This is a genomic window from Neobacillus niacini (assembly GCF_019749295.1).
Taxonomy (GTDB): Bacteria; Bacillota; Bacilli; order Bacillales; family Cytobacillaceae; genus Neobacillus; species Neobacillus niacini_D.
Genome location: NZ_JACWFG010000011.1, coordinates 173,015 through 288,357, shown reverse-complemented (window position 1 = coordinate 288,357; position 115,343 = coordinate 173,015). Strand labels below are relative to the sequence as shown.

The window sequence follows — 115,343 nt, the reverse complement described above, 5'->3', positions numbered from 1 at the left end:
CCTTCGCCAGCATAAGTGGTGCATCAAAATCGAATCGCGTAATATTTTGTTTGCTAGCCGCAAAATGAGCTGCAGCCGTTATTCCTAATCGTGTTTCTATCATGCTCCCAACCATGCACTCTACTCCACACGTTTCAGCGAGCTGATTGATAATCTGTGCTTGGTAGATTCCGCCCGCTTTCATCAGCTTAATATTAATTAAATCAGCGCTTCTGGTCTTTAAAACTTGGAATGCCTGGTTAGGTGTAAAAACACTTTCATCTGCCATAATCAGCGTTTCAACAGAATCGGTAACCTGTTTAAGCCCCACTAAATCATCTGCTTTCACTGGCTGTTCTACTAATTCGATTCGTAAATCACTATCTTCCATTTTGCGAATCGTAGTAATCGCTTCTTTTGCACTCCAGCCTTGATTGGCATCCAACCGTATTTTTATTGTATTGCCGACTCTTTTTCTAATCTCTTTAATTCTCTCTAAATCCTTGGAGATATCATCTTTTCCTACCTTAACCTTTAAGACGTTAAAGCCTTTTTGAATATATGATACAGCGTCATCACCCATTTCTTCAGGACTATTCACACTGACGGTAAAATCAGTTTCCAGTTCTTTTTTATGCCCGCCAAGGAACTGGTAAAGCGGGAGTCCGCAAAATTGGGATAAACAATCATACAAGGCCATATCGATGGCTGCCTTCGCGCTTGTATTTGCGATCAATGCCGTTTTTAGCCCTTGAAAAATTAATTCATAGTTTAGAAGACTTTTATTGATTAAAAATGGTTTAATTACCTGATGAATGGCTGATTCAATACTTAACAGACTATCACCGGTAATGACCACAGTTGGAGGTGCTTCTCCCCAGCCTGTAATTCCATTATCACACGTTATTTTTACAAAAATCGCTTCTGCAGTTGTTACCGTCCTTAATGCTGTTTTGAACGGTTTGATGAGAGGAACGGCTGCACGGAACGTTTCAATTTCGGTAATAATCAAGACTTGTTTCCCCCTTTACGCGATACCACTTTCAACAATTAGACTTTTATCATACGTATTTAAGACAGCCTGCACTCCCAAAGGGATGGAAATATGCGGGTTACAATGACCCATCATGAATCCTTTTAAGGACGGTTTATTGGCCGCCAGAACATAATCCTTAATCACTTCTTCAAGAGTTAACGTAAGTTCCCTTTGTGGTGTACAATCACAAAAATCTCCAATAACGATGCCATTTACATCATTTAGCTTCCCCGCCATTTTAAGTTGGTTCAGCATCCGATCGACTGATCTTGGTTCTTCATTTATATCTTCAATAAATAGAATTTTTCCGTTTGTATCAATTTCAAAGGGAGTGCCTAGGGTGCTGACAATCAGGGATAAATTTCCGCCAACCAGTTCTCCTCTAGCAACACCCTCAACCAATGTTTCCAAAGGAGAAAAACGCTCTGTATAACTCAATTCCGTTGGCTCAAATAATTGCTGAAAACCTTGTTTTGAAAATGTATGAGTGTCCTCCTTACCAATATCTGAACCCAGCATGGGTCCATGAAAGGTAATTAAGCTTGTTTCTTGCCTAATTGAAGTATGTAAAAAAGTAATATCACTATAACCCCAGAAAATTTTCGGGTTTGATTTTATTATTCCGTAATCGATATTTGCTGCCACTCTCGCCGTTCCATAGCCTCCACATGCACAAAAAATAGCCTTTACTTCAGTGTCGAGAAACATAGCATGTAAATCCTCTAACCTTTCTACATCGGTTCCAGCCAGGTAGCCATAGATTTTTTCAACACTCTTGCCAACCTTAACCCGCAATCCCAATCCCTTCAAAAACTCTATTCCTTTTCTGAGAATTTTTTGATTTGGCGGGCTAGCAGGAGCTATTACAGCTACTGTATCCCCTATGTGCAAACGGTTTGGTTTTAGTAAACTCATTCAAACACCCTTTCCGACATTCTGTCAGTCTAGTATTTTAGGACAAAAGGGATGTTCAGCGAACATCCCTTTTCTTGATTTACTTTTTATCAGCGGACTTTAATTCTAAATATCCAACTGGATGACGGACAATACCTGTTACACTTTCATTCTGTAAATATACTTGGTTATAGAAGTGAATTGGAATAATCGGTGCTTCTTCAAAAAGAATCTTTTCAGCTTTGTACATTAAGTCAAATCGCTTCTTTTCATCTGATTCATTTTTGGCATCCTTCACCAATTGGTCAAATTCCGCATTGCTCCAGCCTGTACGGTTCATGGAATGTCCAGTTTGGAAGTTTTCCACAAAGTTGATTGGATCCGCATAGTCTGCAAGGAATGAACTGCGTGACAACTGGAATTTTAATGCTTTTTGGTCTGTTGCAAATACATTCGATTCCATATTGGCAAGTTTTACATCAACACCTAAATTTTCTTTAAACATTTGCTGAAGAGCTTCAGCAATTTTCTTGTGTGAATCCAGAGTGTTATACGTTAATGTTACTTCAGGAAGCGTTGTATATCCTTCCTCTTCCATTCCCTTTTTCAACAGCTCTTTCGCTTCTTCTACATTCGTTTTAAGTAGGTCACCATTTGTTTCACGGAAGTCTTTGCCCGCGGCATCCTTAAAGCCGTAGGAAACAAAACCATAAGCTGGCTTTTCTTTGTTTTTGGTCACTAATTCTACAATTTGCTTTTGGTCAACGGCCATCGCAAATGCTTTACGGATATTAACATTCTGGAAAGGCTCCATATTTACATTAAAACGATAGAAATACTCACCTGCTTGATCCTCTACTTTCACATCGCCTTCTTTAAACAATGATTCAGCTAAATCTGAAGGAACGTCAGAGGTATCAAGCTCCCCTGTTTTGAACATTTGATATTCCGTATTGGTATCATCAACCATCGCCCAATGAATTTTATCCAATTTTACACTTTTGGCATCCCAGTATTTGTCGTTCTTTACCATGGTGAAATCACTGTCATGGTTCCATTCTGATAATGCAAATGGCCCGTTACCAACGAAAGATTCTGCCTCAGAAAACCATTCTGGATTTTCAGTTGCTACTTTTTCATTGATAGGGAAAAATGCTGGATTTGCAATAACACTTAAGAAATAAGCCTGCGGACTTGTCAGTGTGACTTCAAACGTTTTCGGATCTACTGCTCTAACTTTAACATCGTCTGCTGTTCCTTGTTCTGTATTAAAGGCTTCTCCACCTTCAATAAAATAGCCTAAAAACGCTGCTCCAGAGCCTGTCTTTGGATCTAATAACCGTTTCCAGGCAAATACAAAATCATTCGCCGTTAAATCATCACCATTTGACCATTTTGCATCTTCACGGATATGGAAGGTATAGGTTTTTCCATCTTCTGATACATCCCATTTTTCTGCAGACGCTGCTTTTGGCTGGTGACCTTCGTCTAAACGGGTTAATCCTTCCATGATATTGTTTAAAGCATTCCATGAAACAGCATCAAAACCGATTGGCGGATCAAAGGAGGTAGGTTCTTGTCCGTTATTAAGATAGAGGACTTTTTCAGTTTTTTCCTTAGAATCACCATTTCCATCATCCTTTGGCTCGCTGCCAGCGTCACTATTTGCTGTACATGCCGCTAAAGCAAATAACAACATAAAAGAGACCAGCATTGTAATAAATTTTTTCATTTTCTTCCCCCTAAATGATAGTTTTATATTTATACTAACGTTGAAACCAATTTTTTGGCCCGTTCGTCCTGCAGCCAGCAATCAACATGATGATAATTGCTAAGTGAGGATTGAACGGGGTAGACTCGTTCACACACATCCATTAAATACTTACAGCGTGCAGCAAACGCACAACCTGCAGGTGGTGAAAATAAGTCAGGCGGTGTTCCCGGGATAGGGACCAGCTCAGCCTTTTCAATATCTAAGCGAGGTACAGATTGAAGCAGCCCAATCGTGTAAGGATGCTGCGGGCGATAAAAGATTTCCCTCCTGCTTCCAATTTCCACAATCTTACCGGCATACATAACGGCCACTCGATCGGCTACTTGGGCAACTACCCCTAAGTCATGAGTGATTAAAATAATCGAGACACCTGTTTTTTTCTGTATATCACGGAATAACTCCAAAATTTGTGCTTGTATGGTTACATCCAAAGCAGTAGTCGGTTCATCTGCAATTAACACATCAGGACTGCACACGAGCGCCATCGCAATTACAATCCGCTGGCGCATCCCGCCGCTAAACTGATGAGGATACTGTTTTAACCGTGCTTCAGGGCTCGGAATTCCAACAAGCTGGAGCATTTCAACCGCGGCTTTTTTGGCCTCTGCCCTTGATATCTTTTCATGCTCCATGATTCCTTCCATGATTTGCTCACCAATGGTAAGTGTTGGATTTAAAGCAGTCATTGGATCTTGAAAAATCATGGATATATTAGCACCTCGAATTTTCCGCAGTTCAGGTTCTTTTAACTTGATTAAATCTATATTATTAAAAAGAATTTCTCCACCTGTGATTCTCCCTGGAGGTTCAGGAATCAATCTCATGATGCTTTGGGAGGTTACACTTTTCCCACAGCCAGATTCACCGACAATCGCTAGCGTTTCCCCTTTATGTAAATCAAAACTGACCCCGCGAACTGCCTGGACCTCACCGCCGTACGTGGAAAAGGACACTCGAAGGTCTTTAACCTGAAGAATTTTTTCCATGATGCTACCTCCTTAGTTTTGGATCAAGAGCATCCTGGAGCCCATCACCCAAAACATTAAATGCAAACATAGTTAATGAGATAAAAAGGGTTGGAAAGAACAACCGCCACCAGTAACCTGATAGAATCGTAGACAATCCATCATTGGCCATGACTCCCCAGCTTGCATGCGGCGCTTGGATTCCAAGACCGATAAAGCTTAAAAAAGCTTCTGCGAAAATGGCTGATGGAATTGTAAGGGTCATTTGGACAATGATTGGTCCCATGGTATTTGGCAAAAGATTTTTGCGAATAATCCTCCCTGTTTTCGTTCCAAACGTTTTGGACGCCAATACAAATTCATAGTTTTTTATTTGCAAGACTTGTCCTCGGACAATTCTCGCCATACCAACCCATCCGGTTATCGACAGCGCTAGGATGATCGTTGTTAACCCTGGTCCAATCACTACCATGACTAAAATAACAACAAGTAAATATGGAAGACCATACAATATCTCCACAAACCTCATCATCAGATTATCAGTCTTTCCGCCTTTGTAACCAGCGATCCCTCCATAAACAACTCCAATAATAAAGTCAATAAGTGCGGCAACTAAACCAACAAATAGAGAAATACGGGCACCGTAAGCTGTTCGTGTAAATACATCTCTTCCTAAATCATCTGTCCCAAACCAATATTCACTTGATGGCGGCAGATTTTGAGAGGTTAACTTTTGTGTTTCAACCGAGTGTGGTGAAATAATGGGACCAAAAATGGCGAATATCGCCAGCAATATCAAGAAAGCCATCCCAGCCATTGCCAGTTTATTTTTTAAAAGCCGGTACCACGAATCTTTCCAATACGACAAGCTAGGTCTTACAACAGCTTCTGCTTCTGATTGATTTTGTACCTTAGGGACAAACCATTCATCAGGAATATCAGGCGAAATATTCCGTTCTTCCTGTTTACGCAGTTCCAATTACTTCGCCTCCTTTTTGTGGAGCTTAATTCTAGGGTCTAATACTCCGTATGCGAGATCGACTAAAAAAAGCATGAGAATTAAAATCGCACTATAAAAAATGGTGGTCCCCATTATGACGGGAAAATCACGGTTATTGATACTATCAACAAAATATTTTCCCATTCCCGGAATCGCAAAGATTTTCTCAATGACAAACGTCCCAGTTAAAATACTTGCTGCTAATGAACCTAGGACAGTTACAACTGGAAGAAGAGCATTTCTTAACGCATGTTTAAAAACAATTTTAACCGGTGATAATCCTTTGGCTTTCGCAGTCCTTATATAATCCTGTGTTAGAACCTCTAGCATACTTGAACGGGTTAACCTCGCTATAATCGCCATTGGGCCAGTTGCCAAAGCTAGAATTGGCAGAACCATATGTTTCGGGCTTGACCAGGTGGCTACAGGAAAAATCGGAAAATTAACCGCCAATTGTTCGATTAAAAATGTTGCCATTACAAAGTTTGGTATTGATATCCCTAGGACAGCAATACTCATCGAAAGATAATCGACCACTCCATTATGACGCAGTGCGGCAATAATCCCGAGTGTCATTCCAGAAAGAACCGCAAGGATAAGAGTATAAAATCCAAGTTCAAAACTAACCGGAAATCCTCTTCCCAGCATTTCATTGACAGTCTGTGATGATTTTTTGATCGATGGGCCAAGGTCTAGGTGAAGTAGAGCAGATAAGTAGTTTCCATATTGGACTATGAGAGGTTCGTCTAGATGATAATAAGCTTCGAGGTTTTTTTGAATGGCTTCATTGGTTGTTCTTTCTTCATTAAAAGGTGAGCCAGGAACTGAATGCATTAAGAAGAATGTACCGGTTATGATGAGCCAAAGAGTTATAATCATGGCTATAAATCGTTTGATAAAATATGTATTCATGCTTTGTCCTTTCTTAACAGAATGTAGTTCTCATCGCTAATTCAGTCATGACAAGCATTGCTTGATACGCTTCCAAAATATTTTTGGCCTTAAAACGAACAATAGTTGTTCCAGGTACGATTTCTGTGCCTGGCATTAAGTTGGCCCACTCTGCTTGTCCATAGTTAGCAAATTCGATTCCAAGCATTGGTGAGTCAGGAGGCGTAAGCGGCTTTACAGTATCTTTATTTCTTAATGCGTAAGCTGTCTTTTCGCGGAGAAGTTGTCCTGCCTTTACAGGTGTTAAGGACTTTGCAGCAGAGCGAGAAATCGACTCTTTTACGATAGCGGTTGTAACATTGGGAATAAGCTTTTCGGCCTCCATTGCTGCACCATCATCACCAGCTACCATTAACACCGGTACATCAAAATATCCAGCAACATAGGCATTAAACCCTAATTCTCCAACGGCGACATCATTAATGTACATATTCCGGACTCCAAAAATCATTGAATGAGACATTACTCCTTTTAAAGAGGCACGGGCATGATAGCCAACAAAGATGGCTCCATCAAAAGAGTCATCCAAGCCTTGAACCATTGAAAAAGGCTTCACGTCACCGGTAATAAGTTGTGTTTCAGGATGCAGTCTTTCGATTAACAGGTTATTCATTTTTGAATGGCTGTCGTTTACAATTACCTTCTGCCATTTTTGCTCAAAAGCAGTCGTTACAACATGGTTCGCCTCATCTGTCATAATGATTCGGCTTCGTTCATAATTATGCTTGTTGGAATCGACATGGGTATGGTCAACAAGACCTGTTATTCCTTCCATATCTACAGATACATATAACTTCATTTTAAGCCTCCTAATCTTAAATACATAATTTTCTTAAAATTATAAATTATTATTCTATTTTTTACAAACTATTTTTAAAATATTATTTCAAAATGGTTCTTTCACAAGAAAACTATCATAATCTAGGTGCACATTGCAGGGCTTGAAATAAAATAGGAATCAAATATGATTAATTTGAAACTTTATCATCACTTACCTCGTAGTGTTATAGTAAGTGAAAGAATTGAAAGTTAGTTCCTTTTTCTACATAATTAGATTTATAAATGAATATAGGAATACTAAACATGATAAGGAGTTGAACGAATTGGGAGTTACACTTAGTAAAGGTCAAAAGGTTGATTTAACAAAATCACATCCTGGTTTAAAGAATGTTGTCGTTGGTTTAGGATGGGATATTAGTCATAATGGTTCTAACTTTGATTTAGATGCCTCCACATTTTTATTAGGGCAATCTGGTAAGGTTCAAAGTGATCAGGATTTTATTTTTTATAATAATCCCACTGGCGGAAATGGCTCGATTAATTACAGTGGTGATAACAGAAACGGTGCAGGAGAACGGGATGATGAACAAATCCGAATTGATTTACAAAGAGTTCCTAGCCATATTCATCGAATTGCTTTCACCATTACGATTCATGACGCTCAAGTAAAGCAGCAAAATTTTGGACAAATCTCTAATTCATACGTGCGAATCTTTAATGAACAAACAAATGAGGAACTTCTTCGTTTTAACCTTGGAAGAGATTTTACTGTTGAAACTGCCATTGTTGCGGCTGAACTGTACCGTCATAATGGAGAATGGAAGTTTAATGCAATAGCAAGCGGTTTTCAAGGGGGACTTGCTGCTTTATGCCGCAATTTTGGTGTATCAGTAGATGACGCACCTGCACCTGCACAGGTACCGCCTGTTCAACAAAATCTTTTTAATAACAACAGCCAAAACCAATCTAATAACAATCAAAATCAGTTCAACAACCAGAATAGTTATACCAATCAAAATTCATTCAATCCAAATCAGAACACTGCCAATCCATATCAGCAAAACCAAAATCAACAACCACGGATTCATTTACAGCCGGAATCATCTTATTCACAGCCTGCTTTTGGGTATCCAACACAAACATCACCTACCCATGCAAATCATACATACGGAGATGATATCCATTGTCCGCGCTGTAACTCATCAAATGTCCGAACAGGGCAAAAGGGATTTGGTTTGGGGAAAGCAGCGATTGGCGGGTTGATTCTTGGTCCAGTAGGATTGCTTGGCGGATTTATTGGGAAAAATCAATTGAAATTCACTTGTAACAGCTGTGGAAACAATTGGTCCCCAAATCAAACGGATATTACGGAGTGGGCAAATCAGTCAAAAAGAAAAGCTCAGGAATTATTTAACCGATATAAGAGTCAGGAAGTTTTAGAAGCAGTCGTTGCTGCCTGTGCATTGGTTTCAATGGCAGATGGATATTTAGATGCTTCGGAAAGACAAAAAATGATTGAATTTGTTAATTCCAGCGAGGAGCTACGCGTCTTTGACAGTAACAAAGTAATTCAGAGATTTAATTACTTTGTTTCCCGTATTGAAGCTGATCGGATGATTGGACGGGCTGAGGCTTTCCGTGCACTTGGAAAAATCAGATCTAAACCTGAAATCGCCAGATTAGTTGCTCGTTACTGTATAGCGATAGGATATGCAGATGGAAACTTTGACCATAATGAAATGCAAATGGTCAGTGATATTTGCCGCGAGCTCGGTCTAAATCCTGGAGAGTTCCTTTCATAATAAGAAAACCTCAATCCGTTATGTTGGATTGAGGTTTTTATTTGATTTATTTTTGCCAGACTCGTTTATTTTCAACTCTTTTTGTTAGACCCTTTGAATCTAATCTTTCTAAAAATGGAATCATATATTTCCGTGAAAGATCTAAAATTTCTTTCGCAGCACCCACTTCGAATTCTGTTTGTGTACCGTTTCTTAATTTTTCAACTGCTTCATTAAAGACTTCTCCATGATAAGCAAACTGCTCATCCAAATGGACAACTAAGGATTGGTCCTCCAGATAACGTCGTAAATCTGCTTCTAGAGATTCAGGAATGCCTGAATCTGCAAAGTAATCTTTATAATAACGAACTTTTAGTCGGTCCTTCTTTAATTCATTTAGCATGTTTTCTGCTCGCTTTTGCCAGCTTTTTGGTACATGCGGGACAAAGATGGACAATGAAACAAACTGCTCTTTTCGTTTAAATACGCCATTAGAAATTCCATTCTCAACCACAAAATAAAGCAGCTGCTTTGGGTACCTTTTTAACATCGATTGCAGCAGTTCTGCCTTATTAAGACCAGGTTTCATTGAATGTGTTTGATGAAACTCCTGCAAGCGGTCATAGATGTCTTCTTCAATGGAGTTGATTACCATTTTGAGTGTATACTCTTTACTATTGTATAGTACAAAATCATCATCTTTTAATAACTCATTTAAGGTTTCCTCATCAAAACCCGTACGTTTAATCAGCTCACCTAGTGTTAAGCTTTTTGCTTCAAAAACAGCGGCAGTAATCCGTTCCTTAGGAGTACCCACTTTTTTCTTTTCTAGTTCTTCAATTGTTTGATTTCCAAACCGATACTTATTCCCTCGCGGATCAATAACCCAGCCGCCGCCAATCGTTTCTTGCGGGCTTGGACGACGTAAAATAAACCGATCCCCTCGTTTAGTAAGGATTTCTTCCTCTAATCGAAGCTGACATAATATTTCACCGTTCTCCTCTTTAATCTCATTCCGGTCAAAAAAGACAATCCGCCCCATTACTTCTGTAGTTCCAATATGGAGCTTAATCGGCATCCTTTGTTTCACCATATGCTCGAGATCTTCTACCACCCTTATCGCTACATCCACAGTTTTCGTTACAATAAAATGCTCTGAGGATACTAAAACATCTCCACGTTCTAAATCTTCTTTTGAGACACCTGAAAGGTTAATCGCCGTACGCTGTCCGGCATAAGCTTTTTGTGCCTGCTTGTGATGAACCTGAATCTGCCTTGCTTTTACCTCAAGTCCCTGAGGCATAAGCTTGAGAGTTTGTCCTTCTTCCACCGTACCCTCATAAACCGTACCGCGAACTACTGTGCCCTGACCTTTTACTGTAAATACCTGGTCAATGGGCAGACGGAAAGCACCCTTTGCATCTCTCATTTCTTGCTCTTTAAGTGTTCTGATGATTACATTCTTTAATTCCTCTATCCCCTTTTTTGAAAGAGAGTCTACTAAAACAAAGGGGGCATCCCCAAAAACACTTCCTGTTAGTTCTTCTAAAATATCATCTTTTACGAGCTCAATAAATTCTTCTTCGACCCGGTCAATTTTCGTAATCGCAACCAGTCCGTTTTTCACTCCTAAAAATTTTAGAATATCCAGGTGTTCTCTCGTTTGCGGCATGACTCCTTCGTCTGCTGCAACCACTAGAACAACAAGGTCTATTCCAGCTACTCCAGCAATCATTTGCCGAATAAAGCGCTCATGTCCTGGAACATCAATAACTGAAATTTGTATTTCTGAATCCTCATATAATGGAGCAAATCCAAGTTCAATCGAGATCTGCCGTTCTTTTTCTTCTTTTAATCGGTCCGTATCGACATTCGTCAATGCTTTCGTTAATGATGTTTTACCATGATCTATATGTCCGGCCATGCCAATTGTAAAATATCGTTTTTCCAAAGTTGCCACCTGCTTCTTTCGGTCTTCTCTATTACTTTATCCTTAAAAAACATAATGTTCAAGGGAACATTTTTAGACCGATAAATAGGCTCCAATCGCACCGCAATATTCTCCCTTTTCTAAAAAAACGGTCCTTAACCCTAACATATTTAAGTAGGTTTCTATACCATGTTTTAATGATGGATTCCCAATAATGGCCGTTCCGATGATAACCACACTTTTTACTTGATGTATGGCTGCGGCCTGTGAGGTTAACAACACAATAGTTTCAGCAATCATATTAGAAAGTGAAGCTAGTCTATCTGCTTCCTTATGGGTATGTCTTTTACCCTTTGCAAAGTTTGCAGCTGTTAAATCCCCTTGGATGGGGCTGTCTGCTGTTTCGTAAATATCGCTAACCAGCATATCCACGTTTCCCTTATTTCCTTCTTCAGCGAGAACGGTAAGCAGTTGATAATCCTTTACTTTTGTCAATAACGATCCCAGACCCGTGAAGGTACCCCCGCCCATTCCGCTGCCAAGAATTCTATCTGCTTGATTACCATTCACCAAATGCCAGGATGTTCCCGTGCCAATATTAACGACCAAGTAGGATTCTTCAATAGTCTTATTTTCTTTAGCCAGCAAGAACCGCGCTCCATCACATGTAGCTTGAAACTCTGGAATGACGGTACTGTCTGGATAATAATTATTTTGTATTGCATGTGCTTTACCGCCTGTAATGGAAACTTTTAAAGTGGGAGCTACCATTTTCAGCCATGATATGGCGGAATCCAGCTTGTTTATAGAAAATTTCTTAAAATGCATTCTCCCATTTTCCTGATAAACGATTTTAATTAATGAACCACCAGCATCGATTCCTGCTGTAATCTGCTGCATTGCTCCCACTCCTTCAAAAGAACTGATTTTATTACTTATTTGACAATTATCCCTATTTATCCTGCTTTTTCATTTCACGAATCCTCCACAATCAACCCGTTCAAGGCTGCTATTTATGTGCTATGGTGTAGACAAGAATCCAATTATAAAAAGGAAGATTTCAAATGAAAAGAATTGCTTTGCCAATGGTTTTAGGCCTGACCCTATTGGTCGGATGTCAAAACAGTGATCCTAAAGAGGAAACTAAGCCTTCATCAGAACAGAAGCAGCAGAAGAGTGTAATAAAAACGGAACCAAATGCAACTTTCCCCTACCCTAATCTATTATCAGAAAACGAACAATCCTATTCCCTATTAGTCGTTGGGGATAATGATAATCCGATTGAAAAAAATAAAAAGATTATTGGAAAAGTGAATGATATATTGAGTCTGCCTGAACTAAAAATGGCTCAGACTGCATATCCTGAACTTAACATTAAGACGGAACCAGCTTATATTCTCTTTGACCATGCCGGGATAATCCATCAATCAAAGGATCTAAAAGAATTGACAACTTACCTAGAACAAAAATAAAAACCAGAATTTTTGAAGAGACCCAAATAAGTGAGACAAGGAAAAAACACCCCCTGAGTCGTATTATTACAATATGATTCTTAGGAGGGTGTTTTTGTATGGGAACAAAAAGTTATTATCCAGAAGAAGTAAAATGGAAAGTAATTGAGATGAAGAAAGAAGGTATAAGCAATGACGAAATTATGAAGCAGCTAGGCATAAAAAATAGAACTCAAATAAAGACATGGATGAATTGGTACAGAACTGGTCAAACCTACCGGTTTTCTCAACAAGTGGGGAAGCAATATTCCTACAGTAAGGGGACGGGAGATTTAAGTGAAGTAGAGCAGTTGAAACTAAAGAATAAGCATTTAGAAACTCAATTAGAAATATTAAAAAAGTACCAGGAAATCGAAAGGAGTTGGAGCCGAAAGTCGTTGTAGAAGTAGTAGAAAGCTTATCATCCAAATATACAGTAACTGATATCTTAAGTGTATTAGGGGTCCCTAAAGCAACCTATTATCGGTGGAAAAAGAAATATAAAGTTATTGAGTTAACACCTTTAGAGGAGCTTGTAATAAAGATTTGTGAGGAAAACTTTTATCATTATGGCCACCGAAAGGTAAAAAGCATATTAAAAAGAAAGCATGGAATAAATGTTAACCGCAAAACAGTTCAAAAAATAATGCAGAAATTCCAGATCCAGTGTCAAGTTAAAATGAAAAGGCAGAAGTACATTAATGGTGAAAGTAATATTGTTGTACCTAATATTCTTAATCGTAACTTTAAGGCAAGTCATCCAAATGAGAAATGGGTAACAGATATTACATACCTACCTTATGGATCGACTATGTTGTATTTATCGACGATTATAGACTTATATAACAACGAAATAGTGGCTTATAATATTGGAACGAGTCAAGATATAAAACTAGTATTAGATACATTAAGGGCAGCAGTAGAATTACGTAAGCCAGAAGGGTTGCTTTTACATAGTGACCAGGGATCTGTCTATACGTCATATGCATATCAGAATATGGCCAAAGAAAAAGGCATTACCACAAGCATGTCCCGAAAAGGAAACTGTCATGATAATGCCGTCATAGAATCCTTTCACTCCTCGCTAAAGTCGGAAGGATTCAACGCTCAACGCAGAGCATCTATGTCCAATTCTAAAGTAGTACAAATTGTAAATCAATACATGTATCGATATAATCATATACGAATTCAGGCAAAACTAAACTACCTGTCCCCACTAGATTATCGGGGACAAGCAGCATAGGTGTTTTATCTAAGTCTCATTTTAACGGGTCAGTTCATTTTATCTGGTTTTTTTTAACGCTTTAATTCGACTATACGGTAATATAAAACTAGTAAGGTTTGACTGATAAGATAAAAACTTGGAGAATAAACGATTTGATAGCCATTTTTATAATGAAAAATCCCCAGCTTATGATTGATCCATTCAAAGCAAAAGGATGTTATTGACGTTATAGTGATAAAAAGTACAATGTGTTTATCATCTATACAAAACTTATTATAAAAATAAAGAAAAAAATAGCCATATGGCGGGTAAAGGAGATAAACAACAAGGTCCATTCCTGTATATTTAGGACCATCCATAATATCATAAAAATTAAATGGATTTACCCCGATAGAATTATCCATAATACTTGGAATGGTTAGACAATAAATAAAGATAAGAACGGTAAATTGTTTAGAGAATATTTTTGGAAGGCGAAAAAAAACACACCATGTGATGATTATCAGACCTAGAAGCCAATAATCATTAGTACCAAAACCTGACTCAGTCCACGACATTGTTTTCACCCCCTGAACTTGAATCAAGTCCTCTAAACCATTTCAATGTAACTAATAGTCCGCACAAAAGGAATGAAAGGTATAGAAAGGTATAGAAATGATTCCATTGCTTAAAGGAGTATAATCCTTGGAATACGTTAATAAAATCAACTGAAAGAATTATCAAGCTGAAAAAGATAAAATAAAGTATTTTTTTATTCCAAGGGTTTCGTTTAATCAGAAAGGTAAAGCAGGTCAGCAATAATGGAACAAATACATTTTTATAAATAAGTACTCCGATAAATAACTCAGTATCCGTCGTAGTTTTCATCCACTTAAATGTATCAAACAATCCTACATAGGTATGAGTATTAATAAGACAGCTTAGTAAAATAAGAAGAGTGACCTCATTTAAAGAGGCATGCTGGTGAATTTTATTAAATATAAATAGCCCGATGAGCAACCAGCTTATGAAAATATAAAAGGTTACAATCATGAATATTTCTCTCCTACTTTACAGCAGCCCTTTATGACTGTGAAAAATTTACAATATGTTGACGACTACTATTATTTACAGTTATCATAAATACTATTAAATTTAGGAGGCTTTATCATGTCTGCATTCGTTTTTATGGCTCTGTATCGTCCAAAGCCTGGATTAGAGAATAAATTAAGAGAAATTCTTAAATTACATATACCCGTCCTTCGAGAAGAAGGTTTGCTAACAGATCGAGAATTATTAACACTTCAAGCCGAGGATGGGACAATCATTGAAATAGCAGAATGGAAGTCTAGCGAGGCAATTGATAAGGCTCATCAATCTGAAAAAGTAATGGCAGTTTGGGACCAAATTGCTGCTGCTGCTGAACTAACAAATCTGTCATCTCTTGCAGAAGCTCAATATCCTTTCCCCAATTTCAAGGCTATTTAGATCGAAACACAAAATAAGTGCCTATCTCTTTTTTTCCTAGAGATAGGCACTCTGTATATAAGCTACTTAATAACAAACTCAGTTCGGCTGTAGCCTTCCTTTGTCTTTTTCACTTCTAAGATGGCAGGAATGGCATTTTTCAATTCTTGGACGTGCGAGATGACACCAATCATCCGGCCGGATTCTTGCAGGTCAATTAAGGTGTCGATTGCTTTATTCAATGATTCTTCATCTAAAGAACCAAATCCTTCATCGATAAACATAGTGTCAATAGAAACTCCACCCTGGAAGCTCTGAATGACATCAGCCATTCCAAGTGCGAGGCACAATGAAGCATTGAACTTTTCACCACCTGACAAGGTCTTTACATCACGTGTTTGACCTGTGTACGCATCAAAAACATCCAGCCCAAGACCGCTTTGTCTGCCGCGCGCTTCTTGACGTTCACTTCGTTCTAAAATAAATTGGCCGTTTGACAATCGTTTTAATCGCTCGTTTGCAGCAATAATAATTTCCTCTAAATATTCAATCTGCAAGTAACGTTCAAATGATATTTTACTGCCATTTTGACCTCTAACCACATCATATAAATCAGTGATCATATTCATTTTCTCTTCCAAAATGGCTGTCGTCTCAACGGCATTTATGATTTTTTTTCTTAAGTCTAATGCCTTCAATTGGTTTCCTTCAGAATCACTTAATGCTTTTAGAGCAAAATCACGTTCATTCTTCTTATTCGTTAATTCAGTCGTCATCCCATCTAAATCTGCCTTTGTTTTGTCTTTTAATTCCTCTTTAAGTTCGATAATTTGCAGTTTAAGTGTTTCTATACTTTTGTTAAATTCATCGATTGATTCTTTTAATAGCTTTCGAGCTGAATCCGTCATTTTGGCCCTTAAATAGTCTTCTTCTGAGACAAATTGGGCATTTTGACATTCAGTCCTGAATTGGGTTTCTGAGCGTTCCTTTTTCCCCGTACTTTCTTGCAGCTGCGAATGGGCACTAGAATAATAAGTAGAAGCTTTTGTCTCTGCTTCCTTCGTATTCTGCAGCTGTTTTTGGGCAGTATCCCAATCTCGCTCAAGCTTTTCTTTTCGATTTTGTGCTTCCGTAATTTTCCCTTTTAAGGCAGCTAAATTCCGGATTTCCTCTGGGATACGACCAACCTTTTCGTGATATATGGCTTTTTCCCTAACAAATACATTTACCTGTTCCTGATGAACAGAAGAGAGTTGTTCTCTTTTTGTCTCTATTTGCTTTAGCTCATTTTCCGTTGTCTCAAGTGACGTCTTTAAAGAAGTTAGCTTTTCCTTTTCGGCAGCTAAACCTTCCACTTCTTTCCTAAGTTCCTGTCCTTCTATTACGATTCGATCATAAATAGATTGCGCATCCTCGACCTTATATCCTTTGGCAGTTACTTCTTTGGCTTTTGCTTCAAGATGTTCTTTATTCGTTTTTAATCTTGCAGCAGCATCGCGATACAAATTGTTAGAATGGTCATATTCCTTTTTTAAGGCTTCAAGCGCTTCCTTAGTAGGAACAGTGTCTTGTCCATCCGCTTTATGAGGATGCTCAGGGCTGCCACAGACCGGGCATGGTTTTCCATCATGCAAATGCATAGCAAGAATGCTCGCTTGCCCGCTAATCCATGATTCTTCTAGCCTTTCGTATCGTACTTTCATTGATAGGTAATCCTTGTGGGTTACACTGTAGTCCTGTTGAAGTTTCATTTGACTTTGATAGTATTTAAGATATTCTTTGATGACACCTGCCTGTTCTCTCAGTTCAAGTAAAGCTTCCTGTTTCGCCGGTAATTCATCAATTATCTTCTCTATATGTTTGATATCGGTAGATAGCCTTTCTTTTTCACTGTTTTTGGAAGTTATCATAAGGCTATAAGCCTCAAGGTCCTTAGCCAGCTTTTGTACACCTTGATCTATTTTTAAAAGCTCTGACTTTCTGCTATCAATCTCTTGTACAGTTGGTAGGTATTCATTTAAGCGGTCAACGGTGCGAACACTTTCCTCCCGCTCCCCTTTACGCTGCTCTTCTATAACGTAATTGTTTTGTGCCTTCTCACGTTGTACCATAGCTCTTTCTAAAGCTGATTTTGCCTCATCCAGTGCTTGTTTTTTTGCCTTTTCATCCGTACGCCATTCATTAACCTGATTTTCGTAGGCTATAATTTTACTAGCTCTTTCTGCCTTTTCAAATTGAACTTCTTTTTCCTTAAAACTTGGAACAAGGTATGAGGCGTTTTGAAGCTTTGCTTCTTTTTCTTCAAGTTCGAAGAACCGTTCATTTAACGTTTTTGACTGATGATATTCTTCGAGTTTTTGATTATATAGTGTTTCTGCTTCCTCTGCCACTTTCTTATTTCCCATCATTTCCGCTAGGTAGAACTCTGTTTCCTCGTCTAAGCCTTCGATAATTTGATTGGTATTATAGTGGTTTTGTGAAAGCACCTCAGATAGCTTTGACTCCTCCCGAATGGGGAGTGTGGCTTGGATATCTTTTATATAGCGCTCAATCATGGAAGCTTCTCTTTTATACTCTTCATCGGCCGCTTTTTTTCGGTCTCGGAGACGTTCGCTAATCCATTTGTAAGGCTCTGTTTTAAAAATTTTACGCAGAATTTCTTCTTTATTTTCCGTTTGCGAAGTCAATAGCTTTCGAAACTCCCCTTGTGGAAGCATCACAATTTGGCTAAATTGATCCTGTGTCAAACCAACAATCTCTTCTACTTTTTTATTAATCTCTGAAACGATTTGTCGGTCCACACATGGAATTTCACCATCCTTGGTCTTTTTATAAAACTCATACTGCTCTCCTGTAGCCCCTTTATTGCCCTTTTTCACATGCGGCAGTTGTCTTCGGATCCGATACTGCTTATCGTGAAGTTCAAACTCCAACTCGACGGATGTATGAACTTCGTCCGAGGCAAAATCACTGCGCATCATCTTCGAATCACTGCGGTCCTCCCCGCTTGCAGAGCCGTAGAGAGCAAAACAAATCGCATCAAAAATAGTCGTCTTACCGGCACCTGTATTACCTGAAACTACAAATAATCTATTATCTTTAAGCTCAGTAAAATCAATTACTTCGCAATCTCTGTATGGTCCAAAAGCCGTTATCGTTATTTTTAAAGGTCTCAAGATATACTCTCCCTACTCATTTTGTTTTGTTGTGATTGTAACCATTTCCTTTGGAAGATTAGCAGGCTGTTCACTGTCCTTCTGTAGAAGCTCTTGAAGGACTTCCAAAAATATTGCTTCTCTTTCCTCTGTAAGAGCGTTGCCTTTTACTTCCTGGTAAAAGGCTTTAAATAGGGATAAATCGTCCATTTTCGTTCTAGCCACTTTTTCTGTCGCTGCACCATCAGTAACAATTGGGGTTTGGATGACACGCTCGACATGCATAGCATTGGGATAAACGGAACGAACCTTCTCCATTGGCATAAGAATTGGCGTTTCATCCAGTAACCGCACAAATACGTAATCTTCATTTTTTGAATGCTTTAAAAGCTCGTCCATTTTTGCTTCAATGGTTCTCATATCACGAGGAGCCTTCAACAACCTTTTTTCTAACTTAACCTGACCAGTACCATCCATTTCCACAACAAAGAACCCTTTCTTGTGTTTTTCCTCAGATATGGAATACTTAAGTGGCGATCCAGAATAATTAATAGCCTCATTCAGTACAAAATGGGCTTGATGCAAATGCCCTAGTGCTGTGTAGTGGAACTTGTCAAAGTGGACAGCACTAACATGCTCCGCTCCGCCAATCGAAAGGGGTCGTTCTGAGTCGCTTGTATTGTCCTCTTTTTCTCCCGTTGGCGTTACAAACGCATGCCCAACAAAAACATGGCGGGCATTTCCATCCATTTTCGCAGTGATTTCTTGGGTGACTTTTCTCATTGCATCATTATGTGTCTTGACTTGCTCATCTTGAAACACATAGCGAATAACACTTGGATCTGCATAAGGAATCAAATGAAAATGCACCTCACCATATTCATCCCGAAGCACAACCGGTTCTAGTTCCCTTAAAACCTGACCCACCATATGATACCCATTAGACTTCATCATCTTGCTGCCAAAGTGAAGACGGCTTGGACTATCATGGTTGCCCGCAATCGCTAATACAGGCGTATTTAATTTCAAAACAATGGTTTCCAGCACTTCGTCTAATAAATTCACAGCCTCTGTTGGGGGAACTCCGCGATCGTACAGATCCCCAGCAATGATAACAGCATCTGGCTTTTCTTCTTCAATGGCTTTGACAAACTCATTAAGAACATGTCGTTGATCTTCCGTCATATACACATTTTGAACCAACTTTCCTAAATGCCAGTCCGCCGTATGGAAAAACTTCATTGAACTTGTCCCCTTTATAGTAAAAGTTTTATAAACTCATATTTTTCATTACTACTATTATAGCAAAATACCAACTTAAATGAGGCTGGTAAACAAAGCAATTACAGGTAATACTGGATAAAGCTTTTTATAGTAATATACAAAAAACAGCCCGACACATTGGCCGGGCTGTTAAATAATTGATTTTAGAATTTACTTTTTAGTAACGTTTGCAGCTTGTGGTCCACGAGCACCTTCAACAACTTCGAAAGATACTTCTTGACCTTCTTCTAAAGTTTTGAAACCTTCAGTTTGGATAGCGGAATAGTGAACAAATACGTCGTTTCCGTCTTCAGCTTCGATAAATCCGAAACCTTTTTCAGAGTTAAACCATTTTACTTTACCGTTTTTCATGTAAAAAAATCCTCCTATTGGCTAGACAAGCCATGTGTAAATTTAACCAAATTACAACGTGATAGCTTTACTTTCACTTTCTTATCCAAACTTCAGTTAAAACTTGAACAAGCTTTGTAACATAAATCTAATCTCGTGCAACGGCTGTCTAAAATTTAACATTTTTTAGCTGTACTGTCAATAAAGTACCTATAGACAAAAGCCTACAAAATTCGAGATTAATAGGGCATTTTACTGCTTATTTTTGGGTTTGATGACGGCTCATCTCCGTTACCATTTCCTGATTGCGGTCTATTTTACCCAGCTTACATTTGATATCTTTTATGACATCTTTAATTAGTAATTCGAGGCCGATATAGGTAAGAGAAGGGATATTCGCAAATAGCTTTTTGACTTCCCATTTTAGTTCATTTTCACCGCAAATACTATGTCGATTAACCTGCTCTACTTCCTTTTTTATAATGGCTAGCTCTTTTTGTTTCTCATCAGCGCTCAGGAGCTCTAGAGCATCTAGTCTGCTTAAAAACTCTACTGACTTCTCAATTTTAAACCTAACTTCATCATAAACATCTTTGGCGATAATATGATTCCTGTATTTAAATTCATTTAACTTTAATGCAGAGTCATACGTAGCTTTAACAATCTCCTCTCTTGTCATGCTATTGGTTTCATAACTCAGCATGTTTTTCCAAGATGGCTGTTTCATCGCTTCACGGAAGTCCTCGAGTTTATTGCAGAATTTCTTATATCCATATTTCTCTGGATTTTCAAACGCTGGACTGCCGGGATCAAGGAATGGCGAAAGCGGTGCAACAAAGTACGAAATATTCGAAGCCTCACCGCATTCCTTGTGAATGTTTTCACAAAAATCAACATTCCTCATCGCACTTTCATACGTTTGATTAGGTATACCCGTCATAAAAAACAAATCAATTTTCGTACACCCGTGCATCAATGCAAATTGGAGCATTTCAATTACCTTCGCATTGGTACATGGAAGCTTCCCGTTATATTTGCGTATATCTTCATCCGCTGATTCGAGGGTCAGCTCGATACTGTATTTTGGAATTGCTTTATTCAATCTTTCAAAAAAATTTTTATCAGCATAATTAAACAATTCAAAGACAAGCTCATTCTTTAGCTTCATCTTTGACAAGCCATCTAGGAATTCATCCACATATTCCTTACCGCCCTGTCTAATATCGTTCAATAGAAAAATAGGTGCTCTTGTAAAACGTTGTATTAAAGCAATATCCTCTAACATTTTCTTCGGAGACCGCATAACAAGCTTCTTCCTATTACAGTTTAGCTCGTACGCATCTCTAGAACCACCGCAGATTAAACAATTATAATTACACCCTTTTGATGTTAATATTGCTGTGTTTGGATAGCGCAGCCAGCCCTTATAGGGCAGCGGATCTAATAGATTAAAATATTTAAAGACCGAACCAATGATGTACCGATATCCTGGTAAATTAAACTCATCGAGGCTGTCTGGTACATAGGTAATTTCGTTATAAAAATACTGATTATTACGCTTCCAGGTCAGATTAGGAATATCTGCAAAGCCGGATGCATCTCTTTTCTCTAACTTATTCAGCAGCATGAGAATCAATTTCTCCGTCGTATCACCGCGAACAACAAAGTCTATACAAGGATACTCGATTAATTCTTTGTGAAAATAAGTGCTCGATAATCCGCCAAACATGACTGGAGTATCCGGGTGATATTTCTTAACTATTTTAGCTAACTCCACACTTCCATGTGCATGCGGGAGCCAATGAAGGTCAATTCCAAATGCCTTTGCTTTGATATTCTTGATTTTTTTCTCAACATCAAAATTTGGATTTAAAAGCATTCGATTCGCAATATTAATAATCTTCACTTTTAACCCAAATCTTTCAAGATAATCCCCGATACTAGTCAATCCTACTGGGTACATTTCAAAAACTGGAGATGATGGAACCACATCACTGATTGGACCGGTAAATAGCATTTCTTTTCTGAAATCATAGACTGTTGGCGGATGCAGCAGTACCAAGTCGTAAATCATTTGATCACTTCCCAAATTTCAAGTATTTGTTTACACCTCTATAGTAATATAGAAATCAAGGAAAAAGATGGTACAAATATTACAATTAATTGATTTTTATAAAAACAATATCTCCCCTAGGTTAAACATAAAAATAGCCGAAGAAAATTATTTCTTCGGCATGGTTACGACTTCTTCATCTTCGTCTCTAAACTTATCTAATATCGTAATCGTATCTACAAGATGATTATTAAAGATCTGACGAGCTACAGCTAAAAGTTCAACAATCATTGGATCTTTTAGAGTATAAATAACTTTATTCCCTTCTTTGGTACCAGAGACAATATTCTTCGCTCTTAATACCGTTAACTGCTGTGAAACAGCTGATCCTTCACTGCCAACTAGGGTTTGAATTTCATTTACATTCTTATCCCCTTCTGCTAGCAGCTCCAAAATGCGGATTCTCAAAGGGTGCGCAAGTGCTTTGAAAAATTCCGCTTTAAATTGCTGCATTTCAAGATTCAATTCTTTCACGTCCTTAATCAATCTAGTAAGTAGCCGAGAGCTTCTGGTTGCTGCTTTCCTTTACTTCTGAAGCTGAAGTCGAAAGCTTCTTACACTCCTTAAATGCGAAGTGTTTACAGCCAAAACATTTATTGCGATCTAGTTCAGATAAAGCAAACTGAATAGCTTCACCAGTGTGTTCAAAGAAATGCTCTTGACCAATCACATCATATAAACCCGTACTGATCAAAACATTTTTTGGCTGTTCGTTAATTCCCGATATAATTACTATACCATTTTTTGAAAAATGCGACACAATACTAGCTAAGTTTGCCTCACCAGTGGTATCCATAAATGGTACCCTGCTCATCCGCAATAAGAGAATCTTAGGACGATAGTTAATCGTATTCATAATCGATGTTTCAAAAGTTTGAGCTGCTCCAAAGAATAATGGACCATCCACATTATAAATGCTGACTTGAGGACAATCATGTGAATCAGATACGATTTGAGTCTCGACTTTTGCATGTTTATGCTCTAGGTTTGGCAATGCCTTTCTTGTGCTCATCAAATTACTCATTCTCATTGTAAATAGAACCGCAGCCATCACTAAACCGACTTCAACTGCTGTTGTCAAATTGACAAAAACCGTTAATAAAAAGGTCACGACTAGAACCAGCGAATCAGTAGATTTTGTTTTTAATATATGGGCAAATACCTTCCGTTCACTCATATTCCAAGCTACCACCATTAAAATTGGTGCCATACTTGCCAGTGGAATATAAGAGGCAAAGGGAGCGAAAAACATTAAAACGAGCAAGACTACAATCCCATGAATAATCCCAGATAATGGTGATACAGCACCATTTTTTATATTCGTGGCTGTTCTGGCAATGGCCCCTGTTGCAGGAATACCTCCAAATAGAGGTGTTACCATATTAGCAATCCCTTGACCAATCAATTCTCTATTGCTTTTATGTTTACTATTCGTCATTCCATCAGCCACGACCGCTGAAAGCAGAGATTCAATCCCGCCAAGCATTGCAATGATAAACGCTGGTTTTAATAGAGTAATAATCATCTCCAAACTCATATCAGGGATCTTAAGCTGTGGCAATGAACTTGGAATTTGGCCGTAAGCACTGCCAATGGTTGCTACTTGCCCTGGATACAGCATGGTAGCAATCATCGTAGATACCACTAATCCAATTAGCGGACCTGGAACCTTTGGTGCAATCTTTGGGGTCAGAATAATGGTTGCTAAACAGATGACCGCGGTTAAGATGCTTAGAAGATTAATCGTTTCAATACGAATAAAAAGTTCATTTAAATTGTTAATGAATTCTTCGTGTTTCTTAATTCCGGTCAAACCTAGGAAACTAGCAATTTGTCCGGTGAAAATGGTTATCGCAATTCCTGTGGTAAATCCAATCGTTACGGGTCTTGGGATAAATTTTATTAATGATCCCATTTTAAATATCCCCATTAAAAGCAGCATTATTCCAGCTAAAAAGCCTGCAATCAACAGATTTTCATACCCATACGTCATAACGATTCCAAATAAAATTGGAATAAACGCTCCAGTTGGACCGCCAATTTGGTACTTTGAGCCGCCAAACAAGGAGATGAGGATTCCGGCAACAATTGTGGTATAGATTCCATATTCCGGCTTCACTCCTGAAGCAATCGCGAAGGCCATCCCAAGTGGTATGGCAATTACACCGACAATGAGCCCTGATAGGACATCTTTTGGTACATTACTTAAGGAATATTGATGGAATCTTTTGTCACTAAACATATGAACCCTTCTTATCATTTTATTTTGTATATCTGATTATTTGAATATAGAGGAATAATGATTAATAATCAAGACTTTTGTTTTAAATATTTTTCCAGTTGTATTGTTACATAACTATGTGTTATATTAATTAAGCGATGAGCTGAGTTGTGTAAGTCGAGAAACATTCCTTACGGAGCGCACTATGTGGAGTGTGGTTTTTCGCCTCAATACGCAAGACGCCTGCTATATGCAGGCGTCTTTTTTATGTTTTTATATCTATTGCAACGTATTCACCCCAAGATAATCTGATAGGGCAACCTGTAAGGTTCCTTTTAATTCTGCCACATGCTCAAAAGAGATCCCTGAATTAATAACGAGCTTCACAATTTCTGGCCGGAGTCCAGTAATGACAGTCTTACAGCCCATCATCGAGATTCCATTAATAACTCGAATGAGATGTTGAATGACTTCAATCTCCATAACTGCTGCTCCTGAAAGATCCAATATTAACGTTTGAATATGGGAATTACCTATTTCCGTGATGATTTTATCTTCAATTGTATTTGCTCTAAAGCTATCAATTGCACCAATTAACGGTATAATACTGATATCTTTTGAGATTGGGATAATGGGAACAGATAGGTTCTCTAAAAGTTTTCTCTGAGACTCTAACAATTCATCTTTATACTTTGTATATTGAATAAAGAATGAAGTTAAGAAATGATCAAATTGACGATTGATGTTTTTTTCCAAAATAAAATAAAATTCAGATGAATGATCATTATTTTTATTTAAATCAAAATTATAGAGGAAATCCCAAACTGTCCTTCTTATTGCTTGAATCCATTCCAATTTAAAAGCAATCGTAATTGAATATTTAGCCCAAGCAATTCCTTCTTGTTTTGCAAAGGATATTAATTCATGTTCACGTTCCTCTACAATCAGTAAAACGAGTTTATGTGCATTACTTAATAGATTGATATTGCCAATCCTATGTATCTCATCAATTTTATCTTTTACATTAATGGCTTCTTCTAATAATCTCTTCTCAAATATATCTTTATTGGCGTGAAAAAAATCTCTTATTGGTATTGTTTCTTCATAGGTTAAGTCCAACTTTTTTACACCTCTGCTTTTGGGGTCATTTTCAATCGGAATTCTTAAGGTGAATTTTGTTCCTTTATTTTCTTCACTTTCGACATTGATTCTTCCACCATGCTGGTAAACTACCGAAAACACTTGGGTTAACCCCATCCCTGTTCCGAGCTCCTTGGTTGAAAAAAACGGCGTTCCCAATAAGGATAATTTTTCTTTAGGGATCCCAATCCCTGTATCTTCTATACAAACCACTATTTCATTTCCTTCAAGAAAATGCCTGATAGACAATTCCCCTGTTTCATTCATTGATTCCAGAGCATTTTTAATTAGATTAAAGAATGCCTTTTTAAACTGATTCTTTTTACCATATATAGCAGTTGTAGTATCGTAGTAACTTGTATTTACTTGAATATCATATATTTTATCCTGAAATAAGTTCAAGATGGATTCCAGTTCGACTGCTATTAGAAACTTTTGAGGTTCCTCATTTTCTTGATCTGGTTTAGAAACCTGAAGAAGATCATTCAGTGTCGTTAAGGCATTTTCTAATTCTAATTGTGCAATGTTAATATACTCAGGATTACGATCATGTTCTAGTAATTGCAAAAAACCTTTAACAGCCGTCAATGGATTGCGAACTTCATGAGCAATCCCTGCAGCAATTTGACCTACAGAAGCCAATTGAGTTAAATGATTTTCGCTCTGACATGGTACTGGATTTAAAACTTTCAAGGTAACATATCCTTTCTAGTTATTTGATTTCTAGCAGTTTACTAGTTATATCCTAGTATTTCGTCTTACTAAACACAAATATTACCAAAATATTCGAAAAATAAACAGGTAAAAACCTCCCAGGAATTTCCCACATAAAGGAAAATATCTTTTAAATATCCTGTCAAAAAGTACTATTTTACAAAAAACTTTACAAGTCTTAAAAGTACAGCCATCCGGGCTGTACTTTTTTAGCTTACTCCTTGCTCTTTATTCCATGAACCCTGCATTTTACGTATCGTCACAATTTGACCAATATGGTAGGCATTATGAAGAGTAATACTCGACAATGACTCAGACCATGTTTCTCTCGATTCCTCACTAATAGGTTTATCAAGCTTTTCATCATCACTATTCTTTATGGTCTCATACCAGTCTGTCATTACCGTATTAAATCGTTCTATAGCTTGTTCCCACTCTAACCTATCTAAATAGGTAAAGGTAGAATCATTACCTCCATCCAACTTTCGAACCTCAGCATTCTTAAACCGGTTCAAAAAGCGTTCATTCCAAAAAACTAAATGGCTGATGATTTCCCAAATAGAATTCTCAGAATCTGATTTTTTCCATAGGGCTTGTTCCGGGGTTAATCCATCAATTGCTTTTTCAAAAGAGACAAACCAATGGCTCTTTTTTTGACAACAAAGAAATTGTTCGAGTAATACATCCTTCCGATTCATTATGCACTTCTCCTTAAAAATAATCTTTCCCTTTATTTTCGACAAAATCACTTGAAAACCTTTATTCTAGATGGAGTTTTCTTAATGCCTTATTCGCTTGGGTCCTTTTTAAGTTATAGGATTGCCATGAGACATTACTTTGATTTGCTTCGCTTTTTCTCTCGAGTAAGATATTTTTCAGTCCTGGAAGCTGAGGATTTTCTTCATATAAATCAATTAACCCTATAATACCTGTGTGGGATAAGCTATTTAAATAATACAAATCTATTTTCCCGCTTTGTTCATAACGTTCAATGTTCTTTGAAACGATAATCTGCTCGACATTGACCACATTCATCACTGAGTAATAGAGTAAAGAGCTAATGAAATAAAAATGAAATAATGAAAGGTTTTCAATCCAAATTTTCACGAATGTATACATGAAAATGACAACAAGAAAGATCATAAACGAGTGCGCCATTACCCTGATAAAAGTATAGCCATAGGCATCCTCGTACATGCTTAATCGCATGAAAGCGGAACTTAATAACACACCACTTGAAATGACTAGCATCGTTAGCAGAAATTGTGTGAATTTTTTAATCAAGCAGCTTGCCCTATCCACAAAGGTTAATACAAATATGGTAATCGTGAGATTGATAAGTGTAACAAATAATAATTCAAAAAAACCCTTCCTTGCATATTCAGCATAGGTGAAATCTCCTTGTAAGGTCCCGCTGAAGAAGTATTTAAATTGGACAATTGTAAAGAGCACATATACAGCATTTATTAACACGAGGACAGTAATGGTAATGATACTATCCATTTTAAATGGCTGCATTCCACTGTCTTGAATGTTAACACTTATTTGTTTTCTCATTAGTACCTGCATGAAACTGAAGAAGGAAAAGGTGAAGAACAGAACAATGATAATTCGAATCACAACTTCGGCATCAATTAACTGAAACCACTGTGGAATTCCGCCCATAATTTTTTCAAACTGAGTATCTGCAGACATAAGTAACCCTAAGACAACAAACAAAACAGGAACGGAAATGAGTATACCAATCATTACTTTTCTCCACACTTGAAACTTATTCTCGTCCATGCCCTGCTTAAAAAACTTCCCCATGAAAGACGCAAAGATGAAATTATACTTTATTGCTCCCCCCAGCTTCGATATTGCATAGGTTATAAAAGCTGGTTTATTCCATCGGATATTTTTTTGACTTGTTACCAATACAAGATGAAAGAACACAAGCGCTGGAATCACCAGGATATTCAAAGCATAAAAGAACATATTATCATTGATTAAATAGCCTGCAGCTAACAACCAGATACAGATAAGTACAAGATAGCCAAATCGCTGATGAGAGAATGAAAAGCCGCGATAGCGATAAAAAAACAAACCATAAAATGCAATTAGAAATACTAAGTAAGAGATCCCTATTTCAGCCCGAAAAAAAGACTCCTCTGCTACAATACCTAACACCACACACAACAATAGAAATATCCAATCACTTTTACCAATTTTTAATTCCATAACTATCCCTCTCTCATATAGAATTTCTATATACATAGTTTTTCTATGTACATAGATAAAAAAAAGCTGCTTATACCGAAGCTTTCCTCCCCCACCGATATCCAAGCCAGCTGATGGGATATAAAAGGATGGTGAGAATGATACAAGCAATAATAAACGTTTTCGTTAATAATGGCTCAAACCACGAGTGAGGTATAATTTCAAACACAGTCAAGACCATTAATACTACATTGGGAATAAGTGAAAGTAAAAATGTCTTTTTTAAAAGGTTCCTTCCTCCATGTCCAAACCCTTTACCAATTTCATAGCCGAGCAATGCCCAAAAAAACATATAAATAAAGGCAATTAAGGTTGGAATTGCTGTCAGATGACTCCAAATCACCGAAAGCCATTTCCATTCAAATACATTATGGAAAAAGGTTAATAAACTTCCTCCTCCAAAAAAGAAAATATTCATCAGAATAAAGAGCCATTTCATATTACTCGGAGTTACCGAGAGTTCCTCTTTCCACATGCCTGCTATTTCCTCAGGACACCCCAATCTGGAAACAATCGTTTCAAACATCTCTTGCTCATCCTTGCAATCATATGCTTCAAGAAGAATTTCATCGATATGTGCCTCATATTCTAATAAGATACTTTCCTTGTCTAGATAGTCTACAAGTCCTTGTTCCAACTCCTCTAAAAACCTATTCTTCGGTCGTTCCATGCTTCGGTCTCCCTATTACCTTGTTCATCACCTTCACAAAATCCTGCCATTCACGCGTTTTTTCATTTAGAACTTCTACTCCAGCTTTAGTAATACGGTAATATTTACGTGCTGGGCCTTTCTCCTGCTCCTGCCAATAACATTCAATATACTCCTGCTTTTCAAGCTTGTGCAGAGCAGGATACAATGTCCCCTCTTTGACACTTAGTCCATTATCGCTTCGCCGCTCTAATTCTTTTACCAATTCATAGCCATACATATCTTTCTCATTTAATAATTGAAGCAAGATTAGTGATGTACTTCCTTTTACTAATTCACGATTAAACATTTTTTCACCTACCTAGAATTATTAGGTACATAGAAATTCTACACTATAAAAAATTATTTGTAAAATAAAAAAGTGACGATTTATCTTATCGCCACAATCCAGACTACTTCTTTATCTTTTTTTGGTGTTGGATAAATTCGTCACGTTCACCGCCATCCGATAACTCCTCTGAAAATTCATGATCAACCTTCTGATCACGGTGCTCAAAGGGTCTAACAATTCTTGGCGGAATATTGTTATTAGGTGCTGCTTGTTCATTCCAGTCACTCAAAAGTATCACCTCTTACACTTAGTTTGGAAAACGTCATAAAAATCATACAAAATAATTATTTGCATAAATATTCCATTTTTTCATCATAATAAGGAAAAACGGTGAGGTGAACATCATGGGATTAATTAACTCCTTTAATCAATGGAGAGAAACCAGATATCAAAATCACGTATCATATATGAAGAATCAAGAAAAATGTCCCGATTGCTATGGCAGAGGCTTTACGGTATACCCCTATAATGAATTTGCCTATTATAACTCAGTGGAATGTCCTGGTTGTCAAGGAAGCGGATCTTACTCTGATTGGGAGCAACTGAGGTAAATTAGACACATCCCTGCACCAATAAGCGGTGCAGGGATTTTTTTTTGCTAAACAGTGGAAAGGTAATCGTAATTTTGCTATAATTTCAGAATATTCTTTTGAAATGCGTTTGATTGCATAATTAAACATAGTTCTATCATGAAGTAATCTACAGGAGGTTTTTCGAATTTATGGCAAAATCACTATCTACACAGAATGTTTACACTTCAAAATTAGCTCTTTTACAAACAGAAGTTGCAATAAAAAAAACCAAGGATTATTTTGAAAGTTCCTTAGCTGAAGCATTAAATTTAACACGTGTATCTGCACCAATACTTTTAAAGTCTGGAAAAGGTTTAAATGATGACTTAAATGGCGTAGAGAGAATGGTTTCCTTTGAGGCGTTAGATATTAAGAATGCAAATATTGAAATCGTTCAATCGTTAGCAAAATGGAAGCGGATGGCTTTGGCAAGGTATGGATTTGACCTTGAAGCAGGACTTTACACAGATATGAATGCCATTAGGAGAGACGAAGTTTTAGACCACTTGCATTCTATTTATGTAGATCAGTGGGATTGGGAAAAAATTATTACAAAAGAGCAGCGCAACTTACAGACATTGAAAAATGAAGTTCAAAAAATATATCAGGTTTTTAAAAACACAGAGAACTATCTCTATGAGCTTTACCCTGTATTGGAGCCGGTTCTGCCTGAAAAAATTCATTTTATTACTACGCAGGAACTCGAGACAAAATATCCAAATCTTTCACCAAAAGACAGAGAAGACAGCATTGCAAAAGAATTTGGTGCCGTGTTCATTATGCAAATCGGCGGGGAGTTACACTCAGGGGAAAAGCATGATGGACGCTCACCTGATTACGATGATTGGACATTAAATGGTGACATTATTTTCTGGTATCCTCTTTTAGAACAATCAATTGAAGTATCATCTATGGGTATACGAGTAGATGAAGAAGCACTTAAAAAGCAGCTGAAGATTTCAAATACGGAGGATAGAATGTCCCTAGAGTATCATCAAGCCATTCTTAATCGTGAACTCCCTTATACCATTGGCGGGGGGATTGGGCAATCTAGGATTTGTATGTTCTTTCTAAAAAAGGTACACATAGGCGAAGTTCAGGTTTCCGTCTGGAATGTTGAGATCATTGAAAACTGTAGAAAAGAAAACATTATTCTGCTGTAACTTCTTTACAAGGAATAATTAACACCCTTTCTGGAGATTTATAAAGATAGTATGCTTGTAATATTTCTTGAGGGGGTGCTATTAATGTCAGTTTTTGTTCATCAGACGTTTGTCATTAAGCAGGATAAATTTAAAGAAGCGATAGAAAATTTACGAGAGATTAAAAAATTTAGAAATGATAATTATAATCACCATGTGGAAATCCTAACACCTATTTCTGGTGAAGATCATACCTATGCCCTGCTCACTACATATGATGGATTAGGTGAAATGGAATTAGAAAATAAGCGGCTGTTTGACGATGAGGAATATTTAGAGCTAATCGGTCCTTTTTTCCTAGAGAACATCACAGAAGGAAGTATGTATACCCAAATCTACCGAGCTTTAAGTGATAAAAAAACGGACCAAAAGAATGATAAGAAAAGTGAAAAATAAACCAAAAAAACCGCAATAGTGGAAATCACTTTGCGGTTCTTTGTTGTAATTTGGCACCAGCTATTATTATATTTTTGTTAAGATATCGTGACAACTGCCTACTATTTTACATATGATAACATTAAAGCAGAAATATGTTCCTCTTATATACTTCCTCTATAACTCTCATTTGTAACCACAACCAATAATAATCCTGCACTTTGAATTCTGCTCCCTATTCTTTATAAAATAAGGGGGAATTTCAATGATTGGTTATTTAATGATTCTTACCGCCCTTTTACTTTCTTTATTTCTTGTATTGGGTGTTGTTTCACACATCCAGAAAACAGGCAGGAAGTGGATTTACTTTACACTTGCTGCTTTAAGTTTATTTTCCTTAGTTTTAATGTTGTTTTTCTTTAATTGGGACCTATCAAAACCAGGGAATCACAATCCTGAACCACCAAAAACTGAAAACCCTGCTAAAGGTAACGAGGACCCAGGTAAAGAAAATCCTTCCGATGGAAATCCTCCATCTGAAATACCAACGGAACCAGAACCAAGTGAAGAACCAGCCGGCGAGGATCCAAAAGGTGAAGATCCAAAGGTTGAAGAGCCAAATGAAGAGCAGCCTGCAAAAATTGTTGTCCCTGAAAATGGAACTGTTGATTACAAAGTTGAAGTTGGTGATACGCTATGGTCGATTGCAGAACGGGCTGATCTGACAGTTGCTAAGATAAAGCAATGGAATAATCTTACCTCAGACACTATTTATGTGGGCCAAATATTGAAGTTGTATGGTAAAAATGTTGAACCCCCTCCTCCAGCAGAGCCGCCGAAGGAAGAGACACCACCAGCAACGGCTTCATCAAAAATAATTACAAATGGCAGTGTTCAGAATAAGGAAATTGCTTTGACCTTTGATGCAGGCAGTGATGCAATTGGAATTGGAATATTGGATGTCTTGAAAAAGCATAACGTAAAAGCCACCTTTTTTCTGACGGGAGGCTGGGCAGATAAGTTTCCTAGCTATGCGAAAAGAATTGCAGTAGAAGGTCACGATATTGGAAATCACACATATTCACACCCAGATGCAGTTAAAACGAATTCTAATATCCTCTCACAGGATATAATCAAAGCCGAAGATGCAATAAAAAGAGCAACAGGAATCACGCCCCGTCCTTTTTTCCGCTTTCCATTTGGGTCCTATAATGCAGATGTACTAAAAACGGTTGGCGGAGCAGGCTACCCATACAGTATCCAGTGGACGATAGATACCATTGATTGGCAGCAGCCATCTGCTGAGGTGATTGTTTCGCGAATTCAATCAGGAGCAAGTAATGGAGACATTATCCTTATGCATATTGGCGGAATTAATACTCCAGCAGCAGTCGATAAGGTTATCCCGATTTTGAAGGAAATGGGATATAACTTGGTAACTCTGACAGAATTACTCGATTTATAGGCTTAAAAAGGGTGCTCTTTCAACGAGCACCCCTTTTTGCTATCGACATTAATCTCGATCTAACAGTTCTTCCCCTGCTATACCAGGCTCGGTCATTTCATAAACATTTAAAATAATATCTAATTCCTCTTCTGTTAAAACATCATATTTTAAACATAGTTCACGGACAGATTTACCAGTTACGGTTGCTTCCCTGGCGATTCGTGCTGCCACTTCGTATCCTAGATGCGGGTTTACAGCTGTAATAATCCCCACACTCTTGTCCACATATTCCTTTAGGCGCTCTTCATTCGCTTCAATTCCTGATAGGCAATGGTCCGTAAACGCACGGAAACCATTGTTCATAATACTAATAGACTGAAGAAGGTTAAAGACTAACACTGGCTCCATTACATTAAGCTCTAATTGACCAGCTTCAGACGCAAGACAAATCGTATGGTCATTTCCAATTACCTGGAAGGCAATTTGATTGATGAGTTCAGGCATAACAGGATTTACCTTACCTGGCATGATCGATGAGCCTGGCTGACGGGCAGGCAGTCGAATCTCTCCTAACCCTGCACGAGGACCCGAGGCCATTAAGCGCAGGTCATTTGCTATTTTTGACATATTCATCATGCAGACTTTTAAAGCTGCCGAAACCTCTGTATAGGCATCTGTATTTTGGGTGGCATCGACTAAGTGTTCCGCATTTACTAGTGGAAAACCACTTATTTCAGCAAGCTGTTTTACCACATCTTTTATATATTTGGGATCAGCGTTTAGACCTGTTCCTACTGCCGTTGCTCCCATATTCACTTCAAGTAAATGCCCGCGCGTATGTTTAATACGATTAATATCACGGCTAAGAACTCTAGAATATGCTTCAAATTCTTGGCCGAGACGAATCGGAACGGCATCCTGCAGATGCGTACGCCCCATCTTAATGACCTTTTCAAATTGGACGGCCTTCTGCTTGAAAACCTTCTGCATATCTTCCATCGTAACCAGTAAATTTTCTAAAAGAGTTAAGGTAGAAATGTGTATTGCTGTTGGAAATACATCATTTGTAGATTGTGACATATTTACATGCGTGTTAGGACTCAAATGAAAATAATCACCTTTTGAGCGGCCTAATAATTCAAGTCCGCGGTTGGCAATAACTTCATTTACATTCATGTTCATGGATGTCCCCGCACCACCTTGAATGGGGTCCACGATGAATTGATCGTCCCATTTGCCATCAATAATCTCATCTGCTGCTTGAATGATAACATTTGCCAGATCTTTATACAGACGAGTTGTATTCATATTAGCAATGGCTGCTGCTTTTTTAACCATTGCAAGCGCTTTAATTAAAGACTCATGAATGCGGTATCCTGTTATCGGAAAGTTCTCTACTGCTCTAATTGTTTGAATCCCATAGTACGCATCAAATGGTATCTCTTTTTCACCTAGGAAATCCTTCTCAATTCTTTTCTTGTCTGTTGGCATATTGGTTTCATCCTTTTCTAGTAAACTATCTACATATTAAATGTAACATAAAAAGTGTAGTAAGAGGAAAATAAAAAATCTTGGGAATTTGCCCCAAGATTCATTGTGTAAGTAAAATTAATGGATATCCCTCTTCTTAAAGCGCCCGCCACGAACTTCGGATATGTCTGCTATTGCAAGGAAGGCATTTGGATCGATTTCCTCAACGATCGTTGTCAGTTTTGATTCCTCAAGGCGAGTGATAACACTAAAAATAACCTTCTTATCGTCACCGGTATAGGCTCCCTCACCCTTAAGGTACGTTACACCACGACCTAAGCGTGCATTTACAGCATTTCCGATTTCTTCTGCAACATCACTAATGATCCAGACAGATTTGGATTCCTCGAAACCATCCACTACCGTATCAATGGCTTTTGCCGCAATTACGTATGCCAGCAGGGAATACATCGCACGGTCCCAGCTGAACACAAAACCTGCTGCCCCTAAAATAAAGAGGTTGATAAACATAATAATTTGACCAACAGAGAACGGCACTTTCTTGGTTATGACCAGCGATAGTATTTCTGTACCATCTAATGCACCGCCAAACCGAATAACAATTCCAATTCCAATCCCTAATATCATACCGCCAAATATGGTCGCAAGAAGAATATCGTCGGTAAAGGCTGGTATTGGGTGAAACAATGTTGTAAAAACAGATAAAACAAGAATTCCATAAACAGTCGATATAGCAAAGGTTTTCCCCATCTGCTTATATCCTAAATAAACAAAAGGCAGGTTTAACAGGAATAGAAAGATACCTAATTCAATTCCTGTTACATGAGATATCATAATCGAAATACCTGTTACCCCGCCATCAATGACTTTGTTAGGAACTAAAAAGATCTCTAGACCGGTAGCCATTAAGATTGCTCCGAGAGAAATGGCTATCGCTCGAAAGATTTTTTTACTTAGAGGGAGTTTTCGATGTTGTACTTGTCCGTTTACCAATTCTGCCACAAAATCACACCTTAATAAGAAATTATTAATAAAACCAAACTGGAGCGTAGTTCCACAGCTACTTCTCTGATTAGGTTATTATTACCAAGATAAATAACATTCATGAATGATAATTACTATTATTATACCATAAATTCTATTAAAATGAACTCAAGTTCATATTCAACGGTATATTACGACCTAGACAACCAGTTTAAATATTGGACTTTTTTCCTGCTATTGATCAATAGATTTTGAGCAGAATTTAGTGAAATCTCCTCAAATCTTATCTTTGTTCCCGGCAAGGCTTGTGCAAGAAGTGGAAGATCTGTAGAAATAACACTCCCTATTCTAGAATAACCACCTATTGTTTGGTGCTCAGCCATAAGAATAATAGGCTGACCGCTTGCTGGAACTTGAATACCACCAAATGGAATAGCGTCAGAGATAATATCTGCACCCCCGCTATGTTCTATCTTTGGACCATTTAATTGAAACGCCATTCTGTTAGATTGGGGTGAAAGGATATACTCTTCATTCAGAAAGGTATTAATTCCTAATGGGGTAAATTTTTCTTTATGGGGGCCGAGAATTACCCTAACACTAAGTGGATTCTTATATTCTGGAATAAGTTTTGCATCCAGTAATCTATTTCTTCTAATAAATGGATTACCATAAAGAATATCACCCTCTTCAAGTGCCCTGCCATCAAAGCCGCCAAATTTTCCTGTTAAAAAGGTTGATTTACTATTCATGACGCGTGGAATTTGAATACCTCCAGCGACACTAATATAGGTTCTTGCTCCCTTTTTTACCCTGCCAAATGATAGTGTTTCCCCTTCCTTTATAACCATGCTTTTCCAAAGCGCAACCTCTAGATTATTAATTTTCGGTGTAAAATCACCACCGCATATGGCAATTGAAACATCGTGTAAAGCCAACAGAACGGGTCCAATAAGCGGGGCTTCAAGCGCTGCCTCTCCTATTTCATTCCCAACTAATATATTTCCCATCTGCAAAGAATAAGCGTCCATAGCCCCGGATGGACTTACACCATATTCTCGGAATCCAAATCTTCCAAGGTCTTGTACAGTTGTTTGCAATCCAGGTTTTACTACCTTAAAGATTGGAGTCTTCATTACTCTGACCAGCACTTTCTTATTAGAATTTCTTCTTTCGTAAATGCATCCTTTAACGCTAAAATTAAATCTAATGCAGCAGGCTCATCACCATGGACACATATAGTATCTGCTTTGATTTTTATGTCAGTACCATCGGCTGCTGTCACTTTTCCTTCTTTAACCATACGAATCATTCTATTTACAGCAAACTTCCTATCATGAATCATACTGTTCTGCTCGCTTCTTGAAGTCAATGTCCCATTGGGCTGATAGGTTCTATCAACAAAAACTTCATCTGCTGTCACTAACCCCTTTGCTTTCCCCGCTTGGATCAGTTCACTGCCTGATAAACCAAAAAGAATTAATCTAGAATCAAAGTCCGTTACCGCCTGCGCAATAGCTTCAGCAATCGACCGGCTGGCAGACGCCATATTATAGAGAGCGCCATGTGGTTTCACATGCACTAATTTAACACCTTGAACCTGAGTAATAGCAGCCAATGCTCCGATTTGATAGAGTACTAGATTATAGATTTCTTTAGGAGATAGATTCATTTCTCTCCGGCCGAACCCAGGTATATCAGGAAAGCCAGGATGTGCACCAATTTTCACATTATGCTTTTTTGCAAGATAAACTGTTTCCATCATTACATTATGGTCACCAGCGTGATATCCGCAGGCAATATTGGCAGATGAAATATGTTTCAAGACTTCTTTATCATTCCCAATTTTATATGACCCATAACTTTCACCAAGGTCACAATTAAGGTCAATAAAATGCATGCTTCTATCTCTCCCTTTTATAGGTCTTTATATCATACTTTTTGTCAGCTGCCAGTGCTTTGATGGTAAGAAACTCATCGTATTCTATAGGTTGGAAGGAAACATAGTTCCCTGCACATAATAGCGATGGATTTTCTTTCTCAAGATCAAATAATGATATTGGTGTGATGCCAATAATCCTCCAGCCCGAAGGAACTTCAGCTGGATAAATTCCCGTTTGGCTCCCTCCAATCCCGACAGATCCGGCTGCTATTTTGGGTCTTGGTTTTTTAAGACGCGGGGTAACGAGTTTTTTTGAAAGTCCACCGAGATAAGGGAAGCCTGGGACAAATCCTATCATATGTATCAAATATTCTTTATTTGCGTGCAGGTTAATAACTTCCTGTTCATTGATGTTATTGTAGTCCGCAACAAATCCTAGATCGGGCCCAGTCTCACTGCCATAATATACGGGTATCCTGAACACAATTGATTGGATTTGAGCAGTATTAAGGGCTGAATGATAGCTTGAATATACCTCTTTCACCAATTGACTATACGGTATGATCACGGGGTCATAAAAAATAGCCACAGAACGATAGGATGGGGCATACTCTAACACTCCCTTAACCCTTCTAAGATTAAAAATATGTAGAAATTGTTGTATTTGTAGATGTATACTCTCATCAATTTTATTACCAAAGGTAATAGAGATTGCACAATCACCTAATGGAACGATTTCTATACTCACATATCTCACCATCTTATCAGCCATTTTTGTTATATTACTAATTACTTTAGATAATACATCCTTTTTATGCAAAAAAAACGCTCTGATCATCCTAGATCAGAACGTAATTCTTCAGAAGCAGTATTTTCTTTAACACGTTTTATTGTAAGCTTTGGGAATCCAGTTAAGATGGCTAACACTCCACATATCCCTATTAATATTGGATAAAATGAATATGCTAAAATACTGACTGGTGATATACTGGCAATTCCTGCGGCAACCAGCATTTGGGCTCCATATGGAATTAAACCTTGAATACTACATGAGAATACATCAAGCAAGCTTGCTGACCGACGTGGATCTATTTCATATTTATCCGCTATATTTTTCGCTAGAGGTCCTGCAATTATGATCGAGATTGTATTATTAGCTGTGGAAAGATCCGTTAAACAAACGAGACCCGCAATTCCAAATTCTGCACCTTTTTTCGACTTAATATTCCTTGTGACTAGGTGAAGGATATATTCAATTCCGCCATTGTGCTTAATTACGGCAACCATTCCAGCGATCATAATAGCTAGGAAAGATATTTCATACATACCAGCCATACCTTCGTTGATTTTTTGAAAAAGCTCCATAAGGACATAACTGCCATCCATTAATCCAATGACACCCGCAAAAGTGATCCCGAATGAAAGTACTAAAAATACATTGACCCCGGCCAATGCAGTAATTAGCACGCCTAAATAAGGTAATATTTTAATCCATTCATACGATTGCTGGGTGATATTTGCTTGCTCACTCATTGTTAGGATAGCAAGAATTGAACACGTAATGATCGCTGCTGGCAGTACAATCAAGAAATTCATCTTAAACTTATCTTTCATCTTTGTTCCTTGAGTCCTAACAGCTGCAATCGTAGTGTCCGAAATAAATGATAAATTGTCTCCGAACATGGCACCGCCTATTACTACCGCCATGGAAAGGGCTAGTGAAATATCACTTTGCTCACTAATACCCACTCCTATTGGTGCCAGCGCTACAATCGTGCCCATACTTGTCCCCATGGACAAAGATATAAAACATGCGATAATGAAAATTCCGACCATCAAAAGATTTTGCGGGATAAATGATAAGGCAAGGTTAACGGTTGAATCCACTGCACCCATTCCTTTTGCTGTTGCAGAAAAGGCACCAGCTAACAGAAAAATCATGACCATAAGCATAATATTTGAGTCACCGGCACCTTTTGTGAAAATTTCCACCTTATTATTAAAGGTTTCTTTCCTATTCATTAATAAGGCTGCTGCTGCTGCGATTACTATGGCAACTATAACCGGAAATTTATAAAAATCGCCCGTAACAATACCTGAGCCGATAAATAATACTAAAAATACAGCAAAAGGTATCAGTGCCCATGGGTTCCCTTTTTTGCTTGTACTCATTGTGTACACCTCTTTTTTTTTAACATAAAAAAACCTCTTCTTTCAAGAAAAGAAGAAGAGGTATTAATGTCTATTTAACAAACAAATACTAGATTACTATAATTTTTTTCATCACGCAAGCTATTTATAAAATTGTCACTAATTTACTTGTTTCCTTCTTTTTTGCTTTTTCTTTAGACGAAATATCACTACAAATCCGACAAGGATGATCGCTATACCCAAGAGAATGTTTTGCTCCGTATTTCCTTCCATTAAACCTGCTGGAATGAGGGATAACACAAAGAAGAAGATGAGGTTTCCAAACATAGTACCAATAATAAAATGTTTAAAGGTAATGGAACTTAATCCACTGAGGATATTGATTAAGCTAGTTGGGACAAAGGGGATAATTCTTGCTTGGAACACAAATAGTAAACCATTTTTCTCCATTTTTGCTAATATCTCTGGGTTTGTTTTTTTCTGTACCCAATCATTAAAAAAATATCGGCTTCCGAAAAACCAAATTCCTGCCGCAATAATACTCGTTAGCCAGCTCCATATAAGTCCATTTAAAAAACCGAACAATGCATAATTAATGGTGATGATAATAATGAGGGGAATTACAGTAAATGAATTTTGGATAACCATGATAATAAAGGTAAAGAAGAATTTTGAAAATGTGGTATTTCTTAATGACAATATAATTGTATCCAAGTCCCCGTTTCTAAGTAATCGAAACGTTTCGGTATTATGAATAATTAAAAATACGGTAATAATGATGGCAAAAAGAGATAATATTTTTTTCCAGATTGTAATCACCTGTTTCATCTTTAAGGTAATTTCATTAGAGTAAATATATTCCTATCCCCATCATACCATGCAAAAATAAAAAAAAGATGTCACAAAAATTAAATTATGTGACATCGCTTTTACCATTATAATTTTGAAAACTCTTCAATCAATTCTCCAAACTTTTTCATTGCATTTTCGATTGGTTCTGGTCTGGTTAAATCCACTCCAGTCTTCTTTAACAACTCAAGCGGATAATCACTGCTTCCACTCTTTAAAAAGGTTAGATACGTGTGCAGCGTTTCTTTATCCCCTTCGAGTATTTTTGTTGCAAGGTGAATTGCTGAAGCAAAGCCAGTGGCATACTTATAGACGTAAAAAGGACGATAGAAGTGAGGGATCCTAGACCAGCCAAATTTCACTTCCTCATCAAATACCACCGTATCCCCATTGTATTCTCTAAACAATGCTTCATAGGTTTGATTAAATACTTCCACATTTAAGGGAATGCCTTTCTCTGTAAGCTCATGCGTGATTTTCTCAAATTCAGCAAACATGACCTGAGTAAAAAATGTACCCTTAAACTGATCAATGAAATGATTCAATAAATGTTTCCGCAGCTCTAGATCCTTTTCATTATCCAACAAATAATTAATTAATAATATTTCATTAACAGTAGAGGCTACTTCCGCTACAAAAATACTATACCGAGCCGTAATTTGCGGTTGATGCTGCGAGCTCAATTTACTATGGACTCCATGACCACATTCATGAGCGAGGGTAAATAAGCTGTCTAAATCATCTTGATGATTTAATAAGATAAATGGGTGAACTCCGTATATCCCCAGATTATAGGCACCAGAGCGCTTTCCAGGAGTCTCACGAACATCAATATACCTGGCATTCTTGAATTCCATTAAGATGGTGATATATTCTTCACCAAGCGGTGCCATAGCTTTTATCATGGTTTCATAGGCTTCCTCATAAGGTATTACCTGTTTTACGCCTTTTACTAAAGGAACAGACATATCATATTGCCGAATTTCATCCAGCTGAAGTTTCTCTTTACGGATTTCAGAGTACCTATGGAGGTGAGCAATATTTTCTTTTGTTGAAATAATGAGGTTTTCATATACTTCTTTAGGCACCATGTCACCAAATAGTGCCTTTTCTAACGCAGATGGATATTTCCTAATTTTTGCCATCGTAACGTTATTTTTAATTGCTGCAGAAAGTGTACTTGCGATGGAATTTTTCAATTCTTTATATGGCTGATAATATGCTTTATAAGCTTCCCTTCGCTTATCCCGGTCTTCATCCTCGATTAGTTTTGAATACATCCCTCTTGTCAGCTGAACCTTTTCTCCAGCATCATTGGTTACATCACCAAACTTAATATCCGCATTATTAATCATTCCAAAGGTTGTACTTGGAGCGGATAAAGCTTCACCTAATTGTGATAATACTTCTTCCTGGTCCTTACTGAGGACATGGGGCTTGTATCGAAAGGATTCATATAAATCCTCTTCAAAATATTTAAGACCCTCTTCTTCAGCAATATAGCTGGATAACGTTTCTTTATCTAAACCTAATAAGTACGGCATAAAAAAGGAAGTAGACGCACTCACCTTAACACTTAGACCTTTGGCACGGTCCAGCAGTGATTGTGAACTTGCCTCTCGAGTATCTTCATCTACCCTCAGCATGCTGTAGGCGTAAACATGATTGAAGGTATAGGATAATTCCTCTCTCTGTTTCAAATATTGATAAAGGCTTTTACCATCCTGTATCGCTCCATCAAATTGCTTTAGCTTTTCCGCCATTTTTTCAACGAGCTGCAGGTCATTCTCCCATTTTGTTATATCAGAATAAATGTCTTCAAGATTCCATTTTTCATTATCTGGTACATCATTTCTTGTAGTATATGTCGTCATATGCGCCCTCCTTATTAGAGTCACCCAATATTAGTAAATATTCGGTTGATTTATTTTCTAGACCATCTTTGCCAATTATACTGCAATACGTATAAATAGAAAAAGCACCAGCGTAGGTGCTAACAGATTATTTTATAGATTCTTCTTAATTTTGCAGGGAAAAATAACTGTTAAATCGGTTATTGGATTGACAATGTGGACACCTAACCATAATTTCAACATCTATTATTTGGAAAATCCCATGATTGACCTTACTCTTTTTTAGTACGACCACTTGATGTGTTACTACTTTACCTTTATAGATTGATGACAAATTCTCTACATTCATTTCTCCACTAACAATTGCAGCATATTCAAAGTCCTTACTACATAAAATGCACGACTTTTCACCTGTAACAACATGATTTGAAGCAGTCATTTGTAATTTCATTTGTCTCATCTCCCATCTGTCCTAAATTCTTTCGACATTCCTAGGAGAGTTTCCTTCTCAATTTCTATGTAATCGAAAAATTCATATTTTGGACAATTTATATAGAAAATATAAAGAAAGGATGTTTAGGAAAATCCTAAACATCCTTGTATAACTTATTCTTCATCATCTTTAGATGAATTGTAATTATATTGTGTTCGATCAATTGGAGTAAAGTTATCAGGAGTGTAGAATCGTAATAAATCTCCGTTTACCACGTTATCTGATAGCCCTAATTTATTTTCTACTATTTCCTGTAGTTCCTTTGCCTCTTCCAGCCTATTTTCATCTATTTCCAGTCCTGTAGCAGAGTCGTAAAATTTACCGTCTACCAATGAAATAGTTGGACTCATAAAGCTGCCATCTCGGAATGGAACTACTTCATCATGGTTTTCAGATAAAAGATCTGTACCAAACTGAACATAATCTTTTGTATCAATTCCTAACAAGTGAAAAAGCGTAGGAAGAATATCAATTTGTCCGCCATATTCATGGTTGATTCCACCTTCCATTCCTGGAACTCGAATAAAGAATGGTACGCGCTGTAAACCTGCACTATCAAAATTTGTAATTTCTTTTCCTAACACTTTTTCCATTGCTTTATTATGGTTTTCTGAAATTCCATAATGGTCACCATACATAACAATAATAGAGTTATCGTATAGACCTGATTCCTTTAGGTAATCAAAAAATTGCTTCAAAGCCTCATCAGCATAACGAGCTGTCTGGAAGTACGTATCAACAGATTTATCACCAGTTGTATGAGGTGCAATTGTTGCATCTTCTTCCGCAAGCGGATAAGGATAATGATTTGAAACTGTAATAAACTTTGTATAGAAAGGCTGAGGTAATGTTTCCAGCAATGGAATGGATTCCTCAAAGAACGGCTTATCCATTAGACCATACTCTGCCAAGTCTTCAGGGTTCATACTATAGTAATTTTCATCGAAAAAGTGATTATAACCAAATGATTTATAGATTTCATCTCGGTTCCAGAAGCTTCCTGAGTTCCCGTGGAACACTGCAGACGTATATCCTTTTTGGCCAAGAATCGCTGGGGCCGCTTGATACGTATTTAATCCTTTTGTCGTAAAAGCAGATCCCTGTGGTAACCCATATAATGAGTTTTCAAGGATAAATTCAGCATCAGCTGTTTTACCCTGCGCTGTTTGGTGGAAGAAATTATCAAAATAAAGTGTATTTTGATCCTGCGTTAAAGAATTTAAGAATGGTGTTACTTCTTCCCCATTCAACTTGTAATTAATTAAAAAGTTTTGCATGGATTCAAGATGTAAATAAATCACATTCATGCCTTTTGCAGCTCCAAAGTAAGCTGGATTTGGCTCAGCATAATTCGCTTTCGTGTAATTGATTACTTCGGTCATATCATCGCTATCCGCCATTACTCTTTGCGCGGATGCTTTTGTACTCTTAACTGCATCATAAATAGTGTAATTGTACATACCCAAATATTTAACAATATAATTACGGTCAAATCCTCTTGTTAATAATTGTGGACGATCACTTTCAGCTAGTCCTAAGTTTCCACATGAAATGGCTAGTGATAATGAAAATAAGGCTGCTACTTTTCTTCTATTCATATCTTTAAACTCTACTTTCACAAAACGGAAAGCAAGTAAAGCAATTAAAACCATGATATCAATAAAGAATAAGAAATCATATGGCTTCAAAAGTGATACTACACTGCCGCTTACATCCCCAAAGTTTTGGGTTTGAGTTAATGTTGGTAAAGTTATGAAGTCATTAAAGAACCTGTAGTAAACAACATTCGCAAATAGAAGGAATGATAAAAAGAAATCAATCACGAGAAGCGCAATGTATTTCTTTCTTCCTTTAAATAAAAATGCCAGTCCTAAAAATAATAGTGACGATCCTAATGGATTAATAAATAAAAGGAATTTTTGTAATGTATTTTCAATACCTAAGTCAAATTGAGTTAACTGAGCGATAAATGTTTTCATCCAAAGAAAGAATACAGCCAAAAAGAAAAAGCCAATATATTTATTAAAAATACCCTGACTCTTATGTGTTAAGTTATTCATTTTATTGCACCTGCCTTTTTAAAAATAAACGTTTTTTAAAATTGAATTATTTTATATGAATTAAGTAAACAATTAATCATTCATTTATGATAACAATTAAATATTAACAAACTATGAACACGAAAGAAAAAATAATGGAACACAAATGAGTATTATACGGATTATTAGCAAAAAGTCAAGTTAGTATATTAACTAACAAATTCACGGCTGTGTTAAACTGGGTGTTGATTTGTGCTCCACTAAGGAATGCTTCTTGGAATAATCATCGCAGGGACAGGCGGTCTCTGCCTGTCACGAGGCGCTTCGCTTTCCGCAGGCGGTTCGGGAAGCCTCCTCGGCGCTAAAGCGCCTGCGGGGTCTCCCCTGTCCCGTCCTCCTGCAGGAGTCTCGCGCCTTCCGCACAAATCAACAAGTTCAAAATAAATATTTACCTTTAACACAGCAAAAAAAGAAGTACAACCAAAGTTTGATTAATACTTCTTTTTTTCTATTAATTTTTAATTTAACCAAAAAGTGCATCAATTCCTTGGTATCCAAAGTAAAGTCCAAATAGCACGAGTGAGGCACCTGAAAATATTGAGATGCCTATTAAACTTTTGACTGTCAGTAGTTTTCTGAATCCAGTTGTGAGTGCTGCAACAAATACATCCCATATTGTTAGGCCAAGGAAAATCATGCAGCTATAAATCAACAGAGATTCTGTACCATTTGTTTGGGCTGTTTTCGCTAAAACAGAGCCATATATTCCTAACCAAAATAAAACAGATAATGGACTGGTAATTGACATAATAAAGCCAGTAAAGAAACACTTCGTTAATGACTCTTTGTCTCTCCCATAAGTAAGAGTGATGGTATTTGCATTTTTGATACTTTCAACACCTGAATAAATAAGGATAAAGCCCCCGAATAACCACAGGAATATTTGGATAATAGGAATCCCCAAAAATTGGACCATCCCTAAATAAACGAGCAGCATAAAAAATCCATCTGCCACCATAGAGCCTGCACCTACGACCCATGCATGCCAAAATCCATTCTTAATCCCCTTATCTAATCGTGCAGAATTTACTGGCCCAATCGGAGCTGCCAATGTAAATCCCAATATGATGTAACTTACTAAAATGCTGATACTCAATAAAACCACTCCACTTCACCTTTGTCTAACTTGTACATTTTATGTAAATTATCACGACACATGTCCAAAAAAACGTAAATGTTTGAGGAATATTTGATTTATAGTAGGCTTTTGCTGATGGCAAACTGGGGCATTCATCATAATGTAAAAATAGTTCAATACGTAACATAGAGAAATTGACTGATTCTAAACAATCTGGAGGTTTTTAATATATGGGTAAATCACTTTTTATCCCTAAGGTATACCAATCAATTCTAGATATTATACAGACCGAAAAAGCGATAAAACAGATAAAAGATCATTTTGAAAGTGAACTATCAGATGCTTTAAACTTAACTCGAATATCTGCTCCACTTCTATTAAGAGCCGGTCAAGGAATTAATGATGATCTTAATGGGGTAGAAAGGATGGTTTCATTTGACGCATTAGATGTCAGTAACACTCCCATTGAGATTGTTCAATCTTTAGCAAAATGGAAGAGAGGCGCTTTATCGAGATATGGATTCATAGAAGGTGAAGGAATTTATACAGATATGAATGCTATTCGAAGAGATGAAGAGTTGGATAACTTGCATTCCATGTACGTGGACCAGTGGGACTGGGAGAAAGTGATTAACTATAAACAACGCAATATAAGAACACTAAAAAATGAAGTAAGAAAGATTTATGGTGCATTAAAATCCACTGAAAAATATTTAAATAAGCAATATCCATCACTTGAGCCTATTTTACCTGAGGATATTTATTTTATAACTTCTCAAGAGCTGGAAGACAAGTATCCAGATTTAACACCAAAGCAGCGAGAAGACAAGATTACTAAAGAGTTTAGAGCTGTTTTTGTAATACAAATTGGCGGATTATTAAAGTCCGGGGAAAAACACGATGGACGCTCGCCTGATTACGATGATTGGACTCTAAATGGAGATATTCTATTATGGTATCCTATCCTAGAGAGAGCCGTAGAGATTTCTTCGATGGGAATAAGAGTAGATGAAAGAGCGCTTCTAAAACAATTAAAACAAGCAAAAGCCAATCATCGTGCAGTGTTAGATTTTCATCAATCTATTCTAAAGAGGGAACTTCCTTACACCATAGGCGGTGGAATTGGCCAGTCCCGTTTATGTATGTTCTTCCTAAAGAAAGCACATATTGGCGAAGTACAGGTTTCTGTATGGAATGACCATATCATTGATGAATGTAAAAAAGGAAATATACCCCTTTTGTAAGATTTTTTTACGAAGAATAGCCGAATCTCTTAACAGCCGGCTATTCTTCTAAAGAATCACTATTCTAAAATCCCCTTTAAACTAGCAGTATTTCCCTTTTTCTGTTTTGACTTTTTCCAAACCCTATTCATAATCAACGTGACGATACCAATTATAGCTGCAAGTAATATACTTATAAAAAATCCAAATCGGATACTCTTTTCAAAGATGGTGCCTGTGACAGCCGATAATAATAGAAGTAAGCCAATGGTTGACAATACTTTATCACCCATTTTTATTTCAAGTATTTTTAACGCTGAAATAATAATAAATGCCCAATTATACATTTGTAATATTCCAGCTGCCGTCGTAATGTATCCATAAATTTTTCCTGGAAGGAGCAACGCCGTAATGATAGAACCCAATAAACCTAATGTTGCCAATCCTAAAGATGGCAATGGGAGATTCTTAAGTTTTTTTATTTCTTTTCCAAAAAGCTTTGGAGCATCTCCATCCTTGGCCAATGTGACTAGTAAATTGGTTACAGCAAATAATGAAGCAGTCATTGTTGAAAATCCGGCAATAATGATTGCTCCATTAAATACATGTGGAAAAAAGGCCAGATTATACGCAGACATTGCTGTAACAAATGGACTTTCCTTTTGGTTTATGGCTTGATAGGACACCATGCTAATTGCCAAAATAATTGAAATAACATAAATGATTGTGAGAACGATTAACATTACCTTTCCTGATTTGGGTGCATCTTCTTTGTTCTTAAGCTGCATGGATAGAAGCCCTATTGTCTCAATTCCACCGTACGCATAAAAAGCGTATATGAGGGAAGACCAAAATGCTGTGTATCCTTCAGGAAAAATTGAATGAATTGTCTTGGGAATACCCGGTTGATTGTTTGGACTGCCATGAATCCACCCAATCAATGCAGCACAGGCTAGTATAATAAACATTAAAATAGCTGCAGTCTTTGCAATCGCAAGGATATTCTCAACTTTATTAAATCCTTTACTTCCTAATAGAACTACACAAATAGCTAAAATCGCATAGCCAGCAGCAAACATCCATAGAGGGATCTTTGGAAACCAAAATCGGGACAGAATGGATAGCGCAGTTAATTGACTTCCCATAATCAATATCTTGGAACTCCAATAATTCCAGCCGCAGCTAAATCCAGCCCAGCGTCCAAATGCTTTTCCTGCATAATAACAAAATGATCCTTCCTGAGGATCTTCTGACGTCATTTTCGCGAGAAAGTGAAAGACAATATAAGTTCCTATTGCCGCAAGTATAAATGAAAAGACCATTGACGGCCCTGTAATCTTAATCCCAATACCAGAACCAAGGAAATAACCTGTCCCAATCGTACAGCCAATTCCAATTAAAGATAATTGCCACCATTTTAACTGACCTTTATTCTCCCCTTTTGATTTTCCGCCCACTCCTGATGTACAAGTAAAATAATCCATGTTCACCCTCCTACTATGTTAGTATCCTTGAAATGCGCGTTAATCATGTAAGATTAAAATAACCAAAAAACAACAAACATGAGTATGAAACATGGAGAGATGTAAAAAATTAATGAGAGGGTTTGAAATGGGTAACCCTAAAGATGTGCTCAAAGAAAGGCGGCACTGATAATGAAGAAATTTTCATACACGCTAAGGAGGGCAACGATGGGAATATTAAGTGGCAACCCTAAAGAAGAGCCTTTACATTACGGTGAAGTATTTGATTTATGGTCATCATTACTAGCAGGAAATGGCATGATTGCGGGATATAAAACCATGCTGAATCATGCAGGTGATGAAGACTTGAGAAAGCTGTTAGTGGAAGCAGTGGAGATTTGCCAACAGGAAAAGAGGCAATTAGAAGAATTATTAAAAGAAAATGGCATTGGCTTGCCACCGGCTCAGCCAGAGCCTCCTGAGGCATGTCTAGAGGATATACCTGTAGGAGCTAGAATCCCTGACCAGGCAATTGCAGCGGGACTTTCTGCAGATATTGCTGCCGGGCTCGTCTTATGCAGTCAAATTATCGGTAAATCAATTAGGGAAGATGTAGCTATGATGTATGGACAGGTCCATACACAAAAAGCAGCACTAGGTGCAAAAGTTCTTCGTTTAAATAAGGAAAAAGGCTGGCTGATACCTCCTCCATTACATCTAAATAAACATGGAGATTGTTAGTTAATTAAAAAAGTGACAAAAAAGGATGAACACACTATGTGCTTCATCCTTTTTTACATTATCGATTTAAATCACTGATACCAGGGCTATGTTCATTTGGCATTTCAGGCATGACTGGAACTGGATAACCTTGTGGCGGTGGTACTACCTGCAAGGTACCAGAGTCTCTGCTCGGTGATTCACCTTGGAATATCGTACCAATAAGCGTTTCATCTAATCGGAAATTAAATTGAGCATTATGGAAGCCCATTTCTACATATTTACGGCACTCAGGATACTTATTTATGTCATAGTTTGGAACTGGGAAGATTTTTCCCCAATCCACACCTAACGTTTCCAGTGCTTTAGCAAATGCATTTTGGTGTGCATTATCGCGGACAATTAGGAAAGCTAACGTTTCTCTAAAGGTTTTATTTGAGCTCATTTCATAAATCCGAGTTTTTTGCAGGACACCTGTTGATTCTAATACGACATTATCCAATAAATCACTAATTAGGTTTCCATGGCTGTATACATAGTTTCCATTCCAAGGGTTTCCTGCAGCATCTACTGGAAGTGAACTTTGAGCACCCATTATGTAGTGATGCGGGTTTGCATATTCTTTTACTGCTTCTTCTAGAGGAGCGCCCATTGTTCCCCCTGCCCCAACTGCCTCTTCTCCCGACCCATTCAGGAGTTGATTGATGGTAGTTTGAACGAGTTCCACATGGCTGATTTCCTCAAGGAAAATCCCTCTGATTAAATCACGGTATTGCTTTTGATTACCTCTGAAGTTTGAGCTTTGAAAGAAGAATTGCATCATCGTACGCATTTCACCAAATCTGCCGCCCAATGTTTCCTGAAGGACTTTTGCTGCGGCTGGATCCGGTTTATCTGGAACAATCAAATTAATTAAATCTTCTCTATAGAAATACAATCTATTACCTCCTAAATATTGAACTATTACTCAGTTAGTTTCCCCCCGCTATCCCCGCTTATTCGAAAAAACTTGTCCTTCAATTTGGTGCAGGAACATATACTGTTGAAATAATAGTAAAATTCTAGGAGGAGACCATGTTTAATCTTATTGAAAAAGCAGTATTAGGAATGGCATCATTAAGGATTTTATCTGGATGTATCGAAATATTTGCAGCTTATTTGATGATACGTTTTAACACCATCGAAAAAGCACTCATGGTGAACAGCTCACTTGCCATCGTTGGACCTGTTATCTTAATTTTAACCACTACAATTGGCCTCTTTGGGATCATAGGGGATATTTCTTTTGTTAAAATAGTATGGATATTCATAGGTGTATGTTTTATTTTTATTGGTGTAAAGTCTTAAATCTTTACCTACATATTTCTAATCAAAAAAATGGCTGAAAGTTTTCAGCCATTTTTTACTCTTCCTCTTGATTGTGTTCATTTTCTTTTGTGTCCTCTTGGTAATGTTCATTCAAATAAGGATTCTCAGTCGTAGCAAAATGAACCGAGAGCAAACTCATTTCCGGATCAAGTCCATAAAATCCTTTTTCGGCCTTCTTAACATTCTGCCCACTTTGAAATTGAGGTTCTTTTTCATTACCTTCCATCACCATCACATCTCCTATTCCTCTAATGCCTGCTTCAAATCATCAATTAATGCATTTGCATTTTCAAGGCCAACTGCCAGTCGAATAGTACCTGGACTAATGTGTTCCTTTACAAGTTTATCCTCGTTAGATAGGTGTTGCCCATGTGTTATCTATAACAGTTCGGATTCCCAGTGTTTTCGCTAATTTCGCTAACTCATCAAGATTAACAACTCGGAAAGTTAAATCTGTAGGGCTTTCTAGGTAAATCAATTTGGTATTAGGTTGTATCGCTTCTTTAATCTCTTCTATCTTGGTGGAATAAATAACAGAATGACTGATATTGAACTTTCCTAAGTACTTTAAAAGCTCAATTGTAGAGTAATATAAATTACTAACACATAGGACATGCTCTCCACTTTTTACGCTATTAATAATTGAAGCACTTACTGCAGCCATACCGGATGAAAAGCATTTACAGGCTTCACCACGTTCAAGTGCGGCTATCTTCTTCTCGACAATTTCAACTGTTGGATTTGTCCCTCTTCCGTAAACATAAAAGGAGTGTTCACTTTGAAGGGCATCCGCTAAAATATCAAATGTTGGATAGGTAAATAAGGTATTATGAAAGATTGGAGGTACTACGGCACCTTCAAATCTTTCCCTGTCATCCTCAAAATGCATACATATTTTTTTGTCACTTTCGAAAGATTCATACTGTTCCACAGGCAAGTACTCCTAGTAATTTTATTATTAATAGTAATCCGAAAAGTAAGGGGTTTGCCTTTCAATGATATTCTCTAAAATTTCGAAATCCTGAGCATTCCCCTTTAATCGGGAAATGGCGGCCAAGTAAGATGGTCTCTTATAGCTTAGTAACATCGTTGTCAGTGTCTGTATGTCGAGAGAAATTGTTGGTACATCATTACTACGAACTAATTCCCCTTGACCATCACCGTTTACATATAATGTGAATGTTCCTTGATTCCACTCGAGCATTGGATCTTCTAGTATAAATGTTAACTGTATATCTGAACCTATTGCTCTAAAAGGATATTGTTCAATAAACTGTTTAACACAAACAATACGAGCCATAAAATAGGGAGAGATTGTTTCTTTAATATCTCCATCCTCCAGCCAAAAGGCTAATGGTTCATTCATGAAAATGTTACCTACAACCTTTGATACCATTGAAAAGTGGGCACCAATAAAATTCCATAGTCCAATCCTGGCTTCTTGATTCATATAAATCATCTCTTTTATATGAAGAACGTCCTCATATATCCAGTACAATAGATACCCTTGAGGCTTGTGTGAACTGTCATAATAAACCGCTGCTGTTAATTCATCTACATCCCATCTCCAATACTCATCCCACGCTAAGTCATTTCGAAGCATTGCAGCATGCATTTCACTAGAAAAGAGCTTGTATACTTGTCTTATGTCAGGATGTTCAATATTTAATCTTTCCACATAGCCAGGAACTTTCTTGATCTTTGGTAATTGAACATCTTTTACTTCAAAAGTCATCTTATCCGAAATAATCTCCCATCCTCTGCGTCGATAATATGGAATGGAATAGGGAAATAAATATGATATAGATTGTTTTCGCTGCTGCATTTCTGCTAACGCCTGCCTCATCAACTTATACATAAGACCCATATTTGCATATTCTGGATAGGTGCCTACGCCTGTCAGCCCTCCCATTTCGAATGATTTCCCAAATATATTTACTTGAAAAGGATAAACGGCGAGTTGCGATACAAGTTTTTCACCATCAAACCAGCCTAAAACATCCGCCTGGTCCAAAACCGGCTTTTTAGCTAGTGCTATTTCACGTTCTTCCCACCCAACCATTTGTAAATCCTTCTTGGTTACTTGAAAAACATATCGTAATAACTCATTAAACTGTTGAAAATGTTTAGTTTCCACTTTCCCCATTTTGAGCCTGTCTAGTCGACTCATACCCTTACCTCCAAAAATTAACTTCATTCATATAAATTCTAGTGTTTGCTTATCTGTGGATTAGAATTCCCCAAAAAAAGAAGCTGCTCATCTTTATGAGCAGCTGGTCAACTTAAGTCATTAATTTTATTAACCCAATGTATGGATTCTATTTCGCTATGAGGATGTTGATCCCCAATAAATTTCATAAATTCATTTTCTAGATCTGTTAGAGATAGTTCAAATAGATGTTGTTCCTCTTTTTTATACACACCAAAAGCAATGAGTTTGTTAATCAATTCCAAACGTCTACTTTCCACTGCTTTTCGAAGAATTTTTCCCATTTTCAACTCTCCTTTATGATTTGCTTAAAAAAGGAATAAAAAAAGCTCCTCTATTTTGCACATTAGCAAAATTTAGAGGAGCCATTGGTTGACCAATAGGCTTACTATTCAAATATTCCTTTTCTTACATTACCCACTTGTTTACTTGGTATTAAACTATAGTCTAAAATATACTTTGTAACATAGCCATTGTCAACGATTTTTTTAAATTTTTTGACTTTATTATAAAACCAACTTGACACATCGGAATTATAGGTATATCTTAAAGATACTAAATAGTAATACGCCGATTTGACAGCATAAGGCACCTCTCTATTATCAGGAGGTGTTTTTTTAATACTTACTTCTATTAAAGACAAAGGAGGGAGTTTTACAAATGATTGAACAATACCCTGTTTTACCTGGAGCTGAATCTTTTTTCTTTAAAGGAAATGAAATTGGAATATTAATTTCGCATGGTTTCGTGGGAACACCTCAGAGTGTCAGTTATTTAGGTGAATATCTTGCATCTGAAGGTTTCACAGTCTATGGAGTGAGATTAAGTGGTCATGGTACACATTATGAGGATATGGAAAGGTGCAGTTATCAGGATTGGATTAAAAGTATCGAGGACGGTTTCAATTTTTTACAACAATATTGTCGAGATATCTTTGTAATCGGACAGTCGATGGGAGGTACTTTAACACTTAATCTATCTCAAAAGTACAAAGATATTAAAGGAATCATGTTAATAAATGCGGCAATTAACTCCATTCCTCCGATGGAAAGGTATAAGAACAAACACATCCCCCGATTTGTTCAAGAAGGGGAACCAGATATAAAAGCCAAAAATGTTCATGAAATTGCCTATTTAAAAGCACCAGTACGATCCATTCATCAGTTATTTGCTCTGATGTCAGAAACCAAGGATAAGCTTCTCGAAGTTGCTTGCCCGGTTCTGGCATTCCGTTCAGAAGAGGACCACGTCGTTCCGCCTGAAAACACCAATTATATTTTGTCATCTATCCAATCAGAAATAAAAGAAGTGGTTCCGTTATATAATTCTTATCATGTTGCTAGCATGGATAACGATAAAGAGTTAATCGCTGAACAATGCAGCTTATTTATTAATAAACTTTTAAAGAATGTTTATAAAACCACAAGAATAAAACAACCTCGCCAGTAATACTTGGCGAGGTTAACTTTCTTATTTTTTTATTAAGTTTGGAGGTATTTCCCCCTGTAATCCAGTCACTAAATTAGTTGCCGCTGTCATGGCCATTTTAAATCGGGTTTCATAGGTGGCCGAGCCAATATGGGGCAGCGTAACAACATTATTCATGGAAAGAAGCGGGTTATCCTTTTTCACTGGCTCCTGAATAAAAACATCTAGTCCTGCACCATATATTTGGCCTTTTTGAAGCGCTTGAATCAAAGCATCTTCATCTACAGTTTTTCCTCTTGAAGCATTAATAAAAATCGCTGACTCTTTCATAAATTCGAATTCTCTTTTCCCCATCAAATTTACAGTATCTGGGGTTAAAGGTGTCATTAAGCAGACAAAATCAGACTTCTTTAATAATTCCTCCATTGAACAGTATGTAGCCCCATATTTTTCTTCCGCATCTTTGTTCCGGGTACGATTATGATATAAAATCTCCATATCAAATCCAAAATGTGCTCTTTTAGCCACAGAGGATCCAATGCCACCCATACCAATAATCCCTAACACTTTATGATGGACATCGACCCCAAACCACTTTTCTTCAAGACCTGATTCCCACTGACCGGTTTTAACCCATTGATTTAACTCTGGTATTCTTCTAGCAGTAGAAAGTATCAATCCCATAATGGTATCCGCTACTGTGTCATTCAGAACATCTGGAGTATTAGTCCCCATAATTCCCCTCTCTGTTAAAGCGATCAAATCAAGATTGTCGTATCCGACAGCTATATTGCAGACGATTTTCAAATGTGGTGCTTGATCCAGTAACTCTTTATCTACTTTTAATCCCGATCCTAATAGACCCTGTGCCTCCTGCAGTTCTTCAAGAAATACGGGATAGGTTTCTGAATCAATGTTCTCAAAATAAACAACCTCACAGGTGTCTGCAATAAAATCCAATACTTTCCTATCCACTTTTTTATAAACTATTATTTTTGGCTTCATTGGTAAACCCCCCCTAATCGTTAAACTATCAATACTTCATTATATAGTAATAAAACCTTTGGATAAACAAATACTGAAATAAGTTCACCATTATCACACTGATTTAAAACCCATAATTGTATAGTTATGCAGAAAATTTGAATGTTACATAATACCATGATATAATAATATTATGTAACATGAATTAAGGAGAGTTTTTATGGAGTATGTTGAAGCTCTAAGGGACATCAAGCAGATTAATTTAATTAAAAAGTATTTAAAAAAGCATTCCGAGCGTGATTATCTTCTTTTTGTTTTTGGAATTAACACGGGATTGAAAATCACCGAAATGCTGGATATCAAGGTTGGCGACGTATTAGAAAAAGAAGGCAGTATAAAGAATTTTTATTCCTATCCACATCATGAAACGATGAAGGAAATTTATCTAAATTCTAAAGTTAAGCAAGCTATTCTCCACTATGTTCAAAATGAACAATTAATTATTGAAAATTATTTGTTCAAATCAACCAAAACCGACAAACCGATTACTCGCCAGCAAGCCTATCGAATTATACATCAGGCTGCAGAGGCCATAGGAATCGAAGGTAAAATTGGAACGAATTCCCTTCGTAAGACCTTTGGTTTTCATGCCTATAAACGTGGAATTGCTATTTCCATTCTGCAAAAGCATTTCAACCATTCAACCCCTTCAGAAACACTAAAATACCTTGGAATTTCCAAAGATGACAAAATCAGAACTGAAATCGATGTCAACTTATAGGCAGATACACCCTTATCCATGTACAAATTAATTGAGGAGGAATATAAAATGAATATTCGCGAAATCGAGCTCCCAGGTATTGGGAAGAAATTTGAGGCCATCACAAATAATAAGGATAAGTTAGTTGTTATCATTCACGATGATGGAAGAAGAGACATTTATCATTTTGATCAGGAGGATTACGAGGAAGCAATCGCTAGTACTACCTTCAATGATCAGGAAGCAAGGCAGATTGCAGCAATTATCGGCGGGATGACTTATGCTCCCAAGGCATTAGAAACCATTGAAATGGCATTTGATGATCTAGTCATTGAATGGTTTAATGTAGAGCCTAATGCCCATGCAGTTAATCAAACCATAGGTGATCTAAATATTAGACAATCCTATGAAGTTAATATTATTGCGATTATTAAACGACAGAACCATAAGAAGATTCATACTCCTGGTCCTGAAACGCTCCTTGAAGAAGGAGATACAGTTATCGTATCTGGACAGCGCAATCAAGTTAAAAAGATTGTAAAAGAAGTTCTTTCACGAAGGGATGGGTGATACTAGTGACAAATCATTTAGTTTTCGAAGTCGGTACAGCGTTGGTTTTAGTCGCCATTACAGCATTAATAGCAGGAAAATTAAAGTTTTCCATCATCCCCTTTCTTATCCTCTTAGGGATGGCCGTTGGTCCACATGCCCCACAAATCGGGATCATCGATCTAACCTTTATCGAAAGCTCAGAAATTATTGAGTTTTTTGGCCGCATAGGTGTGCTGTTTCTACTATTCTATTTAGGTCTTGAATTCTCAGTGGGTAAATTAATTCGCTCGGGACGTTCTATTGTAATTGGCGGTTCGATTTATGTAGCATTAAATTTCAGCTTAGGTATTATATATGGGATTATTACAGGTTTCCCAATAATGGAAACATTAATTATCGCTGGTCTTCTAAGCGTATCCTCCAGCGCGATTGTCGCAAAAGTCCTCGTCGATTTAAAAAGAACTGCCAATTCAGAAACAGAGCTAATTCTAGGAATTATTTTATTCGATGACATATTCCTAGCACTATTTCTCTCCGTTATGTCAGGACTTTTATTAGGTGGATCCACCACTGTTTTAGGTACTATTATTTCCGTTCTAATCTCACTAGGATATATGCTTCTATTTTTTATTATTGCCCGCAAAGGGGCACCTATTCTCAATAAACTATTAAACATTAAATCTAATGAAATATTTATTCTCGTCATCTTCGCATCTTTATTTTTTGTAGCAGGATTTTCTGAGAAACTCCACGTTGCTGAAGCCATCGGTGCTTTACTTTTAGGTTTAGTATTTTCTGAAACGGAACATCGTGAGCGCATTGAACATTTGGTTATTCCTTTTAGGGATTTCTTTGGAGCTTTATTTTTCTTTAGTTTTGGATTAAGTATTGATCCTTTCAGCTTAGGTGGAGCCGTTTGGCTTGCTGTTGGTGCGGTTATCCTCACAATATTTAGTAACTTTGTAGCTGGAATGATTTCCGGGAGAAAAGCTGGTTTGTCGTATAAAGCTTCCTCAAATATCGGATTAACAATCGTTTCTAGAGGTGAATTTTCAATCATTGTTGCTAATCTAGGACTAATGGGCGGCTTAATGCCCATCCTAAAACCATTTACTGCTGTTTACGTTTTAATATTGGCTATAATTGGTCCACTTTTAACAAAAGAGTCAAAGAATATATATACATTCTTAAACCGTATTTTCAAATGGGAAAAAGGGAAGTTACAAAAAAAGAGAATCTCTATTCCTAAGCCTGAAAATGAAAATAATAATAGCCCTGGTCTTTAAGAAAAAAGGTTAAGGGAGGTTTAATTGTGGGAATCGGGTTAGCGGTCATCTCGTTAACATATATTTTATTATTGGTCATGTCCTATCAGTTTTTTATATTCATAAATGAAAAGGATGACAAGCGCAGTTGTATCATTATTACCAAATCATATCAAAACGCCTATTCCATCCTGCTTTTTGGGATACTTGTCATTTATGCACTAGTAGTACTTCCCCATATTCATTTAGATTCACAAACCATTAGCTATCTTGTTCTGGCTAGTAAGTTTATGTCAATGGTTACTCTTGCTGGGAGCATTTATCTTCTAAGTAAAAAATTCAAATAAAATGTTATATTATTTAGACCAATAGAAAAGAATCCACCATTCAAATAATGAAATGGTGGATTCTTTTTCTACAACTTCGTTCTTAAGCTCCACAGCTCAGGAAAGAAGTGCTGGTCTAGAACTCGTTTCAAATAGGTTACTCCAGATGAACCTCCTGTCCCCTTCTTATGTCCTATGATTCTTTCTACTGTACTCATATGATTGAACCGCCATAATTGCTGTTGATTTCCAATATCGACTAGTTTCTCAGCCAGCTCATATAAATCCCAATATTGGTCGACATTACGGTAAACTGTCAGCCAGGCCCCTTCAACACTTTCGTTAGGTTCATAGTTTTTAGACAAATCGCGATGTAAAACATCATCATCAACAGGAATTCCACGTGCAACAAGTGCTTGGATGGCTGCATCATAAATGCTGGGTTTATGCAGAGCTTCAACCATTTTTTCATATAATTCTTTTTGATGTTTATACACTGCCAGGGTATGAGCATTTTTGTTTCCTAGAGCAAATTCAATCAGACGATTCTGGTATGATTGGAACCCTGATGATTGACCGAGTTTATCCCTAAACTCCAGGTACTCCGATGGTGTCAAGGTAGAAAGAACACTCCATGATTGTATCAATTGCTGCTGTATTCTCGAAACACGTGAAAGTATTTTAAAAGAAGGCTCGAGATCGTTCTGGAGAATATATTGAATAGCCTTTGTTAACTCATGAATAATTAATTTCATCCATAATTCACTTGTTTGATGGATGATAATGAATAACATTTCATCGTGGTGGCCAGAAAGCCGTTGTTGACTAGAAAGTATTTTATCAAGATGAAGATAATCGCCATAAGACATGGCTTTTTGAAAGTCTGTTTGAATATTTTTTTCTAATTTGTTATTTTCTTCTGAAGAATTCATCTTTTACTCCCCCCCCTTCTTTAACTCCTTATGCTACAACTTCTCTTTCATTCTTAAAATTTTTATATTGCTTTTCTATCATAATTGTCTTTAGTACTTGAACCGCTTCCCACACCTCACTATAAGAGGTGTAAAGCGCAACAGGAGCAAGACGAATAATATTAGGTGCTCGGAAATCAGGGATAATACCATTCTCTTTTAATGCCTTGCAGATTCGTGCTGCTTCTTTATGCTCTAGGCTAACATGACCCCCTCGGCGCACATCCTCTTCGGGATTCCCTATGCAAAAGCCCAAATGTGGTAACTCTTGCTCTATCAAGTCCATTAAAAATCGATTAATCTTTAATGACTTTACGCGTATATTTTCAATACCCGCTTGAGTAAAAATCTCTAACGCACCAATGAGAGGAGCAAGACTTAAAACATGAGGTGTACCAATTTGATAGGCTCCTGCTGATTCTGCCGGTGTTAAACTATGTTCCATATCAAACTGTTTCTCTTTCTTGGAACCAAACCAGCCGGCGAGTCCTGGACCCATTCCAAAGTGTTTCTTATTTACATACAAACCACCAACACTTCCTGGACCGCCATTCAAATGTTTATAATTACACCAATATGCAAAATCAACACCCCATTCACTAAAGGAATGTGGTATGGCACCGATGGAATGGCACCCATCAAAACCGATGATGATTCCTCTTTTATTCGCCTCAGCTGTTAGACGCTTTATGTCTAAGATTTGACCACTTCGATAAAGAACCGTCGGTAATATGATCAGCGCAATGTCTTCGGTCATTGCTTGGATAATATCCTCTTCTTCCAGGAAACGGCCGTTCCGACTTTTTACCTTAATTAGGTGTGTATCCGGATTAAATCCATGAATGCGAAGCTGGCTTTGAAGAGCATAAATATCAGATGGGAAGGTTAATTCATCAGCTAGAATTTTCGTTTTCTTTCCTTCTGGCTTATAAAAGGTAGCGACAAGTTGATGCAAATTTACTGTGGTTGAACCCGTCACAATCACTTCATTAGCAGAGGCTCCAACTAATGGTGCCATCATTTCTCCTAATTTTTCTGATAAGAAAAACCATGGGTGTTTCCCTTTTGTCCAGCCATCAATTCCATGTTCTTTCCAATCATTTAATGATTCTAATAGAGTTCGTTCTGCTCTTTTTGAAAGGAGTCCTAATGAATTTCCATCTAAATAAATGGTGTTTGGCTTTATGTAAAATTCCTCACGAAATTTATATAGGAGATCTTCTTTGTCCATTTTTTTTGCATCATTTACTGTTAAAGTCATACTATCCCTCTCCCCCATTTCTTCTATAATTCTATTTTACTCGGAAGTGAATTAAAAAATAGCCGCTATTAGAACTAAAAGCGGCTTTTTGTCTGGTAGAAATTATTTATTTATTCAAGAACAAGAAAATATTGAAGATGATTTGGTGAAAGAGCTGTAATAGCTTGAATACGATACCCGATACTTAGCAATTGTGATAATGTCTCAGCACAATTATCGCGAGGAGGCTCTATTGGTGCGTGGTAGCTTTTATATAAATGCAGCAGTTGATTATCACTCGTACAATGCAATAAAATCACATGTCTGCCAGTCCATGCCTGCCCTATCATTGGTGCTGTTTGTCTTATTCTTCTCACATGGTTACACCCTCAGTTGTTGATACAATAGTTTATGTAAGAAGTCTAGTCCATTGTTCTTACTGCAGTTTACTACCCTCGAAAAAAACCACCAATTCAGTTGCATTGGCGGTTTAGTCATACAAATAGATTCTCAAACTATTCCTGCCATTACCTTTTGCGGGGGCAACAATTCCATGAACCGTTCAAACGGCATTTCACAAGCTTGATATTTTTCGAGCAAATCAAGCATTGTAACTTGTTTTCTGACGATTTGTTCCTCATATACTCCATTCTGCAATAAGTATTCTAATTCCCGCTTATGAGGAGGACAATCTGTATATTCTGCGAGTTCTTTAATTTGTTCACGAGTTGCACTATGATGCAAATCAACATAATCCATGAGTAGTTCAGATAGAATTAGAGTTTGATTTAAAGGCAGATATGAAAAGGTTTCATTGTTTGTTGTAAGAATTACCTGATCATTACCGTTTAACCTATAGCGATATAAGACTCGATTGACAGTTTCCATGCTATTACTTGGGAAAATTCCTTGAGACTCATTATTAATATACTGAATACTAAGTGTATTTTGGTTAACTTCAAATTGAGTTAAGCCAAAGAATTCCATGGCATGTGACCACATCGTTTGTTTCCATACTTGAAGCTGCTCCTCTATATCACCACTCACATCTGCCTCGCCGCGTGGTGAGAATCTGCTGGCTCCTTTTTGAACAAGCTGTTCGTCGATGAACCTCGACACTTCTTGGTACGTATTTGCCCAGTTTGTATCCCCACAGCCAAATACAGCATATTGAACTCCATTCAATTCTCCTTGTTCTAATGTTTCTAGCCATTGAACAAACTTTCGTGCATTTTTTGGCGGTTTCCCATTATAGGAAGACGTAATGATTAACACTGCCCCTTCAGTTGGCAGCTTGTTAACGGCATCATCAAGTGCTGACAATTCACTTCTGATTCCATAACTGCTGGCCATTTCGGAAATTTCATAGGCGATTGCCTTTGCTGTTCCCATATTGGATCCGTAGAGGACTAGTAATGGTTGATTATTAATACCAATAATCGAAGAATTTGGGCTATTGTATATCTTTTTTATATGTGATGAATGGTTTTTATTAACAGCAACATCGTTATCTCTTTTATCTCTTAGTTTCACTTGCATGGTGAACTGATCTGGTTTAAGAGTCATCGTTTGTTTTATTTTCAAATGATAATTACTATGGTCAACTAAATTAAATTTTTGAAGAATCATCCCCAATAACAATGCAGCTTCATGCAGGGCGAACTGCATGCCAATACATGCCCGTTGTCCATTACCGAAGGGTTTAAAAGCATCGTGAGGTATTTTACTAGGATCCTTAAAGCGTTCTGGACGAAATTCCTCTACATCCTCTCCCCATGCCGTTTTATCACGGTGTAACTGTGGAAGGAGAATCGCTACATTTTGCTTCTTATTTATTTGATATTTTCCACCGATGACCATATCTTCTTTTGCATACAAAGTAAATTGCGGAGCAGTAGGATAAAGCCTTAGTGATTCATTTAAAATCATCCGAATATATTTTAATCGTGTAACTTGTTTGTACGTAGGAACTGTATCAGTAAAAATTTGGTCTACCTCTTCATATGCCTTTTTTAGTACCTCAGGGTTTTTCAGAAGTAAGTAAAGTGCAAATGACAATAAACCGCTGGTCGTTTCATGTCCGGCTATTAAGAAGGTAATGATTTGAAAACGAATATTTTCGTCGTCCAGCTTTTCCCCTGTATGAGGATCCTTCGCACTCAGCATCCTGGCGAGCATGTCAGTTTCACCTTGGTCACCTTGTTCTTTACGCTCGGCAATCAATTGATCTACTAAAGAAAACATGGATTGAATATCCTTCTCGAACTGTTTCTTCCTTTTATACAAGAGTTTATTTTGTACTGGCAGGCGTGTACTCTGGTGCATCGCTTCATCAAGGGAATTAACCATACTGATGATAAAAGGGTTATGGTTTTCTCTATAGAAGCTGTTAAATCTATATCCAAAACCGCATAAACCAATAGTGTCCAGTGTCAGTCTAGTCATGTCATCTGGTACATCGATACTCTCATTGTGATTCAAACGTTCCCATTTTTGAACAAGCTGCTGTGCAATGTCCACCATCATCGAGTGATAGCCTTTCATGGCTTGTTGACTAAATGATGGTACAAGAATGTTGTGCGCTTTTTGCCAGTTAGGCTCACTTGTTTTGCTGGTAAACAGCCCATCCCCTGAAAAGGCACGCACCTTACTTAAACCGCCTAAAAGGCTCTTGTCAAATTTCGAATCATTACAAACCTCGGCGACCAGTTCATGCCCGGAAAGGAAGATGGTTGAGAATCCACCATGGAATTCCATGCGAAAAATCGGGCCGTATTCCTCTGCAAGCTTACAAAGTGATAGTGTTGGTGATTCCTTATCTATTAACGGCAGGTTGCCAAGCGGACCAAACGTTTTAGGTTGTGGGATTGGCGTATAAATCTCCATAATACATCTCCTTTTTTTAATATTCTTTAGTGGTATGTAAACTACATCGTGTTATATATTATATGCCGAATGAACGCTCATTCATTTTTTATTCAGTATAATATCTTTTTTGATACATAGTCAACCAAATTATTAAAATATTTTAATTATTGGCTCTGTTATAACTGAAAGTTTATTTTACTGTGTTTGGAAAATAAGCGGATAATTTCCTTTTAAATTGGGAAATATCATTATTTCCTTAAAAATAGGCGGAGTTTTTCCGCTTATTGTATCCAATTCTTTGTAATTTGTCTTATTTAAAGCAGTTAAGCGGAATATCTCCGTTTATAGCTGTTTCTTAAGGTTCTCTATAAACAATAGCCGGAAATTCTCCGCCTATGAATTCTCAACCCTGCACGAAAATCAACAATTAATAATAACAGACCCTATTAATAAAAAACAAAGCGTGATTCCTAAGTGGATTCACGCCTGAACTTTTATCTTTTTTGCACTAGACCAAATTAATACTGGTATCAGAAAAAGTGAAAGGACCCCTCCTGCGATTGAAAGTACTGCGTAACTTGAATTCGCTACAACTACTCCAGAAAGTACACCTCCCGTAGCCCCAGACAAAGCAACCAATACATCTATTGTTCCTTGCATCTTGGCACGATTGGTACTATTCGTTGAATCTACTAGAATAGCCGTTCCGCTAATTAATCCGAAATTCCAGCCTAATCCAAGCAAGATGAGAGCCAAGGTAAGTAAAGGCATTGATTCACCTGGCGCCATGGCAGCTAGTACACCCGCTGCAAGTAAGGTAACGCCTGCTGCGATGGCCATGTATAGACGTCCAATCCTATCCACGAGGACACCTGTTAGAAGTGAGGGCAGATACATAGCACCGACATGGAATCCAATGATTATACCCACTTCACTTAAACCATGTCCGTGATTACCCATATGTACCGGTGTCATCGTCATGATGGCAACCATCACCAATTGCGTTAACACCATTAATGTTGCTGCGGTAAAAATTCCTTTTTTGTTCATCGTAAGTGTATTTATACTAACATCTGAAAAAACTTTGTTTTTTCTCTGTTCAACCGCAACTGCTTGTGCAACCACGAGCGGGTCTGGACGGAGAAGCACTAGAAGGATCATCCCTGCAAGAATATAGGCTGCTGCAGCTAAAATGAATGGTCCTGACAATGCGGGGACTCCAATTTTCATGGCAAAGCTGCCCATTACATCCACCAAATTAGGACCAGCAACTGCACCAAATGTGGTTGAAACCATAGCTATACTGATGGCTGTTGCTCTCTGTTTGGAATTTGCCAAGTCTGTTCCAGCATAGCGGGCTTGTAAGTTTGTGGCACCGCCAGATCCATAGATTAGCAGTGAGATAAAGAGCAGGAATATATTATTTGTTATCGCTGCGATGACTACGCCAATTGCTCCAATTCCCCCAGCAAGAAAACCCGCAGCCAGCCCCGACCGGCGCCCAAAACGCTGAGATAACCTTCCTACAAGAAGTGCTGACCCAGCAGATCCAAGGGTGAATAACGCTGTTGGAACTCCTGTGAAATTATCTGTCCCCAACATATCTTGAGCTAGAAGTGCACCCACCGTAATGCCCGCTGCAAGTCCGGCACCACCGAAAATTTGTGATAAAACGACGATAATCAATGTCCGTCGATATAATGCTTGCCGTTTTTCAGGTGAGTCAATGTAAGCCTGATACATATTAATAGCTTCTGAAACATTCCGTTTACCTGACATAACTACACCTCTCCATATTGCAACGTGATAGATACTGATTACTAAATCATACCATTTAAGGTTTTTACCGAAAACATTTTTATTTTCAATTATTTGACTCATGCAAAAAAAGCCGGTTCTCTAATCACGAACCGACTTTTTCGAATGGTTTTATTGTTGCTGTAATACCGTAATAGATTGTGGACTTGTCGTAACTTTAAAGCCTTGTTTGTTTTCCACTTCCGCTGATACGGTATACGTACCGTTAGGAAGATCTGCCTCCGGGTTCCACTCTAGGTGAATTTCATGCTCGTTTTCCACCACAATCGATTCAACAACCTTGCCACTTTCATCTTTAATACTTATATTCCAGTTTACTCGATTATTGGCGAACGCATTAATTCCCGCAGGAGTACTAGCATTTACATTTTTATATGGATAGACACTGAAATAGCTTACTAGCATATCTTCATTAATATATGAAGGATCTCCCCAAACGGTATAGCCATGGTTAAAGGCAACATCTGCACCTAATACGACAACACTCTTTGGTTCTTCTTTTACAAGTACGGATGTTTGTCCCTGCTCTAGCGCCATATACTTACCGTTATACCATATGATTGCACCATAAAAACCACTGCCATTGTCGTTATCCACCGCTTTGAAGGATATTTCAAATTCACCTTCTTTTGGCTGTACTTGAATATCAGATACTACCGGAGCAACAGAATCTACTTTAACTGGAAGCTTAATTTCTTGCGGTTTTGCATTCTTGTAATCTAGTGTTGTTTTTATAACATAGTGATAGCTGCCATCTTTGACTACTTGTCCATTTTTGTCCTTAACATCCCATAAGTAACCACCATTCATATAGTCCCCATATGACATAATATTCTTTCTGAACTTCCATGGCTTCCCAGTGTATTCACTAAAGTCACCTAAATATTGAACGAGTTGTCCATTTTGATCTTCCACGTACATTTCTGTTTTCTCTAAATTACGGAGTGTGGTGAATGTCGGGAATACTCCTGGAAAAATCGTGTTTGGAGAGATCACGATTCTGTCCGTATCGAATGTGCCTTTTCTAGGATCATAACCTAATGGGAATGTGCCTTCTGAGAATGGCTCATCATTCCAAAGCACCGTATATCCTAAGAAAGCATCTTTATCCCATGCAGCTGGATCTAAGTTCTGAGCTTGATCCCATTTACCATAGAAGCCCATATAAGGTACGGTTATTGGAACTGCCGAATCAATGTTTTTGCCAGTTGGCACAAGACGTACATACCCTTCGACAAATGTACCTTCCTTTAAGCTGGCTGGTAATGAAATCTGGATGTCTAAATTCTTTTCTTGACCCGGTTTAATCTTTAATGTCTTACCTTCTGTATGAGTTGCTTTTTCCCCGTTTACCAAAACGGAAGCACCCTGCACCCGCTTGCTAGTTAACGTTAAATATTCTTTAGAATCCAATGTTCCATCATTGTCCAAGTCAAATTCCTTTGTTTCTGTATTATCTGTCAATACATCAACGTAAACACTGTATTCCAGGTCTTTTACATCTACATTTTGTAGAGCTTCTACATTTAACTTGAAGTGAGCTTTGTTGCTCGTAATTTCTTTTAAGGCAACTGCTCCAGCTTGCTCCAATGGAGTTTTTTCACTAGTAACAAGAACAGGAGTTTTAATGGCATTTTTAATTTGCATTAAGCCAGATCCTTGTACACGCGGTGAGTACGGCACCTCATTATTGGTACGTGGGTCTTGTATAAATTGTGATGTATTCATTAAAGCGATTTTTGCTTTTAATGCTGTTTCCTTAGAATGAGATAAGCCTTTTTCATATAAAGCTTGCAGCAATAATGCTGAACCACCAGCTACATGCGGTGCTGCCATGGATGTTCCGCTCATAATTTCATATTCATTACCCGTAACCGTTGAATAAATATTACCTCCTGGTGCAGTAATCTCTGGTTTAAAATCCAATGTATGTGGTGTGCCATAAGATGAGAAATCGGATATCGTATTTTTATCAGGATTTTCTATATAAACTCCATTTGACATTTTCATATTTACACTTTGTCCACTAGTAAGCTTGTTAATTATTGCTTCTCCTGCCTCTTTACTTGTTGTTGCAGCAGGAATAAAAAATGAACTTAGATATACGTATGGATAGTCAGCCAATCCACTCGGCGGCACTAGGATAACTGCTTTTGCTCCTTTCTTTTGTGCTTCATTTTGTACATAAGTGTAGGTAGCGTATGGCTGATTCGGTTTGGCGACCACAATTTTGCCAGTCACCTCTTTTCCAACGAAATCTGCTGTTTTCCCTTCCCCAACATATACCAATTCATAGCTCTTGCCCACTTCCAGTACTCTTGAGAGCTTGAAATTATATTGAGTTTGGTCTTTATATGGAAGCTGCAAACCATTTTCCTCTGCTAATGTATTCATATGAATATTTGTATTTTCATAGGAAGCGACTGACAGGGCATAAGGACTTACACTTGGTTCTCCTACTGTCCCAATATCCGGGTTTTCTGAATAAGGTTTCGCTGCAGATTGTAAAAGATTGTTTTTTGTGCTGTAAGCGGAGTTTCCGCCAGCTACCACTACAAGTGTCCCTTGTTCAGTTGCTTCGCGTATCGATTTTTGAATTGGATCGTTCTCCTCTCCAACATATCCCGCATCAGAGCCTAAACTCATGTTAATGACATCTGCTCCCATTGTGACAGCATGCTCTATACCAGCAATAATATCATCTTCAAATGCACCGCCGCCATTATCAGAAAATACTTTTTCAGCTAATAGCTGCACTCCTGGAGCAACACCTTGTACGCCGTCATTTGCCTCATCCCCATTTGCCCCTACAGTCCCTGCAACGTGCATACCATGTGAAGATCCGTTTTGGCCGCGAGCAATGACATCCGTATCTTTATCGGCCCAGTCATATCCTGTAGGAACCTTGTCGTTGTACCATACTTCACTTACCTCGGTTTCAGCCAATTTACCTCCAATGCCCTCTTGTGTCCACTTTTGTTTCTCTTTTCCTTTTTCTGTTAGTTTCATATCTTGATGACTGTAGTCAATTCCTGAATCAACGATTGCAACAAGCAATCCTTCCCCTTCGTAACCATATTCCTCCCATACCTTTTGGGCTTGTACCAATTCTTTGCTTGCCCCCATAGAAGGCTGGAACGTTCTAGCGATATGTACATTTGTTACACCAGGTGTCGCTTGAATTTCCTTTAGATTACGAAACTCAGTTTCTATACTAAACCCGTTAAAGCTTTCATAGAAACGATTCTTTACTTTACCTGCAGTTTTATTTTTAGAAATTTGTGCAATTACATGATCTTGTTTTTGTTTAAACTTTTCCTTCTTGTTCTTTTTAGCTTCCCCCGCTGTGTCAGGCTGTTCTACCTCAACTATTAGACGGACCTTTTCATTAGGCTTATACGGTTTTGCTAAACCTTCTTTCTTTAAATCCTTATACCCAAACTGATCAGCCTCAGCTTCAGCAGCTTTTTTTTGTTCATCTAAGAATATTTTCTGCCCTTGTTTCACAATCTCCTCAACACTTGGAGCTGGAACTGGATTAGTACTATTTCCTTCCGCAAATCCTGTTGAAGTTAACAACATCGTTGCTAAGGCTGTCGTTGATAATACTTTAAACGGTAACCCTTTTCGCTTTTTCATCATTCACATTTCCCCTCATAGTTAATTAATATTTTCAAAATATTAACACAACTCTTATTTTAATTACTTTATAAACAAGAAGCTATTGGGGTTACGAATTGAGTAAAATGTCCTAAAAATGACCGAATAAGGTTAATTTTTGTTATTTTCTGATATTTATCAGTATAATAGTCACTCATAAATAACCCCATAAAAAAACGAGAAACCTCATTAATTGATGGTTTCTCGTTTTTTGGTCCTATCATTTACTATGGATTTGTTTTCATAACTGGAGTTGAACCCTTAAACAAACCTAAAATATATCCAACGACTAATCCTATAAGTGCAGGAATCAGCCACCCCAGTCCTTCGTTATAATAAGGAAGAATTTCAAATGCACCACTCAAGTTACTGTCTAAAAATACTTTGTTAATAGTGTCTAAAACACTAAAAAGAGTAACAAAGCCGATTACAGAGCTATATATATATGGATTTCTTTTTATAATATTATCCAGCAACCCTAAGAAAATGAGTACAATAGCTATTGGGTAAATCATGCCGAGAATCGGTACAGAAATCTGCAGGATTTGCGTTAAACCTAAATTAGCAATTGCAGTACTTAGAACTGCTAAGATAACGACCCATACTTTATATGCCACTTTTGGAATGGCATTGGAGAAGAATTGGCTGCATGAGGTAATCAAGCCAATCGACACGCAGAAACAAGCAAGCGTAAAAACAATACCTAATAGCAATGTTCCGCTCTTTCCAAACAGGTAGGTCATGATGTTGGACAAAATAATTGCCCCATTTTCAGCTTGTCCTAAAGAAGAACTGGCAGCTCCCAAATATCCTAATATAAGATAAATAACAGCTAGTAACAAACCAGCACCCAAACCTGCGTACATCATATAGCGTGATTTCATTTTGGAGTCAAGGACACCTTGTGCTGTTAATGTGTTAGCAATGACAATCCCAAATGCGAGTGCTGCCAAAGCATCCATGGTTAAGTACCCTTCCAATATTCCTTGGAATAATGGATTTTCTTGATAATTACCAATAGGAGCTTCAAATGAGCCAATAGGATCGATTAAGCTTTTTATAAAGATAATCGCTATCAAGGTCAAAAGAATTGGAGTCAATAGTTTTCCAAAAAGACTAATCAGTTTGGAGGGATACATACTCAACCAAGCTGCTAAACCAAAAAAGACGATACTATAGAGTAATAAAGAAATTGGGCCATCAAGCAAATTTTCGGGCAAGAATGGTGCAGCTCCCATTTCAAAGGCAAGGCTTCCCGCACGTGGAATAGCCAGTCCTGGACCAATTGCAATATAAATCAAAAATGGAAATATTAATGCAAATAATGGATGAACTCTAAGGTTAAGCTCGTTCAAGCTTCCTACCTTTGCAACTGCAATCACTCCTAAAATGGGCAGTCCTACTGCTGAAACAATAAATCCAGCAAGAGCCAGCCAAATGTGATCACCAGCTGATTGACCGAGAAAAGGGGGGAAAATAAGGTTCCCTGCCCCAAAAAACATAGAAAATAACATAAAACTGATAAAGATAATTTGTTTAGCTGAAAAATTCATGATGTATCTCCTTAGGTTGTATTAAACAATATTCAAACATTATATCATTTGTTTGCTCTAAATTCTTTGGGTGTCTGGCCATATTTCCCTTTGAAAATTCGGTAAAAATAACTAATATTATCGTAGCCAACTTGTTCCACAACCATCCCAATAGGCAAATCTGTACCTTCTAATAATTCTTTTGCTTTTACCAGCCTTCTTTCTTGAAGGAGCTCTTTAAATGTACGTGAAGTTGCCTTTTTTATGGTTTTACTTAATCCATAATGGGATTGGTTTAATTGCTCAGCTAATTCATATAATGAAGCTTCTTTGTAATGTTCTTCGATATACTTTAGTGATTCAACCACTAAGTAATGCATGATGGAAGCTTCTTCTATTCTTTCAACCTTATCCGAATTTTTGATAAGTTCAATCATAAATAGCCCCATATAAAGCTTTATGGAAGATTCAGAGAAAGTGGAAGGGTCCATAATTTCGTGAATCATTTTCGCTATTAACTCCTGAATAGACTGTATTTCCGATACTTTAAAATAAAGAAATTGTCCGTTCTGGGTATTATTGTACAGGCTGCTTAGCAGGAAATCGCTGATAATATTTTCTGAACTTAAGAAAGAAAAAATAAAGTCAAAGAAGGCAGGCCGAATGATAAAATTAATAACAATATCATCCTTACCACAAGCTTTTATTTCATGTTCAATATGTTGATTTAATAATAGAAGCTCTCCTTTTTTCAAGGTAATCGGTCTGCCTCCGACTGTCTGCTGCAATTCCCCGTTATAAACATAATTCACTTCAATGTAATCATGTTTATGTAATGGAAAGTCCACAAATCTGGTGTGTTTGCGAACCATGATCATCTTGTCTTTACTTAAGAATTTTTCACTCTCGATAATAAAATTCGTCTTACTTGTATATAAATCTTTACTAACGTTCGTTTGTTGTTCAAGAATATCATTTTCCTCGTCTGTCAGTTGTAAAAGTTCGTTAAGTAATTCCTGGTTCACTCTTTTCACCTATTTCTGATTTGGATCTCAAAGTACATTTTTATAAGATATAATGATACCATTTCCCTGCAACGATTAGAACAAAAAAAGTATGCTCCTTTTTCAGGAACACACTTTAAATTTCTACTTATAAGATTTCTTGAAACATGGAAATAACTTCTTCTTTTGTGGGCTGGAATGGATTTCCTGGTGCACACGCATCGTTAAGTGAGTTTATTGCTAATTTTTCTAGATCTACTTCATTAACCCCTAATTCAGCTAGTTTACTAGGGATTCCTACTTCTTTTGATAGAGCTTTTATCGCTTCAATTACTTCATCTGCACATTGCTCATCTGATTTTCCATCCACATTAAGACCAGCCGCTTTCGCGATAGCGCGGAATTTTCGTGGGTCGCGTTTGGCATTTTCTCTTTCCACAATTGGAAGCAGCATCGCATTACATACACCATGAGGTAAGTCATATACGCCGCCGAGCTGGTGTGCCATAGCATGAACAAATCCTAGACCAGCATTGTTAAAGGCTATACCACCTAAAAACATAACATAGGTCATTTGTTCACGTGCTTCAATATCATGTCCGTTTTTAACTGCACGCGACAGATAATTAAAGATGATTTCTACCGCTGCTAGTGCAGTAGCATCTGTAACAGCATAGGCACCTGGGGTAACAATCGCTTCAATAGCATGAGTCAAAGCGTCCATACCTGTTGCAGCCGTTAATGCTGATGGTTTATCGACCATTAATTCTGGATCGTTTACAGCGATGGTAACCAAGCTATTTTTGTCGACCATTACCATTTTTACTTCACGTTCTGTATCGGTTATAACATAGTTAATCGTGAATTCACTGGAAGTCCCTGCTGTGGTGTTAACGGCAATAATTGGGATCGATTTATTTTTTGTTTTTCCTACACCCTCGTAATCTCGTAAATCTCCCCCATTGGTAACATAAAGTCCAATAGCTTTTGCAGTATCCTGTGGTGATCCGCCGCCAACAGATACAAGGACATCACATTCGTTTGTGTTGAAAACATCTACTCCTGCATATACATTTTCAATCGTTGGATTTGGCTTCACATCATCATAAACGATGTATTCTAGATTAATAGAATCTAATTCAGCAAGAACCTTTCCTGCTACACCTGTTTCGTTTAAAAATTTGTCAGTAACCACCATTGCTTTGTTATTTCCTAGTTCGTTAACCAATGCAGCTAATTCCTTTAAACAGCCTCTGCCAAACAAATTTGTACTTGGAACATAATAAACACTCATCCTACTTCCTCCTTAAGATTGTTCACTATTTCACATTTTTATTTATAAATGAAAGGGACGAACAAATGTCCCTTCATTTAAATAACAGAACTATTTCCTATTACAGGTTCAATATCCCTTTTCTTGGAGTAACACCAAACGCTACTGCAAGCTCGTTAAGCTGAGCATCGGTAATGGTCTGTTTTTTTCCACCTTGTGCACAAACAATTGTATAAACCTCGGCCGCTTTTTCAGCTGTTTCAATTAAACCAAAGGTTTCATCTAATGTAGTACCAGCACCGAATATTCCATGATGTGGCCAGAGGACAAGGCGCACATCTTCCATTTTTTCTGCGGTTGCTTCACCAATTGCGTTTGTGCCTGGAACAATCCATGGAATGATTCCTACACCTTCAGGGAAAACAACAAGACATTCGGTACACATTTCCCATAAGGTTTTTGTAAAATCTTCTTCCTTTAAACTATGTGTAAAAGACATGGCAATTAAGTTTGTTGCATGGCAGTGCATAATAACGCGATGGTTTTTATCTACTGCTAAGCGCTTCATATGATTCATAAGATGTGTTGGCAATTCACTAGTTGCAACCCCGCCATCTTCAAATCCCCATAAAATATCATAGCTTTTGCCATCCATTGAAATTCGAATCAAGCCTAGGTTATTAGCAGGATCTCTTTTTACATTCTTAAAATATTTTCCAGATCCTGTAACGATAAAATAACGACCCGCTAATGCAGATGCATCAAAGTTCATCGGTACAGTTCTTTTAACATCATCAACATTTAGATATGGAAGAACTTCATATTCGTTTAATAAATAGCTGATATTACCGCCATTACGTTCATCCCATCCTAATCGGTATAAGTTAGACGTCGTTTCCAACATTTCTTGTAAAAATGGAGCAGCATAGATTGCATCTTTCATCATGGTCATACTCATTTTAATTTCTCTCCTTTTATTGGTACTAATATATTTTAGAAAAAGTTTGTTTTTTATTTAGGTTGTTTTTGTTTTGTTCTTTACAATGTAATCATACATCAAAAACAAACATAAATAAACATTAAATCATAATTTTACTTTTGTTTATTTTTGTTTTATTAACATATTCGTCACAATTGTATCCGTTTACTTTTGTTTCGTTAACAACTTAGACACAATTAAAAAAATAGTAGGTGGGAATCATTTGGAGAGTACGATTCCCTGGGAGCAGGAATTAGGAGTTCTCCGGGCATCTTTTGAAGTAAATGATTCCCTGAGTGCAGGGAAAAAGAGTTTTGCGGGCATCTTTTGGAGTGAATGATTCCCAGAAAGTAGGAAAACTGCATTTAGCGGGCATCGTTTGTGGAATAGTTCCCTAAAAATCATCAGGAAACCAATAAGAAGCAGACCCTATGAAGTCTGCTTCTCGTCAATTACTCTATAATGTTTTTATACCTTGGCAATTACGGATATATGTAGTTTCAACCTCCCTCTAATAACTGCTTGGCATAAACCTCTGTTTGTATACGCAACCCATCAAATTCTGCTCCTATTATCAGTGCCTTAGGCAGCCCTGCATGATATGGAGCAAGCATAGGACTAATGTGTGGAAGATAAATATCTTCCTCTATTTCTTTGGGTGCCAAGCGAGAGAAGGACATTCTTTATCCAATCTCCCTTCTCTACCGACAGTTCATAGAAATCACTTACTCCACCTTCGCGTTTAGGTGCGGTCCCTTATATTATTTTGCGATAGTCACTTTAATGTTTCTTTCTTCCAGCTGTTTTTTCGTTTGTTCGTCCATATCTGAATCGGTTATAATAGAGTGAACCTTTGAGACTGGGGCAATCTGCGAAAAAGCCCGTGTCCCAAATTTACTTGAATCAACCATTAGAATGGTTTCATCCGCAATATCCATCATTTGTTTTTTCAAAAGAGCCTGTGATTCATTAAAATCACTTAGTCCCTTTTCTAGGTGGACACCCTTACAGGAAATAAAAGCTTTATTAACGTGATACATCCCCAATGATCGTTCCGCAAGTGGACCGACATAGGAAAGAGATTGTGACAATAAAGTACCGCCTGTAGAAATCACCTTAATTTGCTCTTTTTTGCTAAGCTCAATCGCTACTTTAATGGAGTTGGTTAGAACAGTTAATGGAATGTCCTCCAATTCCTTTGCCACATACCAAGCGGTGGTGCTTGCGTCTAATACGATTTGATCTCCTGCCTCAATGAAACGTACAGCTTCTGCTGCAATTGCTTTCTTCTCTGCAGCATTAGTGATTTCCCTTTCCAAATAAGAAGTTTCCCCTTGGTCTTTCTCGATACTAACCGCACCGCCATGGCTGCGCATTAATAGGTTCTCTTTTTCAAGCTTTTCCAAATCCCGACGAATGGTTTCCTCCGTAACAGAAAATATCTTGCTTAACTCCGTAACACGTATACTTAATTTTTCATTGACCAGTTCAACAATCTTTTTATGTCTTTCCGCAACTAGCATTGTTAAATCCCCTTCCGAACATCCACAAAGAACATTTTGTTTTTGTTGTTTTGCGTTTACTTTTCTTTTGTTTATATTATAAATATACCATATTTCCCACAAAACAAACATACTTTCAAAAAAAGAAAGACCCAACAGGGTACTTTACCCCATTGAGTCTTTCTTTATCTTATCGTTTTGATAAAACTTCATTTTCGTAAGCTTTTACTTCTTCTAACCAAGATTCTTTTACTGGTACTCCCATTTTTTCACAGTAGTAATCCCAAATTGCACCGAATGGATAGGTTTTGAATTCTTCCATTAATGCTAGTCTTTCTGTGAAATTGCCTTCCTCTTGCAGCTGCTTTAAATATTCATTTGGTGTTAACATTGCATAAAGGAGTGCTTTAATCATGTTGCGTGTACCAATTGTCCAAGCAGCAACACGGTTAATACTTGCATCAAAGAAATCTAGTCCAATGATAACTCGATCTAAGGCATCGTTGCGAACAATCTCTAGTGCAATTTCTTTTAATTCATCATCAAGAATAACAACGTGGTCACTATCCCAGCGAACCGGTCTTGAAACGTGCAATGCAAGCTTTTCACTAAACAATAACATAGAAGAAATCTTATTTGATACTGTTTCAGTTGGATGATAGTGACCTGTATCTAGTAAGCATAATTTATCGTTTTTCATTGCATAGTTTAGGTAAAACTCGTGTGAACCAACCACATATGATTCAGATCCAATACCAAATACTTTACTTTCAACAGCATCAAGGTTATATCTTTCGTCTGTTTCCACAGCAAAGATTTTATCCAATGATTCTTTTAATCTTTTTCTTGGAGTCAGGCGGTCACTTGGAATATCTTTATAGCCATCCGGGATCCAAATGTTTGTTAATGCTGGTGTACCAAGTTCTTTTCCAAAGTACTCACCAATTTTACGGCTGCCAATACAGTGATTAATCCAGAACTCACGGATTTCTTCATTTGGATGTGAAAGGGTTAAACCATCATCCGCTTTTGGATGTGAGAATAATGTTGGATTATAATCCAAGCCTAGTCCATTTTCCTTTGCCCATTTTACCCAGTTTTCAAAATGCTTTGGTTCAAGTTGATCACGCTCAACCACTTCACCATTTGTTTCAGCATAGATTGCATGTAAATTAACTCTATGCTTACCAGGGATAAGTGATAGAGCTTTCTCTAAATCACTTCTTAATTCTTCAGCATTCGTCGCTTTACCAGGATAATTCCCCGTTACATCAATACCGCCTGATAATTCGTTTTGGTTTACTTCGAATCCAGCCACATCGTCGCCTTGCCAGCAGTGAATGGAAATCGGTACATTCTTTAGCTTTTCTACTACTTCTTCAACGTCTACTCCCCATTTCGCATAGTTTTGTTTCGCAAGTTCAAAATTCTCTTTAATAGACATATTTATTCTTCCTTCCTTTAATTAGCTGATATATGTTGTGCCGGTAGATACTTTTTCACTTCAAATGACTTTTTAATGATGGAACGTGCTTGTTTAATATCACTGATTTCTCCAAGAGCCATTAATTGCGCTGCAATGTTTCCGATTGCTGTTGCTTCAACTGGCCCAGCAAAGACCTCTTTATGTGTTACATCGGCAATCAGCTGATTGAGCATTTCATTTTGGCAGCCGCCGCCAATGACATTAATTTTTTCAAATTTCTTCTCAAAAATCTCTTCAATTTCTGTAACGGTTTCTTGATAGCTTACTGCTAAACTTTCAAACACACATTTTGCTATTTCTCCCGGTGTGCTTGGGACAGTTTGATTCGTTTCAATGCAATAATTCATAATCTCATCGATCATGTTGTCAGGTTTTAGGAAACGGTCATCGTTCACATTAACAATTCCCTTGTAATCCTTTGCTTCTCTTGCTAAATCTACTAGTTTCGCAAAAGAATAGTCATCATTGTAGTTTCGCTTTACTTCCTGAATCATCCAAAGACCCATGATATTTTTTAGGAAGCGGTATTGATAATCGATTCCGCCTTCATTCGTGAAATTATAGTCCAATGCTTTGGTTACACAGATGGGAAAATAATTCTCGGTTCCCATTAGTGACCACGTACCAGAGCTGATATATATCGTTTCATCCTCTTCCGGTACCGAGATAACAGCTGAGCCTGTATCATGCGTAGCTGGAAGGATAACTTGTAAATCAAAACCAATTTCAGAAGCTAGTTCCTCTGAAAGATTCCCCAGAATCGTTTTAGGCGCTTGGATCTCCTGGAACATATCTTTATTAATACCCAGCACATCCAATAACTGGTGATCCCATTTTTTTGTAAATGCATTTACCAGCTGTGTAGATGTTGCGTTGGTGTATTCATTTGCTTTTTTACCTGTAAGTAAATAATTAAAATAATCCGGAATCATCAAGAATGATTTTGCCTTTTCTAGAATTTCTGGATTGTTTTTTTTGATAGAGAATAATTGATAGATTGTATTAAACTTTTGGAACTGAATGCCTGTTTCGAGGTAAAGCCTTTCTTTTGAAAAAAGCTCAAATACCTCTTCCATCATCCCATCTGTGCGAGGGTCACGATAAGAAACCGCTTCCGTTAATGGCTGATCATTTTCATCCAATAACAAAAAGTCAACGGCCCATGTATCAATTCCAATGCTGTCTGGCTTAATGCCCATTTCCTTGCACTTTTTCAGTCCATTTATGATTTCTTGAAAAAGTTTATTGGCTTCCCAGCAAAAGGAATCTCCTTTTTTAACGATTTTGTTTTCAAAGCGATGAATTTCATCTAATTTTAATAGACCATCTTCAAGATATCCTAAAATAAGTCTTCCACTTGATGCACCGATATCGACGGCTACACTGTATTTTGACATTTACATCACCTTTCCATTGGAAACGCTTACTGATATCTCTATTTTACTAGAAAAATATGTTTTTCCTATAACGGGATTCGACTAATTTATTGTCCTTATTTGCACACACAAAAAAAGGAGTCCTTTTAGGATGAAAGGACCTCCTTACTTAATTATTCGGAAATAAGTGTAAAAAACTCTTTAATTTCCTTCATTTTTTTTGTGTTACTCGGGACACACAACACCTTATTTTCATCTAATCCAAGTGAATCCAAAAGTTTAATGTCCGAGATACCAATACCATAAAAGTTTTCATCGGATGTTTTAGAATAAACGGATTCAAAGTCGCTTTTATCGATAGCCTTTATCTCATTTAATGCTAGCAGTGATTTTTCAAGTGATGTAATTTCCTCAAATAGTTCTTTATCAACAATCAGCAAATCAATTGAACCTGTAGTAATCTGCGCTGTCATTTTCTGTATTCCTGCTCGTGATATTTCATCTTGACTAGATGGATCATAGGTTAAGGTTTCAACAAAAACTTCTTCATTTTCTTTGTCTTTTACGAGCTTGTTTGTCAGCTGTTCTTGCACCTGGACAATACCTTCTGAATCAATCCCTTTCCCTAAGATCGTCATATTAAGGTAGGCTTCTTTTTTGTCTCCTATACTGCTAATTAGTGAAATTAATAGGATGATTGCAGCGATGCTCCCCATGATATGAAACTTATAATATTCCCAGATATATGATATTCTCTCTTTTGGACTCATGGGTGCCAGGATTGCTTTGATGTTCTGCTTCAAATTATGTTACTCCTTTCCATGACTTATTAGCGCTTTCTTATGATAGTCTTAATTTTAGTATAAAAACATTTATAATACTACTACATACATAATAAGTGGTTGATTTTTTCAGAAAAATTATAGAAAACAGGGTCCCGAAGAACCAGTTCTTCTAGGACCCCGTTTATTATTATTTCATTAATGATTTTGCATATTGTTCTAATATTCCTGCTTGTTTTTCTGTGAAGTCTTTATCTGTTTTTGCTTTTACTTGGTTGATAAAAGCATATAACAGGCCATCTCTTGCACCTTTGTTGCCTTTCTCTTCTGAACCTTTTGCAGCATCAAGTTTAGTAGTTAGAGATTTCAATACTTGACTATCTCCACCGGTCTCAGTTAAAAACAACTGTGTAAGTCTTCCTAGACTATCAAAATCAACAGCAACGTTAATTGTAACTGAATTTGTTGAACTGTTTCCAGCAACGTCTACCGCATCTGCCTTGAAGGTATGGCTTCCTAAACCAAGCTCATAGGAAGGTATCGAAACATCCTCACAAGTCGAGGAGGCAACTCCTGATAATGCATCTGCTGCCTGACAAGTAATACTAACAAGTTGATCAACTTTGAATAATGCTCCATCCTCTACCGAGAAGGTGATTTCCGGAGCAGTTTGGTCAATGTTAAGATCAATTTTTTTCTTTGGCTCGATGTTACCACTCTGGTCGACACTCCAATATTCGAGGACATGTCTGCCATCCTCTGAAATGGAAACTGTACTGCCTTCTTGTTCAGCAGAACCATTTAATGAATAATAGGTTGTCTTAATACCAGATTGATAATCATAACCCGACAAATTCACCGTCACAGGGCTATGATACCAGCCTTCCTGTTCTTCCCCTTTTACCTCATATTCTGTCTCTGGTGCATTCACATCTGGTATCTCTACAACATCAATGCTCGGTACAGGCGGCTTTGACATGCCTGTTCCAAGGAAGAAACTAGTATGCGGCGGCTGGTTATAGCCGACGTTTTGCCACGCAATCGATAAACGATACTGAGGATCATGCATTAAGGTGTAAATTCTATTTTCTGTTTCCTCTGTTGTCATGTATACTCTTAATGCACTGCTGTCATCTGTTCTCCAAATGATTTCTTCTCTCCAGTCCCCAAACATATCAGCCTGCAGGACAGGATTTCCTTTCGTGCTGTTATTCGTTTGTGTTCCTTCTGCGGTTAGAATATTTACTAGCTTACTATTTTCATAATCCCACTTATCAATGGTTCCAACACCTGTTGATGTTGCATCATTCCATTTATGATCAACTAACTCGCGAGACAAGTCTCCATTCCACCAAATTGCAAAGTTACTTGATGGAATGTCATCAGATATTTTTTCACCTTTTGCAGTATGAATACCGCCAACTTTACTGTTCCAAGCACCAGAAATGGCCCATGCCTCAGCACCATCGTACCTAGGATCAACGTCTGCTGACACACCACGTCCTGTATCCTGGCCAGTTTTTACACCCCAAAGAATTTCACCCGTTTCCGCATCGCGCATATCATATCCGTATGGACCGTCTTTATGCTCTTGAACTGCGAAAACTTCAAGTCCTGGTCTTTCAGGATCAAGATCACTAACATGTAAAGCATCTCCATGTCCTAATCCGGTTGTATATAGACCCTTGCCATTATCATCAATGACCGCTTGACCATACACAATTTCGTCTTTACCATCTGTGTCGACATCTGCCACGCTCAGATTATGGTACCCTTGACCTGCATACTCTCTTTGACCTTCGTCGTTAGAATCAAAGACCCACTGTTTGGTCAATTTACCATCTTTGAAATTGTATGCCGCAAGCACTGATCTTGTATAATATCCACGCGCCATAACAATGCTAGGAGTCTCTCCATCTAGATAAGCTACAGCAGCAAGGAAACGATCGACACGATTACCATAGGTATCACCCCAGGCACCGACATCACCTCGTGCTGGCTCATAATCAGTAGTATCAAGTGCTTTTCCAGTCGCTCCCTCAAATACCGTCAAGTACTCTGAGCCCTGAAGAACATAACCTGTACTGTTACGATGGTCAGCCTCTGCTCTGCCGATTATTGTACCCTTTCCGTCTTTTGTTCCATCTGCGGTTTTAAAAATAATCTCTGCTTTTCCATCACCATCAAAATCATAGACGAGGAATGGCGAATAGTGAGCACCTGCACGAATATTTTTACCTAGATCAATGCGCCACTTTAAGGTACCATCCATTTCATAGGCATCTACAAAAACATTTCCTGTATAGCCTGCTTGAGAGTTATCCTTTGAATTGGTTGGATCCCACTTTAACACCAATTCATACTTACCGTCACCATCTAAGTCACCGATACTGGCATCATTTGCACGGTAGGAATATGGATCGCCAAGCGGTGTAACCCCGTCTGCTGGTTTTTGAAGCGGGATATCAAAGTAGTTTTGATTTAGTACCTTTGTTGTTTCCTTTGATTTTCTTTCTTTCCCGTCAATTACTGCCCGAACTTCATAGGTTGAATCAGCCTTTCCATCTTTATCAACATAATTGGTACTAGTTGTAATTGGTTCAGCATTAACTTTTTCACCATCACGGTAGACATTAAAGCTAATGCTTTCAGAATCTGTTCCGAGCATTCTCCAACTTACAAAAACACCTTCATCTGTTTTCATCGCTACAGATGCACGATCAAGTTCTTCCATTTGGCGTTTAAGTTTTGTTACGGCTGGAGTTTTCAAAACTTTAGATTGTTCGGAAATGCCGCCTGCATTAACTGCTGAAACTTTATAAAAATAAGGAATGGTTGTTAACACACTTTCATCTTTATAGGATGTAGTTTTGGTTTTACCAATAAATTCGTATGATCCCTTTTCCTTAGTTGAACGGTACACATTATAGGTAACCGCTCCTTCTACCTGCCCCCAGCTTATTGTCAGGTCATTCTTGTTGACTTCGCCTACTTTTAAATGGTCAGGTGCAGCTGGAACTGGCTGTGATGGATCGACCAGTACTACTTTTAACGGTAGTGAAGGATCAGTTTCCACATTGGCATTATCAACTGTCGTAGCCACATACTCATATTCCATTCCGACATCGACGGTATTATCTGTGAATGACGTAGTTGTGCTGCTGCCCACTAAGGTAAATTCACTTGTACCCGCCACTTTACGGTAGACATTATATTTAACCGCATCGTCAACTGCTTTCCATGATAGAGCGACAAATGGTTTTTCCGCATCCATCGATTTCTCATCCACTTTAAGTTCAGACGGAGCAATCAAAATCGGTGTTATTTCAACACCGTTTATTATTCCTGTTGAACCCCCGAAACTAAAATTCATCTGCCCGTCTTTAACAGAAACCTGAGAGATTACCTTAGTTGTATAGTTACGGCTAGGGGCATTAATACTTCCAAAATCTTGACCTTCTACAGCAAGTGTTGACCGTGCACTTCCTTGGAAGTCGCCAACATATACTTTTAGCGCATAAAGCCCATTTGGTACATCTACATTAAATTTCCAACCCACATTAAAATAACCCAGCCAGTCGCGAAGAAGATCCCCACCGGTACCGCGGTCACGGCCAATCATCCCAGTCGGATCGACAATTCCGTAGCCTCTTTCAGCAGTGTATATGGTCGATAAATTAACACCTGTATACCCTTCGGCAATTGGATTACCAGCTAAACCAAAGTCGAATTTGATCGTTGCTTGCTTTGTTGTAAACTGTTTTACTTCCGATTCTTCGGATTCGCCTTTTCCATTTAATGCAGTTACATAAATTTCGTATGTTTTACCATCTTCCATTCCTATAATATTTAATCTAGGAATGGTAGAACTACCTATCAGTTTATACTCGCTATCAGATGATAATTTCCGGTAAACCCTGTAAATATCTGCACCTTCTACAGCCTTCCACGATACAAGTGCCCCTGCATTACTAATACTGCTTACCACTACATCGGTTGGTTTCGCTGGAAGGTTTGCTGGAGGTTCGATACCCGTAACATACTGAGAAAGCGAAATATTCAGATTTTTAACTTCAACTGATATTAGACGCGCGAGCTGTATTGCTCCGTATTCTTGGAAGTGTGTATTATCCTGTGAACCATTTGGAAAAGCAGTATATACACCTGGGTCTGTATGTAAAAATACAGAAAGACTTCCTTCAGGACCAATGGTATCGTAATAGGCAACACTTCTTGCACTTAAGTCAACCACATTGACATTCATTTCTGCCGCTACTTCTTTCATACCCTGAACATACTCAGGGAAGCTGACATTAAACTTTCCTGTTGCGGCATTAAAATCGCGTCTGCCAACCGGGGTTACTAGAATCGGAATCGCTCCCCGCTGACGAGCACCATTTATATACGTTTTTAAATATTTTTTATAATCAGGGACAGAAGCATATCGTTCAGGAATACTTATGGTCGCATCGTTATGACCAAATTGTACTAGAAAAAAGTCGTTTGGTTTTATTTCTCTTAAAACATTATCTAAACGACCTTCATTGATAAACGACTTTGTACTTCTACCACCAATTGCGTGGTTCTTAAAGGTTACATCAGAGCTAAAAAATCGCGGAATCATTTGACCCCAGCCAGCTTCTGGTCTCCAATATTCATCATAAGTCTGAACCGTTGAGTCTCCTGCGATATAAACGGTTGGAAGTTCTCCCGCTGTTCTTTCTGCTAGTTTCTCAATAGTTATTGCGTTTACTTTTGGGTTTGTACCAGTAAATTCAAAATTTAATTGTCCGTCTATGAGGGCAATTTCAAACTCACGTGTAATAAATTCACCTTTTAAAACGGCAGTATTTTGAACCTTTTGGATATTTTCAGCCTTAATGCCTGCATTTGTCGTGTCTTCGTTGTCGCCTGCAATGACAGTGACCAAATAATCACCATTTGGCAGGTCCACGTTAAAGGAAGTCTCTGTTGTCGAAATGAAATCTGATTTCAAGGAGTCTGATGTTGATCGGTCTGTTGAGGATACCTTGGAGATGTCTGCAAAACCGTAGCCGGCTTCTGCTGAATAAGCTGTGTCTGAAGAAACTTTAATATAGCCTTCTTCAACGGAACTTGATGATGTTCCAAAATCAAACTTTCTTAATAGCGACTCTTCTTCCGCAGCTTGAATTGGCACTGCAGGTACAGAGGTTAAAATCAATACTAGACTTAATATTACTGCAAAAAACTTGCTCTGATTTTTTCTTTTCATTCTCAAAAAAACTTCCTCCCCTTAACTCTTTTGTTCAATTGCATACTAAGTTTTGATTTACTTTGAAATCATCTCCTTTTCAACTACTTTGGCAGCGTTTTCACTAGTATAATAGCTCCATTTACTATCTACTAGTTAGAAAGAAATCAGTCAACAATGTTTAAAATTCAGTGGTTAGCAAAAAACATGTATATTTGCCTATTTATTATTAGGTATTTTCATTTATTAAATTGAATTCACCAACTTAACTAACGGACTTTGTGCCTATGCATTTGAATAAATATAATAGGATATATAAAAGACTCTCTACCTTTTGATAGAGAGTCCTGATCTTACATAACTAATTTAAAAACTATTTATATTTTGTTTATGGTGTATTTCACTGACTAATAGATCAATAAAGTCTTGTTGTAGGTTTAGGTCAATAGCTCTATACAATACTTCCAGCAAATGTTCAATTTGAAGAATTTGCATCGTTTTTTACCCCCCTACTAACAATTTTATCTTGTAAACGCAGCTGGTACGCCGCCATCAACGGTTAACATACAACCTGTTGTTTTTTCAGATTTAGATGAAGCAAAGAATGCGATTGATTCAGCAATGTCGGATGGGTAGATATTGACTAGTAAGGTCGTACGCTTACGATAGTGCTCTTCTAATTGATCAGGGTGGATACCGTACGCAGCCGCACGTTCTTCACGCCAGTTTGATCCCCAAATGGCAGAACCTTGAAGAACAGCATCTGGCAACACTGAGTTTACACGAATTCCGAATTCGCCGCCTTCTGCTGCGATACATCTTGCCAAGTGTGTTTCCATTGCTTTAACTGAGCTATAAGCTGCAGCATTTTTACCAGCGTACACAGAGTTTTTAGATCCGATAAAGACCATGTTACCGCCGATGCCTTGGCCCTTCATTTGCTTGAATGCTTCTCGGGCAACTAAGAAATAACCTGTTCCTAACACATTCATGTTTAAGTTCCACTCTTTTAGAGTAGTTTCGTCGAATGGACTAGATGTAGCAAGACCTGCATTGTTAACGATAATATCAACACCGCCAAAAGTAAGAGCAGTTTGATCGAAAGCAGCTTGAACTTGCTCTTCGCTTGTAACATCCATCTTCACTGCAAGCGCACGGTTAGCACCGTATTGCTCATTAATTTCCGCTGCTACTTTTTCTGCGCCTTCAAGATTTAAATCTGCAAGCACCACATGAGCTCCTTCAGATACAATACGACGAGCAGTTGCACTACCAATACCGCCAGCACCGCCAGTGATAAATGCTACTTTTCTAGAGAATTCAGCTTCAGCTGGAGCAAGAGTCAATTTGTATAATTCTAATGGCCAGTATTCCACGTTGTAAGATTCGTTTTCACTTAGTGAAACAAAGTTTCCTAGTGTGGTAGAACCTTTCATTACCGCAATCGCACGGTGATATAGGGCACCACTCACTCTAGAATTATTTACATCTTTACCTGAATTCACCATCCCTAATCCAGGGATTAAAATAACACGTGGAGCTGGTTCAAACATTTTGTCGCCTTCATTTTTATTACGTTCAAAGTAAGCTTTGTAGCCTTCTTTGAAGCTTTCAATACCTTCTTTTACACTAGCAATTAAGTTTTCCACATCTTTGGTTTGTGGATCCCAATTGATATAGAGTGGAACCATCTTTGTATGAACAAGGTGGTCAGGACAAGCTGCTCCAATTTGTGAAAGTTCAGGTGCTGCATTGCTATTTACAAACTGCAGGACATCTTCACCACGGTCATAAGTTAAAAGCATTTTCTTTTCTTCACTTACAGCACCACGGATAATTGGCATCACTTTTGCTAGAATGCTAGTTGCTTCTTCATCAGAAAGTGATTGATATTTCTGTCCGCCAAAAGCAGTTTCTTCGTTTACTTTGTCATTAATATATTGTTCTGCTTCATTGATAATTTCGATTGTTTTTGCATAAGACTCTTCAGAGGTTTCTCCCCACGTTACAAGTCCGTGTTTTTCCATTAATACTAATTCTGCATTTGGATTGTTTCTTACGCCTTCTGCGATCATTTTTGAAAGGGTAAAGCCAGGGCGTACATATGGAACCCAAACAAAACGATTACCAAAAATTTCTTCAGCAAGCTGCTTACCATTATCCGCACAACAAAGACTAATAATTGCATCTGGATGTGTGTGGTCAACATGCTTAAACGGTAAGAAAGCATGTAATAATGTTTCGATAGAAGCTCTTGGGTGCTTGCTGTCAATCATACAATGCGCTAGGTATGCAACCATATCTTCATCTGTCATTTCATCACGTTCAAATAATGGGCGAATGTCCTCTAAATTTAGTCCTGTAAAGTTATGAGCCTTCATTGTTGCTAAATCCGATCCGCTTCCCTTTACCCACATAACCTCAATATCACGTCCACGGAAATCTTTTTCCGTTGTTTTCATAGAAGTGTTGCCGCCACCCCAATTACATACGGCACGATCTGAACCAATCAAATTGGAACGATACACTAGTTCTTCTACCCCTTTAGATACCTGTGAAGCTTTTTCATTATCCCAGTAATTCTTTACCATTCAAAAATCCCCCGTTTGTATGTTTGTTAACTTCTGTAACTTATTATAATATACTTTTGTTTATTTTTGAATACATATTTTAATATTTGTTTATATTTGTTTTTGGTTTGGTTGTTTTTGATTATAAAAAAAACACCCCAAAAGCGAGGTGATATGTCAAATTAAAGATCATCAATAACAATATAGGATGCTTTTACCGGGCCGTGGACACCAACAACAAGGTTTAACTCAATATCGGCAGAATTACTTGGCCCTGTAATGAAATTAATGCAGGACGCTATATGACCTGTTTGCTGGTGAATCTCCCGCATTTTCTGTGCTGCTTGCGTCATTCTTGGTACCAGAGTGCTTTTTGGGATTAATGCGATATAGGTTGCAGGTAAAAAGCTCACAGTCCTCCCTTTATTTTCATCGCTGAACAATACAACCGTTCCTGATTCTGCTAATGTGATTTCACTAATGGTGATAGCTACATTTGCATTTTCGGCCTTTGTAATATTTTCTGATCCCTTTGTATGATCCCATTCATAAACTTCGATTTGCTGACTGTCCCAATCTGATTTCATTAAAGAATCAAGACCCCATTTAGAAAACCGCTCATCCTTCCAAGTAACAACGGGTCCCCCGCCATAATTGGTTACTACCTCGTTAAGGGTTGCGGGCAATTCTTTTAGATTGGTGGTATAAATGCTGGTATGGATTCTTTTACACTGTTCTGTTAAAACATCTAACAGTTCATCCTGCGTAGCGCCTTTTAATACCTCATCCTGCGGTCTGAATTTCCAGTTTGGTCTTTGTACCGGTTTAGAAATACGAGGTCTACCCAGCTGGGTGGCAATTTGATTTAGAAATGAATCACGATTTTGTATTGTACCAGTCATCGTTATTCCCCCCCTTTTTCTCGGTTTTTAAACCAATCTCTGAATCTCTCTTTGTTTGGTGCTGGAAACTCTCTAATTTCAGTCCAAGCCTTTAATGGTCCAGGGCCTTTAGATATCTTGTCCCCGGTGGTAAATGGATTCATTGCTGTTGGAGCAAGTTTTGAACCAATTTTATATAGAGTTGGTGAAGCCGCTCCTAACCCAAATGCCTTCATTGCTAGTTTTTCCGAAATAGGTGCTTTTCCTTCTTTCTCAACTATCACTTCTCGGTGTTTATGAAGCAGGTTATGAAGTGGAATTTTCACAGGACAAACTTCTGTACATGCCCCGCAAAGCGTTGATGCATATGGAAGTTCTTTGTATTCATCATATCCGCCTAGTAATGGTGAAAGCACAGCTCCGATTGGTCCTGAATAGATCGAACCGTATGAATGTCCGCCTACATGGCGATAGACTGGACAAACATTTACACACGCAGCACAGCGAATACATTGCAAGACGGATTGGAATTCTCCTCCAAGGATTTTCGAGCGGCCATTGTCCACGATAACAAGATGAAATTCCTCTGGACCGTCAACATCTAATTCTTCTTTTGGTCCAGTAAGGACGGTAATGTAACTCGTTAGTTTCTGCCCAACCGCACTTCTGGTTAATAGCGAGACGAGTACTTCCATTTCTTCAAAGGTAGGAACAATCCGCTCCATTCCCATTACGGTTATTTGTGTTTTTGGTAAAGCTGTCACTAAATCGGCATTACCTTCATTCGTCACTAAACTAAACGATCCGGTTTCCGCAACTGCAAAATTACAGCCAGTGATACCAATGTCTGCAGACAGGTATTCTTTTCGCAGCATTTCTCTTGCATGCCAAGCAAGCTCTTCAGGCTTAGATGTTTTTGTGTAGCCTAGTTTATCGGTAAACACATCGCGGATTTGCTCTTTGTTCTTATGTAAAGCAGGTACGACGATATGGGACGGCGGATCATGGTCATCTATTTGGAGAATGTATTCACCAAGGTCCGTTTCAATGACCTCGCATCCTTCTTGTTCCAATGCTGCATTTAAGCTAATTTCTTCTGTTACCATTGATTTTGATTTAACAATCTTTTTTGCGTTTTTCTTGCGGGCAATTCCACGAATGTATTCATTTGCTTCTTCTTTTGTTTGAGCAAAGAATACATGTCCCCCACGCTTAGCTACATTCTCACTTAATTGTTCTAAATAATAATCTAAATTTTCAAGAACATGCTGACGAATTTCCTCACCGTGTGATCGCCAATCCTCCCAGTTTCCTAGTTCCTCTGCGGCTAGGCGTCTTTTTACCCCCATACCATCCTGAGCACCAGAAACGGCACCACGCATAAAATCATCATGAATTCCCTTGTCGACTCTTTCCTTAAACTGTTCATTGCCTATTTTCATGGCCATCCTTTATTTCACCCATCTTTCGTGTAGAAGCTTCGGTTATTGTTCTTGGTCTCATGACCCTTTTTTTATTTCGTTTTGGTCACAGGAACACTGCTTGTGACCACTTTCCACCCAAACTGTCTTTGTTTTTGGTCACAAAAGCACTCCTTGTGACCACTTTCCCCCAAAGCCGTCTTTGTTTTGGTCACAAGAGCACTGCTTGTGACCACTTTCCCCCAAAGCTGTCTTTGTTTTGGTCACTGGAACACTGCTTGTGACCACTTTCACCAAAGCCGTCTTTGTTTTTGGTCACAAAAGCACTTCTTTTGACCACTTTCCACCAAAGCTGTCTTTGTTTTGGTCACAAGAGCACTTCTTGTGACCACTTTCCAGCAAAACCATCTCTGGTTTTTGTCACAAGATCACACTCTTATCGATTATTTAACACTTCCGCAATATGCATAACCTTTATTGGCTTGCCTTTTCTATCAATCCGTCCACCTATATTCATCAGGCAGCCGGCGTCTGCGCCAATTAGATAATCAGCATCTGTTTCTTCAACGTGGCATACCTTTTCATCTACCATTTGCTCTGAAATCTGCGACATTTTGACAGAGAACGTCCCGCCAAACCCACAGCACTGCTCTTTTCCAGGCAGCTCTGTAAATTTCAATCCTTTTACATTTTTAAGTAGAATCATAGGAGCTTCTTTTACACCCAGCAATCTCGTCATATGACAAGAGGTGTGGTAGGTCGCATGCCCTTCCAATTTCGCGCCAACATCTTCAACCTTTAAAACATCCACAATAAATTGGGTAAGCTCATAGGTTTTCTCAACTAATTTCTTTGCTTTTGGTTCCCAAACAGGATCCCCTTTAAAAACATGAGGGTATTCATGAAACATAAAGGCACATGAACCAGATGGTGAAACGACATACTCTGCATCTACAAAGGTATCAATCATCTTCTTCATTGCCTCTTTGGCATCTTTTGTATATCCACTATTATAAGCCGGCTGTCCGCAGCATACCTGTGATTCCGGGAATTCAATCTCACAACCAAGCCGCTCTAACAATTCGACTGTCGCTTTTCCCACATTGCTTTGAAACATATCAACAAGGCACGTCGCAAATAAACTCACTTTCATCTTTATCCATCCCCTTGGGCCTAACTTTTATTTGTTTTTGTTTTATTATAATATATGTTTGTTTGTTTTTGATAGTAGGAAAATAGTTTTCTTTAAAAATATCCAAAAAAGAGGGTCAGTTCTCTAGGCATTATAGCCAGGAGAACCGACCCTCTGTTATTTATTTTTTCTTTCCAGCTCCAAATGATAGACTATCAATTCTTAGGTCTGGTTCATGAAAGACTACATAGATGGTTGTCTGTCCTTTTGGTGCATTTTTACCCAATTCTACTGTTACATCCTTATAACCTAGTTCGTTCACTGTGACACCTGCATTTTCAATGTCGTATGTCTTCTTCTCTGTCTTTGGTACATCGATCTCGGCAAACGGTTCGCTAGTTACAGAGCCGGCATGCAAGGTTATTTTACCTCCAGCATTATCAGCAGCAACGGATGCTGTTACTTTTGTTGAGCCTGTTAATACTACCTTAGGTAATGCTGCCCAAGAACCATTTCCTTTCGAACGGACCGCATAATACCCTCCAACCACATTTTCTGCCTTTAAATTTTCTGCTGTTCTACCCTTAGAAACTTCATGATAAACGACTTCATTGGATGCAAAGGCATGGTCGAATACGTTAAACGGCTTATTGGTTGGAAGCGCTGCAACTGAATCGCCAGAGACTGTGATGTTTTTCTCCGTTTTGATGTCTTGTGAAGAAGCTCCTACCATAAATGTATACGAACCTTCCTCAACGATGAAGTCACCTTTATTTACATCCCAGATGGCAACATCTTTCGGATCAACTGTAAGTGTAACTGTTTTTGTTTCACCTGCAGCTAGCGATACTTTTTCGAAAGCAACAAGCTGCTTTTGCGGTGCATACTCACCATAAGTTGATTTATTGTTTTTCGCATAAAGTTGAACAACTTCAGAAGTATTGACACTTCCATTATTTTTAACCTTTATAGAAACCTCGAAAGCAGATTTTCCATTCGCACTTTTTGGTGCTTTGAAATCGCTGTATTCAAAGCTGCTGTAAGATAGGCCATAACCGAATGGATAGGTGACCGGGGCCTTTGTATACATGTAAGTCAGCTTTGACTCGATTGGATCTGCATTCGTCATATCAACCGTAAAACGAGGGTCAACATCTTTCAATGTCATAGTGTTCCCCTCAGGAATTACGTACTTATTGATTGCTGGTAATGCAGACATATCTGCATACCAAGTTGAAGATAAACGGCCTGTTGGAGCATAATCACCATATAGAACTTGTGCCAAGGCTTGGGCATCATATTGACCGCCATATGGCTGGTATACGATGGCTGATACATTTGGATTGTTTTGAATGCGTTCAATACCAACAGGGAAACTTGTTCTAACGACTACGACCGTCTTTTTCCCTTTTTCAGCAAATGCAGTTGACACTTTTTCTACCAATTCGTAATCTGCGTCACTCATATTCAAGTCAGAACGGTCATTTCCTTCTCCTGCACTATGACGAGGAATTGCCCCAACAAAAACAACTGCATAGTCGTCTGTTTCCGCACGCTTAACGGCTTCTGCGCCTACCTCTTTTACTACTGTTTGTTCAAATTTCACTTCATCATTTCGGTTAGCTGCATTTTCGGCAGTGCCAAGAGTAGTTGCAGCAGTCTTTAATTCCCCATCTGAACTAGTTGTAATAAAGCGGCCATTTGAATAATACCAATTTGTGAAATCTCCAGAGAATCCAGTACGGAAACCGCTTGAGATAAGAGAAACGGACTGGTCATCATTGGCCTCCACTCGAATAGTTGGCGGAATTGCACTTGTTTGACCTACCATCTGCGCTAGATCCCAGTCGTTGCTGGTTAAGTTTAAAGGAGTACTATTTGTATTTTCTACTGCAGCATTCGCCTGCGTAGGAGATGTCATCCATTTTAAGTTCTTTACTGAACGAAGGCTATAGCCCTCTTGCCCCCAATTGTATACTTCGAATAAGTGGGCTGGGTTATTTACATCTAAAGGTTCAGAAGTTGTTACTAGCTGAGAACCTTTTGTAACATCCGCAGTGTTCTCGTCCGCTGTGACTGTTTGTCCGTTCAACTTTGATTTAAATGCAACAACTTTAACCGCCGGGTCATACGATACGTTGCTGGCTCCATTTGCTTTAATAATCGCCGATAATGGTGAGATACCTGAGTTTTCAATTTTTGGAGTTGTTCCTACAGAGTAGGTTGTTTTAAATCTTGAATCTGCATACACACCGGAAACGGCAGCCTTCTTGTTCTTCTCCAGCGGCAGTGTTCCGTCATTCTTAAGAAGTACAATACTCTCTTGAGCAGCTTGTAAAGCAACTTCCTGATGCTCAGTATCGTTAAACGTAGCTGGTTCAGTTCTCACGTCTTTAGCTTCCTGTGCGAATGGATAATTCTTTGGAATTCCATTTTCGTCCACTTCATTAAAAATTCCGACACGGACCATTTGGTTTACATGCGGCCGTGCAGCATCAATCAGGTCTTCCTTAGTCATACCGTACTTGCCTTGCTCAACTGCATCAACTACTGCAGCGACATCTGCTAATGCATTCGCTGCATTTGGACCAGGACGTCCGGCATTTGCATCTGCTAAAATCATTAATATTGTAGCATTCGTTCTATCTGTTGCATATGTCGCATCATACCCATTTCCTTGTGTTTGGAAGACTAGCTGATCAGCATTAAAGTCTGGTGAACTATAAACTCCATACTTGGAATGGTTATTGGCATGAATTTGGTATGGGGAAAGAATGTTTGGAATTCCATTCGTCCGGCCGAATGAGGTCATGACCCCTGCCACGGAACCTGAGCTAAGCGCTTTCAAAGGGCTTTTCGTTTGGTACTCGAAAATCGATCGCGCTCCTGCACTATTACTCGCTGATTGGCGGAACCACTGAGCATTATAGATAGAGAAATGCTTTGTTCCAACAGCCGCCCGCATCCAGAATCCATCCTCACTCTTTTCTTGATCAGTACCACTCAAGCCGGCTGCCATTCCATCAATCATCTCTGCAGCCATGTGAGCATCCTCCGAGAAGCCCTCGTCAAATCTCCCGCTCAAAGGATTAATTCGCATGTCACTTACCACCGTGAATGCCACAGTTGGAGAGGCATTTGTTCCGCCATGAATATTGGACTCCCCTTGTTTTACTTTTAACGTACTGATTTTTTCGCTTCCCATTACTTTTCCAATATCGGACAGAAGTTCTTTGTTCCAAGTTTGTCCCATTCCGACTAACGCAGGGAAATCAGTAGATATCCCTTGTACATTGTCTGCTGCAGAAAGTGCACCAGGAATTGTTTTCCCTGCATTCGGACCACGCTGTAATGTGTAGTGATTCCTTGAACCTGTTGCATACACTGCAGGTCCCTCTAAGCCCGTATAATCAAAATAAGCATCCACATATTCATCAAGATGTTCAGGTACGCCATCAAACAATGGCATTCCGTCAAATACTCCGCCAACCTGTTTTTTAAATATGAGGTTATCTTGTGCTTTTATAGCTGGTGCACTGAAACCAGCCAAACCGGCAGTTAGCGTCGTAACCAGCGCCACAGATAATGCTTTTTTTCCCATCAGCTTCAGGCGGGATGTTTTCATCGCTTCCACTTCCTATTCTCTTAGATTATTAAAACGCTTTCAAATTAATCCAGTGAACCATGCACCCCCTATATTTGTTCCACTCCCCTTTTAAATAAGAGTTATTACCTTTAGTTTAATGGGTTTTACAAGATTTCATAATTGTCTCATTTATCAGATAAATGTCTGTTTTTTTCAGCTGGATTATTATTTACATTAAATTAATAGAAAAAGGATATTCCAATTGGAATACCCTATACTAATCATTTTCTACTTTTTTATATTGACCTGGAGGTACGCCAACATATTTTTTGAAGATATCGGAAAAATGGCGGTACGTGTGGTACCCTACTTTTTCGCTGACCTTTATTACTTTTTGACCTTGTTGAAGCATGAGTTTTGCTTTTTCCATACGGAGCTCAGTTAAGTATTTTATATAGGTTTTCCCCATTTGATCCTTAAATAAAATGCTAAAATAATTTGGGTTCAATCCTGTATATTCTGCAACTTCTTGGAGTGATATTTCTTTATTATAATTTTCATAAATATACTTACAGGCCTTTTCAATGGCCTCATGTTTATGGTTAAAAGGAAACGAAGAATGGACCATTGCCTTTAACTTTTTCTTCTTTATTTTATCGATTGTTTCCTCAATCATTTGAACTGTTATTGGTTTCACCAGGTAATCTGCAACCCCTATTTTCAATGCCTGCTTTACGTATTCGAATTCTCTGTGCCCGCTCATGACAACACAAATGGTATCAGGGGCAGTATCCATGACCTCTTCTATTAATTTCAATCCATTGATCCCGGGCATGCGAATATCAGTAAAGATGATATCTGGTTTCTCAGAATAGAATAATGATAGTCCACTAATACCATCATTTGCAGTTCCAACTAAATCAATGCCATTTTCCGACCAGTTAATGACTCTTTTTAACCCCTCAATGACAATAAATTCATCATCAAAAATTACGGCCTTCAACATCTATATCACCCCCATACTACTTGGTCTGTCATAAATATAGAAGAATCATATTTTAAGCAACAAAAATGGGAGGTTGTCTCTATCCTTTTACTTAAAACTATATTGGGCTGAACCTGCCTGATTTAGATCTCTGACTAAATCTATTAGTTTTTCATGCGGAATTTTAGCTCTTTCATGAGATGCTAATTCATTTAATGTTTTCATTTTTAAATTTGCAGTAGGGTTTGGCTTTGTAATTCCTGGTGCATAGTATTCTAATATCCTCTTTGTACAATCATCATTAAGCAGGTCGATAAGTCTTGTTTCAACCGTATAAACTTTACCCAGCCCTTTAACATTAGGATAAATAAAACGATATACACCGGAACCTACTTCTAAGCGTACATCCTCACCAGAGGTAGTTTGTGTAAGGATACCCTCAGAAGCAGTAAGAGGTAAACCGCCTTCTTGTACATCTATTAACACAGCATCAGGCAGAATAATTTCTGCTGTTGTATTGACAGGAATTTCAATCTCCATTTGCACTTCATCTTCGGTGATTGTCCAGTCTGAAACTACTTTTCCATACATCGAGTGATAGGCCGCCTTAACATGCGTTAGTTCAGCTCCTCCCAGCCTAGGCTGAATACGAATTCGTTTATAGGCAGGGAAACTTTCATCCATATCAAGCCCTCCTACTACACGATACATCCAATCACCAATAGCTCCATAAGCATAATGATTGAAAGAGTTCATGTCATCGCTCCAAAAGCTGCCGTCTGGTTTAATACTGTCCCAGTGCTCCCAAATGGTCGTTGCTCCCTTTGAAATCGAGTACAGCCAAGATGGATAGGTGTCTTGTAATAATAATTTAACGGCCGTTTCATGGTAACCATTATTAGATAAAGCAAAACACAGGTACGGCGTTCCTACAAATCCGGTCGTAAGGTGATAATCATTTTCTAAGACCAGCTCATTTAATTCGAATGCAGCACGCTCTTTCACCCTTCCATCAACCAAATCGAATACTAATGCTAATACATAAGCCGTTTGAGTTTGTGAGGTTAACCTTCCACTATGAGTGATAAATTCCAAATTAAAATGGCGAATAATCCCACTAACTAGTTCACTATAATGGCGTACATCCTCTGCTTTTCCTAAAACTACAGCAGCCTCCCGAACTAGTCTGGCAGTATACGCATAGAAAGCTGTGGCAATCAAGTCTCTAGCTGTTGCGCCAATATAGCTGTTCTCCTTGGCATCTAATCCCAGCCAATCCCCCAGCTGAAAGCCAGTATTCCAAAGGTATTCGTTGTCTCCTTGCTGACGTATAAATTCTACCCATTTTTTCATACTTTCATATTGTTCAGCCAGCAAGCGCTTATCACCATTAACAAGGTATACAGTCCATGGACAAATAACTGCCGCATCTCCCCAAGCAGTTGACGAGGATTCACCGTCCGGAAGAACATCCGGGATAACAAACGGGACACCCCCATCCTCAAATTGGTCAGCCTTTAAATCTCTTACCCATTTTGTGAAAAATGGCCCCCCCTGATAATTAAACAGTGCTGTCCTGATAAATACTTGGGCATCCCCAGTCCAGCCCAATCGTTCGTCACGCTGCGGGCAATCAGTAGGGACGTCCACAAAATTACCCCTTTGTCCCCAAACAATATTTTGTTGAAGCTGGTTTACTTGCGGGTTTGAAGTTTCAAATACACCTGTCTGCTCCATATCGGTATGAATGACCTCGCCAACAAAATTCGTAACAGGCAGCACGCCATCTTGAAGAGGATAACCCTCGACCTTTACATAGCGAAAGCCTTGAAAGGTGAAAGCAGGTGAATATTCCTCCACACCCTCACCTTTGGTAATATATTTAATTGTCTGCCTTGCACTTCGGAGGTTGCCAAAGTATATATTTCCTTCCTTATCGAGTACCTCAGCATGCTTCAAAACAATGTTTGTACCTGAAGGGGCCTGTACCTTGAACCGAATCCTGCCTACCATGTTTTGCCCCATATCAATCACAGAATCTCCATTAGGTGCAACAAAAGCAGTGATAGGTTCAAGAGTCTCCGTAACTCTGACAGGATTATTTTCCTGTGCAACCAAATTGGTCAGCCGAAAGTTATGAACCACTACACTCTTCCAATTTGTTTCATTAAAACCTGATTTGCACCAGCCTTTTTGCTCAAGGCGTGCATCATACGTTTCACCATGATAAATTTCTGATAACAAAATGGGACCAGTAGAAGCCTTCCATGTAGAATCCGTTACGATAACCTCTTCCGTTCCGTCCAGATACCGAACATTTAATTGAAGCAATATCCCTCGTTTATCACCATAAAAATTCCGTTTGCCTTCCCAAGCAAGATTGCCCTTGTACCAGCCGTCTGCCAACATAACCCCGACTGCATTCGAACTGCTATTCAGCTGTGCTGTTACATCATATGTCTGATACTGTAATCTTTTATGGTAACTCGTCCAGCCAGGTGTAAGTAATTCATCTCCAACTCGTTCTCCATTTAAATGAAGCTCGTATAACCCAGCACCTGTGACATATAATCGTGCTGATAGAATTCCAGTTTTTAATTCAAATTCCTTACGCAATAGAAAAGCGGGTTCTGATTCCGGAGCAAGCTGCTGAGGATTTGGTGTAATCCAGCTTGCCTTCCATTCACTAGCTTCGAAAAATGCTGTTTCCCACCACGAAACACGGCTCCAATCTGACTCCCTGCCAAAGTTATCCCAAACCTTTACCCGGTAATAATATCTTGTACATGATGATAGCTCTGGACCGTCATACGTGATATGCAGCGATTGATCCGACTTTGTATAGCCTGTGTCCCAAAGCGGCTGATCAAAACGTTCCTTAGTAAATGAGACTTGTAATTGATAGGCCTGTTGCATCGTTCCACGACGATTTGATTGGACTTGCCAGCTTATCCGCGGCTTACGAATATCCATACCGAGTGGATTTTGTACATACTCACATGTTAGGGATGACACAGATAATTTGTTCATTCGGAATCACTCTTTTCAGTTTGATAGATTGACTAAATGATTGGAAGCTGTAGAAAATGGCTTTCCATTTACCAGAATTTTTGTGGATTCTGATGCAGTAATTTCTATTTCAACTTCTTCAGGTACCGTAATCTGTAAGTCAATAAAGTCGCCTAAGTCTTTACAATAAATATCAATCCTGCCTTGAGGAATTGGCACAGACCCTTTTATCCACTTTAACCCATTTAAATTCGGAGCTATGGATACTTTTTTAAATCCTGGTTCGAGCGGTTTTACCCCTAGATATAGGATCCCAAAAACATATGTTGGGGCTGCAGACCACGCATGACAATGGCTCCGGCTGAAGTCCCCCTCAATTAACTCCCAGCCTTCCCAACAGGTTGTAGCGTCATGCTCCAGCATAAACCCATAGATTTCACGAATATTTTCTATTACTCTAGCGTTTTCTCCTAAATTCATTAAGGCTTGATAATAGAAAAATAGAACAAAGGGACTTTTAATTTGAACAAATCTCTCAGGAGGATTTTTTATATACTCCTCTATTAAATTCCTGCGATGACCTTCTGCACAATCTGTTAAATAGATCATAAGGTTTGTTTGAATGCTGTGAATTTTAGACTTAGTCCCATCCTCATGAATACTATCAATAAAAACTTTTCCTTCCTCGTCCCATAAGTATTTGTTGATTGCTAACTTTAGATTTTTTGCGATAGTGAGAAAGTTTATTTGATCTTCATGTTCACCGATAATCGAAGCTAAATAGGAGGTTTGTCGTAAGGCTTCGACCAGAAGTGCAATTTGGTGAGTAACAATTTTATGATTTGTATCCATTGGGGCCCAATCTAACATGTTCCAAGCACCAATTTCTACTAATCCTTTATCATTAATAAATTGCTGAAAACGTTGAACTGTGAGCTTGAGTTCCGGGTAAACTTCTTTAATAAAATCTAAGTCGCCAGAATAGCGATAGTATTCCCGGCATGCCATCATCCATAGAATTGACCATGCTGTTAAAACATTCTGCCACCCGCTTGGTACATGTGATTCTGGTAATGGAGAGCGGTAAACAGATTTGGAGATTAGCTTTAAGCAGCGTCTAATTAAATCATAGTTTCCAAATGTATAGTAATTCATGAGGGATATATTATAGGAATCACCCGTCCAAAGTGCCTGTTCATAAGCTGGACAGTCGATGATGGTATCCTGTGCACACATGCGGACTGTGTGCTGTGAGATTTCCCATATTTGATTTAACTGATAATCAGAACTGCTAAATGCTCCAACATTTGCTGTTGGAAATGTTGTGACATCCACCTTTATCCTAAAGATTTTGCATGGTGTGTTAAAATTTCGAATCGTTAATAACAAATAGCGGAACCCTCTAGGAATAAAAGACCGATACACCTGCCGACCGTCTGCTGCAACATATCGTAAAGAATTGTTTAAGGAAAAGGTATGCTCAATCCTTCCATCTTGATGGAGGCTTTCAAAGAAAAAGAAGTCGAAAATCGTCCCTTTCGCTGCTTCTATTTCAAACTCAACATATCCTAAGTATTCCTTACCGAAGTCAATTAAATATTCTGTGTCCCCTTTCTCCTTTGGTTCTATCAACGTAAAACTGTGATTTGGCAAAATCATATTCTGGTGTCTAAAATCGAGAGCATGTCTTTTTATGTCCTTTTTAAATATGGAAAGAAGACTTACGTTTTCAGTAAAAACATGATCGTTTGGAATTACCTTTATCCATTTTTTAAAAGCTTCTAATTCACTTAACGTTGTTACTTGCTGCATTTGTAAATATTCCTCATGAACGGGTACAGAATTTCGAACAGGTTTGCCTATTTGCAGCCGGGTTTCCGTATAAAATGGTCCAATTGCCAAAAACCTCGAATCATCTTGATAAAAAGGTGCTTTCAACTTAATTTTTCGAGAAAAATCAAAAGCCAGATGAATGGTTGGTTCGTGAAAGGATCCACCCACATCTATTAATAATAGGTTAGAACCTTTTCTCAGTTTTACATTTTCATATTTTCCATTTTGAGTTTTATAGGTATCTCCGTTCAATGTGAATTCCCATTTTGCTTCTGCATGTGCATCAAAAGTCAGGGTCATAACTCCCTCAGCATCTCGCTCCGCTTGAATTTCAGTAACAACAAATCCTTGCATAATCTTTCCTGAGTTATTATCTACTTCACCAGGGAAAAATGTTGGTTTTAAATCAATCGAATAATGCTGTGAAATGGGATTAACTTCTTTTAAATCTAAGACTCTTTTTGGAAAAACATGTTCATTAGTTAGATGAGGAATATCTCTAGGTATTAAAGTTTTCCATGGATTGACCCCAAACAAACCGATGATTTCAGCATGATTCCAAGTTGAATCGTCAAAATTCAACTGATTCCAATCAGTGTAAAACAGTCCTGCATCATAGATTTCCGACCATGGTAAGCAATTTGACATTTTCACAGATTCTTTTTTAAAACTATCGTGAATTGCTGTCCTCCAGTGATCATCAGTCAGCAATTGATCAATCACTTGGCCATCTTGATAAAAATCAATTTGTGCGATTAATCCACCGCGTCCTTCAATATAATGCATCGTTCCCATTCCATAATGATTGACTAATACTGCGAGCACATTTTCCCCTTTATTTAACCCGCACAAATCGTATTGGTCATAATACCATTCATCTGTCCAGCCGCGAACTGGACCAGCCCCTATTTGTTCACCGTTCAAATACACCGTATATTTTGTGTCTACCGAAATAGATAATGTTGCAGATTCATATTCCAAAGAATTGGTAAATGTTTTTCTGAAACAGGACCATTGATTTCTCGGACGTTCACCACTTTTATCCCAAATCCACTTTGCCTTCCATTCCATAAAACTCCTCCATGTAAAGACCCGATTACTTCAGCATTACTACGGACTTTCGGGTCTTTTTTTCTATCTCGTTTTGGAAAATATACTCTACTTAATCGACCCTGCTGTCATACCCGCAACAATCTTCTTGTTAAAAATAATAAATAGGATCAACGGCGGAATAGAGATTAAGAGAACATTTGTAAAGAGTAGATTCCACTTTGTAATGTACATGCTCATAAAATTATAGAGTGTTAACTGTAATGTTGCGTTTTCTGCACCTGGGAAGAAGTATAGTGGATTAACGAAATCATTGTAGACACTCACAGCTGTTAGCACGATTACAGTTGCTGACACTGGTTTTAACAAAGGTAAAATAATGTTAATAAACAATCTAAATCTCCCACATCCATCCATTAGTGCTGCTTCATCTAGTGACTTAGGAATCGTCACCATAAACCCTCGATACAATAAAATTGTAAATGGCAAATTCAAGGCCACCTCTACAAAGACAATTCCAGGCATTGTTTTAAACAGTCCTATTTCCTGCAAAACCCAAATGGTTGGAACTACTGCTGGAGGGATAATGAGCCCAGCCAGGATAAGGAAATTAAAGAATGGAGTCGCTTTTGTTACTTTACGTTGTAATACATATCCAGCAGCGGCACCGAGTATGATTAACAATACGATCGAAATACCGGTTATCATCACACTATTAAAGAAAGCCCGAATAATCATGCCATCTCTTGCACTTATTACTTCTTTCATATTCTCTATTAAATGAAAAGAGCTGGGCCAATCCATATTTAATAGAGAAGATTCCTGCGAATTCTTAAAAGCATTTATTATGACAAAATAGAAAGGGATTCCAAAGATACCTAATGTAGCCAAAACGGAAAAAGTTTCAACAAATAGTTTCCATAGCTTTTTACCTGTCTTTACCCTGCTTTTTGGATTTACTATGGGGGTTGAATTAGGGTTACTTAATACTGCCTTACTCATTACAAATCCACCTCTTTTTTATTCAGATACGCATACAGAGGGAAGGCTAAAGCAGAAACGAGTATGAAAAGGATCACGTTTCCTGCTGTTGAGAGGCCGAAGAAACCTGCCTGATATTGTTTATAAATAATTGAAGCTATCAGGTCCGTACTAAAACCTGGACCGCCTTTTGTCATTGTCCAAATTAAATCAAACGAACGTAACCCGCCAATAAAAGATAAGATAATGACTGTGTTCATTGCCGGCCGGCTAAGCGGTAAAATGATGCTTTTAAATTTATGCCAAGCATTTCCGCCATCCATCATAAGTGCTTCATAATAATCCTCTGGAATTGACATAATACCAGCGATGAAAATGACAGTTGCCATCCCGATACCTTTCCATACATCCACTAAAGCGACGGATAATAGAGCAATCTTGGTGTCACCTAACCAATCTGGACCAACAATTCCCAGACCACTAAGCACAATATTGATAATCCCTTGTGAAGGATGCATCATCATGGTAAAAGCAATCCCAACAGCTATGGTACTAAGTAAAGTTGGAAAAAAAACCATTGAACGAATAAATCCGACTGTTTTCAGCTTTGAACTAAGGAAAACACCTAGCAGAAGACCAATAATGACCTTCAAACCGCTCGTCACAACAGCATATATTAGAGTGTTTTTAAAACCGATATTTAGTGAAGGTTCTGTTAAAAATGTTACGAAGTTTTCAAAACCAATAAATTTCCAATCTGTTAATGTCCACCATGTCATACTGAAAAACAGGGACATAATCGTTGGCAACAAGAAAAAGACAAAATAAACAATTCCTGCTGGTAATAAGAAGTAATAGGTGTACGTTTTATTTGCTAACTTATTCAACTGCTGCGCCTCCCTACAAGAGTTAGTAAAAGATTAGCCCTGCTAGAGTCTAGTCAGGGCCAATGTTTAATCGATTAGAATTTTCTTACCATCCTTCTAGACCTAATTGTTTTGCTTGTTTTTCAACATCTTTGTCGTATAATTCAGCTCCCTCTTTTGCGGAACTAATGCCACTGCCGACTTGTGTTGTAATTTGCTCTAAGCTAGGACCTTTAACAGGACTTAGGAATTCAAGAGCAGGCGCATTATTACCAGAATCAAAGTACTGAATCATATCCTTCACTGCAGGGTACACGTCATCAGGAAGTTCTACACCTTTAATGGCAAACGGACCAGTCGGCGGGATTTTAGATGAATAGATTGTCACACCTTCTTGAGAAACGTAAAACTCTAAAAACTTCTTTGCTGCATCAATATGCTCACTATTTTTATTAATAAAGATACCTGCTGGCATCCAAACCGTTAAACCATTTTTTTCTGCACTGTCACTAGGCTGACCAAAAATTCCGATATCCTGCATTTTGTCTGGGAAGGTTGTTGCTAGATTCGCTAACGCGAACGTGATCATTGGATAGTGAGCACCTTCACCATCAGCTAACATTTTTAAACCAGCATCATAACCAGTAGCTAGGAATTCTTTATTCATATAGCCTTTTTTAAATACTTCCTCTAATTTCTCAAAACTTCTAAGTGCTGCTGGAGTTGTAGAGATTTTTGCTTTGTTCGCAGTAAAATCTTCTGCAAACGTAGGGTTTTCTTCAAGGACATTGTAGTTATCTGCAAGTACGATTACTTGTGAAGTCCAGGTATCTTTGAATGTCCCAATAACCGCTGTTTTACCAGCTTGTTTAATTTTTTCGTTATTCGCCATTAACTCGTCCCATGTTTTGGGAACAGTAAGTCCAAGTTCTTCATACACCTTTTTGTTATATAACCAGCCTCCAGCATTCGTTGGGGTTCCCGGAACACCAAACACTTTTCCATTAGCGGACACGGCATCTTTGTAGTCCTCCATGATGTTTTCCATGAATGGTTCTTTACTTAGATCTACAAAGTTTTGTTCCGGATTTAGTGCCTGTAATTGTGACCCTGAGTTATTCCAGACTAAATCTGTCATATCCCCAGTTGCAAGCCGTGTTTTAATAATATTATCGCCTTCAGCACCGCCTGGACGAGTCTCAATTTCTACTTTAATATTATTCTTCTTTTCAAATTCATCAATAATGGCTTCAATACCATCTAATTGTGTTTGGTTGTCAATTAAAAATGTGATTTTTTCTGTTACTCCACTTTTGCTGCCGCCTGAACTAGTTTCCTCTTTGCTGGTACAACCTGCTAATACACCTGCCATCAATGCACTGCTAAGCAGCAACGATACAATCTTTTTTCTTTTGGCCATGTTATTTCCCCCTCTTAAAATGTCTACTCTAAACTACTGTGACCTTCTAGGTGATACTTTAATTTTAAGCGCTTTCACAAAAATTATTAAGTGACACATTTTTTGGAATACGTCCGTATTTTTTGGAATCATGGCCAAGTTATTTTTTTATAAAAAAAATAGCCTTCTCTCATGTATTAATGAAAGAAAGACTATCACTGTATATATTGTCATCAGTTACCAGCCTTTTAGGCCAAGTTGTTTTGCTTGTATTTCAAGGTCTTGATCATATAATTGTGCACCTTGTTGTGCTGAGATAGTACCACTGCCTACTTTTGTAGTAATTTGTGGTAAATTAGGTCCTTTTAAAGGACTAAGAAACTCTAGTGCTGGTGTGACTTTTTCTGATTCAAAATAGGTTAGAATATCCTTCACAGCTGGCATGACATGATCTGGAACATTTACCCCTTTTAGGGGTAATGGTCCAATAGGAGTCTTGTTCGCTTGATATGTTTTTACTCCTTCGGGAGAGATAAAGTATTCTACCCATTTTTTTGCTGCTTCTAAATTTTGAGTATTCTTATTAACATAAATGGCGGCTGGCATAAAGATTGTCAATCCATTACTATCAGGGTTGTCTCCAGGCTGTGGGAAAAATCCGATATCATTCATTTGATCGGGATATTGTTTAGCAATTTCCATAAGCCCCTTTGACATATAAGGATACTGCACCCCGGTACCTTCTGCTAACATTTTTAATCCATCATTAATGCTTGCTGATTGAAAATCGCTATTTAAATAACCCTTTTGATACACTTCGGATAATTTTTCAAAGCTTCTTAATGCTGTAGGTGTTGTAGCGATATTAACTTTATGAGAGGTTAGATCCTCTGCAAATGTTGGATATTCGGCGATAACATTGTGGTTATCTGCGAGGACAATTAGCTGTGATGTCCACTGTTCCTTATACGTACCAATAACCGCTGTTTTACCAGCACCCTTAATCTTTTCGCTATTTGCCATCAATTCATTCCATGTTTTCGGAATGGATAACCCCAACTCTTTGTAAACCTTTTTATTATACAGCCACCCCCCGGCAAAAGCATTACCTACAGGGGCCCCGAATACCTTGCCATTAACCATAACCGATTTCTTAAAGGGTTCTAATACATCCTTCATAAATGGTTCATTTTTTAAATCAACAAAGTTCTCTTCCGGGTTTAAGGCTTGTACAAGGGAACCGGAATTGTAAAAAACTAAATCAGTCATATCACCTGTTGCTAATCTAGTTTTTATTATCTCATGGCCTTCTACACCAGTTGGACGTGTTTCTATTTCGGTTTTAATGTTATACTTTTTTTCTATATCAGCTGCAACGGCTCGAATTCCATCCTGTTCGATTTGACTATCAAAAAGAATCGTTACGGTAACCTCATTGGTGTCTGAATGATTAATAATTCTTCCATCATTCCTGCCGCAGCCTGTCACAATAGTTAAAAATAGTCCTATATGAACAAATCCTGCCAGTATTTTTCTTTTGTTCAACATACAGATTCCCGCTTCTTTCTAATCAAATTTCTTTAGATGTATTCAGTGAATGAGTATTAAAAGGAATCTCGATATTGACCCGGGTTCACTCCAACCTGTTTCTTAAATAACTCAGAAAAATGACGATAGGTATGATAACCTACCTTTTCACTCACATCTGCAACTTTATACCCTTCGCGTAAAAGTATCTTAGCCCGCTCCATTCGAAGCTTTGTTAAATATTTAATATAGGAAAGTTTCATTTCCTCCTTAAAAAGGAGACTAAAATAGGTAGGATTCATCCCAACATACTCCGCAACTTCCTGTAGAGTCAAATCATTTGAGAGATTCTTTTCTATATATTTACTAGCTTTCTCTACAGCATCATGCTTTTTATCACGTCGAATCTGCAGGAACCATTCTATAATCATTTCCATTTGATCTTTAAGCCAGCTGAACATTTTCTCTTTTGTATTCAGCATTCTAATTTCAATATGCGGCAGGTAATTTCCCTGGGTAATGGTTGATACATCTTCCCCAGTCTCCTTTGCTACTTCCATTCCCAGATAGATCAGCTTTAGAATTTCTCGTTCAATTACATCAGGATTTAACCTTTGGGCTTGGACTTTGTTAATAAATTCATTAAGCTGCCGGAACAAACCTGATTTATCTCCCGTCCGTAAATAGAAAATAATTGCTTCTTCTTGTTCTGATAAATCACCTGGAATATTGGGATTTTCTCCAATTTCCTCAAATCGCGTCCATTCTCCTTGTTCCATAAACTGCCCATACCTTAATGCTTGCTGTGCTTCTTTATAGCTCCTGCCTGCATCGGTTAGTTTTGGATAGGTCCGTCCGGAACCAACTGTGATACCATTTTGACAAGGTATATATAATAATTCCTTTAAAAGCTCTGAACTATCTTCTTGAAAATGAAAAATGACAAGTAAATGTTCTTTCCCATTTCGAAGATATAGTGAAAAATAGGAGGAGTGAGTTGGTATTTCTTGAATTTTTTCGGAAAGAGCCAGTACTGTTACCCCGACTATTTCCTCTATTTCTTCTCCAAAGCTATCCCGCCACCTTGGCAATGCCTCCTCACCTTGAAGAAGTAAATCCAATGTTGCTTTTTCAACCAGAACGTTTCGACTATCCTCCAAATTTTCCTTAAGAGTCATAACCTTTTTCTGCTCTTGTATTTTTTCAAGTGTTTTTTTTAATGTTTCTTCCATCATCGGAATCGTGATCGGCTTCTCCAGATAGTCTGATACTCCAAGCTTCAGTGCCTTTTTTACATATTCGAACTCATTGAATCCGCTAAAAACGATACAAATAATTTCAGGAGCAGCCGCAAGAATTTTCTCAACCACCTGTAAGCCATCCAATCCAGGCATTCGAATATCTGTAAAAACAATATCAGGTGAATGGGTTTCAACTAAATCAATGGCAGCAAACCCATTTGTCGCAGTGCCGACTAATTCAATCCCGTATTTTGACCAATCGATCATCATCTCTAGGCCTTGAAGGACAATGTATTCATCATCAAAAATAACTGCCTTTAACATTGCTTCTCCTCCTTAGCTTCCCGAAACCTGATTTCTATGCAGGTTCCTTCGTTCACCTTACTTGATAAGGTAAGTGTACTGTCTTGTCCATATAATAACATCAATCTTTCACGAACATTTTTAAGGCCATAACCGCTCTCAGTAGCACTCAAATCCTCAATTCCAACCCCATCATCACATATGGTGAAAATAATCCATTCACCTTCTATTAGTCCTTTTAACTCGATGGTTCCTTCTCCGCATTTAGGCTCTAATCCGTGATAGATGGCATTTTCCACAAACGGCTGCAGCAGCAGTTTAAGGATTGGTTTGTCTAGTAATTCCGGTTCAACATCCTCAATATAGTGAAAACGGTTTTGATATCGGAAATTTTGAATCGTTAAATAGTGGTGAATATGCTCCAATTCCTTTGCGATTGGTATCAAATCTTCACCTTTATTTAAACTTAATTTAAAGGTTTCAGATAAGGCAACTGCAATTTCTGCAATATCCTGATTTTTCTGCAAGATTGCCATCCAATAAATAGAGTCCAGCGTATTGTATAAAAAGTGGGGTTTAATTTGTGCCTGCAAGGCACGAAGTTCTGCTTCTCTCTCTTTTAACTGTGAATGGACCAGCTTCTCATTTAACTCCATATTTTCAACCGTTATTCTTTGGAAGGTTTCTCCGATTGCTCCAATTGTATCAGTTTCATTATTCCCTCCAGAACCCCACAGCCCCTTGGCCCAGTCAATTGTCATCTTCTTTAATTGCAGCCACGGCCGGGCAACTTTTCCAGAAAGAATATAAGAAGTCATTAAAGCGATTAACGCAATAATAGCAGCTATACTGGCTGTTATGATTCCAATTTTATTAGACTGTTTTAAAAGGTCCTTCTCTTTTGTAATATAGGTTAACGTCCAGTCCGTTGTTTGATTGGTATAGCTGCTGACAAGATACCCTTTACTTTTTAATGTTTCAAAACTGGATAAGGTATTCTTCCCATCACTAATCTCGTTATTTAAGTCAGATGGATTACTAAAAACTGTATTCCCCCCATCCCTGGTCGAATCAATCACAGCTATTACACTATCACTATCATCCTTTAACACTCTTGAAAACATTGACTTTTTGATATTAACCACTAATAAGCCAATTTGCTTCGTTTCAAAAACATTTCGCGGATCGCGTAATAGTTTAACGGAAGAAAACGTCGTATCATCCTCATTATTGGCGAGGACATTATAACTCAAAAAAATGGGCCTTCCTTGAGTACTTACACTTTTCCTATACCAATCGGTTTTAGAAATATCACTGTATATTTTACTTGAATGGTACTTGCCAATACTCTTATCATTTCCATAACAAACTGGGCGAAAATAAACGTCAAATAAACAAACCGAATCAATATCTTGTGTATCAATAAAATAGCTGGATATTAAATCCTGCATTCTTTTCGTTGTGTTCTCATCCAAAACATTTTTCCCCACTTCGGAAAAAGCCGCGCTGTCGATCAATTCTTCGCGAACACTATTACTCCATGAAATGACACGTTCCATATTAATAATATTTCGAAATAATAAATCCGTCACTTCACTGGATGTCCGAAGATTATTTCCCGTAGTTTCTAATTGATTTTGAACAAGTGTATTTTTTGCGATATTAAAAGAAATAAAGCCTAGCAATACAAGTGGTAAAATGGAAAGGCAGATCATAATTAAAAAGTATTTATACCTAATTTTGTCATTGCGGAGATGCTTTCTGACTCTTCTGATTATTAATCTCATAATTGACCGCCTTATTACATTAATATAGTCATCATAAACTGTAATACAGAGGATTTCTATATAAAAATTACGAATTATTTACAGCCCTTGCATTTAAAGCAAGGGCTGCTGCATCTTACTGGATTAACTTTTCTTAAAGGTGGTACTTTCTAATTAAATAAGTTGGTGTACAGCTCCATGCATGGCAATAGCTATTTATTAAATGGCTGCCATATGGTGAAAATTCTTTATTTTGTGGATTATATAGTTCCCAGAACGTATCCGCACCATCCTGGATCATCCCACCCCAGTAGGCTTTCATTTCTGAAATCGCAAGCTCTTTTTCTCCTGAAACGATAAGTGCTTCTACTAGATGATGGTACATATAAGGAGTAGCAATTCCAACCTCTGGATTTTCTTTAATCAGCCGGGTTATCAGATTTTGATTTTCTTCCTTAGTTAAAATACCTGCAAGTACCATCCAAATCTGGCTTGCCCAAGACACTTGGCAATCACCGCCGCTAATAAAAAATTGCAAGGTTTCATCCCATAAATACTTTTTTGTGGCTTCTATTATTTCTGGTAAACATTCTTCCAACCTATCTGTTTCAGGTGCATTTAATTCTTTACCAAGTCGAATTGCCTGTTTCAATGAATAAATTAACACAGCTTGTGAAGGTGTTTGTTTGTTTAACCCTTCCTGCCAATCGATAAATGACCACCAATCGGTAGAATCTTTTACTATATGATGATCATCTAAACGTTCCAGCGCAAGTTCAATCTGGCGATAGGCTGTTGGCCATAAGTCCTTTAAAGCCTCTAAATCGCTTGTTGAATAATAGTAATCATGTAATGTTGAAACAAAGAACAAGGAATAGTCGAATAGATAGGTATCATCTGCCATCAATGTTGGTGCAACAAAGATATTTGCCGCAACCCTTCCTTTTACATCCGGAACACCTGCAAATAAGTAAAGACACCGTTTGACTAAATCATAATTTTTGAATGTTTCATAGTTTGCTAATGCTTGCAGCCGTAAATCGCCTAGCCAGAGTCTGCGATCTCGTTTCGGTCCGTCTTCAAATACGTCCTGCATGCAATCTGCAAGTGTTTTAATGCTAATCTCGTCCATTTTTTGAAGGAGATCATCTTTGTGGGCACGGGTCTGTACATTTTTATTATTTGCGGAGGTCACTGCTCTGCATTCTATATTTTCAAAGACAACACGATATTTTGGCGAAGTATCTATTACCTCAAATTTCACGTACCTAAAGCTGTACCTGCGGGGTAATTTAATCACAGCTGGCAATACATCCACAAAAATTGTTTCTTCCTGAAGCCATGAGCTGCTGAGCCAACCATCGTAGTTTTCAAAGGGTTCAGCCATTTCAACTGGCATTTCACCAATTGTCAGCTTCAATTTTAGCGGTGCATCTGGCGGACTTCCCGCTGGCCTAATAGTAACAGAGAGATAACCTACCTGGTGATCTCCAAAATCAAGGATAAATGAATCCTCTTTGCTATATTCATATTCTGATAGAATAGATGCAGGTGCCGCATACTCTGCCCTCCAGCCATGAATCACTTCTTTATCACTTTTTATTTCTACAATAGCAGTTGGCTTCACAATCGTTTCGTGAAGTTCCGTTTTTAACTTTTCAGCTAGTTCGATAAGTGGTTCATTTCTTACAATCACATGATTTTCCAATTTTTGAATGCTCATATCATTAACCCCAACTTTTTAGTTTAGCCATAGTTTACGTTAATTAAATGTAGAATGAAAGCGCTATTTTTTTGGATTATGTCTCTTTTTTTTAGGTAGGTGCAATAAAAAAAGCCGTACGAGTTAAAGATCACTGTACGGCTTTTGTTGTGAAAGTTTTTGTACTTCCCTTGCGGTTTCTTCTATTATGAAAACCACTGGTATTTGTGTAGTAATATTCGACTTCTTATACCATTCTTCTGTCACGTAATAGGAAATATTAATATCGGCCATTCTTGCAATGGTGCAATGTTTATTATTGGTGATAGAGATAATGTTACTGCCTTTTTGTTTTAGCTGATTTAAATGCGAAATTGTAAAGCTATTTTCCCCAGAGACAGATAAGGCAATCGTTGTACTATTATGGAGATAATTTGCATGGATTGGGATATAAGGATCCTTTACATACATCGAGAACTTTCCAAGGCTAGAAAAATATCTTGCGCCATACTCTGCCAATATCCCAGAACTGCCTGTCCCGATAAAAATAAGATTATCGGATTTCACAATAAGTGAAGCAGCCTCCTTGATAGTAGAATCAAGATTCCCCTTTAAGGTTCGCTCCATAAAATCAGAGAGTGCATATTGACTGCTTTTTATCGTTGTTTCTTCATTGTTATCTAAAAATAGCTTTAATCTTACCTTGAACTCCGAAAATCCTTCGCAATTTATTTTTCTGCAAAAACGAAGGATGGTAGAAGTTGAAACATGTGTTTCGTCTGCTAAATCGCGAATGCGCATGTAGATAACTTTCTCACTGTTTTTACAAATATAGTCATATAAGTTCGTTTCTAACTCATTGAAGGTTGCAATAACATCACCTGAAAACATTGGGAACCCTCCTATAATTCAATGCTACTATCATATCATATATCAAGAAACAGGGTGTTACTCATATGCAACAAATTCCTTTCCATGTGATATAAACCTAAATGCTGGAAAGTTATTTACGGTTTACATCTAAGCCCCTACTATTTACTTAGGAATTGAAAAAATATATTTCTGGAGGTTTTTGAGATGTCTAAAGGGATTAAGATTGTTACAATTGGCGGCGGATCAAGTTACACACCTGAGTTGATCGAAGGGTTTATTAAGCGTTATGATGAACTTCCAATCAGAGAACTATGGTTAGTCGATATTGAAGCAGGAAAAGATAAGTTAGAAATCGTTGGAAATCTCGCAAAACGAATGGTTGCAAAGGCAGGACTTCCCATTGAGGTTCATTTAACATTAGATCGAAGAGAAGCCTTAAAGGATGCTGACTTTGTTACCACTCAATTCCGTGTTGGCCTTTTGCAAGCACGAGCGAAGGATGAAAGAATTCCATTAAAATACAATGTAATTGGTCAAGAAACGAATGGTCCAGGTGGTTTATTTAAGGGTCTGCGCACCATTCCTGTTATTCTTGAAATCTGTAAAGATATTGAAGAGCTTTGCCCAGAGGCATGGCTTGTAAACTTTACAAATCCTGCCGGTATGGTAACCGAAGCAATCTTACGCTACAGCAATATAAAGAAAGTTGTCGGCTTATGCAACGTTCCAATTGGGATGAAGATGGGAATTGCGAAATCATTAAATGTAGAACCTGAAAGAGTACAAGTCAACTTTGCCGGCCTTAATCACATGGTTTTTGGACTGGATACGTTCTTAGATGGAGTAAGTGTGCAAAATCAAGTCATTGAAGCCATGGCGAATCCAGAAAATGCACTAACCATGAAAAATATTTCTGGTCTTTCCTGGGAGCCTGACTTCATTCGCAGTTTAGGGGTTATCCCATGTGGTTATCACCGTTATTACTATAAAAGTGATGAAATGTTACAAGAAGAAGTAGAAAAAGCAGCAACCGAAGGTACTCGTGCGGAAGTAGTTCAAAAATTAGAAACTGAATTGTTTGAGCTATATAAGGATCCCACCCTTGATATTAAGCCGCCTCAACTAGAAAAACGCGGTGGAGCTTATTATAGTGATGCTGCCTGCAGTCTCATTAACTCTATTTACAATGATAAGCGAGATATTCAACCAGTAAATACTCGTAACAATGGTGCGATTGCCAGCATTCCAGATGATTCTGCGGTGGAAGTAAACAGTGTGATTACAAAAGATGGTCCTAAACCTATTTCTGTAGGAGATCTTCCAGTTGCCGTTAGAGGTTTGGTACAGCAAATTAAATCCTTTGAACGTGTTGCTGCAGAAGCTGCCGTAACGGGTGACTATAACACCGCATTACTTGCCATGACGATCAACCCGCTTGTTCCATCTGACACTGTGGCAAAGCAGATTTTAGATGAAATGTTAGAAGCTCACAAAGAACATTTACCTCAGTTTTTCACAAAAGTAGAGGCGTAAAAAAAAAGGGTGTGATTCCATATGAGGAAGCACACCCTATTTTTTACTTCGCAATTCTTACTCCTTGATCTTCAATGACGACTTTTTCGTTTTCAGCCAAGTTGGTGAAAATCACAGGCGTAATAATCGAAGGTACTTTGTCTTTAATGGTTTGAAAGTCAGCTTCAAGCAGCTTTTGACCCTTTTGGACACGTTGACCATCGCTGACAAACGCTGTAAATCCTTCACCATTTAGAGTAACTGTTTCAAGACCCACATGTATCAAAATTTCCCTACCATCCGTAGACTTTACACTAACTGCATGTTTTGTTGGAAAAACACTAATGACTTCTCCATCCACAGGAGAAACAACTGTACCATTTGTTGGATTTACCGCAAACCCATCACCAATCATCTTTTGAGAAAATACTGGATCTGGAACAACATCTAGAGGTACGATTTCCCCTTCTAATGGCTGCAAAATGGAATTGTCACTTTCAACCTTTTTACTTTTGAATAAATTTTTAAACATATATAAGACCGCCTTTTTTGAATTGAATGGATAACCTATTGGTAATGAAACCATTTTATCACTATATTATTTTCTCCTATTATTCAAACTTTATCAAAACATAAGCACTTTTCTACCTTTTATAACAAAATGTAAAAATTCCGCACAGTGTGCGGAATTAAGATGAGATTATGCCATTTTACTAAATGCCGTACTAAGGTTTTTTAATGTATATAATCTAGCAGTTAGAATAAACAATTCATGGTAGTTATTTTTCACATATTCATCAATAATAGTAATTCCTTGTTGAAATCTATCAACTAGATAAAACGTGTACTTTCCATCCCAGTCAAACTGGTTTATTCTAATTAGTTCATCTGCTAATATTTGAAACTTAAACTCCTCAATCCAAAGTTTAACCTGAAACAATTTATCTGTATCGATTCGGAAGTTGTTTTGATTTTTTTGTCGATGGATAAATTCGATAAATTCTTTTATATTTTTCGCCAAAGCCATTGCTTTTTGCCTTTCGAAGTTCATAACCCCATCTCCTTCATGTCTAACATCTTTAAGAAAAGTTTATGTTATAGGCGGGCGTTATGATACAAAGTGAAATTAATCCTGTGCCCGTTTGTAAAAGTTCTTCACCATTTCATCCATGAGCCAGCTAGTTCTTGCACCTGTCAATCCTGTACTTGGACACAGTCCTCCCTCTCCTGTTAATTCTTTCACAATAGTTTCCACAAGGGGTTGATGGACATGCTGCGGCGGTTCGAAGGTAAACTCCTCTGTTCCTTGTGCAGTTGTGATAGCGAGGATATGGCCAAAAGTTGAAAAGGTTATTTTCCCTTTGCTGCCGATGAGTACATTTTCATCAACATACTCAAAAGCAGTAAAGCACCAGTTACCAACACCATGGACTCCGGACTCAAATTGATATGTACCTGTTACGATATCCTCAGCCTTATAATAACCTGCTTGGTTAGAGGCAAACCCTTGAACACTTGTAATCGGACCCAATAAAAAGTCTAAGATATCCAGCGTATGGCTTGCTAAATCAAAAAATAACCCGCCTCCTGATAATTCAGGCTGGACTCTCCAGGGAAGTGTTTCTACATCCATCATATCCTTACTTACCGGTTGATATTGTGTGGATGACACCATTCGAACTTGACCAATTACTCCGCTATCTAACAGCTCTTTTATTTTTAAGAACCGTTCATGTCCCCTGCGGTAATAAGCCACAAATAAAGGGACTCCTGCATTCTTACACGCAGTAATCATTTCTTGGCATTCTCTATAATTTCGCGCCATTGGCTTTTCTACATAGACTGGTTTCCCTGCCTTCGCTGCCATAATTGTATATTCAAGATGTGCTCCAGGTGGTGTTGCAATATAGATAATATCAACATCGGGATCATTGATGAGTGATTGAGCATCATCATACCATTTAGAAACATGGTGACGTTTTGCATAATCCTCAGCCAATTCTCCCGTTCTTCGCATTACAGCAGCCAACTCTGAGTTTTTTACCTTTTGGAATGCAGGTCCACTCTTCACTTCTGTCACATTACCGCAGCCAATGATTCCCCATCGAACCTTATTAAAATTCATTTTGCTCCTCCTCATTTTTTCAGGTAAAAATACACTTATTTGCTATATTATACCTCCTCCCAATTAAAGAAAATAGCATCAAAGTAATTAAAATTACGAGGCATGTCCTTAAATTCTCACCTAATTTCTACTGTCAACATTCTCGAAAATCCCCATAAAAAACGAACACTAAAAACCCCAAATTTCCTCTTGAGAGACGATTTTCGGGCGTGAGAGCCCATTTTGAATAAAGAATATGCTGTATTTTTCCACATGCTCACTAATTAGGTCATATACACATTATTTCCCTTTTTTCCCTTGAAATCGATTTCTCACATGTTAGTATAAGGTCATTGAAAAAAATAAGAACACCAAAACGAACAAATGGGAGAGATTGCATGTTAGGAAAAAAGACAATTGCATTTATAGGAGCTGGGTCGATGGCGGAAGCTATGATCTCAGGTATCGTCCATTCTAAGAAAATGTCACCAAAAAATATTATGGTAACCAACCGAAGCAACAAACACCGATTAAAAGAATTACAAAAGAAATACGGAATCACTGGGGTAAGTCGAGATAACCTAGATTTAACGAATG

General features: G+C 37.9%; 93 protein-coding genes and 1 pseudogene (2 of these 94 running past the window's edge). 17 read left to right on the top strand and 77 right to left on the bottom strand.

From position 1 onward, the window contains the following. The 7 genes from H0184_RS15165 to H0184_RS15135 form a co-directional block, all read right to left on the bottom strand. Positions 1-991, bottom strand: partial view of a mandelate racemase/muconate lactonizing enzyme family protein gene (locus H0184_RS15165; RefSeq protein ID WP_221826844.1) — the 5' portion only. The gene continues 110 nt to the left of window position 1, outside the view; only the first 991 of its 1,101 coding nucleotides appear in the window; it begins with the start codon at positions 989-991; its stop codon lies beyond the left edge, outside the window. 15 nt (positions 992-1,006) lie between these two features. After that, positions 1,007-1,930: a S66 peptidase family protein gene (locus H0184_RS15160; RefSeq protein ID WP_221826843.1), complete on the bottom strand. Its 924-nt coding sequence runs from the start codon at positions 1,928-1,930 to the stop codon at positions 1,007-1,009. Between the two features lie 79 nt (positions 1,931-2,009). Next, positions 2,010-3,641, bottom strand: coding sequence for a peptide ABC transporter substrate-binding protein (locus H0184_RS15155; RefSeq protein ID WP_260631591.1), 1,632 nt, complete (start codon positions 3,639-3,641; stop codon positions 2,010-2,012). A 29-nt stretch (positions 3,642-3,670) separates the two neighbouring features. After that, a complete protein-coding gene (locus H0184_RS15150) occupies positions 3,671-4,669 on the bottom strand; it encodes an ABC transporter ATP-binding protein (protein ID WP_221826842.1) in 999 nt (332 codons plus the stop codon). Positions 4,670-4,673: 4 nt separating this feature from the next. Further along, positions 4,674-5,627 carry an ABC transporter permease gene (locus H0184_RS15145; RefSeq protein WP_221826841.1) on the bottom strand — a complete coding sequence of 318 codons (954 nt, stop codon included), beginning with the start codon at positions 5,625-5,627 and terminating at the stop codon, positions 4,674-4,676. Beyond that, positions 5,628-6,560, bottom strand: a complete 933-nt coding sequence (locus tag H0184_RS15140; protein ID WP_221826840.1) for an ABC transporter permease — start codon at positions 6,558-6,560, stop codon at positions 5,628-5,630. It lies immediately after the preceding gene. 13 nt (positions 6,561-6,573) lie between these two features. Continuing rightward, positions 6,574-7,398, bottom strand: a complete 825-nt coding sequence (locus H0184_RS15135) for a M55 family metallopeptidase (protein WP_221826824.1) — start codon at positions 7,396-7,398, stop codon at positions 6,574-6,576. A 304-nt stretch (positions 7,399-7,702) separates the two neighbouring features. On the opposite strand from H0184_RS15135, the gene H0184_RS28000 reads away from it, so the two are divergent. Then, positions 7,703-9,181, top strand: a complete 1,479-nt coding sequence (locus H0184_RS28000) for a TerD family protein (RefSeq protein ID WP_221826822.1) — start codon at positions 7,703-7,705, stop codon at positions 9,179-9,181. A 46-nt stretch (positions 9,182-9,227) separates the two neighbouring features. Here H0184_RS28000 and selB read toward each other — a convergent pair whose 3' ends face one another. Next, positions 9,228-11,111 carry a selenocysteine-specific translation elongation factor gene (selB, locus tag H0184_RS15125; protein WP_221826820.1) on the bottom strand — a complete coding sequence of 628 codons (1,884 nt, stop codon included), beginning with the start codon at positions 11,109-11,111 and terminating at the stop codon, positions 9,228-9,230. Between the two features lie 72 nt (positions 11,112-11,183). Beyond that, complete coding sequence (gene coaW, locus H0184_RS15120; RefSeq protein WP_221826818.1) at positions 11,184-11,990, bottom strand: type II pantothenate kinase; 807 nt, start codon at positions 11,988-11,990, stop codon at positions 11,184-11,186. Between the two features lie 164 nt (positions 11,991-12,154). Here coaW and H0184_RS15115 point away from each other — a divergent pair, with 164 nt between their 5' ends. Beyond that, on the top strand, positions 12,155-12,562 hold the full coding sequence (locus tag H0184_RS15115; RefSeq protein WP_221826812.1) for a hypothetical protein: 408 nt from the start codon (positions 12,155-12,157) through the stop codon (positions 12,560-12,562). A 98-nt stretch (positions 12,563-12,660) separates the two neighbouring features. Next, a protein-coding gene (locus tag H0184_RS15110; protein ID WP_221826811.1) for an IS3 family transposase occupies positions 12,661-13,823 on the top strand; the annotation gives its coding sequence in 2 pieces (ribosomal slippage) (positions 12,661-12,937 and positions 12,937-13,823; 1,164 coding nt in all). 53 nt (positions 13,824-13,876) lie between these two features. Here H0184_RS15110 and H0184_RS15105 read toward each other — a convergent pair. Both H0184_RS15105 and H0184_RS15100 read right to left on the bottom strand, forming a co-directional pair. Next, positions 13,877-14,362 carry a hypothetical protein gene (locus tag H0184_RS15105; protein ID WP_221826809.1) on the bottom strand — a complete coding sequence of 162 codons (486 nt, stop codon included), beginning with the start codon at positions 14,360-14,362 and terminating at the stop codon, positions 13,877-13,879. Then, positions 14,349-14,837, bottom strand: a complete 489-nt coding sequence (locus tag H0184_RS15100) for a hypothetical protein (protein WP_221826807.1) — start codon at positions 14,835-14,837, stop codon at positions 14,349-14,351. The genes H0184_RS15105 and H0184_RS15100 overlap by 14 nt, the downstream gene beginning before the upstream one ends. Positions 14,838-14,954: 117 nt before the next feature. Between H0184_RS15100 and H0184_RS15095 the strand changes: the two genes are divergently transcribed. Continuing rightward, positions 14,955-15,272, top strand: a complete 318-nt coding sequence (locus H0184_RS15095; RefSeq protein WP_221826805.1) for an antibiotic biosynthesis monooxygenase — start codon at positions 14,955-14,957, stop codon at positions 15,270-15,272. A gap of 62 nt (positions 15,273-15,334) precedes the next feature. Here the strand turns inward: H0184_RS15095 and H0184_RS15090 are convergent, their stop codons facing one another. The 12 genes from H0184_RS15090 to H0184_RS15035 all read right to left on the bottom strand — a co-directional run bounded on the left by H0184_RS15090 (position 15,335) and on the right by H0184_RS15035 (position 29,736). Continuing rightward, positions 15,335-18,427: an AAA family ATPase gene (locus H0184_RS15090; RefSeq protein ID WP_221826803.1), complete on the bottom strand. Its 3,093-nt coding sequence runs from the start codon at positions 18,425-18,427 to the stop codon at positions 15,335-15,337. Between the two features lie 12 nt (positions 18,428-18,439). Beyond that, positions 18,440-19,648, bottom strand: a complete 1,209-nt coding sequence (locus H0184_RS15085; RefSeq protein ID WP_221826802.1) for an exonuclease SbcCD subunit D — start codon at positions 19,646-19,648, stop codon at positions 18,440-18,442. A gap of 192 nt (positions 19,649-19,840) precedes the next feature. Beyond that, positions 19,841-20,041 carry a cold-shock protein gene (locus H0184_RS15080; protein WP_007083969.1) on the bottom strand — a complete coding sequence of 67 codons (201 nt, stop codon included), beginning with the start codon at positions 20,039-20,041 and terminating at the stop codon, positions 19,841-19,843. A 238-nt stretch (positions 20,042-20,279) separates the two neighbouring features. Continuing rightward, entirely contained in the window at positions 20,280-22,094 is a 1,815-nt protein-coding gene (locus H0184_RS15075; protein ID WP_221826800.1) for a TIGR04190 family B12-binding domain/radical SAM domain protein, read from the bottom strand. 147 nt (positions 22,095-22,241) lie between these two features. Then, positions 22,242-22,598 carry an ArsR/SmtB family transcription factor gene (locus tag H0184_RS15070; RefSeq protein ID WP_221826798.1) on the bottom strand — a complete coding sequence of 119 codons (357 nt, stop codon included), beginning with the start codon at positions 22,596-22,598 and terminating at the stop codon, positions 22,242-22,244. 22 nt (positions 22,599-22,620) lie between these two features. Next, complete coding sequence (locus H0184_RS15065; protein ID WP_260631590.1) at positions 22,621-24,375, bottom strand: SulP family inorganic anion transporter; 1,755 nt, start codon at positions 24,373-24,375, stop codon at positions 22,621-22,623. 258 nt (positions 24,376-24,633) lie between these two features. Beyond that, positions 24,634-26,187: an ATP-binding protein gene (locus tag H0184_RS15060; RefSeq protein WP_221826790.1), complete on the bottom strand. Its 1,554-nt coding sequence runs from the start codon at positions 26,185-26,187 to the stop codon at positions 24,634-24,636. Positions 26,188-26,417: 230 nt separating this feature from the next. Then, a complete protein-coding gene (locus H0184_RS15055; protein WP_221826788.1) occupies positions 26,418-26,906 on the bottom strand; it encodes a DinB family protein in 489 nt (162 codons plus the stop codon). Between the two features lie 61 nt (positions 26,907-26,967). Further along, complete coding sequence (locus H0184_RS15050) at positions 26,968-28,428, bottom strand: DUF4153 domain-containing protein (protein ID WP_221826786.1); 1,461 nt, start codon at positions 28,426-28,428, stop codon at positions 26,968-26,970. Positions 28,429-28,498: 70 nt separating this feature from the next. Next, on the bottom strand, positions 28,499-29,137 hold the full coding sequence (locus H0184_RS15045) for an HAAS signaling domain-containing protein (RefSeq protein ID WP_221826785.1): 639 nt from the start codon (positions 29,135-29,137) through the stop codon (positions 28,499-28,501). After that, a complete protein-coding gene (locus H0184_RS15040) occupies positions 29,118-29,465 on the bottom strand; it encodes a PadR family transcriptional regulator (RefSeq protein ID WP_221826783.1) in 348 nt (115 codons plus the stop codon). The genes H0184_RS15045 and H0184_RS15040 overlap by 20 nt, the downstream gene beginning before the upstream one ends. A 103-nt stretch (positions 29,466-29,568) precedes the next feature. Further along, entirely contained in the window at positions 29,569-29,736 is a 168-nt protein-coding gene (locus H0184_RS15035) for a hypothetical protein (RefSeq protein ID WP_221826781.1), read from the bottom strand. 492 nt (positions 29,737-30,228) lie between these two features. Here H0184_RS15035 and asnA (H0184_RS15030) point away from each other — a divergent pair, with 492 nt between their 5' ends. The 3 genes from asnA (H0184_RS15030) (at position 30,229) to H0184_RS15020 (ending at position 33,121) form a co-directional block, all read left to right on the top strand. Continuing rightward, the gene (gene asnA / locus H0184_RS15030; protein ID WP_221826773.1) at positions 30,229-31,242 is read left to right on the top strand and encodes an aspartate--ammonia ligase; all 1,014 of its coding nucleotides are present in this window, start codon (positions 30,229-30,231) and stop codon (positions 31,240-31,242) included. Positions 31,243-31,326: 84 nt separating this feature from the next. Beyond that, positions 31,327-31,677 carry a hypothetical protein gene (locus H0184_RS15025; RefSeq protein ID WP_221826771.1) on the top strand — a complete coding sequence of 117 codons (351 nt, stop codon included), beginning with the start codon at positions 31,327-31,329 and terminating at the stop codon, positions 31,675-31,677. A gap of 244 nt (positions 31,678-31,921) precedes the next feature. Further along, complete coding sequence (locus H0184_RS15020; protein WP_221826769.1) at positions 31,922-33,121, top strand: polysaccharide deacetylase family protein; 1,200 nt, start codon at positions 31,922-31,924, stop codon at positions 33,119-33,121. A 48-nt stretch (positions 33,122-33,169) separates the two neighbouring features. On the opposite strand, the gene aspA is transcribed toward H0184_RS15020, so the two are convergent. The 11 genes from aspA to H0184_RS14965 all read right to left on the bottom strand — a co-directional run bounded on the left by aspA (position 33,170) and on the right by H0184_RS14965 (position 46,001). Beyond that, the gene (aspA, locus tag H0184_RS15015; protein ID WP_221826762.1) at positions 33,170-34,594 is read right to left on the bottom strand and encodes an aspartate ammonia-lyase; all 1,425 of its coding nucleotides are present in this window, start codon (positions 34,592-34,594) and stop codon (positions 33,170-33,172) included. A gap of 117 nt (positions 34,595-34,711) precedes the next feature. Next, positions 34,712-35,596, bottom strand: a complete 885-nt coding sequence (locus H0184_RS15010; RefSeq protein ID WP_221826760.1) for a YitT family protein — start codon at positions 35,594-35,596, stop codon at positions 34,712-34,714. A 173-nt stretch (positions 35,597-35,769) separates the two neighbouring features. Then, the gene (locus tag H0184_RS15005; RefSeq protein WP_221826759.1) at positions 35,770-36,714 is read right to left on the bottom strand and encodes a 5-oxoprolinase subunit C family protein; all 945 of its coding nucleotides are present in this window, start codon (positions 36,712-36,714) and stop codon (positions 35,770-35,772) included. Continuing rightward, positions 36,714-37,478 (bottom strand): LamB/YcsF family protein, encoded by a 765-nt coding sequence (locus H0184_RS15000; RefSeq protein WP_221826757.1) that lies wholly within the window; start codon positions 37,476-37,478, stop codon positions 36,714-36,716. Before H0184_RS15000 ends, H0184_RS15005 begins: the two co-directional genes overlap by 1 nt. Positions 37,479-37,482: 4 nt before the next feature. Further along, positions 37,483-38,208 carry a 5-oxoprolinase subunit PxpB gene (gene pxpB, locus H0184_RS14995; protein ID WP_313771770.1) on the bottom strand — a complete coding sequence of 242 codons (726 nt, stop codon included), beginning with the start codon at positions 38,206-38,208 and terminating at the stop codon, positions 37,483-37,485. 86 nt (positions 38,209-38,294) lie between these two features. Beyond that, positions 38,295-39,632, bottom strand: a complete 1,338-nt coding sequence (locus H0184_RS14990) for a Na+/H+ antiporter NhaC family protein (RefSeq protein WP_221826755.1) — start codon at positions 39,630-39,632, stop codon at positions 38,295-38,297. Positions 39,633-39,770: 138 nt separating this feature from the next. Further along, positions 39,771-40,430, bottom strand: coding sequence for a TVP38/TMEM64 family protein (locus H0184_RS14985; RefSeq protein ID WP_221826753.1), 660 nt, complete (start codon positions 40,428-40,430; stop codon positions 39,771-39,773). Positions 40,431-40,546: 116 nt separating this feature from the next. Further along, the gene (gene pepF, locus H0184_RS14980) at positions 40,547-42,334 is read right to left on the bottom strand and encodes an oligoendopeptidase F (RefSeq protein ID WP_221826750.1); all 1,788 of its coding nucleotides are present in this window, start codon (positions 42,332-42,334) and stop codon (positions 40,547-40,549) included. A gap of 145 nt (positions 42,335-42,479) precedes the next feature. After that, a complete protein-coding gene (locus tag H0184_RS14975) occupies positions 42,480-42,764 on the bottom strand; it encodes a hypothetical protein (protein ID WP_221826743.1) in 285 nt (94 codons plus the stop codon). Between the two features lie 155 nt (positions 42,765-42,919). Then, positions 42,920-44,866: a lipoteichoic acid synthase gene (gene ltaS / locus H0184_RS14970; RefSeq protein ID WP_221826741.1), complete on the bottom strand. Its 1,947-nt coding sequence runs from the start codon at positions 44,864-44,866 to the stop codon at positions 42,920-42,922. Between the two features lie 502 nt (positions 44,867-45,368). Beyond that, the gene (locus tag H0184_RS14965; protein WP_221826739.1) at positions 45,369-46,001 is read right to left on the bottom strand and encodes a LysE family transporter; all 633 of its coding nucleotides are present in this window, start codon (positions 45,999-46,001) and stop codon (positions 45,369-45,371) included. A 212-nt stretch (positions 46,002-46,213) separates the two neighbouring features. Here H0184_RS14965 and asnA (H0184_RS14960) point away from each other — a divergent pair, with 212 nt between their 5' ends. After that, the gene (gene asnA / locus H0184_RS14960; RefSeq protein WP_221826738.1) at positions 46,214-47,227 is read left to right on the top strand and encodes an aspartate--ammonia ligase; all 1,014 of its coding nucleotides are present in this window, start codon (positions 46,214-46,216) and stop codon (positions 47,225-47,227) included. Between the two features lie 59 nt (positions 47,228-47,286). Here asnA (H0184_RS14960) and H0184_RS14955 read toward each other — a convergent pair whose 3' ends face one another. Further along, positions 47,287-48,690, bottom strand: coding sequence for an amino acid permease (locus tag H0184_RS14955; RefSeq protein WP_221826736.1), 1,404 nt, complete (start codon positions 48,688-48,690; stop codon positions 47,287-47,289). Between the two features lie 207 nt (positions 48,691-48,897). Here H0184_RS14955 and H0184_RS14950 point away from each other — a divergent pair, with 207 nt between their 5' ends. Beyond that, on the top strand, positions 48,898-49,410 hold the full coding sequence (locus H0184_RS14950; RefSeq protein ID WP_221826734.1) for a DUF3231 family protein: 513 nt from the start codon (positions 48,898-48,900) through the stop codon (positions 49,408-49,410). A 58-nt stretch (positions 49,411-49,468) separates the two neighbouring features. Here H0184_RS14950 and H0184_RS14945 read toward each other — a convergent pair whose 3' ends face one another. After that, positions 49,469-50,326 carry a manganese catalase family protein gene (locus tag H0184_RS14945; protein ID WP_221826732.1) on the bottom strand — a complete coding sequence of 286 codons (858 nt, stop codon included), beginning with the start codon at positions 50,324-50,326 and terminating at the stop codon, positions 49,469-49,471. Positions 50,327-50,463: 137 nt separating this feature from the next. Between H0184_RS14945 and H0184_RS14940 the strand changes: the two genes are divergently transcribed. Next, complete coding sequence (locus tag H0184_RS14940) at positions 50,464-50,736, top strand: YqhV family protein (protein WP_221826730.1); 273 nt, start codon at positions 50,464-50,466, stop codon at positions 50,734-50,736. Positions 50,737-50,791: 55 nt separating this feature from the next. Here the strand turns inward: H0184_RS14940 and H0184_RS14935 are convergent, their stop codons facing one another. The 4 genes from H0184_RS14935 to H0184_RS14915 all read right to left on the bottom strand — a co-directional run bounded on the left by H0184_RS14935 (position 50,792) and on the right by H0184_RS14915 (position 53,250). Further along, positions 50,792-50,983: a hypothetical protein gene (locus H0184_RS14935; RefSeq protein WP_221826728.1), complete on the bottom strand. Its 192-nt coding sequence runs from the start codon at positions 50,981-50,983 to the stop codon at positions 50,792-50,794. Positions 50,984-51,109: 126 nt separating this feature from the next. Next, complete coding sequence (locus H0184_RS14925; protein ID WP_221826726.1) at positions 51,110-51,688, bottom strand: PLP-dependent transferase; 579 nt, start codon at positions 51,686-51,688, stop codon at positions 51,110-51,112. A gap of 27 nt (positions 51,689-51,715) precedes the next feature. Beyond that, positions 51,716-52,927, bottom strand: coding sequence for a GNAT family N-acetyltransferase (locus tag H0184_RS14920; protein WP_221826725.1), 1,212 nt, complete (start codon positions 52,925-52,927; stop codon positions 51,716-51,718). Positions 52,928-53,034: 107 nt separating this feature from the next. Continuing rightward, on the bottom strand, positions 53,035-53,250 hold the full coding sequence (locus tag H0184_RS14915) for a Fur-regulated basic protein FbpA (RefSeq protein ID WP_221826723.1): 216 nt from the start codon (positions 53,248-53,250) through the stop codon (positions 53,035-53,037). Positions 53,251-53,626: 376 nt separating this feature from the next. On the opposite strand from H0184_RS14915, the gene H0184_RS14910 reads away from it, so the two are divergent. Next, the gene (locus H0184_RS14910; RefSeq protein ID WP_221826721.1) at positions 53,627-54,415 is read left to right on the top strand and encodes an alpha/beta hydrolase; all 789 of its coding nucleotides are present in this window, start codon (positions 53,627-53,629) and stop codon (positions 54,413-54,415) included. A gap of 21 nt (positions 54,416-54,436) precedes the next feature. Here H0184_RS14910 and H0184_RS14905 read toward each other — a convergent pair whose 3' ends face one another. After that, a complete protein-coding gene (locus tag H0184_RS14905) occupies positions 54,437-55,399 on the bottom strand; it encodes a 2-hydroxyacid dehydrogenase (RefSeq protein ID WP_221826719.1) in 963 nt (320 codons plus the stop codon). 199 nt (positions 55,400-55,598) lie between these two features. On the opposite strand from H0184_RS14905, the gene H0184_RS14900 reads away from it, so the two are divergent. From H0184_RS14900 to H0184_RS14885, 4 genes are read left to right on the top strand one after another with little or no spacing between them, the layout of a single operon-like run. Continuing rightward, positions 55,599-56,159 carry a tyrosine-type recombinase/integrase gene (locus H0184_RS14900; RefSeq protein ID WP_221826718.1) on the top strand — a complete coding sequence of 187 codons (561 nt, stop codon included), beginning with the start codon at positions 55,599-55,601 and terminating at the stop codon, positions 56,157-56,159. Between the two features lie 48 nt (positions 56,160-56,207). Continuing rightward, a complete protein-coding gene (locus H0184_RS14895) occupies positions 56,208-56,708 on the top strand; it encodes a cation:proton antiporter regulatory subunit (protein ID WP_221826716.1) in 501 nt (166 codons plus the stop codon). A 5-nt stretch (positions 56,709-56,713) separates the two neighbouring features. Beyond that, entirely contained in the window at positions 56,714-57,976 is a 1,263-nt protein-coding gene (locus H0184_RS14890; protein ID WP_221826714.1) for a cation:proton antiporter, read from the top strand. Between the two features lie 26 nt (positions 57,977-58,002). Then, on the top strand, positions 58,003-58,302 hold the full coding sequence (locus H0184_RS14885; protein WP_221826712.1) for a hypothetical protein: 300 nt from the start codon (positions 58,003-58,005) through the stop codon (positions 58,300-58,302). A 68-nt stretch (positions 58,303-58,370) separates the two neighbouring features. Here the strand turns inward: H0184_RS14885 and kynA are convergent, their stop codons facing one another. From kynA to H0184_RS14720, 33 genes and pseudogenes are all read right to left on the bottom strand, one after another. After that, the gene (gene kynA / locus H0184_RS14880; RefSeq protein ID WP_221826705.1) at positions 58,371-59,213 is read right to left on the bottom strand and encodes a tryptophan 2,3-dioxygenase; all 843 of its coding nucleotides are present in this window, start codon (positions 59,211-59,213) and stop codon (positions 58,371-58,373) included. Between the two features lie 28 nt (positions 59,214-59,241). Further along, positions 59,242-60,513 carry a kynureninase gene (kynU, locus tag H0184_RS14875; RefSeq protein ID WP_221826703.1) on the bottom strand — a complete coding sequence of 424 codons (1,272 nt, stop codon included), beginning with the start codon at positions 60,511-60,513 and terminating at the stop codon, positions 59,242-59,244. Positions 60,514-60,623: 110 nt separating this feature from the next. Further along, on the bottom strand, positions 60,624-60,869 hold the full coding sequence (locus H0184_RS14870) for a hypothetical protein (protein WP_313771769.1): 246 nt from the start codon (positions 60,867-60,869) through the stop codon (positions 60,624-60,626). Between the two features lie 154 nt (positions 60,870-61,023). Then, a pseudogene (locus H0184_RS14865) lies at positions 61,024-63,381 on the bottom strand (cytochrome P450); the annotation flags it as partial. A 459-nt stretch (positions 63,382-63,840) separates the two neighbouring features. Then, the gene (locus H0184_RS14860) at positions 63,841-65,139 is read right to left on the bottom strand and encodes an MFS transporter (RefSeq protein ID WP_221826694.1); all 1,299 of its coding nucleotides are present in this window, start codon (positions 65,137-65,139) and stop codon (positions 63,841-63,843) included. A 150-nt stretch (positions 65,140-65,289) separates the two neighbouring features. After that, a complete protein-coding gene (locus H0184_RS14855) occupies positions 65,290-68,820 on the bottom strand; it encodes a S8 family serine peptidase (protein ID WP_260631589.1) in 3,531 nt (1,176 codons plus the stop codon). A 245-nt stretch (positions 68,821-69,065) separates the two neighbouring features. Beyond that, positions 69,066-70,391: a branched-chain amino acid transport system II carrier protein gene (brnQ, locus tag H0184_RS14850; RefSeq protein ID WP_221826693.1), complete on the bottom strand. Its 1,326-nt coding sequence runs from the start codon at positions 70,389-70,391 to the stop codon at positions 69,066-69,068. A gap of 44 nt (positions 70,392-70,435) precedes the next feature. Next, entirely contained in the window at positions 70,436-71,395 is a 960-nt protein-coding gene (locus H0184_RS14845; RefSeq protein ID WP_221826691.1) for an AraC family transcriptional regulator, read from the bottom strand. A gap of 127 nt (positions 71,396-71,522) precedes the next feature. Then, positions 71,523-72,668 carry an iron-containing alcohol dehydrogenase gene (locus tag H0184_RS14840; RefSeq protein WP_221826689.1) on the bottom strand — a complete coding sequence of 382 codons (1,146 nt, stop codon included), beginning with the start codon at positions 72,666-72,668 and terminating at the stop codon, positions 71,523-71,525. 100 nt (positions 72,669-72,768) lie between these two features. Next, a complete protein-coding gene (gene rhaD / locus H0184_RS14835; protein WP_260631621.1) occupies positions 72,769-73,599 on the bottom strand; it encodes a rhamnulose-1-phosphate aldolase in 831 nt (276 codons plus the stop codon). A gap of 527 nt (positions 73,600-74,126) precedes the next feature. Next, on the bottom strand, positions 74,127-74,306 hold the full coding sequence (locus H0184_RS14830; RefSeq protein ID WP_221826688.1) for an alpha/beta hydrolase fold domain-containing protein: 180 nt from the start codon (positions 74,304-74,306) through the stop codon (positions 74,127-74,129). A gap of 81 nt (positions 74,307-74,387) precedes the next feature. After that, complete coding sequence (locus H0184_RS14825; protein ID WP_221826686.1) at positions 74,388-75,149, bottom strand: DeoR/GlpR family DNA-binding transcription regulator; 762 nt, start codon at positions 75,147-75,149, stop codon at positions 74,388-74,390. A 169-nt stretch (positions 75,150-75,318) separates the two neighbouring features. After that, on the bottom strand, positions 75,319-76,572 hold the full coding sequence (gene rhaA, locus H0184_RS14820) for an L-rhamnose isomerase (protein WP_221826684.1): 1,254 nt from the start codon (positions 76,570-76,572) through the stop codon (positions 75,319-75,321). A 17-nt stretch (positions 76,573-76,589) separates the two neighbouring features. Continuing rightward, entirely contained in the window at positions 76,590-78,011 is a 1,422-nt protein-coding gene (rhaB, locus tag H0184_RS14815; protein ID WP_221826674.1) for a rhamnulokinase, read from the bottom strand. Positions 78,012-78,163: 152 nt separating this feature from the next. Further along, complete coding sequence (locus tag H0184_RS14810; RefSeq protein WP_221826673.1) at positions 78,164-78,793, bottom strand: hypothetical protein; 630 nt, start codon at positions 78,791-78,793, stop codon at positions 78,164-78,166. A 169-nt stretch (positions 78,794-78,962) separates the two neighbouring features. Beyond that, a complete protein-coding gene (locus H0184_RS27995; protein ID WP_313771786.1) occupies positions 78,963-84,026 on the bottom strand; it encodes a rhamnogalacturonan lyase family protein in 5,064 nt (1,687 codons plus the stop codon). A 345-nt stretch (positions 84,027-84,371) separates the two neighbouring features. Beyond that, a complete protein-coding gene (sda, locus tag H0184_RS14800) occupies positions 84,372-84,500 on the bottom strand; it encodes a sporulation histidine kinase inhibitor Sda (RefSeq protein ID WP_221826660.1) in 129 nt (42 codons plus the stop codon). 26 nt (positions 84,501-84,526) lie between these two features. Next, positions 84,527-86,596, bottom strand: coding sequence for a bifunctional aldolase/short-chain dehydrogenase (locus tag H0184_RS14795; RefSeq protein ID WP_221826659.1), 2,070 nt, complete (start codon positions 86,594-86,596; stop codon positions 84,527-84,529). Between the two features lie 161 nt (positions 86,597-86,757). After that, positions 86,758-87,477 (bottom strand): LutC/YkgG family protein, encoded by a 720-nt coding sequence (locus tag H0184_RS14790; RefSeq protein WP_221826656.1) that lies wholly within the window; start codon positions 87,475-87,477, stop codon positions 86,758-86,760. Between the two features lie 2 nt (positions 87,478-87,479). Next, positions 87,480-88,904: a LutB/LldF family L-lactate oxidation iron-sulfur protein gene (locus H0184_RS14785; protein WP_221826655.1), complete on the bottom strand. Its 1,425-nt coding sequence runs from the start codon at positions 88,902-88,904 to the stop codon at positions 87,480-87,482. A 409-nt stretch (positions 88,905-89,313) separates the two neighbouring features. Next, positions 89,314-90,030 (bottom strand): (Fe-S)-binding protein, encoded by a 717-nt coding sequence (locus tag H0184_RS14780; protein ID WP_221826653.1) that lies wholly within the window; start codon positions 90,028-90,030, stop codon positions 89,314-89,316. 160 nt (positions 90,031-90,190) lie between these two features. Beyond that, positions 90,191-93,634 carry a glycoside hydrolase family 3 C-terminal domain-containing protein gene (locus tag H0184_RS14775; RefSeq protein ID WP_221826652.1) on the bottom strand — a complete coding sequence of 1,148 codons (3,444 nt, stop codon included), beginning with the start codon at positions 93,632-93,634 and terminating at the stop codon, positions 90,191-90,193. A 238-nt stretch (positions 93,635-93,872) separates the two neighbouring features. Then, positions 93,873-94,601 carry a response regulator transcription factor gene (locus tag H0184_RS14770; RefSeq protein ID WP_221826649.1) on the bottom strand — a complete coding sequence of 243 codons (729 nt, stop codon included), beginning with the start codon at positions 94,599-94,601 and terminating at the stop codon, positions 93,873-93,875. An 87-nt stretch (positions 94,602-94,688) separates the two neighbouring features. Then, on the bottom strand, positions 94,689-97,610 hold the full coding sequence (locus H0184_RS14765; protein ID WP_221826644.1) for an alpha-L-rhamnosidase: 2,922 nt from the start codon (positions 97,608-97,610) through the stop codon (positions 94,689-94,691). Between the two features lie 15 nt (positions 97,611-97,625). After that, on the bottom strand, positions 97,626-100,493 hold the full coding sequence (locus H0184_RS14760; protein ID WP_221826642.1) for a family 78 glycoside hydrolase catalytic domain: 2,868 nt from the start codon (positions 100,491-100,493) through the stop codon (positions 97,626-97,628). An 87-nt stretch (positions 100,494-100,580) separates the two neighbouring features. Then, on the bottom strand, positions 100,581-101,474 hold the full coding sequence (locus H0184_RS14755; protein ID WP_221826641.1) for a carbohydrate ABC transporter permease: 894 nt from the start codon (positions 101,472-101,474) through the stop codon (positions 100,581-100,583). Beyond that, positions 101,474-102,340: a carbohydrate ABC transporter permease gene (locus H0184_RS14750; RefSeq protein ID WP_221826639.1), complete on the bottom strand. Its 867-nt coding sequence runs from the start codon at positions 102,338-102,340 to the stop codon at positions 101,474-101,476. The genes H0184_RS14755 and H0184_RS14750 overlap by 1 nt, the downstream gene beginning before the upstream one ends. 85 nt (positions 102,341-102,425) lie before the next feature. Beyond that, positions 102,426-103,739: an ABC transporter substrate-binding protein gene (locus tag H0184_RS14745; protein ID WP_221826638.1), complete on the bottom strand. Its 1,314-nt coding sequence runs from the start codon at positions 103,737-103,739 to the stop codon at positions 102,426-102,428. A 216-nt stretch (positions 103,740-103,955) separates the two neighbouring features. Further along, positions 103,956-105,266, bottom strand: a complete 1,311-nt coding sequence (locus H0184_RS14740; protein ID WP_221826636.1) for an ABC transporter substrate-binding protein — start codon at positions 105,264-105,266, stop codon at positions 103,956-103,958. 56 nt (positions 105,267-105,322) lie between these two features. Next, complete coding sequence (locus H0184_RS14735) at positions 105,323-106,810, bottom strand: response regulator (RefSeq protein ID WP_221826629.1); 1,488 nt, start codon at positions 106,808-106,810, stop codon at positions 105,323-105,325. Further along, entirely contained in the window at positions 106,804-108,576 is a 1,773-nt protein-coding gene (locus H0184_RS14730; protein WP_221826627.1) for a sensor histidine kinase, read from the bottom strand. The genes H0184_RS14735 and H0184_RS14730 overlap by 7 nt, the downstream gene beginning before the upstream one ends. Before the next feature lie 133 nt (positions 108,577-108,709). After that, positions 108,710-110,278 (bottom strand): alpha-L-rhamnosidase-related protein, encoded by a 1,569-nt coding sequence (locus H0184_RS14725; RefSeq protein ID WP_260631588.1) that lies wholly within the window; start codon positions 110,276-110,278, stop codon positions 108,710-108,712. 123 nt (positions 110,279-110,401) lie between these two features. Then, positions 110,402-111,148: a MurR/RpiR family transcriptional regulator gene (locus tag H0184_RS14720; protein ID WP_221826625.1), complete on the bottom strand. Its 747-nt coding sequence runs from the start codon at positions 111,146-111,148 to the stop codon at positions 110,402-110,404. Positions 111,149-111,334: 186 nt separating this feature from the next. Between H0184_RS14720 and H0184_RS14715 the strand changes: the two genes are divergently transcribed. Next, positions 111,335-112,663, top strand: a complete 1,329-nt coding sequence (locus H0184_RS14715; protein WP_221826624.1) for a 6-phospho-beta-glucosidase — start codon at positions 111,335-111,337, stop codon at positions 112,661-112,663. 43 nt (positions 112,664-112,706) lie between these two features. On the opposite strand, the gene H0184_RS14710 is transcribed toward H0184_RS14715, so the two are convergent. From H0184_RS14710 to H0184_RS14700, 3 genes are all read right to left on the bottom strand, one after another. Beyond that, positions 112,707-113,174, bottom strand: coding sequence for a PTS sugar transporter subunit IIA (locus tag H0184_RS14710; RefSeq protein ID WP_221826616.1), 468 nt, complete (start codon positions 113,172-113,174; stop codon positions 112,707-112,709). Positions 113,175-113,342: 168 nt separating this feature from the next. Continuing rightward, positions 113,343-113,693, bottom strand: a complete 351-nt coding sequence (locus H0184_RS14705) for a hypothetical protein (protein ID WP_221826614.1) — start codon at positions 113,691-113,693, stop codon at positions 113,343-113,345. Positions 113,694-113,768: 75 nt separating this feature from the next. Next, a complete protein-coding gene (locus H0184_RS14700; RefSeq protein ID WP_221826612.1) occupies positions 113,769-114,767 on the bottom strand; it encodes a Gfo/Idh/MocA family protein in 999 nt (332 codons plus the stop codon). A 377-nt stretch (positions 114,768-115,144) separates the two neighbouring features. Here H0184_RS14700 and proC point away from each other — a divergent pair, with 377 nt between their 5' ends. Beyond that, on the top strand, positions 115,145-115,343 hold the start of the coding sequence (proC, locus tag H0184_RS14695) for a pyrroline-5-carboxylate reductase (RefSeq protein WP_221826610.1). Its footprint extends 656 nt past the window's final position; the window shows 199 of its 855 coding nt (coding positions 1-199); the start codon lies at positions 115,145-115,147; its stop codon lies off the right edge, out of view.

Excerpts from the sequence above, each read along its gene's own strand:
- H0184_RS15160 (WP_221826843.1), bottom strand. The coding sequence starts at position 1,930 with ATGAGTTTACTAAAACCAAACCGTTTGCACATAGGGGATACAGTAGCT.
- H0184_RS15155 (WP_260631591.1), bottom strand. The coding sequence starts at position 3,641 with ATGAAAAAATTTATTACAATGCTGGTCTCTTTTATGTTGTTATTTGCT.
- H0184_RS15150 (WP_221826842.1), bottom strand. The coding sequence starts at position 4,669 with ATGGAAAAAATTCTTCAGGTTAAAGACCTTCGAGTGTCCTTTTCCACG.
- H0184_RS15140 (WP_221826840.1), bottom strand. The coding sequence starts at position 6,560 with ATGAATACATATTTTATCAAACGATTTATAGCCATGATTATAACTCTT.
- H0184_RS15135 (WP_221826824.1), bottom strand. The coding sequence starts at position 7,398 with ATGAAGTTATATGTATCTGTAGATATGGAAGGAATAACAGGTCTTGTT.
- coaW (WP_221826818.1), bottom strand. The coding sequence starts at position 11,990 with ATGCAGCAGATTACAGCAGGAATCGATGCTGGTGGTTCATTAATTAAA.
- H0184_RS15115 (WP_221826812.1), top strand. The coding sequence starts at position 12,155 with ATGAAAAGAATTGCTTTGCCAATGGTTTTAGGCCTGACCCTATTGGTC.
- H0184_RS15105 (WP_221826809.1), bottom strand. The coding sequence starts at position 14,362 with ATGTCGTGGACTGAGTCAGGTTTTGGTACTAATGATTATTGGCTTCTA.
- H0184_RS15100 (WP_221826807.1), bottom strand. The coding sequence starts at position 14,837 with ATGATTGTAACCTTTTATATTTTCATAAGCTGGTTGCTCATCGGGCTA.
- H0184_RS15095 (WP_221826805.1), top strand. The coding sequence starts at position 14,955 with ATGTCTGCATTCGTTTTTATGGCTCTGTATCGTCCAAAGCCTGGATTA.
- H0184_RS15085 (WP_221826802.1), bottom strand. The coding sequence starts at position 19,648 with ATGAAGTTTTTCCATACGGCGGACTGGCATTTAGGAAAGTTGGTTCAA.
- H0184_RS15080 (WP_007083969.1), bottom strand. The coding sequence starts at position 20,041 with ATGAAAAACGGTAAAGTAAAATGGTTTAACTCTGAAAAAGGTTTCGGA.
- H0184_RS15075 (WP_221826800.1), bottom strand. The coding sequence starts at position 22,094 with ATGATTTACGACTTGGTACTGCTGCATCCGCCAACAGTCTATGATTTC.
- H0184_RS15065 (WP_260631590.1), bottom strand. The coding sequence starts at position 24,375 with ATGTTTAGTGACAAAAGATTCCATCAATATTCCTTAAGTAATGTACCA.
- H0184_RS15055 (WP_221826788.1), bottom strand. The coding sequence starts at position 26,906 with ATGAATCGGAAGGATGTATTACTCGAACAATTTCTTTGTTGTCAAAAA.
- H0184_RS15050 (WP_221826786.1), bottom strand. The coding sequence starts at position 28,428 with ATGGAATTAAAAATTGGTAAAAGTGATTGGATATTTCTATTGTTGTGT.
- H0184_RS15045 (WP_221826785.1), bottom strand. The coding sequence starts at position 29,137 with ATGGAACGACCGAAGAATAGGTTTTTAGAGGAGTTGGAACAAGGACTT.
- H0184_RS15040 (WP_221826783.1), bottom strand. The coding sequence starts at position 29,465 with ATGTTTAATCGTGAATTAGTAAAAGGAAGTACATCACTAATCTTGCTT.
- asnA (WP_221826773.1), top strand. The coding sequence starts at position 30,229 with ATGGCAAAATCACTATCTACACAGAATGTTTACACTTCAAAATTAGCT.
- H0184_RS15025 (WP_221826771.1), top strand. The coding sequence starts at position 31,327 with ATGTCAGTTTTTGTTCATCAGACGTTTGTCATTAAGCAGGATAAATTT.
- H0184_RS15020 (WP_221826769.1), top strand. The coding sequence starts at position 31,922 with ATGATTGGTTATTTAATGATTCTTACCGCCCTTTTACTTTCTTTATTT.
- aspA (WP_221826762.1), bottom strand. The coding sequence starts at position 34,594 with ATGCCAACAGACAAGAAAAGAATTGAGAAGGATTTCCTAGGTGAAAAA.
- H0184_RS15005 (WP_221826759.1), bottom strand. The coding sequence starts at position 36,714 with ATGAAGACTCCAATCTTTAAGGTAGTAAAACCTGGATTGCAAACAACT.
- H0184_RS15000 (WP_221826757.1), bottom strand. The coding sequence starts at position 37,478 with ATGCATTTTATTGACCTTAATTGTGACCTTGGTGAAAGTTATGGGTCA.
- H0184_RS14990 (WP_221826755.1), bottom strand. The coding sequence starts at position 39,632 with ATGAGTACAAGCAAAAAAGGGAACCCATGGGCACTGATACCTTTTGCT.
- pepF (WP_221826750.1), bottom strand. The coding sequence starts at position 42,334 with ATGACGACATATACTACAAGAAATGATGTACCAGATAATGAAAAATGG.
- H0184_RS14975 (WP_221826743.1), bottom strand. The coding sequence starts at position 42,764 with ATGAAATTACAAATGACTGCTTCAAATCATGTTGTTACAGGTGAAAAG.
- ltaS (WP_221826741.1), bottom strand. The coding sequence starts at position 44,866 with ATGAATAACTTAACACATAAGAGTCAGGGTATTTTTAATAAATATATT.
- asnA (WP_221826738.1), top strand. The coding sequence starts at position 46,214 with ATGGGTAAATCACTTTTTATCCCTAAGGTATACCAATCAATTCTAGAT.
- H0184_RS14955 (WP_221826736.1), bottom strand. The coding sequence starts at position 48,690 with ATGGATTATTTTACTTGTACATCAGGAGTGGGCGGAAAATCAAAAGGG.
- H0184_RS14950 (WP_221826734.1), top strand. The coding sequence starts at position 48,898 with ATGGGAATATTAAGTGGCAACCCTAAAGAAGAGCCTTTACATTACGGT.
- H0184_RS14940 (WP_221826730.1), top strand. The coding sequence starts at position 50,464 with ATGTTTAATCTTATTGAAAAAGCAGTATTAGGAATGGCATCATTAAGG.
- H0184_RS14935 (WP_221826728.1), bottom strand. The coding sequence starts at position 50,983 with ATGGAAGGTAATGAAAAAGAACCTCAATTTCAAAGTGGGCAGAATGTT.
- H0184_RS14920 (WP_221826725.1), bottom strand. The coding sequence starts at position 52,927 with ATGAGTCGACTAGACAGGCTCAAAATGGGGAAAGTGGAAACTAAACAT.
- H0184_RS14915 (WP_221826723.1), bottom strand. The coding sequence starts at position 53,250 with ATGGGAAAAATTCTTCGAAAAGCAGTGGAAAGTAGACGTTTGGAATTG.
- H0184_RS14910 (WP_221826721.1), top strand. The coding sequence starts at position 53,627 with ATGATTGAACAATACCCTGTTTTACCTGGAGCTGAATCTTTTTTCTTT.
- H0184_RS14905 (WP_221826719.1), bottom strand. The coding sequence starts at position 55,399 with ATGAAGCCAAAAATAATAGTTTATAAAAAAGTGGATAGGAAAGTATTG.
- H0184_RS14900 (WP_221826718.1), top strand. The coding sequence starts at position 55,599 with ATGGAGTATGTTGAAGCTCTAAGGGACATCAAGCAGATTAATTTAATT.
- H0184_RS14895 (WP_221826716.1), top strand. The coding sequence starts at position 56,208 with ATGAATATTCGCGAAATCGAGCTCCCAGGTATTGGGAAGAAATTTGAG.
- kynA (WP_221826705.1), bottom strand. The coding sequence starts at position 59,213 with ATGAATTCTTCAGAAGAAAATAACAAATTAGAAAAAAATATTCAAACA.
- kynU (WP_221826703.1), bottom strand. The coding sequence starts at position 60,513 with ATGACTTTAACAGTAAATGATGCAAAAAAAATGGACAAAGAAGATCTC.
- H0184_RS14860 (WP_221826694.1), bottom strand. The coding sequence starts at position 65,139 with ATGTCAGGTAAACGGAATGTTTCAGAAGCTATTAATATGTATCAGGCT.
- H0184_RS14855 (WP_260631589.1), bottom strand. The coding sequence starts at position 68,820 with ATGATGAAAAAGCGAAAAGGGTTACCGTTTAAAGTATTATCAACGACA.
- brnQ (WP_221826693.1), bottom strand. The coding sequence starts at position 70,391 with ATGAATTTTTCAGCTAAACAAATTATCTTTATCAGTTTTATGTTATTT.
- H0184_RS14840 (WP_221826689.1), bottom strand. The coding sequence starts at position 72,668 with ATGAGTGTTTATTATGTTCCAAGTACAAATTTGTTTGGCAGAGGCTGT.
- rhaD (WP_260631621.1), bottom strand. The coding sequence starts at position 73,599 with ATGACCATGATGAAAGATGCAATCTATGCTGCTCCATTTTTACAAGAA.
- H0184_RS14830 (WP_221826688.1), bottom strand. The coding sequence starts at position 74,306 with ATGTCCTTCTCTCGCTTGGCACCCAAAGAAATAGAGGAAGATATTTAT.
- H0184_RS14825 (WP_221826686.1), bottom strand. The coding sequence starts at position 75,149 with ATGCTAGTTGCGGAAAGACATAAAAAGATTGTTGAACTGGTCAATGAA.
- rhaA (WP_221826684.1), bottom strand. The coding sequence starts at position 76,572 with ATGTCTATTAAAGAGAATTTTGAACTTGCGAAACAAAACTATGCGAAA.
- rhaB (WP_221826674.1), bottom strand. The coding sequence starts at position 78,011 with ATGTCAAAATACAGTGTAGCCGTCGATATCGGTGCATCAAGTGGAAGA.
- H0184_RS27995 (WP_313771786.1), bottom strand. The coding sequence starts at position 84,026 with ATGAAAAGAAAAAATCAGAGCAAGTTTTTTGCAGTAATATTAAGTCTA.
- sda (WP_221826660.1), bottom strand. The coding sequence starts at position 84,500 with ATGCAAATTCTTCAAATTGAACATTTGCTGGAAGTATTGTATAGAGCT.
- H0184_RS14795 (WP_221826659.1), bottom strand. The coding sequence starts at position 86,596 with ATGGTAAAGAATTACTGGGATAATGAAAAAGCTTCACAGGTATCTAAA.
- H0184_RS14790 (WP_221826656.1), bottom strand. The coding sequence starts at position 87,477 with ATGACTGGTACAATACAAAATCGTGATTCATTTCTAAATCAAATTGCC.
- H0184_RS14785 (WP_221826655.1), bottom strand. The coding sequence starts at position 88,904 with ATGGCCATGAAAATAGGCAATGAACAGTTTAAGGAAAGAGTCGACAAG.
- H0184_RS14780 (WP_221826653.1), bottom strand. The coding sequence starts at position 90,030 with ATGAAAGTGAGTTTATTTGCGACGTGCCTTGTTGATATGTTTCAAAGC.
- H0184_RS14775 (WP_221826652.1), bottom strand. The coding sequence starts at position 93,634 with ATGAAAACATCCCGCCTGAAGCTGATGGGAAAAAAAGCATTATCTGTG.
- H0184_RS14770 (WP_221826649.1), bottom strand. The coding sequence starts at position 94,601 with ATGTTGAAGGCCGTAATTTTTGATGATGAATTTATTGTCATTGAGGGG.
- H0184_RS14765 (WP_221826644.1), bottom strand. The coding sequence starts at position 97,610 with ATGAACAAATTATCTGTGTCATCCCTAACATGTGAGTATGTACAAAAT.
- H0184_RS14760 (WP_221826642.1), bottom strand. The coding sequence starts at position 100,493 with ATGGAATGGAAGGCAAAGTGGATTTGGGATAAAAGTGGTGAACGTCCG.
- H0184_RS14755 (WP_221826641.1), bottom strand. The coding sequence starts at position 101,474 with ATGAGTAAGGCAGTATTAAGTAACCCTAATTCAACCCCCATAGTAAAT.
- H0184_RS14745 (WP_221826638.1), bottom strand. The coding sequence starts at position 103,739 with ATGGCCAAAAGAAAAAAGATTGTATCGTTGCTGCTTAGCAGTGCATTG.
- H0184_RS14740 (WP_221826636.1), bottom strand. The coding sequence starts at position 105,266 with ATGTTGAACAAAAGAAAAATACTGGCAGGATTTGTTCATATAGGACTA.
- H0184_RS14735 (WP_221826629.1), bottom strand. The coding sequence starts at position 106,810 with ATGTTAAAGGCAGTTATTTTTGATGATGAATACATTGTCCTTCAAGGC.
- H0184_RS14730 (WP_221826627.1), bottom strand. The coding sequence starts at position 108,576 with ATGAGATTAATAATCAGAAGAGTCAGAAAGCATCTCCGCAATGACAAA.
- H0184_RS14725 (WP_260631588.1), bottom strand. The coding sequence starts at position 110,278 with ATGAGCATTCAAAAATTGGAAAATCATGTGATTGTAAGAAATGAACCA.
- H0184_RS14720 (WP_221826625.1), bottom strand. The coding sequence starts at position 111,148 with ATGTTTTCAGGTGATGTTATTGCAACCTTCAATGAGTTAGAAACGAAC.
- H0184_RS14715 (WP_221826624.1), top strand. The coding sequence starts at position 111,335 with ATGTCTAAAGGGATTAAGATTGTTACAATTGGCGGCGGATCAAGTTAC.
- H0184_RS14710 (WP_221826616.1), bottom strand. The coding sequence starts at position 113,174 with ATGTTTAAAAATTTATTCAAAAGTAAAAAGGTTGAAAGTGACAATTCC.
- H0184_RS14705 (WP_221826614.1), bottom strand. The coding sequence starts at position 113,693 with ATGAACTTCGAAAGGCAAAAAGCAATGGCTTTGGCGAAAAATATAAAA.
- H0184_RS14700 (WP_221826612.1), bottom strand. The coding sequence starts at position 114,767 with ATGAATTTTAATAAGGTTCGATGGGGAATCATTGGCTGCGGTAATGTG.